The sequence below is a fragment of the Streptomyces sp. WMMB 714 genome (genome assembly GCF_900090125.1).
Lineage (GTDB): Bacteria > Actinomycetota > Actinomycetes > Streptomycetales > Streptomycetaceae > Streptomyces > Streptomyces daqingensis.
The window spans coordinates 286,300-400,376 of record NZ_FMHJ01000003.1; the positions used below are offsets into that span (position 1 = coordinate 286,300).

At 71.7% G+C, this 114,077-nt stretch carries 100 protein-coding genes and 2 tRNA genes (1 of these 102 running past the window's edge); 42 read left to right on the top strand and 60 right to left on the bottom strand.

The features are described 5' to 3' along the window. Window positions 1-312: 312 nt before the first annotated feature. The 6 genes from ppdK to H181DRAFT_RS06650 form a co-directional block, all read right to left on the bottom strand. Window positions 313-3,018 (bottom strand): pyruvate, phosphate dikinase, encoded by a 2,706-nt coding sequence (ppdK, locus tag H181DRAFT_RS06625; RefSeq protein WP_045863282.1) that lies wholly within the window; start codon window positions 3,016-3,018, stop codon window positions 313-315. A gap of 549 nt (window positions 3,019-3,567) precedes the next feature. After that, window positions 3,568-4,467: a Gfo/Idh/MocA family protein gene (locus tag H181DRAFT_RS06630; RefSeq protein ID WP_045863283.1), complete on the bottom strand. Its 900-nt coding sequence runs from the start codon at window positions 4,465-4,467 to the stop codon at window positions 3,568-3,570. Window positions 4,468-4,540: 73 nt separating this feature from the next. Further along, entirely contained in the window at window positions 4,541-5,746 is a 1,206-nt protein-coding gene (locus H181DRAFT_RS06635; RefSeq protein ID WP_045863284.1) for an ROK family transcriptional regulator, read from the bottom strand. A gap of 7 nt (window positions 5,747-5,753) precedes the next feature. Then, the gene (locus H181DRAFT_RS06640) at window positions 5,754-6,647 is read right to left on the bottom strand and encodes a carbohydrate ABC transporter permease (RefSeq protein ID WP_045863285.1); all 894 of its coding nucleotides are present in this window, start codon (window positions 6,645-6,647) and stop codon (window positions 5,754-5,756) included. Beyond that, complete coding sequence (locus H181DRAFT_RS06645) at window positions 6,644-7,708, bottom strand: carbohydrate ABC transporter permease (protein ID WP_078895541.1); 1,065 nt, start codon at window positions 7,706-7,708, stop codon at window positions 6,644-6,646. The genes H181DRAFT_RS06640 and H181DRAFT_RS06645 overlap by 4 nt, the downstream gene beginning before the upstream one ends. A gap of 76 nt (window positions 7,709-7,784) precedes the next feature. Further along, window positions 7,785-9,206 (bottom strand): ABC transporter substrate-binding protein, encoded by a 1,422-nt coding sequence (locus H181DRAFT_RS06650; RefSeq protein WP_045863286.1) that lies wholly within the window; start codon window positions 9,204-9,206, stop codon window positions 7,785-7,787. Between the two features lie 147 nt (window positions 9,207-9,353). Between H181DRAFT_RS06650 and H181DRAFT_RS06655 the strand changes: the two genes are divergently transcribed. The 6 genes from H181DRAFT_RS06655 to H181DRAFT_RS06680 all read left to right on the top strand — a co-directional run bounded on the left by H181DRAFT_RS06655 (window position 9,354) and on the right by H181DRAFT_RS06680 (window position 16,156). After that, window positions 9,354-10,400, top strand: coding sequence for a zinc-dependent alcohol dehydrogenase (locus H181DRAFT_RS06655; protein ID WP_045863287.1), 1,047 nt, complete (start codon window positions 9,354-9,356; stop codon window positions 10,398-10,400). A gap of 185 nt (window positions 10,401-10,585) precedes the next feature. Further along, on the top strand, window positions 10,586-11,389 hold the full coding sequence (locus H181DRAFT_RS06660) for a sugar phosphate isomerase/epimerase family protein (RefSeq protein WP_045863288.1): 804 nt from the start codon (window positions 10,586-10,588) through the stop codon (window positions 11,387-11,389). Next, window positions 11,386-12,882 (top strand): amylo-alpha-1,6-glucosidase, encoded by a 1,497-nt coding sequence (locus H181DRAFT_RS06665; RefSeq protein ID WP_254666732.1) that lies wholly within the window; start codon window positions 11,386-11,388, stop codon window positions 12,880-12,882. The genes H181DRAFT_RS06660 and H181DRAFT_RS06665 overlap by 4 nt, the downstream gene beginning before the upstream one ends. A 50-nt stretch (window positions 12,883-12,932) precedes the next feature. After that, entirely contained in the window at window positions 12,933-15,026 is a 2,094-nt protein-coding gene (locus H181DRAFT_RS06670; protein WP_045863289.1) for an amylo-alpha-1,6-glucosidase, read from the top strand. A 238-nt stretch (window positions 15,027-15,264) separates the two neighbouring features. Next, on the top strand, window positions 15,265-15,492 hold the full coding sequence (locus H181DRAFT_RS06675) for a dodecin (RefSeq protein ID WP_045863290.1): 228 nt from the start codon (window positions 15,265-15,267) through the stop codon (window positions 15,490-15,492). Window positions 15,493-15,700: 208 nt separating this feature from the next. After that, window positions 15,701-16,156, top strand: a complete 456-nt coding sequence (locus H181DRAFT_RS06680; protein ID WP_045863520.1) for a MarR family winged helix-turn-helix transcriptional regulator — start codon at window positions 15,701-15,703, stop codon at window positions 16,154-16,156. A 61-nt stretch (window positions 16,157-16,217) separates the two neighbouring features. Here H181DRAFT_RS06680 and dusB read toward each other — a convergent pair whose 3' ends face one another. Further along, window positions 16,218-17,357 carry a tRNA dihydrouridine synthase DusB gene (gene dusB / locus H181DRAFT_RS06685; protein WP_045863521.1) on the bottom strand — a complete coding sequence of 380 codons (1,140 nt, stop codon included), beginning with the start codon at window positions 17,355-17,357 and terminating at the stop codon, window positions 16,218-16,220. Between the two features lie 306 nt (window positions 17,358-17,663). On the opposite strand from dusB, the gene H181DRAFT_RS06690 reads away from it, so the two are divergent. The 4 genes from H181DRAFT_RS06690 to H181DRAFT_RS06705 all read left to right on the top strand — a co-directional run bounded on the left by H181DRAFT_RS06690 (window position 17,664) and on the right by H181DRAFT_RS06705 (window position 20,885). Then, a complete protein-coding gene (locus H181DRAFT_RS06690) occupies window positions 17,664-18,686 on the top strand; it encodes an aldo/keto reductase (protein WP_045863291.1) in 1,023 nt (340 codons plus the stop codon). A 29-nt stretch (window positions 18,687-18,715) separates the two neighbouring features. Further along, a complete protein-coding gene (locus H181DRAFT_RS06695; RefSeq protein WP_045863292.1) occupies window positions 18,716-19,303 on the top strand; it encodes a TetR/AcrR family transcriptional regulator in 588 nt (195 codons plus the stop codon). 21 nt (window positions 19,304-19,324) lie between these two features. Further along, window positions 19,325-20,140: a phosphotransferase family protein gene (locus tag H181DRAFT_RS29330; RefSeq protein ID WP_175439718.1), complete on the top strand. Its 816-nt coding sequence runs from the start codon at window positions 19,325-19,327 to the stop codon at window positions 20,138-20,140. Between the two features lie 97 nt (window positions 20,141-20,237). Further along, window positions 20,238-20,885 carry a Uma2 family endonuclease gene (locus H181DRAFT_RS06705; protein WP_045863293.1) on the top strand — a complete coding sequence of 216 codons (648 nt, stop codon included), beginning with the start codon at window positions 20,238-20,240 and terminating at the stop codon, window positions 20,883-20,885. A 100-nt stretch (window positions 20,886-20,985) separates the two neighbouring features. Here the strand turns inward: H181DRAFT_RS06705 and H181DRAFT_RS06710 are convergent, their stop codons facing one another. Further along, window positions 20,986-22,368, bottom strand: coding sequence for a glycine--tRNA ligase (locus tag H181DRAFT_RS06710; RefSeq protein ID WP_045863294.1), 1,383 nt, complete (start codon window positions 22,366-22,368; stop codon window positions 20,986-20,988). Between the two features lie 215 nt (window positions 22,369-22,583). On the opposite strand from H181DRAFT_RS06710, the gene H181DRAFT_RS06715 reads away from it, so the two are divergent. The 6 genes from H181DRAFT_RS06715 to H181DRAFT_RS06740 all read left to right on the top strand — a co-directional run bounded on the left by H181DRAFT_RS06715 (window position 22,584) and on the right by H181DRAFT_RS06740 (window position 27,365). Next, a complete protein-coding gene (locus H181DRAFT_RS06715; RefSeq protein ID WP_175439719.1) occupies window positions 22,584-23,546 on the top strand; it encodes a metal ABC transporter solute-binding protein, Zn/Mn family in 963 nt (320 codons plus the stop codon). A 134-nt stretch (window positions 23,547-23,680) separates the two neighbouring features. Beyond that, window positions 23,681-24,478: a metal ABC transporter ATP-binding protein gene (locus H181DRAFT_RS06720; RefSeq protein ID WP_045863295.1), complete on the top strand. Its 798-nt coding sequence runs from the start codon at window positions 23,681-23,683 to the stop codon at window positions 24,476-24,478. Beyond that, window positions 24,475-25,533, top strand: coding sequence for a metal ABC transporter permease (locus H181DRAFT_RS06725; protein WP_175439720.1), 1,059 nt, complete (start codon window positions 24,475-24,477; stop codon window positions 25,531-25,533). Before H181DRAFT_RS06720 ends, H181DRAFT_RS06725 begins: the two co-directional genes overlap by 4 nt. A 72-nt stretch (window positions 25,534-25,605) precedes the next feature. Continuing rightward, window positions 25,606-26,019 (top strand): Fur family transcriptional regulator, encoded by a 414-nt coding sequence (locus H181DRAFT_RS06730; RefSeq protein ID WP_045863296.1) that lies wholly within the window; start codon window positions 25,606-25,608, stop codon window positions 26,017-26,019. A 120-nt stretch (window positions 26,020-26,139) separates the two neighbouring features. Beyond that, on the top strand, window positions 26,140-26,481 hold the full coding sequence (locus H181DRAFT_RS06735) for a YciI family protein (RefSeq protein ID WP_045863297.1): 342 nt from the start codon (window positions 26,140-26,142) through the stop codon (window positions 26,479-26,481). 152 nt (window positions 26,482-26,633) lie between these two features. Continuing rightward, on the top strand, window positions 26,634-27,365 hold the full coding sequence (locus tag H181DRAFT_RS06740) for an SDR family oxidoreductase (RefSeq protein ID WP_045863298.1): 732 nt from the start codon (window positions 26,634-26,636) through the stop codon (window positions 27,363-27,365). A 49-nt stretch (window positions 27,366-27,414) separates the two neighbouring features. Here H181DRAFT_RS06740 and H181DRAFT_RS06745 read toward each other — a convergent pair whose 3' ends face one another. From H181DRAFT_RS06745 to H181DRAFT_RS06760, 4 genes are all read right to left on the bottom strand, one after another. Beyond that, the gene (locus tag H181DRAFT_RS06745; protein WP_045863299.1) at window positions 27,415-28,233 is read right to left on the bottom strand and encodes an isoprenyl transferase; all 819 of its coding nucleotides are present in this window, start codon (window positions 28,231-28,233) and stop codon (window positions 27,415-27,417) included. Window positions 28,234-28,346: 113 nt separating this feature from the next. Next, window positions 28,347-29,153 carry a DNA repair protein RecO gene (gene recO, locus H181DRAFT_RS06750; RefSeq protein WP_045863300.1) on the bottom strand — a complete coding sequence of 269 codons (807 nt, stop codon included), beginning with the start codon at window positions 29,151-29,153 and terminating at the stop codon, window positions 28,347-28,349. 14 nt (window positions 29,154-29,167) lie between these two features. After that, a complete protein-coding gene (locus H181DRAFT_RS06755; RefSeq protein WP_052708479.1) occupies window positions 29,168-29,371 on the bottom strand; it encodes a hypothetical protein in 204 nt (67 codons plus the stop codon). Beyond that, the gene (locus tag H181DRAFT_RS06760) at window positions 29,368-29,619 is read right to left on the bottom strand and encodes a hypothetical protein (protein ID WP_045863302.1); all 252 of its coding nucleotides are present in this window, start codon (window positions 29,617-29,619) and stop codon (window positions 29,368-29,370) included. The genes H181DRAFT_RS06755 and H181DRAFT_RS06760 overlap by 4 nt, the downstream gene beginning before the upstream one ends. Window positions 29,620-29,805: 186 nt before the next feature. On the opposite strand from H181DRAFT_RS06760, the gene H181DRAFT_RS06765 reads away from it, so the two are divergent. The 5 genes from H181DRAFT_RS06765 to H181DRAFT_RS06785 all read left to right on the top strand — a co-directional run bounded on the left by H181DRAFT_RS06765 (window position 29,806) and on the right by H181DRAFT_RS06785 (window position 36,563). Next, entirely contained in the window at window positions 29,806-30,657 is an 852-nt protein-coding gene (locus tag H181DRAFT_RS06765; RefSeq protein WP_045863303.1) for a helix-turn-helix domain-containing protein, read from the top strand. 1 nt (window position 30,658) lies between these two features. Beyond that, entirely contained in the window at window positions 30,659-30,922 is a 264-nt protein-coding gene (locus H181DRAFT_RS06770; RefSeq protein ID WP_078895543.1) for a DUF397 domain-containing protein, read from the top strand. A gap of 68 nt (window positions 30,923-30,990) precedes the next feature. Then, entirely contained in the window at window positions 30,991-32,127 is a 1,137-nt protein-coding gene (locus H181DRAFT_RS06775) for a serine/threonine-protein kinase (RefSeq protein WP_074467741.1), read from the top strand. Window positions 32,128-32,134: 7 nt separating this feature from the next. Then, complete coding sequence (locus H181DRAFT_RS06780; protein WP_074467742.1) at window positions 32,135-34,351, top strand: protein kinase domain-containing protein; 2,217 nt, start codon at window positions 32,135-32,137, stop codon at window positions 34,349-34,351. Between the two features lie 121 nt (window positions 34,352-34,472). Beyond that, window positions 34,473-36,563 (top strand): protein kinase domain-containing protein, encoded by a 2,091-nt coding sequence (locus H181DRAFT_RS06785; RefSeq protein WP_045863305.1) that lies wholly within the window; start codon window positions 34,473-34,475, stop codon window positions 36,561-36,563. 70 nt (window positions 36,564-36,633) lie between these two features. On the opposite strand, the gene H181DRAFT_RS06790 is transcribed toward H181DRAFT_RS06785, so the two are convergent. Then, window positions 36,634-37,278 (bottom strand): TerB family tellurite resistance protein, encoded by a 645-nt coding sequence (locus H181DRAFT_RS06790; RefSeq protein WP_045863306.1) that lies wholly within the window; start codon window positions 37,276-37,278, stop codon window positions 36,634-36,636. A gap of 224 nt (window positions 37,279-37,502) precedes the next feature. Next, window positions 37,503-39,293 (bottom strand): 2-isopropylmalate synthase, encoded by a 1,791-nt coding sequence (leuA, locus tag H181DRAFT_RS06795; protein WP_045863307.1) that lies wholly within the window; start codon window positions 39,291-39,293, stop codon window positions 37,503-37,505. Window positions 39,294-39,675: 382 nt separating this feature from the next. Here leuA and H181DRAFT_RS06800 point away from each other — a divergent pair, with 382 nt between their 5' ends. Together H181DRAFT_RS06800 and H181DRAFT_RS06805 are read left to right on the top strand one after the other, a co-directional pair. After that, window positions 39,676-40,791 (top strand): M4 family metallopeptidase, encoded by a 1,116-nt coding sequence (locus H181DRAFT_RS06800; protein WP_045863308.1) that lies wholly within the window; start codon window positions 39,676-39,678, stop codon window positions 40,789-40,791. A gap of 143 nt (window positions 40,792-40,934) precedes the next feature. After that, window positions 40,935-41,201, top strand: a complete 267-nt coding sequence (locus tag H181DRAFT_RS06805; protein WP_045863527.1) for a protealysin inhibitor emfourin — start codon at window positions 40,935-40,937, stop codon at window positions 41,199-41,201. Window positions 41,202-41,410: 209 nt separating this feature from the next. On the opposite strand, the gene era is transcribed toward H181DRAFT_RS06805, so the two are convergent. The 10 genes from era to H181DRAFT_RS06855 all read right to left on the bottom strand — a co-directional run bounded on the left by era (window position 41,411) and on the right by H181DRAFT_RS06855 (window position 52,554). Then, the gene (era, locus tag H181DRAFT_RS06810; RefSeq protein ID WP_074467744.1) at window positions 41,411-42,379 is read right to left on the bottom strand and encodes a GTPase Era; all 969 of its coding nucleotides are present in this window, start codon (window positions 42,377-42,379) and stop codon (window positions 41,411-41,413) included. A gap of 40 nt (window positions 42,380-42,419) precedes the next feature. Next, window positions 42,420-42,779, bottom strand: a complete 360-nt coding sequence (locus tag H181DRAFT_RS06815; protein ID WP_045863528.1) for a cytidine deaminase — start codon at window positions 42,777-42,779, stop codon at window positions 42,420-42,422. 79 nt (window positions 42,780-42,858) lie between these two features. Further along, on the bottom strand, window positions 42,859-44,196 hold the full coding sequence (locus tag H181DRAFT_RS06820) for a hemolysin family protein (RefSeq protein WP_045863310.1): 1,338 nt from the start codon (window positions 44,194-44,196) through the stop codon (window positions 42,859-42,861). Next, window positions 44,193-44,693, bottom strand: a complete 501-nt coding sequence (gene ybeY, locus H181DRAFT_RS06825) for an rRNA maturation RNase YbeY (RefSeq protein ID WP_045863311.1) — start codon at window positions 44,691-44,693, stop codon at window positions 44,193-44,195. Before ybeY ends, H181DRAFT_RS06820 begins: the two co-directional genes overlap by 4 nt. A 12-nt stretch (window positions 44,694-44,705) precedes the next feature. Then, window positions 44,706-45,791: a PhoH family protein gene (locus tag H181DRAFT_RS06830; RefSeq protein ID WP_045863312.1), complete on the bottom strand. Its 1,086-nt coding sequence runs from the start codon at window positions 45,789-45,791 to the stop codon at window positions 44,706-44,708. 147 nt (window positions 45,792-45,938) lie between these two features. Then, on the bottom strand, window positions 45,939-47,069 hold the full coding sequence (locus H181DRAFT_RS06835; RefSeq protein ID WP_045863313.1) for a carbohydrate kinase family protein: 1,131 nt from the start codon (window positions 47,067-47,069) through the stop codon (window positions 45,939-45,941). A gap of 251 nt (window positions 47,070-47,320) precedes the next feature. After that, window positions 47,321-48,691: a cation:proton antiporter gene (locus H181DRAFT_RS06840; RefSeq protein ID WP_078895544.1), complete on the bottom strand. Its 1,371-nt coding sequence runs from the start codon at window positions 48,689-48,691 to the stop codon at window positions 47,321-47,323. 465 nt (window positions 48,692-49,156) lie between these two features. After that, window positions 49,157-50,686: a potassium/proton antiporter gene (locus tag H181DRAFT_RS06845; protein WP_045863314.1), complete on the bottom strand. Its 1,530-nt coding sequence runs from the start codon at window positions 50,684-50,686 to the stop codon at window positions 49,157-49,159. 43 nt (window positions 50,687-50,729) lie between these two features. Continuing rightward, window positions 50,730-51,098 carry a hypothetical protein gene (locus H181DRAFT_RS06850; RefSeq protein WP_045863315.1) on the bottom strand — a complete coding sequence of 123 codons (369 nt, stop codon included), beginning with the start codon at window positions 51,096-51,098 and terminating at the stop codon, window positions 50,730-50,732. A 157-nt stretch (window positions 51,099-51,255) separates the two neighbouring features. Continuing rightward, window positions 51,256-52,554 (bottom strand): ArsB/NhaD family transporter, encoded by a 1,299-nt coding sequence (locus H181DRAFT_RS06855; protein ID WP_045863316.1) that lies wholly within the window; start codon window positions 52,552-52,554, stop codon window positions 51,256-51,258. Between the two features lie 381 nt (window positions 52,555-52,935). Between H181DRAFT_RS06855 and H181DRAFT_RS06860 the strand changes: the two genes are divergently transcribed. Both H181DRAFT_RS06860 and H181DRAFT_RS06865 read left to right on the top strand, forming a co-directional pair. After that, window positions 52,936-53,889, top strand: coding sequence for a HAMP domain-containing sensor histidine kinase (locus tag H181DRAFT_RS06860; protein ID WP_045863317.1), 954 nt, complete (start codon window positions 52,936-52,938; stop codon window positions 53,887-53,889). After that, the gene (locus H181DRAFT_RS06865) at window positions 53,886-54,554 is read left to right on the top strand and encodes a response regulator (protein ID WP_045863318.1); all 669 of its coding nucleotides are present in this window, start codon (window positions 53,886-53,888) and stop codon (window positions 54,552-54,554) included. Before H181DRAFT_RS06860 ends, H181DRAFT_RS06865 begins: the two co-directional genes overlap by 4 nt. 99 nt (window positions 54,555-54,653) lie before the next feature. Here H181DRAFT_RS06865 and H181DRAFT_RS06870 read toward each other — a convergent pair whose 3' ends face one another. Beyond that, window positions 54,654-55,742 (bottom strand): S-(hydroxymethyl)mycothiol dehydrogenase, encoded by a 1,089-nt coding sequence (locus H181DRAFT_RS06870; RefSeq protein WP_045863319.1) that lies wholly within the window; start codon window positions 55,740-55,742, stop codon window positions 54,654-54,656. 250 nt (window positions 55,743-55,992) lie between these two features. Between H181DRAFT_RS06870 and H181DRAFT_RS06875 the strand changes: the two genes are divergently transcribed. Both H181DRAFT_RS06875 and H181DRAFT_RS06880 read left to right on the top strand, forming a co-directional pair. Then, entirely contained in the window at window positions 55,993-56,880 is an 888-nt protein-coding gene (locus H181DRAFT_RS06875; protein WP_078895545.1) for an HAD family acid phosphatase, read from the top strand. Between the two features lie 132 nt (window positions 56,881-57,012). Further along, on the top strand, window positions 57,013-58,005 hold the full coding sequence (locus H181DRAFT_RS06880; RefSeq protein ID WP_045863320.1) for a pyridoxal-phosphate dependent enzyme: 993 nt from the start codon (window positions 57,013-57,015) through the stop codon (window positions 58,003-58,005). A 252-nt stretch (window positions 58,006-58,257) separates the two neighbouring features. Here the strand turns inward: H181DRAFT_RS06880 and H181DRAFT_RS06885 are convergent, their stop codons facing one another. The 8 genes from H181DRAFT_RS06885 to hrcA all read right to left on the bottom strand — a co-directional run bounded on the left by H181DRAFT_RS06885 (window position 58,258) and on the right by hrcA (window position 65,232). Next, window positions 58,258-58,527, bottom strand: coding sequence for a hypothetical protein (locus tag H181DRAFT_RS06885; RefSeq protein ID WP_199810807.1), 270 nt, complete (start codon window positions 58,525-58,527; stop codon window positions 58,258-58,260). Window positions 58,528-58,711: 184 nt separating this feature from the next. After that, complete coding sequence (locus tag H181DRAFT_RS06890; protein ID WP_254666733.1) at window positions 58,712-59,572, bottom strand: alpha/beta fold hydrolase; 861 nt, start codon at window positions 59,570-59,572, stop codon at window positions 58,712-58,714. 31 nt (window positions 59,573-59,603) lie between these two features. Further along, entirely contained in the window at window positions 59,604-60,560 is a 957-nt protein-coding gene (locus H181DRAFT_RS06895) for a ribonuclease Z (RefSeq protein ID WP_045863321.1), read from the bottom strand. Window positions 60,561-60,573: 13 nt separating this feature from the next. Continuing rightward, on the bottom strand, window positions 60,574-60,951 hold the full coding sequence (locus tag H181DRAFT_RS06900) for a histidine triad nucleotide-binding protein (protein ID WP_045863322.1): 378 nt from the start codon (window positions 60,949-60,951) through the stop codon (window positions 60,574-60,576). 121 nt (window positions 60,952-61,072) lie between these two features. Then, window positions 61,073-61,828: a 16S rRNA (uracil(1498)-N(3))-methyltransferase gene (locus H181DRAFT_RS06905; RefSeq protein ID WP_045863323.1), complete on the bottom strand. Its 756-nt coding sequence runs from the start codon at window positions 61,826-61,828 to the stop codon at window positions 61,073-61,075. Continuing rightward, a complete protein-coding gene (locus H181DRAFT_RS06910) occupies window positions 61,825-62,925 on the bottom strand; it encodes a nitronate monooxygenase (protein ID WP_045863324.1) in 1,101 nt (366 codons plus the stop codon). The genes H181DRAFT_RS06905 and H181DRAFT_RS06910 overlap by 4 nt, the downstream gene beginning before the upstream one ends. A gap of 156 nt (window positions 62,926-63,081) precedes the next feature. Next, window positions 63,082-64,215: a molecular chaperone DnaJ gene (dnaJ, locus tag H181DRAFT_RS06915; protein WP_045863325.1), complete on the bottom strand. Its 1,134-nt coding sequence runs from the start codon at window positions 64,213-64,215 to the stop codon at window positions 63,082-63,084. After that, window positions 64,216-65,232 carry a heat-inducible transcriptional repressor HrcA gene (hrcA, locus tag H181DRAFT_RS06920; RefSeq protein WP_045863326.1) on the bottom strand — a complete coding sequence of 339 codons (1,017 nt, stop codon included), beginning with the start codon at window positions 65,230-65,232 and terminating at the stop codon, window positions 64,216-64,218. A 210-nt stretch (window positions 65,233-65,442) separates the two neighbouring features. Between hrcA and H181DRAFT_RS06925 the strand changes: the two genes are divergently transcribed. The 3 genes from H181DRAFT_RS06925 (at window position 65,443) to hemW (ending at window position 68,454) form a co-directional block, all read left to right on the top strand. Next, the gene (locus H181DRAFT_RS06925) at window positions 65,443-66,216 is read left to right on the top strand and encodes an MBL fold metallo-hydrolase (protein WP_254666734.1); all 774 of its coding nucleotides are present in this window, start codon (window positions 65,443-65,445) and stop codon (window positions 66,214-66,216) included. Window positions 66,217-66,227: 11 nt separating this feature from the next. Beyond that, window positions 66,228-67,082, top strand: coding sequence for a DUF3097 domain-containing protein (locus tag H181DRAFT_RS06930; protein ID WP_045863327.1), 855 nt, complete (start codon window positions 66,228-66,230; stop codon window positions 67,080-67,082). A gap of 133 nt (window positions 67,083-67,215) precedes the next feature. Beyond that, window positions 67,216-68,454, top strand: coding sequence for a radical SAM family heme chaperone HemW (gene hemW / locus H181DRAFT_RS06935; RefSeq protein WP_045863328.1), 1,239 nt, complete (start codon window positions 67,216-67,218; stop codon window positions 68,452-68,454). A 59-nt stretch (window positions 68,455-68,513) separates the two neighbouring features. Here the strand turns inward: hemW and H181DRAFT_RS06940 are convergent, their stop codons facing one another. Beyond that, complete coding sequence (locus tag H181DRAFT_RS06940) at window positions 68,514-70,526, bottom strand: SpoIIE family protein phosphatase (protein WP_254666735.1); 2,013 nt, start codon at window positions 70,524-70,526, stop codon at window positions 68,514-68,516. A gap of 115 nt (window positions 70,527-70,641) precedes the next feature. Between H181DRAFT_RS06940 and H181DRAFT_RS06945 the strand changes: the two genes are divergently transcribed. Together H181DRAFT_RS06945 and H181DRAFT_RS06950 are read left to right on the top strand one after the other, a co-directional pair. Beyond that, on the top strand, window positions 70,642-73,296 hold the full coding sequence (locus H181DRAFT_RS06945; protein WP_254666736.1) for a hybrid sensor histidine kinase/response regulator: 2,655 nt from the start codon (window positions 70,642-70,644) through the stop codon (window positions 73,294-73,296). Further along, window positions 73,293-74,036 carry a response regulator gene (locus tag H181DRAFT_RS06950; protein WP_078895546.1) on the top strand — a complete coding sequence of 248 codons (744 nt, stop codon included), beginning with the start codon at window positions 73,293-73,295 and terminating at the stop codon, window positions 74,034-74,036. The genes H181DRAFT_RS06945 and H181DRAFT_RS06950 overlap by 4 nt, the downstream gene beginning before the upstream one ends. A gap of 88 nt (window positions 74,037-74,124) precedes the next feature. Here H181DRAFT_RS06950 and H181DRAFT_RS06955 read toward each other — a convergent pair whose 3' ends face one another. Together H181DRAFT_RS06955 and lepA are read right to left on the bottom strand one after the other, a co-directional pair. Further along, window positions 74,125-76,044 (bottom strand): AMP-dependent synthetase/ligase, encoded by a 1,920-nt coding sequence (locus H181DRAFT_RS06955; RefSeq protein WP_045863329.1) that lies wholly within the window; start codon window positions 76,042-76,044, stop codon window positions 74,125-74,127. 247 nt (window positions 76,045-76,291) lie between these two features. Continuing rightward, complete coding sequence (lepA, locus tag H181DRAFT_RS06960; protein ID WP_045863330.1) at window positions 76,292-78,163, bottom strand: translation elongation factor 4; 1,872 nt, start codon at window positions 78,161-78,163, stop codon at window positions 76,292-76,294. Window positions 78,164-78,381: 218 nt separating this feature from the next. Here lepA and rpsT point away from each other — a divergent pair, with 218 nt between their 5' ends. Further along, on the top strand, window positions 78,382-78,648 hold the full coding sequence (gene rpsT / locus H181DRAFT_RS06965; RefSeq protein WP_045863331.1) for a 30S ribosomal protein S20: 267 nt from the start codon (window positions 78,382-78,384) through the stop codon (window positions 78,646-78,648). Window positions 78,649-79,122: 474 nt separating this feature from the next. Here the strand turns inward: rpsT and holA are convergent, their stop codons facing one another. Then, window positions 79,123-80,112: a DNA polymerase III subunit delta gene (gene holA / locus H181DRAFT_RS06970; RefSeq protein WP_045863332.1), complete on the bottom strand. Its 990-nt coding sequence runs from the start codon at window positions 80,110-80,112 to the stop codon at window positions 79,123-79,125. Between the two features lie 55 nt (window positions 80,113-80,167). Between holA and H181DRAFT_RS06975 the strand changes: the two genes are divergently transcribed. Both H181DRAFT_RS06975 and H181DRAFT_RS06980 read left to right on the top strand, forming a co-directional pair. Continuing rightward, window positions 80,168-80,416 (top strand): hypothetical protein, encoded by a 249-nt coding sequence (locus H181DRAFT_RS06975; RefSeq protein ID WP_045863536.1) that lies wholly within the window; start codon window positions 80,168-80,170, stop codon window positions 80,414-80,416. 382 nt (window positions 80,417-80,798) lie between these two features. Continuing rightward, entirely contained in the window at window positions 80,799-81,485 is a 687-nt protein-coding gene (locus H181DRAFT_RS06980; protein ID WP_045863333.1) for a TetR/AcrR family transcriptional regulator, read from the top strand. 55 nt (window positions 81,486-81,540) lie between these two features. Here the strand turns inward: H181DRAFT_RS06980 and H181DRAFT_RS06985 are convergent, their stop codons facing one another. From H181DRAFT_RS06985 to H181DRAFT_RS07010, 6 genes are all read right to left on the bottom strand, one after another. After that, window positions 81,541-84,153 (bottom strand): ComEC/Rec2 family competence protein, encoded by a 2,613-nt coding sequence (locus tag H181DRAFT_RS06985; protein WP_254666737.1) that lies wholly within the window; start codon window positions 84,151-84,153, stop codon window positions 81,541-81,543. Continuing rightward, window positions 84,150-84,962 (bottom strand): ComEA family DNA-binding protein, encoded by an 813-nt coding sequence (locus H181DRAFT_RS06990; protein WP_074467745.1) that lies wholly within the window; start codon window positions 84,960-84,962, stop codon window positions 84,150-84,152. The genes H181DRAFT_RS06985 and H181DRAFT_RS06990 overlap by 4 nt, the downstream gene beginning before the upstream one ends. Before the next feature lie 976 nt (window positions 84,963-85,938). Further along, window positions 85,939-86,808 (bottom strand): DegV family protein, encoded by an 870-nt coding sequence (locus H181DRAFT_RS06995; protein WP_045863334.1) that lies wholly within the window; start codon window positions 86,806-86,808, stop codon window positions 85,939-85,941. A gap of 20 nt (window positions 86,809-86,828) precedes the next feature. Then, window positions 86,829-87,464, bottom strand: a complete 636-nt coding sequence (locus H181DRAFT_RS07000; RefSeq protein ID WP_175439721.1) for a hypothetical protein — start codon at window positions 87,462-87,464, stop codon at window positions 86,829-86,831. Between the two features lie 138 nt (window positions 87,465-87,602). Then, window positions 87,603-90,503, bottom strand: a complete 2,901-nt coding sequence (gene leuS / locus H181DRAFT_RS07005; RefSeq protein ID WP_045863335.1) for a leucine--tRNA ligase — start codon at window positions 90,501-90,503, stop codon at window positions 87,603-87,605. A 499-nt stretch (window positions 90,504-91,002) separates the two neighbouring features. Continuing rightward, window positions 91,003-91,075 (bottom strand) — tRNA-Ala (locus H181DRAFT_RS07010). A 168-nt stretch (window positions 91,076-91,243) separates the two neighbouring features. On the opposite strand from H181DRAFT_RS07010, the gene H181DRAFT_RS07015 reads away from it, so the two are divergent. Continuing rightward, on the top strand, window positions 91,244-92,575 hold the full coding sequence (locus tag H181DRAFT_RS07015; RefSeq protein WP_045863336.1) for a glycosyltransferase 87 family protein: 1,332 nt from the start codon (window positions 91,244-91,246) through the stop codon (window positions 92,573-92,575). Between the two features lie 54 nt (window positions 92,576-92,629). On the opposite strand, the gene H181DRAFT_RS07020 is transcribed toward H181DRAFT_RS07015, so the two are convergent. The 8 genes from H181DRAFT_RS07020 to H181DRAFT_RS29335 form a co-directional block, all read right to left on the bottom strand. Further along, entirely contained in the window at window positions 92,630-92,863 is a 234-nt protein-coding gene (locus tag H181DRAFT_RS07020; RefSeq protein WP_045863337.1) for a hypothetical protein, read from the bottom strand. A gap of 6 nt (window positions 92,864-92,869) precedes the next feature. Continuing rightward, a complete protein-coding gene (locus H181DRAFT_RS29805; protein WP_074467747.1) occupies window positions 92,870-93,064 on the bottom strand; it encodes a hypothetical protein in 195 nt (64 codons plus the stop codon). 511 nt (window positions 93,065-93,575) lie between these two features. Then, window positions 93,576-93,648: transfer RNA gene (locus tag H181DRAFT_RS07030), tRNA-Ala, on the bottom strand. Between the two features lie 184 nt (window positions 93,649-93,832). After that, window positions 93,833-94,504 carry a histidine phosphatase family protein gene (locus H181DRAFT_RS07035; RefSeq protein WP_045863338.1) on the bottom strand — a complete coding sequence of 224 codons (672 nt, stop codon included), beginning with the start codon at window positions 94,502-94,504 and terminating at the stop codon, window positions 93,833-93,835. Beyond that, entirely contained in the window at window positions 94,501-94,959 is a 459-nt protein-coding gene (gene rsfS, locus H181DRAFT_RS07040; protein ID WP_045863339.1) for a ribosome silencing factor, read from the bottom strand. The genes H181DRAFT_RS07035 and rsfS overlap by 4 nt, the downstream gene beginning before the upstream one ends. Window positions 94,960-95,083: 124 nt before the next feature. Next, a complete protein-coding gene (locus H181DRAFT_RS07045) occupies window positions 95,084-96,811 on the bottom strand; it encodes an LCP family protein (protein WP_045863340.1) in 1,728 nt (575 codons plus the stop codon). After that, complete coding sequence (gene nadD, locus H181DRAFT_RS07050; protein WP_045863341.1) at window positions 96,808-97,434, bottom strand: nicotinate-nucleotide adenylyltransferase; 627 nt, start codon at window positions 97,432-97,434, stop codon at window positions 96,808-96,810. The genes H181DRAFT_RS07045 and nadD overlap by 4 nt, the downstream gene beginning before the upstream one ends. Before the next feature lie 158 nt (window positions 97,435-97,592). After that, window positions 97,593-97,760: a hypothetical protein gene (locus H181DRAFT_RS29335; RefSeq protein WP_045863342.1), complete on the bottom strand. Its 168-nt coding sequence runs from the start codon at window positions 97,758-97,760 to the stop codon at window positions 97,593-97,595. A gap of 243 nt (window positions 97,761-98,003) precedes the next feature. Here H181DRAFT_RS29335 and H181DRAFT_RS07055 point away from each other — a divergent pair, with 243 nt between their 5' ends. Further along, window positions 98,004-99,107, top strand: coding sequence for a M48 family metallopeptidase (locus H181DRAFT_RS07055; RefSeq protein ID WP_045863343.1), 1,104 nt, complete (start codon window positions 98,004-98,006; stop codon window positions 99,105-99,107). Window positions 99,108-99,272: 165 nt separating this feature from the next. Here the strand turns inward: H181DRAFT_RS07055 and H181DRAFT_RS07060 are convergent, their stop codons facing one another. The 4 genes from H181DRAFT_RS07060 to H181DRAFT_RS07075 all read right to left on the bottom strand — a co-directional run bounded on the left by H181DRAFT_RS07060 (window position 99,273) and on the right by H181DRAFT_RS07075 (window position 103,490). Continuing rightward, window positions 99,273-100,439 carry an SCO2583 family membrane protein gene (locus H181DRAFT_RS07060; RefSeq protein ID WP_045863344.1) on the bottom strand — a complete coding sequence of 389 codons (1,167 nt, stop codon included), beginning with the start codon at window positions 100,437-100,439 and terminating at the stop codon, window positions 99,273-99,275. A 149-nt stretch (window positions 100,440-100,588) separates the two neighbouring features. Continuing rightward, the gene (locus tag H181DRAFT_RS29810; protein ID WP_045863345.1) at window positions 100,589-101,419 is read right to left on the bottom strand and encodes an SCO2584 family spore wall biosynthesis protein; all 831 of its coding nucleotides are present in this window, start codon (window positions 101,417-101,419) and stop codon (window positions 100,589-100,591) included. A gap of 114 nt (window positions 101,420-101,533) precedes the next feature. Next, window positions 101,534-102,796, bottom strand: coding sequence for a glutamate-5-semialdehyde dehydrogenase (locus H181DRAFT_RS07070; RefSeq protein ID WP_045863346.1), 1,263 nt, complete (start codon window positions 102,794-102,796; stop codon window positions 101,534-101,536). A gap of 202 nt (window positions 102,797-102,998) precedes the next feature. Next, complete coding sequence (locus tag H181DRAFT_RS07075; protein ID WP_045863347.1) at window positions 102,999-103,490, bottom strand: YceI family protein; 492 nt, start codon at window positions 103,488-103,490, stop codon at window positions 102,999-103,001. 275 nt (window positions 103,491-103,765) lie between these two features. On the opposite strand from H181DRAFT_RS07075, the gene H181DRAFT_RS07080 reads away from it, so the two are divergent. Together H181DRAFT_RS07080 and H181DRAFT_RS07085 are read left to right on the top strand one after the other, a co-directional pair. After that, window positions 103,766-105,001, top strand: a complete 1,236-nt coding sequence (locus H181DRAFT_RS07080; RefSeq protein ID WP_045863348.1) for a sensor histidine kinase — start codon at window positions 103,766-103,768, stop codon at window positions 104,999-105,001. 1 nt (window position 105,002) lies between these two features. Continuing rightward, window positions 105,003-105,662 carry a response regulator gene (locus H181DRAFT_RS07085; protein ID WP_074467748.1) on the top strand — a complete coding sequence of 220 codons (660 nt, stop codon included), beginning with the start codon at window positions 105,003-105,005 and terminating at the stop codon, window positions 105,660-105,662. A gap of 45 nt (window positions 105,663-105,707) precedes the next feature. Here the strand turns inward: H181DRAFT_RS07085 and H181DRAFT_RS07090 are convergent, their stop codons facing one another. Both H181DRAFT_RS07090 and proB read right to left on the bottom strand, forming a co-directional pair. After that, window positions 105,708-106,124, bottom strand: a complete 417-nt coding sequence (locus H181DRAFT_RS07090) for a hypothetical protein (RefSeq protein ID WP_045863349.1) — start codon at window positions 106,122-106,124, stop codon at window positions 105,708-105,710. A 309-nt stretch (window positions 106,125-106,433) separates the two neighbouring features. Beyond that, entirely contained in the window at window positions 106,434-107,573 is a 1,140-nt protein-coding gene (gene proB, locus H181DRAFT_RS07095; protein WP_045863350.1) for a glutamate 5-kinase, read from the bottom strand. Between the two features lie 483 nt (window positions 107,574-108,056). Here proB and H181DRAFT_RS07100 point away from each other — a divergent pair, with 483 nt between their 5' ends. Then, on the top strand, window positions 108,057-110,165 hold the full coding sequence (locus H181DRAFT_RS07100; protein WP_045863351.1) for a hypothetical protein: 2,109 nt from the start codon (window positions 108,057-108,059) through the stop codon (window positions 110,163-110,165). Between the two features lie 155 nt (window positions 110,166-110,320). Here the strand turns inward: H181DRAFT_RS07100 and H181DRAFT_RS07105 are convergent, their stop codons facing one another. Further along, window positions 110,321-111,340 (bottom strand): ABC transporter substrate-binding protein, encoded by a 1,020-nt coding sequence (locus H181DRAFT_RS07105; RefSeq protein WP_199810808.1) that lies wholly within the window; start codon window positions 111,338-111,340, stop codon window positions 110,321-110,323. Window positions 111,341-111,610: 270 nt separating this feature from the next. Here H181DRAFT_RS07105 and H181DRAFT_RS07110 point away from each other — a divergent pair, with 270 nt between their 5' ends. After that, on the top strand, window positions 111,611-111,913 hold the full coding sequence (locus H181DRAFT_RS07110) for an SCO0607 family lipoprotein (protein ID WP_045863352.1): 303 nt from the start codon (window positions 111,611-111,613) through the stop codon (window positions 111,911-111,913). Window positions 111,914-111,960: 47 nt separating this feature from the next. On the opposite strand, the gene H181DRAFT_RS07115 is transcribed toward H181DRAFT_RS07110, so the two are convergent. Together H181DRAFT_RS07115 and H181DRAFT_RS07120 are read right to left on the bottom strand one after the other, a co-directional pair. Then, entirely contained in the window at window positions 111,961-112,731 is a 771-nt protein-coding gene (locus H181DRAFT_RS07115) for a response regulator (protein WP_254666738.1), read from the bottom strand. Next, window positions 112,731-113,744: a HAMP domain-containing sensor histidine kinase gene (locus tag H181DRAFT_RS07120; RefSeq protein WP_074467749.1), complete on the bottom strand. Its 1,014-nt coding sequence runs from the start codon at window positions 113,742-113,744 to the stop codon at window positions 112,731-112,733. The genes H181DRAFT_RS07115 and H181DRAFT_RS07120 overlap by 1 nt, the downstream gene beginning before the upstream one ends. A gap of 292 nt (window positions 113,745-114,036) precedes the next feature. Between H181DRAFT_RS07120 and H181DRAFT_RS07125 the strand changes: the two genes are divergently transcribed. Next, window positions 114,037-114,077: the 5' end (the start) of a TraR/DksA C4-type zinc finger protein gene (locus tag H181DRAFT_RS07125; protein ID WP_045863353.1), read on the top strand. It continues 286 nt past the right edge of the window; the window shows 41 of its 327 coding nt (coding positions 1-41); its start codon is at window positions 114,037-114,039; its stop codon lies beyond the right edge, outside the window.

The window sequence follows — 114,077 nt, forward strand, 5'->3', positions numbered from 1 at the left end:
TCCGGGCGCGGGCACGGCGCTCACTGCTGATCCGACGTGTCGGGTATTGGCCGTGCCCTGAGGGCACATGGGGCTGGGCAACGGCCTAAATCGATGACAGCCAATGAGAGTAGTTCTCGTAACTCACTCGCTGTGTCTCCGTTTCGGCACAGGTCAGAATGAAGGGGCGGCACCTCCGCACAGGTGCCGCCCCTTTCGCGTCCCCTGCCGTGCGCCGCCGGTGAGGGTGGGCGGGCGGTGGCCGGCTGGGGGGATCAGGCCCGCGAACGGCCTGGCCGGGGGCTTCCGGGCCCGGGCCCGGAAGCCGCGGTGTCAGGAGTCCGCCGCGGCGCGTCCCGCCTCCAGCCGGGCGACCGGGATGCGGAACGGCGAGCAGGACACGTAGTCGAGGCCCACCTCGTGGAAGAAGTGCACCGACTCGGGGTCGCCGCCGTGTTCGCCGCAGACGCCGAGCTTGAGGTCGGGCCGCGTGGCGCGGCCGTCCTCGACGGCCCGCCGTACGAGTTCGCCCACGCCGTCCTTGTCGATCGTCTCGAACGGCGACACCCCGAAGATGCCCTTCTCCAGGTACGCCGTGAAGAAACTGGCCTCGACGTCGTCCCGGCTGAAGGCCCACACGGTCTGCGTGAGGTCGTTGGTGCCGAAGGAGAAGAAGTCCGCCGACTCCGCGATCTGCCCGGCCGTCAGTGCCGCGCGGGGCAGTTCGATCATCGTGCCGAGCGTGAGGTTGAGCTCCACCTCGTGCCGCTCCTCGACCTCCGCGATGACGGCTTCCGCCTCCTCGCGGACGATCTCCAGCTCCTGCACCGTGCCGACGAGCGGGATCATGATCTCCGCGCGGGGGTCGCCGCCGCCCGCCTTGCGTTCGGCGGCGGCCTCCGCGATGGCGCGCACCTGCATGGTGAACAGCCCCGGCACCACGAGTCCCAGCCGCACGCCACGCAGCCCCAGCATCGGGTTCTGTTCGTGCAGCCGGTGCACGGCCTGGAGGAGGCGCAGGTCGTTCTCGTTCGCGTCCTTGCGGGACTCGGCGAGCGCCACCCGCACGGAGAGCTCGGTGATGTCCGGCAGGAACTCGTGCAGCGGCGGGTCCAGCAGGCGGACCGTCACCGGCAGCCCGTCCATCGACTCCAGCAGCTCGACGAAGTCGCCCTTCTGCAGCGGCAGCAGCGCTTCCAGCGCCTCGTCCCGCTCCTCCTCCGTGTCGGCGAGGATGAGCCTCTCGACGAGGCTGCGCCGCTCGCCGAGGAACATGTGCTCGGTGCGGCACAGGCCGATGCCCTGGGCCCCGAACCGCCGTGCGCGTGCGGCGTCTTCGGCGTTGTCGGCGTTGGCGCGGACACGCAGCCGGCGGACGCGGTCCGCGTACGCCATGATCCTGTGCACCGCCTTGACGAGCTCGTCGGCGTCGTCCGCGCCGGCGTGCATGCGGCCCTCGAAGTACTCGACGACGGGCGAGGGCACTACGGGCACCTCACCGGCGTACACGGTGCCGGTCGAGCCGTCGATCGAGACGACGTCGCCCTCCTCGACGACCCGCCCGTCGGGCGTCTTCAGGCAGCGCCGCTTCGTGTCGACCTCCAGCTCCTCGGCGCCGCACACGCAGGTCTTGCCCATGCCGCGGGCGACGACGGCGGCGTGCGAGGTCTTGCCGCCGCGCGAGGTGAGGATGCCCTCGGCGGCGAGCATCCCGTCCAGGTCGTCGGGGTTGGTCTCCCGCCGGATGAGGATGACCTTCTCACCGCTGCGGGACCACTTGATCGCGGTGTAGGAGTCGAAGACCGCCTTGCCGACGGCGGCACCCGGCGAGGCGGCGATGCCCCAGCCGATCCGGTCGGCGTCGCGCAAGCCGCCGTTGCTGTCGAAGCGGGGGAACATCAGCTGGGCGAGCTGGTTGCCGTTGACGCGCTGCAGCGCCTCGGCCTCGTCGATGAGCCCCTGGTCGACCAGCTGCGTGGCGATCCGGAACGCGGCGGCGGCCGTGCGCTTGCCGACCCTCGTCTGCAGCATCCACAGCTTGCCGCGCTCGATGGTGAACTCGATGTCGCACAGGTCCCTGTAGTGCGTCTCCAGGGTCTCCATGATCTGCATGAGCTGGTCGTAGGACGCTTTGTCCAGCTGCTCCAGCTCGGCGAGCTGCACCGTGTTGCGGATGCCCGCGACGACGTCCTCGCCCTGGGCGTTCTGCAGGTAGTCGCCGTAGACGCCCTGCTGCCCCGTCGCGGGGTCGCGGGTGAAGGCGACGCCTGTGCCCGAGTCGGGGCCGAGGTTGCCGAAGACCATGGAGCAGACGTTCACGGCGGTGCCCAGGTCGTGGGGGATGCGCTCCTGACGGCGGTAGAGCTTGGCGCGCTGGCCGTTCCACGAGTCGAAGACCGCCTTGACGGCGAGGTCCATCTGCTCGCGGGGGTCCTGCGGGAAGTCCCGGCCGGTCTCCTGGAGCACCAGCTTCTTGAACTTCTCCGCGAGCGCCTGCATGTCCTCGGCGTCCAGTTCGACGTCGGTGACGGCCCCCTTGGCCTCCTTCGTCTGTTCGAGGACCTCGGAGAAGACCTCGCCGTCCATGCCGAGGACGGTGTCGCCGAACATCTGGATCAGCCGGCGGTAGGAGTCCCAGGCGAAGCGTTCGTCGCCGGACTGCGCGGCGAGCCCGTGCACCGATTCGTCGGAGAGCCCGATGTTGAGGACGGTGTCCATCATCCCGGGCATCGAGAACTTCGCGCCGGAGCGTACGGAGACCAGCAGCGGGTCGTCGGCCTGGCCGAGCCTCTTGCCCATCTTCCGCTCCAGCGCCTCGAGATGGGCGCTCACCTCCTGGCGGAGCTCGGCGGGTTCCGAACCGCTCGCGAGGTAGACCTTGCACGCCTCGGTGGTGATGGTGAACCCCGGTGGCACCGGGAGACCGAGGTTGGTCATCTCGGCGAGGTTGGCCCCCTTCCCGCCGAGGAGGTCCTTGAGGTCCTTGTTGCCCTCTGTGAAGTCGTAGACGAACTTCTGCGCTGCATCCTGATCCGGCACCGGACTCGACCCCTCGTGGACGGTTGCCCTGACGGCGGGGAGCGTACCCAGATCCAAGGCGCAGAGGTACGTCCGGCAATGCGCCAAAGGGCGGTAACCACCCGTCCGCCCGGGGATCGAAGGCGGCGGCTGTCCCGTCTGGCCTCAGAGGCCGGCTCCACAAGTCGAAGTGACCGATGCGCAGCGGAAGCAGCGAAACGGAATCCACCACTCTCGGTGAGACCGGGCTTCGGGAGGTGAATCTAGGCCGGGTAAAGTACGGGGTCGCTCCTTGGAGACATGGACCGCACAAGTGAGCGCTCATATGAGCGTGACCCTTATCAAGGTGGCGAGAATCACGCCTACGAGGGACCGGTAAATCTCACGATGCGGACGCTTCCCGCTACGGCGAGGCACCCCGTGCCACGCCCCCTCGCGGCCTTCGGTGAAGCCGGCGGAGCAGACCCGGCCGCCGGAGCCCGCCGCACGACCGGACCGGCGGGCCCATCAGGACGCGGCGGTCAGCCGACCACCGCCCGCGCGGACCGGGGCCCGCGGCCGGCGGGACGCTCAGGAGCCCGGCGAGGAGCTGCCCGCGGCCTGCGCCAGCAGCTCCTGGAGCCGCAGGCCGCGGCGTACGTCGATGTCAGAGGAGCGGTTCGATCGCACGGCTGCCGCGAACTCGCCACGGAGTACGGGCCAGGCTTCCTCGTGGTCGAAGTCCGCGGTGTCGTAGACGAGTTCCTCGTGCTGCCCGTAGAGCTCGACGCGCGTGAGGGCCCGCGGCAGCCGCACCGCGCCGGAGAGCGACGCCTGGCTGACGGCGCCGTTCTCGTGCTCGCACGACAGCTCCATCCAGCGGCGCGCGTCGCCCGTCGCCCGGACCGAGGCGATGGGCGAGACCGCCATGTCGAGCAGGTCCAGCAGATGCGGACCGAGGTCGAGCAGAGCACCGTGCTCCAGGCGCCAGCCGGTTGCCATCTCGCCCCCCAGGAAAGCGCCGTGCAGGAAGCAGGAGCGGGCCCCGTGGACCTTCAACTGCCCGGCGCGGGCGAGGAATTCACGGGTTCGGGGGTGGTAGCGCTTGCTGAGGACCAGCTGCGAGACCACGCCGCTCTCCTCCACCGCGTCGGCGAGCGTGCGGGCGGAGGCCAGGTCGAGTCCGAGGGGCTTCTCCAGCAGCAGCGCGCGGCCCGCCCGCGCCGCCCGTACGGCCAGCTCCGCCTGCACGGAAGGCGGTACCGCGAAGGCCACCGCCTCGCAGGAGCCGAGGAGTTCGTCGAAGGAGGCCGCGGGGGCCGCCCCGTGCTCCGCGGCGATCTGCTGTGCCGCTTCGGGCCGCCGCGCCCACACCGAGACGAGGGCGGTCTCCGGACCCGCTGCCAGCATGCGGGCGTGCATGGCCCGCGCCCACGGGCCGGCCCCGACGAGGCCGACGCGTATCGGATCGTCCGTCCAGGGAGCGGTCATTGGGGTGTCCTTCCGTCGGGCCTCCCCCGGCGGGGAGTCGGGGGGTTCGGGCAGTTCGGAGGCCGGGTGGGCTTCACGCTTCGAGCGCGGCCAGGCGGGCGTCGGCGCGGTCCGGGGAGTAGAGGTCCTCGACGACCACGGCGGCGGCTCCCGTCAGCCCCGCGCGCTCCCCGAGCCGGGAGGTGACCACGTTCAGGTGGGAGGTGCTGCGGGGCAGCGCCCGCTGGTACAGCAACTCCCGAACGCCCGTGAGGAACGGGGTGCCCGCGAGGTCGCCCGCGATCATCAGCACTCCCGGGTTGAGCAGGGTGACGACCGTGACCAGCACCGCCCCGACCCGCCTGCCCGCCTCCCGCGCGAGGCGCACCGCGTCCGGCTGGCCCGCGGCCAGGTGCTCGCGTACGCCTGCCACCGACGACGTCTCGATGCCCGCCTCCGCCAGCTGCTCCGCCAGGGCGCGTCCGCTGGCGACGGCGGCGAGGCAGCCGTAGGAGCCGCACATGCACAGCGCGTCCGGGCAGTCGTGGAGCCGGATGTGCCCGATGTCGCCCGCGCCGCCGTCGATGCCGCGGTAGAGGCGGCCGTCGGCGACGACGCCCGCGCCGATCCCCGTGGAGACCTTCACGAGCACGAACGCGGCGCAGTCGCGGTGGCCTGCCCGGTGCTCGGCGTAGGCCATCAGGTTGGCGTCGTTGTCGACGAGCACGGGCACCGGTTCGGGGACGCCCGGGATGTGGCGGGAGCAGGCCTCCTGGAGCCGTTCGCGTATCGGGTACGCGTCCCAGCCCGGCATGATGGGCGGCTGCACGACCAGGCCGGACGCCCAGTCCACGGGCCCTGGCACGGACAGGCCCACGCCGCACACCCGGTGGCGCGGGGTGCCGCTGCGCTCCAGCAGCTCCGCGAACCACCGCGCCAGCCGGTCCAGTACGCGCTCGGGGCCGTCCGCGAGCAGCATCGGCCCGGCGTGTTCCGCGAGGACGTTTCCGGCGAGGTCGGTCACGGCCGCGTTGGCGTCGCGCGTACCGAGGTCGGCCGCGAGGACGACGGCGTGGTCCGTGTCGAACTCCAGCCGTGTGGAGGGCCGTCCGCCCGTCGGCGCCTCGACCGGCGTTGTGTCGCCCTCCCGCAGCCAGCCGGCCGCGAAGAGCTGGTCGAGGCGGTGCCCGACGGTCGACCGGGAGAGCCCGGTGGCTCTCAGGAGGGCGCCGCGTGTGGTGGCCTTGCCCTCCCGGATGAGGCGCAGCAGATGCCCCGCGCTGGCCTGGTTCCCGGTCATCTGCTCCTCAGCTCTTGTCCGCGCCGCTGGTCAGGCCCTCCGTCAGCAGCCGCTCCGCGGCGAGGAAGAGGACGACCACGGGGATGGTCAGTACGACCGATCCTGCCATCAGCACGGTCTTGGACACCTCGACGCCGTTGGCGAGCTGCTGGAGGCCGAGGGAGACCGTCCAGCTCTCCGGGGTCGCGGCGAGGAAGAGCAGCGCGAAGAGGAACTCGTTCCAGGCGATCATGAAGATGTACAGGCCGGTCGCCATCAACGACGGTGCGGCGAGCGGCAGTACGACCTTGCGGATGATCTGGAGCCGCGAGCAGCCGTCGAGCGCCGCCGCCTCCTCGATGCTGAACGGGATGGTGGCGAAGTAGTTCTTCATCATGTAGATCGACACGGGCACGGTCTGCGCGATGTAGACGATCGCGAGGCCCACGAGGCTCCCTTGGAGCCCCATCCGCGCGAACATCACGAACAGCGGCACGGCCAGCAGCGTCGCGGGAAAGAGGTAGACCGCGAGGAAGAGCGCGCTGACGTGCCGTCCGCCGAAGAAGCGCAGCCGGCTCACGGCGTAGCTGCCGGGGATCGCGGCGAGCATCGTGAGGACGACGGCTCCGATGGACGCGAGCGCCGAGTTGGAGAGCATGTCGAGGAAGCCCTGGCCGCCCTCCGACGTCGGCTTGAGCACCTCTTCGTACGTGCTGAGCGTGAACTCCTTCGCGCTGACCCAGAGCCGGCCGGGGTCGAGGAGCAGTGCGTCGATGGGTTTCACCGACAGCAGCACCATGTAGTAGAAGGGCGCCAGCGTGATCACGGCCAGGAAGGCGATCACGACCCAGCGCACCACCCCGAACAGGCGCTCTTCGAACTGCGCCCGGCTGAAGGGGACTTGGCTGCGTGCCTCGCTCATGATTCCTCCTGGACCTTCCTGCCGAAGAACGCGAAGTACAGGCCGAGCAGCACCATGAGGACCACTGCCAGCACGAGGGCCTGGGCCGCCGCGGCTCCCACGTCGAAGCGTGCGGTGAGGAAGTCGTAGACGCGGACCGCCACGACGTCGGTGCCGGAACCGCCGCCGGTCAGCAGGTAGATGTCGTCGAACTTGTTGAACGTCATGATGAAGCGCAGCACGCACAGCAGCGCGATGACGGGCATCAGCTGCGGCAGCAGCACGTGGCGGAAGCGCTGGGTGGGAGCGGCGCCGTCGACCTTCGCCGCCTCCTCGAGTCCGTCCGGTACGGCCTGGAGCCGGGCCAGCAGGAAGAGGAAGGCGAAGGGGAAGTAGCGCCAGGTCTCGAAGGCGACGACGGTCAGCAGCGCCAGCGGTATCTCGAAGTGCAGCCCGAACAGGGCGACTTCGTAGGAGCGGGTGGAGAGGAAGGCCACCGGGTCGTCCCAGCCGAGGAGTTCGGCGCCCCACTCGTTGATGACGCCGAACTGCGGGCTGAGCGCGATCTCCCAGACGAAGGCCACGGCGACGACGGGCGCCACGTAGGGCAGCAGCATCGAGCCGCGCAGCAGTCCGCGTCCGCGGAAGGGCTCGCGCAGGGCGAGGGCGGCGATCAGGCCGAGGAGGATGGAGCCGGCCGTCGCGCCGACCGTGTAGAGGAGCGTCGTCCACAGGCTCGCCCAGAAGCCGGGAGAGCCGAAGACGGCGCCGAAGTTGTCCAGCGTCCAGCTGCCCAGCAGGCCCATGTCCTGGATGTCGACGAGTCTCGCGTCCTGGAAGGCCAGGAGGACCGTCCACAGGATGGGCAGGACGACCACGACCCCGACCACCACGAGGGTGGGGGTGACGAAGGCCAGGCCCGCGCGGTTCTCCCGGCGCGCCGCCGTGAGCGGGCCGCGCCGCCCGCGCGGTGCCGTGCCGCCGGGGCGTCCTCCGTCCCGCCCGTCCCCGGCGCCGTCCCCCTCGGGACGGCCGGCGGGCTGCGGGGCGCCGTCCGTTTCTCTCGTCGTGGAGTGCGTCATGGTGTGCGTACCTCGGGTGTGTGCGGACCTCGTCGGCCGTACGTAAGGGGGACCGGATGGCGGCTCGGGCGCCGGTTCACTCCAGGGACCGGCGCAGGGCGTCGACCTCGTCCTGTGCCTCCCGGGCGGCCTCGCCCGGCGAGGTCTGGCCGCTGGTCATCGCCGACACGGCCTTGGGGACGGGCAGTTCGCCGTTGGTGGCTCCGACGAGGGCGCCCTCCCCCTGCTGGAAGCCCCACCTGCGCATGGCGCTGACGCCGTCCGTCAGCTGGTCCAGCAGCGCGTCGGAGTAGATGGAGTTCAGGGGTTTGCGGTTGGTGGCCTCGACGCCCAGCCGGCTGGAACGCCACGCCTCCCGGTACTTGTCCGGGTCTTCGGGGGTGCCCTCGCGGACCGGGATCTTGCCTTCGGGCGCCATCCCGAACCAGTCCTCGTAGCCGCTGCTGAGCATGTACGTGATGAAGGTCTTGGACGCCTCGGTCTCGGCGCTCTTCGTCATCGCCCACGAGGTGATCTCGCCGAACTGGACGGGCTTCTCGCCGTCGGGGCCCTTGAGGGCCGTGGTGATGCCGCTGTTCTCCGCGAGGAAGGCGCGGTCCTTCTTGCACTCGGGGCAGCTGGGCACGACGTCCGCGCGCTCGCCGGAGAGTTCGTCGAGCAGGAAGGAGGACCACACCATCATGGGTGACCTGCCCGCGAAGTACGTGGCCCGCGTGGTGTCGACGGTCTGCGTGCCGCGTCCGCCGTGCTCGCGGGCGAGGGTGTCGTAGGTCTCGAACGTGCGCTTGCAGGCGGGCGAGTCCAGCGCCACCTCGTCCTTCTCGACGAGCTGGCAGTCGTTGGCGAGCGCGAGGTCCTCGAAGCTCTGCTGGGTGAAGGCGTCAGCCGGGTCGGTGGCGAGCGATATGCCGTCCATCCGGCCGCGGTCGAGACGTTCGGCGGCTTCGAGGATCTTCCCGTAGCTGTCGGGGGCGGGCAGTCCCGCCTTCTTGAACAGGTCCTTGCGGTAGACGAGCAGCTGGAGCCAGGCGTCGGACGGCACGGAGAGACGGGTGCCGCCGTCCGAAGTGAGCTTCAGGGCAGTGGGGTTGAAGGTTCCGGGGTCCAGGTCCTCGACGACCTCGGCGGGCCCCTCGGTGTCGAGCAGCCCGTTGCCGTGCATCTGCCAGGCCTGGCCGAGGGGGAGCGAGCCGATGACGTCCGGGAGGTTGCCCGCCGCGGCCGCCGACATGATCAGCTGCGGCAGCTGCCCCTCGTCGACCCCGACGAGATCCACCTCCACGCCGCTCTTCTTCTCGAAGCGGCTGATCATCTTCTTCTCGGCCGCCATCCGCGCCGGCAGGTTCTCCAGCGTCCAGACCGTGATCTTCCCGTCCGGTTTCCCCGGCCCCGCCTGGGCGTTCGCCGAGCAGCCCGCCAGCAGCGCGGCGCACAGCGCCCCGGCCACGGCGGCCGCCGCCGACCGCCTCGTCCTCGAACGCCGCGTCCACATCCGCATGCCTCGCCCCTCACCTGCTTCCGCTCATCAGGCATGCATCTCAACACCACTTTTGTCTTTTCACAAGACGTAACTCTCATGTACTTTCGACGAAACCCGAGAGGCCCGGCCCCGAGCCGGGCCCTGCCAAGTTCTTCGGAGTGCGTTGTGGAGCGAGTCGCCCAGTTCACCGGCCCACGGAAGGTCGAGGTGGCCGAGCACGAGAGCGAGCCGCTTCCCCCCGGCCACCTGCGGGTGCGTACGCGCTACTCGGGCATATCGGCGGGTACGGAGCTGACCGCCTACCGCGGCACCAACCCCTACCTGACCCGCACTTGGGACCCCGAGGCACGGCTCTTCCGCGAGGGGGCGGCCGGCATCGCCTACCCCGTCACCGGCTGGGGCTACTCGGAGGTCGGCGAAGTCACCGAGGTCTCCCCCGAGTCGGCGGACCTGCCCGGGACACCCGCCGTCGGAGATCTCGTCTGGGGCATCTGGGGGCACCGCAGCGAAGGCGTCGTCCCCGTCGAGCGCATGGCCGGGCACACCCTGCCGGGCGGACTGAAGCCGCTGGCCGGGGCGTTCGCCCGCGTCGGAGCGATCGCCTACAACGCGGTGCTCGGTGCGGAGATCCATCTCGGCGAGGACGTCGCCGTGTTCGGGCAGGGCGTGATCGGTCTGCTGACCACGCGTCTCGCACAGCTCAGCGGAGCACGCGTGACGGCCGTCGACGCCCTCGACGTACGGCTCGCCCACGCACGGGAGCACGGCGCGGAGATCACTCTCAACGCACGCGAGGACGAGGTCGCCGAGCGGGTGCACGAGGCGACAGGCGGACGCGGCGCGGACTCCGCGATCGAGATCAGCGGCGCCTATCCGGCACTGCACGAGGCGCTGCGCTCCGTCGCCGTCGGCGGCCGGGTCGTGGCCTCCGGCTTCTACCAGGGGGAGGCGGCCGGCCTGCGTCTCGGCGACGAATTCCACCACAACCGGGCCCAGTTGATCTGCTCGCAGATCGGCGGCGTACCGCAGCAGCTGGCGGGCCGGTGGAGCGTGGAGCGGCTGCAGCAGACCTTCCTGCGCCTCGTCGCCGAAGGGAAGGTCGAAGTGGAGCCGCTGGTCAGCCACGTCGTCCCCGCCGCTGACGCGGCCGAGGCCTACACACTGCTGGACGAACGCCCCGCGGAGGCCCTGCAGATCGTCCTGGAGTTCTGAACGGCCGCGCGGACGCGGGCAGTCGGCCGGGCCCCCGGCCGTCCACGCCCCCGCGCCCCGTGACGGGAAGGCCGTCAGGACGTGACCGCGCCGCTCCGGACGCCCGCACCGTCGACGAGGCGAGAGCCTCCCGCGCCACCGCAACACCGCACCGCCGCACCGCCGCACACCGTGAAAGGCCCCACATGTTCCGTACCGCCTGCCAGGAACAGCTCCTCCCAGGGGAGACCCTCCAGCAGAAATGGGAGTTCGCGCAGTCCGCGGGCTACGACGCGATCGAACTCCGCGGAAAGGGCGGCTTCCACCTCCGCGACCGGCTGCCCGAGCTGCGCGAAGCCCTCGCCGACGGGGTCGTGATGCCGACGGTGTGCGTGGACATGCTGCACTTCATCGGCGCCTTCGACGAGGACCTGCGCCGCGACGCCGTCGAGCAGATGAAGTCCCAGCTCTCGGTCATCGGCGAGCTGGGAGGCGTCGGCGCCCAGACCCCCGCCTCGTACGGGATGTTCTCCCGCCGCCTGCCGCCCTTCCAGCCTCCCCGCAGCGCGGAGGAGGACCGCGACGTGCTGCTCGCGGGCCTCACCGAACTCGGCGAGCACGCCCGGCGGGAGGGCGTGGCGCTCTTCCTGGAACCCCTGAACCGCTACGAGGACCACATGGTCAACAGGCTGGACCAGGCAGCGGAGTTGATCCGCGCGGTGGGCCTGGACTCGGTCAGGATCGGCATCGACAGCTACCACATGAACATCGAGGAAGCCGACCCGCCCGCGGCGATACTGGCGGCGGCCCCGTACATCGGCCACGCCCAGGTCAGCGACTCCAACCGCTTCCAGCCCGGAGCCGGGCACCTGGACTGGCCCGCGTGGCTGGGAGCGTTGGAAGGAGCCGGCTACACCGGCCACCTCGCCCTCGAGTGCCGGCTGACCGGGGACGACGCCGCGGAGGCCGTCGCGGCCGTACCGGCCTTCCTCGCCAGGGCTGCCGCATGAGCCCGTCGTCCGCCGCCGCACGGGCGGCCGTACGCACCGGGGCTCGCTCCCCCGAGAGCCGGGCGAGCGCCCCCGCCGGCCGGACGCTCGGCACGGCCGGGCGCGCCAGGCTGCGCCGCGAAGCGCGGCGCGTGCTCTTCGGCAACTGGACGGGCAACTCGACGGTCCCCTCCCTCGGCCTCTACCCCCACCAGTGGAGCTGGGATTCGGCGTTCATCGCCATCGGGCTGCGCCACCTCTCCCCGGCTCGGGCACAGCGCGAGCTGGAGACGCTGCTGAGCGCCCAGTGGGACGACGGACGTGTGCCGCACATCGTCTTCAACCCGCGTGTGCCGCTCGACGCGTACTTCCCCGGCCCCGACTTCTGGCGCACCTCCACGGCGGGCGCCGGCGCGGGGGCGCCGCGCGCCACGGAGACCTCGGGCATCGTCCAGCCGCCTGTGCACGCACTCGCCGCCTGGCTCGTGCACGAGTCCGACCCCGGGGCGTCCCGCCGGCGCGGCTTCCTGGCCAGGGTGGCCCCGCGCCTCGCCGCGTGGCACCGCTACCTCGCGGACCACCGCGACCTGGACGGCGGCGGTCTCGCCGCGATCGTCCACCCGTGGGAGGCCGGCATGGACAACAGCCCTTGCTGGGACGGCCCCCTGGAACGCGTCACACCAGCTCCGCCGGACTCGTTCCGGCGCGCCGACCTGACCCACGGAGCCGCCGCCGACCGTCCCACCGACCTGGACTACGGCCGGTACGTGCGCCTCTCGGCCGACTACCGCGACCACGGCTACCGGGACGCGAAGGCGCCGCACAGCTTCGCGGTCGAAGACCCCTCCTTCAACGCCCTGTTCGTCGCCTCGGGGTACGCCCTCGCCGCCATCTGCCGCGAACTCGGCGACGAAGCCGGAGCCCGGGCGCACCGCGACCACGCCGAGGCCCTCACGGAAGCGCTCGTCCGGCGCCTGTGGTCCGCCGAGGCGGGCCAGTTCCTCTGCCGGGACCTGCGCGCGGCCCCCGCCGAAGGAGCCGCTGGATCCGGCCGGACGGGCGGGCAGTTGATGGACGTGCGCAGCGTCGCCGGGCTGCTCCCGCTGATCGCGCCCGGCCTGCCCGGGGAGATCACCGGCGCCCTGCTGCGCACCGTCACGGGTGAGCACTTCGGCCTGGGCACGAGGGTGCGGCTGGTGCCGAGCTACGACCTGGACGGACCGGCCTTCGACCCGTACCGCTACTGGCGGGGCCCGGCCTGGTTCAACGTCAACTGGCTTCTGGAGCGCGGGCTCCGGAGCGTCGGCGAGACGGAGCGGGCGGACGGGCTGCGCGCCGACGTGCTCGACGCGGCCGTCACGTCCAACTTCGCCGAATACCTCGACCCGTACAGCGGGGCGGGGCGCGGCACGCGCGACTTCAGCTGGACCGCGGCCCTCGCACTGGACCTTCTCGGGCGGCCGGATTCCGGCGCCGCCGGCGAAGCAGAGGTTCACCGGAGCGAGTTCACGTGAATGACACGACCAGAGTCCGTGCCGAACGAGTCCGAAAGGACCATGAACCTGTGAATGCGACCGAGCACCGTCTGCTCGTCCACGAAGGCACCTTCGCGGTGCTGGGCCCCTCCGGTGACGTCAACGGTTCCCACGGGGCGCTGCCCAGCGCGCAGTCCGAAGGCACCGTCCCCGAGGGCCTGTTCGAACGGGACGCCCGGCATCTCAGCCGCTGGCAGCTGACCGTCGACGGCGCCGCCCCCGCCGTCCTGGTGCCCGCGACGGACCACGGCAGCGGCGGCGCCGTTCTCACCCCGCACGGGACCCGTGAGGAACCGCCCGCCTACACCGTCTTCCGCGAACAGGCAGTCGTAAACGGCGTGTTGACCGAACGCCTCCGGCTCACCAGCAACCTCGGCGAAACCGTCGCGACCCGGCTCGCCCTCACCGTCGACGCGGACTTCGCGGACCAGTTCGAACTCCGCTCCGACCACCGCTTCTACGACAAGCCGCACACCACCCGCACACGCGAAGCCCGCCCGGACGGAGTCGAGTTCGGCTACCGGCGGGGCGAGTGGCACTCCCGTACGACGGTCGTCGCGGAACCGGCGCCCGACGCGGTGGAGGAGACCGGCGGGCCCGCACGGCAGTTGAGCTGGTCGCTGGAGCTTCCGCCGCACGGCACGGCCGAGTTGAGGCTGTGCGTCACGGCCCATCCGCACGGGGCCGCGGAGCGTGCGCCCGCTCGCCCCGCTCCGGCCGCCCCCGCGCAGGAAGGAGTGCAGGGTTCGCGGAGCGAGCGGGAGACGGGCTCGCGCGGCACCCCGGACACGTTCGACCCGGCATCCGTCGTCTCGATGCTCCGGACCCGTACCGCCGAGTTCACTTCGGCCGATCCCGTTCCGTCCCGGGGCACCGGCTGGCCGGAGCTGTCCCAGGCGTGCGAGCAGGGGCTGGTGGATCTGGCCGGACTGCGTGTCGCCGCGCCCGACCCGGACGGGGGGACGGTCCTCGTCCCCGGCGCCGGCGTCCCCTGGTTCCTGACCCTCTTCGGCCGCGACTCCCTCCTCACCTCCCTCTTCGCCCTCCCCTACCGCCCGGAGCTGGCCGAGGCGACACTGCTGGCGCTCGCGGCGACGCAGGCTGAGCGGGACGAGCCCGAACGCCTCGCACAGCCCGGCAAGATCGTCCACGAGGTCCGGCACGGCGAACTCGCCTACTTCGGCCAGGTTCCGTACGGGCGCTACTACGGCACCGTCGACTCCACGCCCCTCTTCCTGGTCCTGCTGAGCGCTCACCACGAGCGGACGCAGAGCGGGGGCGCGGCGGATTCCGCGGCCGACCGGCCGCTGGCCCTCAGGCTGGAGCGGCAGGCACGCGCAGCCGTCGAGTGGATGTTCGAACACGGGGGTCTGGAGCGCCACGGCTACCTCGCCTACCACGCCCACGAGGGCGGCCTCGCCAACCAGAACTGGAAGGACTCGCCCGGCGCGGTGTGCACCACGGACGGCACCCGCCCCACCGGCGCGGTCATGGTCGCCGAGGTGCAGGGCTACGCCTACGACGCTTTGGTGCGCACGGCCGAACTGGCCCGCACGGTCTGGCACGACGCCTCGTACGCGGAACGTCTGGCGAAGGCGGCGGCCGCTCTCCGCGAGCGCTTCGAGGCCGACTTCTGGATGCCGGACCACGACTTCCCGCTGCTCGCCCGCGACGACTCGGGGCTCCGCGCGGACGTACTGGCGTCCAACGCCGGCCATCTGCTGTGGTCGGGCATCCTCGGCCAGGACAGGGCCGAAGCGGTGGGCCGGCGGCTGCTCGAACCGGACTTCTTCTCCGGCTGGGGGGTGCGCACGGTGGCGTCCGGACAGGCCCCGTACCACCCGCTCTCCTACCATCGGGGCAGCATCTGGCCGCACGACAACGCCCTCATCGCGCTGGGACTGGCCCGCTACGGCATGCGCGAGCAGGCCCTGGAGCTGGCGCGGGGCATGGTCGCGGCAGCGGCCACGCAGGACTACCGGCTTCCCGAGGTGCTCGCCGGCTACTCCCGCACCGATCACTCCGATCCCGTGCCGTATCCGCATGCCTGTTCCCCGCAGGCGTGGGCGGCGGCAACTCCGCTCGCGCTGCTCACCGCGGTGGAGGGCCTGCCGAGCACCTGACACCTCGGCGCCCTCTTCCGTGACCGCCCCCGGCCGGCTCCCCCTCCGGCCGGGGGCGCACGTCTGCGCGTCCGCCCCGCGGCTCCGGGCGGACGCGTCCGCGAGGGGGCCGGGCGGTGCCGGGAGTCGGCGCTCCCTGCCGGCGTCCGGGCCGCAAAGGACCTCCGGCTGCCCTAAGAGAGCGGTATCGGGGCACAGGAGTAGGACGGAGTTTCGGCCCACGTCAGCGGAGACCAGCATGAGCAATCACACCTACCGGGTGACCGAGATCGTCGGCACGTCGCACGACGGCGTCGACGCAGCCATCCGCAACGCCGTCAGCCGCGCCTCGGAGACCCTGCGCCACCTGGACTGGTTCGAGGTGACCGAGGTGCGCGGGCACATCGAGGACGGGCAGATCGAGCACTACCAGGTCGGCCTGAAAGTCGGATTCCGGCTGGAGCCGGGCGAGTCGGCGGGTGGCTGACGCCATTCGCCGGCCGGCGCAGACCACGGCAGCCGGTGGTCCGCGGCGCCGGAGAGCGCACGCGGGAGGGCACACGCCCGGCCCCCGGCACATCGTCTTGACCTCAACCTGAGTTCAACTTCTAGGTTCGTCCCCGTCGAGCGGTGCACGGCGCCGCGCAGCGCAACGCGGAAGGCGGGGACGGACCATGAAGTCGTCCGACACGGACATCCGGTACTCACACCCGGACGGCGAGCTGGCCGGGCAGCCGATCGGCTACTGGAGCTGGGCGGCGCACAAGGCCGTCGTCGGGCACATCCGCGAGGCACTCGGACGGCACGGCGTCACGCAGCCGCAGTGGTGGGTCCTCGCGCAGCTCGCGGACGCCGGGGACGGGCGCACACGCGAGGAGCTGACGGCCGTCCTCGGCGGCTACCTGGACGTGGGCGGGCTCCTGGATTCGGAGATGGACTCCGTCGTGGCCCGGGGATGGGCCGAGCAGGACCGCGCCGAACGGCTGCGCATCACCGCGGAGGGCGCCCAACTCCACGGCGAACTGGCCCGGCTGCAGCGGTCGTTGCGCGCGCGGATCCACGACGGGATCGCCGATGAGGAGTACGTCCAGACCCTCAAGGTCCTCCAGCGCATGATCCGCAACGTCGGCGGCCACGCCTGGCACCACTGACCGTTCGCCGCTCCGTCTGCCCGAAACGACGCAACGGTACGGGCGGGGGCGGGGGCGGGGTTCAGCCGCCCGAGGTGTCCAACTCCGCGTCGGCGCCGACTCCTCGACCGCACTCGTACGGGTCGTCCAGCCAGCCGTCGGGGAGCACCACCCGGTTGCGGCTGTGCGTACGGCCGCGGGGGCCGTCGGCGCCCTGCGGCCACGGCTGGTCCAGATCGAGACCGTCCAGCAGTCCGGCCAGCTCCTCCAGCGAGGAGGTGACGGCGAGACGCTGCCGCGCCTGCGAACCGATGGAGAAACCCTTGGTGTACCAGGCGACGTGCTTGCGGAAGTCGATGACGCCGCGGGCCTCGTCGCCGAGCCACTCCCCGAGCAGCGTGGCGTGCCGCAGCATCGTCCGGGCGACCTCGCCGAAGGCGGGACGCGCGTACGCCTCCTCCCCCGCACCCTCGAACGCCGCGACGAGGTCGGCGAAGAGCCACGGCCGCCCCAGACAGCCGCGGCCGACGACGACTCCGTCACATCCCGTCTCGCGGACCATCCGCAGCGCGTCCTCGGCACACCAGATGTCGCCGTTGCCCAGCACCGGGATCTCGGGCACGGCCTCCTTGAGACGGGCGATGGCGTCCCAGTCGGCCGTCCCGCCGTAGTGCTGTGCCGCGGTACGCCCGTGCAGTGCGATCGCGGTGACGCCTTCGTCGACGGCGATGCGGCCGGCGTCCAGATAGGTCAGGTGGCCGTCGTCGATGCCCTTGCGCATCTTCATCGTCACCGGCAGCCCGCCCGCGTTGCCCACGGCCTCGTGCAGGATGGCGCGCAGCAGCGGCCGCTTGTACGGGAGGGCCGAACCGCCGCCCTTCCGCGTGACCTTGGGGACCGGGCAGCCGAAGTTGAGGTCGATGTGGTCGGCGAGGTCCTCGTCGGCGATCATGCGCGCCGCCTTGCCGACGGTCACCGGGTCGACGCCGTACAGCTGGATCGACCGCGGACGCTCGCTGCCGTCGAAACGCACGAGCTGCATCGTCTTCTCGTTCCGCTCGACGAGTGCGCGCGTCGTGATCATCTCGCTGACGAAGAGCCCCTTGCCGCCGCTGAACTCCCGGCACAGGGTCCGGAACGGGGCGTTCGTGATCCCGGCCATGGGCGCCAGCACCACGGGGGGCTGGACGGTGTGCGGGCCGATACGGAGCGGCGTCGTCATGACGTCGGCGTCCTCCAAGACGTGCTTCGGGTGGTCGGAGCGCGGGGCGGCCATGGCTGGCTCGCGCTCGGGGCCCATTCTCCCGCATCGGCACGAGAGCCGGGAGCACGGTACGGACGGAGCCGAGGGCACACGGCGCAGCGAGGCCGGCCGGCAGACCGGCAGACCGGCAGACCGGCAGACCGGGCCACATGACAGTTCGACGGGACGGGTGACCACTAGCAAAGGGCAGAGTTGTAATGACAGATATTGAAATCTGTCATCGGTCATGCCAAGCTTGTCACCATCACACGAAGGGAACCCGTCATGCAGACACGCGCTCTCGGCACTCACGGCCCCCGTACCTCCGCCCTCGGACTCGGCTGCATGGGCATGTCGGCGCTCTACGGCCCCGCGGACCGCGCCGAGTCCGTCGCCACCGTCCACGCAGCCCTCGACGCCGGCGTGACCCTCCTCGACACCGGCGACTTCTACGGCATGGGCCACAACGAACTCCTGATCGGCGAGGCCCTCCGCACAGCTCCCGCCGCCGCCCGTGAACAGGCCCTGCTCAGCGTCAAGTTCGGCGCTCTCCGGACGATCGAGGGCGGTTTCCTCGGGGTCGACGGCCGCCCGGCGGCCGTGCAGAACTTCGCTGCCTACTCGCTTCAGCGCCTCGGCACGGACCACATCGACATCTACCGGATGGCCCGCCTCGACCCCGACGTCCCGGTCGAGGAGACCGTCGGCGCTGTGGCCGAGCTGGTACAGGCGGGCCACGTGCGGCACATCGGCCTCTCCGAGGTGGGCGCTGACACCATCCGCAGGGCCGCCGCCACGGCTCCCATCAGCGACCTCCAGATCGAGTACTCGCTGATCTCCCGGGAGATCGAGGCGGAGATCCTGCCTGTCTGCCGCGAACTGGGCATCGGCGTCACGGCGTACGGCGTCCTCTCGCGCGGCCTGATCAGCGGAAACTGGTCAGCCGGACGCAGCCTGCCCGAGGGGGACTTCCGCAGTCGCAGCCCCCGCTTCTCGGGCGACAACCTCGAGCACAACCTCGGACTCGTCGAGACGCTGCGCGAGATCGCGAAGGGCAAGGGCGTCACCGTCGCGCAGCTCGCGATCGCCTGGGTGCTCGCCCAGGGTCCGCAGATCGTCCCGCTGTTGGGGGCCCGGACGCGGCAGCGGCTGGCTGAGTCTCTGTCGGCGGCGGCGGTTACTCTCGACGACGACGATCTCCGCGCCATCGAACGTGCCGTGCCCGCGGGCTCCGCAGCCGGGGAGCGCTATCCGGCCGAGCAGATGGCGCTTCTGGACAGCGAGAAGCGGTCGCACAGCGGCACGTAGCCACAACAGCGAGAGCAGGGGGCCGGACAGTGGCTGAAGCGTTGACACCGGAGCGCATCCTGGAGGCCACCGAGGACGTGCTGCGCCGTTACGGGCCGGGGAAGGCCACTGTGGTGGACGTGGCCCGCGCTCTCGGCGTCAGCCATGGCAGCGTGTACCGCCACTTCCGCACCAAGGCCGCTCTGCGGGCGGCCGTGACACAGCGCTGGCTGGACCGTACGGGCGAGCAGCTGAAGTCCGTCGTGTCCGGGGCGGGCCCGGCCGGGCAGCAGCTCGACCGGTGGCTGACGACACTCTTCGAGGCCAAGCGCCACAAGGCCGGCGACGACCCGGAACTGTTCGCGACGTACACCGTGCTGGCGTCGGAGGCGAGCGACGTCGTCGAGCGGCACATCGAGGATGCCGTCGGCCAGCTGGCGCAGATCATCGAGGCGGGCCGCGACGAGGGCGTGTTCGCCGCCGACGCGATCGGCTCCGCCTCCGAGGCGGCCAGGGCCGTCTTCCACGCCACGGCCCGGTTCCACGATCCGGTGTACGCCGCGGAGTGGTCGCGCCCCGGCATCGAGGACGACTTCCTCACGGTGCGGGCCCTCGTCCTCCGCGGCCTGTGCCGCTGAGCCGGCGCGGTCCGGCTGCACATGGGCAGGCACACGATCCACCTGGAACCGCACCGCGTCACCAAGCGGTTCCGCGGTCCGGACGGCCCGGCGGCGGCCCGGCGGGAGTGGCGGGCGCTGGAGCTGCTGGCCGAGCACGCGCCAGGGCTCGCCCCCGCTCCCCTGCAAGCCCGTCTCGTCCCGTCCGCGCCGGTCGTCGTGATGTCGCGCCTGCCGGGAGAGCCCCTGCGCGGGAAGCCCCTGGACGAGCGCCGCCTGACGGCTCTGGCCGACGCCGTACGCGCGCTCCACTCGGCGGTGCCTCCCGAGGCCCTGTCGCGCGTGCCCGTCAGGCCGGGCCGGCCCGTTGAGCTGACCGCGACGGTCCGCTCGTGGGCCTCGCAGCGGCGCACGCACGCGAGCGCCGAGGTGACCTCAGCCGTGGACAGGGGCCTGCGGTGGCTGGACGGCTCGGTCTTCGCGGACGGGGCGGCGCGGGCCGAGGAGCACTCCCCGGAGGTGTTCGGAGCCGGCGACGGCAACCTCGCCAACTACCTCTGGGACGGCGCCCGCGTGCGGATCGTCGACTTCGAGGAGTCCGGGCGCAGCGACCGCCTCTTCGAACTGGCGGAGATCACCGAGCATGTGGGCTCGTGGGTGGAGCGGCCCCTGGACGCCGGCTCGTTCCTGCGCCGTTCCGCCCTGACCGGCGCCGAGCACGCCCGACTCCGCGAATACCGAAGGCTGCTGGCTCTCGTCTGGCTCTTCCTGCTCTCGTCCGACGAACAGGGCGAGGCTCGGAACCCTCCTGGAACCGTCGAGCGGCAGGCAGCGCGTCTGGTCGCTCTCCTCGTGTGAAGGCAGCCCGACGGCCGCCCCAGCCGCTCCCCCTCGGCTGTCACACCCGGCGACTACGGTGGGTGACGACTGGATCACCGGTGAGGAAAGGCGCATCATGACTGTGATGCTCGAACGACCGACGCCCATAGAGACCCCCGACGGCCCGCCCGAGTTCGAGGCGCTGTGCCGGACGCTGCTGAGCATGGATGTGCCCGACGGCTACCGGGCGGAGATCATCAGGGGGAGCATCGTCGTGTCGCCGTGGTCGAAGGCTTACTACTTCCAGGTGATGGAGTCCGTACGGGAGCAGGTGCGGGACTGCGTTCCCGAAGGGGATACCTGCGGCGACGCCCCCTTCCTCTTCGCCTTCCCCGGTCAGCAGCGCGCGTACGGACCGGACGTCTACGTCGCCGCGCGGAAGGCGTTCAGCACCGCGAAGCGATACGTCGACGGTGAAGCACTCACGATGGCCGTGGAACTCACCAGCGACTCGACGTACGGCACCGACTGGGGAGACAAGGCGACCGTCTACGGCGCTTCCGGCGTCCCCGTCTACCTCCTCCTGGACATGCGGGAGGAGTCCGCCACCGTGTTCTGGGCGCCGTCCGAGAAGGGCTACAGCTCCCGTACCACCGTGCCGTTCGGAAAGACGCTGCGCCTCCCGGCGCCGTTCGACGTCGAGCTGGACACCAGCGGTTTCGGCGCGCCCGTCGGGGAGACGCGGGAGCCGCAGGAGGCGGGTCAGGGGCAGGCCGAGGCCTGACGGCGGGACCGACGGGCACGGCGGGACCGACGGGAAGCGGAAGGAAACGGAGCGGGCCGGCTCCGTCCTGCGACGGAGCCGGCCCCTCAGGTCGCGTGGCTCAGCAGCCCAGCAGGCGCCCGGCGAGGTAGCCCTCGATCTGGTCCAGCGAGATGCGGTCCTGCTTCATGGTGTCCCGCTCGCGCACCGTGACGGCGTTGTCGTCGAGGGTGTCGAAGTCGACGGTGACGCAGAAGGGGGTGCCGATCTCGTCCTGGCGGCGGTAGCGGCGGCCGATCGCGCCCGCGTCGTCGAAGTCGATGTTCCAGTTCTTGCGGAGCGCCTCGGCGAGGCCGCGCGCCTTCGGCGAAAGCTTCTCGTTGCGGGAGAGCGGCAGCACGGCGACCTTGACGGGCGCGAGCCGCGGGTCGAGCCGCATGACGGTGCGCTTCTCCAGCTTGCCCTTGGCGTTGGGCGCCTCGTCCTCGACGTAGGCGTCGAGCATGAAGGCGAGCATCGCCCGGTTCACGCCGGCCGCCGGCTCGATGACGTACGGCACCCAGCGCTCGCCCGCTTCCTGGTCGAAGTAGGAGAGGTCCTGGCCGGAGGCCTTGGAGTGCGCGGTGAGGTCGAAGTCGGTGCGGTTGGCGACGCCTTCGAGCTCGGAGAACTCACTGCCGCCGAAGTTGAAGCGGTACTCGATGTCGGCGGTGCGCTTCGAGTAGTGGGAGAGCTTCTCCTGCGGGTGCTCGTACCAGCGGATGTTCTCCTCGCTGATGCCGAGGTCGACGTACCAGTTCCAGCGCTGCTGCATCCAGTACTCGTGCCACTTCTCGTCCTCGCCCGGCTTGACGAAGAATTCCATCTCCATCTGCTCGAACTCGCGGGTGCGGAAGATGAAGTTGCCGGGCGTGATCTCGTTCCGGAACGACTTGCCCGTCTGGGCGATGCCGAACGGCGGCTTCTTGCGCGAAGTCTGCTGCACGGCCGCGAAGTTGGTGAAGATGCCCTGCGCGGTCTCGGGCCGCAGGTAGGCGACCGAACCCGCGTCCTGGGTGGGGCCGAGGTGCGTGGAGAGCAGGCCGGAGAACTGCTTGGGCTCGGTGAAGGCGCCCTTGTTCCCGCAGTGCGGGCAGTTGACGTCGGCGAGGCCCTGGGCCGGAAGCCGCCCGTGCTTGGCCTCGTACGCCTCCTCCAGGTGGTCGGCACGGAACCGCTTGTGGCACGAGGTGCACTCGGTCAGCGGGTCGGTGAAGGTGGCGACGTGACCTGATGCCTCCCACACCTGGGGGGCCAGGATGACGGACGAGTCGAGGCCGACCACGTCGTCGCGCGAGGTGACCATGGCGCGCCACCACTGGCGCTTGATGTTCTCCTTGAGCTCGACGCCGAGGGGCCCGTAGTCCCAGGCGGCACGCGAGCCTCCGTAGATCTCACTGCACGGGTACACGAAGCCACGGCGCTTGCTCAGGCTGACGATTGTGTCGATCTTGTCGGCGGCCACAGTGCTCTCTTCATCAACGGCGGACGGAATACTTCAGGTTACCGATCCATGAGGGGGCCGGATCAAATCGGTACCGCGATCGGTGCGGTATCCGTGCGGGATTCCTGCAACGGCTCCCCGGCGGCCGCACGCGGACGGCGAAAACCCCCGTAGTGAGCGGGAGCACGTCGCACATCATTTGACAATCGTTTCCAACTAGCTTGAAAATGAGTGTCATGAACGCTTCCCGCCCTCTCATACGCACCGCCTCGGCGGTCACCGCGCTCGGCCTCTGCGGGCTCACGCTCGCCGGGTGCGGCCTCAGCGGCGGTGGGAAGGAGGAGAACGGGAAGCTCAACGTCGTCGCCTCCTTCTACCCCATGCAGTTCCTCGCCCAGCAGATCGGCGGGGAGCACGTGGAGGTCGAGTCGCTGACCAAGCCGGGCACCGAGCCGCACGACCTGGAACTCAGTCCCCGGCAGACGGCACGTCTCAGCGAGGCCGGCCTGGTCGTCTACCTCAAGGGCCTGCAGCCCGCCGTGGACGAGGGCGTGCAGCAGGCCGAGCCGGAGCACGTCGCCGAGGCGACCTCGTTCACCGAACTGGAGAAGCACGGCGGAGAGGTGCACGGCGAGGACGGGCACGGGGAGGACCACGGACACGACCACTCCGCCGGCGGCGGGCAGGGCGGCGACCCGCACGTGTGGCTCGACCCCGTCCGCTACGCCGAGATCGCCCGAGGGGTGGGCGACAAGCTCGCGAAGGCCGACCCGGCCCACAGGTCCGCGTACCGGAAGAACGCCTCCGACCTGCGCAAACGGCTCCTCGCACTGGACGAGGAGTACCGGAGCGGGCTGAAGACGAAGAAGACGGACACCTTCATCACCACGCACGCCGCCTTCGGCTACCTCGCCGAGCGCTACCGGCTGCACGAGGCCGCCGTCACCGGTGTGGATCCCGACGCCGAGCCCAGTGGGGCGCGCATGAAGGAGCTGCACAAGATCGCGAAGGCCGACGACGTCGACACCGTCTTCTTCGAGTCGAGCGCCAGCGACAGGACGGCGAAGACCCTCGCGGGCGATCTCAACCTCAAGACCGGGGTACTCAGCCCCGTGGAGACCGTCGAGAAGGGCCAGGACTACTTCTCGGTGATGCGCCGGAACCTGATCTCGCTGCGCACCGCCCTCGGAGCCGGCTGAGACACCGCCGGGCGGCACCGCCGGACAGCCCGCCGCCCCCGAACGCCCGAATCCCCGACCGCCCGAATCCCCGACCGCCGAATCATCCGAACCCGGACCGTCCGCAAGCACCCTCGTCGAGGAAGGCCCGTCACATGGCCGCACCGGCCGCACCGCAGACCGTGATGTCGTTGCGCGACGCCGCAGCCACGCTGGGGGGCCGCACCGTACTGCGCGGGATCGACCTGACCATGGACAGCGGCGAGGTCGTCGCCCTGCTCGGCGCCAACGGCTCGGGCAAGTCCACGGCGATCCGCACCGTCATCGGGCAGGTGCCGCTCACAGACGGCGAACTCGAACTGTTCGGCACCCCCTTCGCCCGCTTCCGCGACTGGCGCCGCGTGGGCTACGTGCCGCAGCGCTCCACGGCGGCGGCGGGCGTCCCCGCGACCGTGCGGGAGGTGGTCTCCTCGGGCCGCCTCGCGCACGCCCGGCTGCGTCCGCTCGGCCGTGCCGACAAGGCCGCCGTGAGCCGCGCCCTGGAACTGGTCGGCATGGCGGACCGGGCCCGGGACTCCGTCAACGCGCTCTCCGGCGGCCAGCACCAGAGGGTGCTGATCGCACGGGCGCTGGCCGGCGCCCCCGACTTGCTGATCATGGACGAGCCGCTGGCGGGGATGGACCTGGCCAGCCAGGACGTACTCGCCGAGGCGCTGCGCGAACAGGTCGCCCGCGGCACCTCCGTCCTGCTCGTCCTGCACGAGCTGGGACCGTTCGCGCCGCTGATCGACCGCGCGGTCCTCCTGCGCGAAGGGCTGGTCGAGCGGGTCGGGAACCCCGAGGCCCTGCACGACATCGCCTGCCACCCCCACGACACCCACGACACGGAAGGTCCGGCCGGGATCGGGACCGGCCTGTCCATGAGCGAACTGAACCCCGGGACGCACCGATGATCGAGCTGCTCGACTACCCCTTCATGCAGCGGGCCCTGCTCGCCGCGCTGCTGGTGGGCGTCGCGGCGCCGGCCGTCGGCATCTACCTCGTCCAGCGGCGCCAGGCGATCATGGGCGACGGCATCGGGCACGTCGCACTGACGGGCGTGGCTCTCGGCTTCCTGCTCAACACCAGCCCGGTGTGGACGGCGGTGCTCGTCGCCTCGCTCGGCGCGGTCGCGATGGAGCTGATCCGCTGGTACGGGAAGGCGCGCGGCGACCTCGCCCTCGCGATGCTCTTCTACGGAGGCATGGCCGGCGGCGTCCTGATCATCAACCTGTCGCCCAACGGCTCCAACGCGAGCCTCACGACGTACCTGTTCGGGTCCGTCACGACCGTCTCGGGCTCCGACGTCGTCGCCATCGTCTGCCTTTCGGGCTTCGTGCTCGCCGCGTCACTGGGTCTGCGGCGCCAGCTGTTCGCCGTCTGCCAGGACGAGGAGTTCGCGCGTGTCACCGGGCTGCCCGTACGGCTGCTGAACCTGCTGCTCGCGCTGACCGCGGCCGTCACCGTGACGGTGGCGATGCGCGTGGTGGGGCTGCTGCTGGTGAGCGCGCTGATGGTGATCCCCGTCGCCGCGGCGCAGCAGGCCACCCGCGGCTTCGCCGGGACACTGGGGCTGTCAGTGCTCTTCGGGGTCGCCGTGACGCTCTCCGGGACCGCGGCCTCGTTCTACGCCGACGTACCGCCCGGCGCGAGCATCGTCGTGCTGGCCATCGCGCTCTTCGGCCTGGTGACGGCCCTCGCCGCCCCGCTCGCCCGGCGCCGGGCCCGGCGGGACCGGGACGCCCGGGCCGGGGAGGTCCTCCCGGACGGTGAAGCGGCTCCCGGCACGCAGCCGGACGCCTCGCGCGGCGGGGCGGTCCGCGAAGCCGGCGCGGGTCCGGCGCCCGAGGCGGCAGCGGACGCGGCACCCGCCGGGGACGCGCGGAGCGGGACGGCCCGGGGCAGGGCGTCCGTCGCCGGGCGTGACAAGGGCGGTGACGCCGACGGGGGCCGCGGATTCCGGGCATGAGGTCTGCCCGCCGAATCCTCCTGGCACAATGACGGCACACCACTGAGCGACCTGACGAACGAAGGAGACAGTGTGACCACGGCAGGTCCCCCTGTCCGCGGCCGGTCGACCCGGCAGCGCGCCGCCGTCTCGGCTGCCCTCGCGGAGGTCGAGGAGTTCCGGAGCGCGCAAGAGCTGCACGACATGCTCAAGCACCGCGGGGACTCGGTCGGCCTGACCACGGTCTACCGCACGTTGCAGTCCCTCGCCGACGCCGGCGAGGTCGACGTCCTGCGCACCGACGAGGGCGAGTCGGTCTACCGCCGCTGCCACAGCGACGACCACCACCATCACCTGGTGTGCCGGCACTGCGGCAAGGCCGTCGAGGTCGAGGGCCCCGCGGTGGAGAAGTGGGCCGACGCGATCGCCGAGGAGCACGGTTTCGTGGACGTCGGCCACACCGTCGAGATCTTCGGTACGTGCGGGGAGTGCGCCGCCGCGAAGTGACGGTGCCGAGCCGTGACGGTGCCGCGGGATGACGCCGGGCAAGGCGAGCGTGTGCTGTGCGCGGCGCGTCCGTTCGCGAGATGATCCGATTCCCTGAAGCGGGAAGAAGGAGCCCACGCGATGGCGAAGTACCTCATCTCGTTCCCCAGTGACGCCATGGCCGTTCCCGAGGAGGGCCTCCAGGCGGTCTCGGACGCATCGCACGCGGTGGTCCAGGAAGCGAAGGACGCGGGTGTCTGGGTGTTCGGCGGCGGAATCGACGACAGCGTTCCGCCGGTCCTGGTCGGCGGGGACGGCACGGTGACACAGGGCACGTACCCGCAGACGCAGCAGCTCGACGGCGGCTTCGCCGTGCTGGAGGTGCCCTCCCGGGAGGCGGCGCTGGAATGGGCCGCGAAGTTCGCGACGGCCTGCCGGTGCGCGCAGGAGGTACGCGCGTTCGCGTACGACCCCGCCAGCTGACGGGCCCCGCCTCCCGCGGAATCCTCCGGCCGCCGGGCGCGACAGCGCGCGATGCCCTTCGACGCCCTCGTCGCCCTGAGAATGCGGGATCGCCTCACGTCCGGCTGAATGGAGTCGACGGGCGATGGGCGGCCCGAGGAGAGGGGCACGGCATGAGAGTCGCAGTGATCGGCGGAACGGGACTGATCGGCTCCCGTGTGGTGGAGGACCTGAAGGCGGCGGGACACGACGCCGTACCCCACTCCCTGTCCACGGGCGTGGACGTCGTCTCGGGACGGGGGCTGCCGGAGGCCGTCGCGGGCGCGGACACCGTGGTGAACCTGACGAACTCACCGACCTTCGACGAGTCCTCGGCCGCCTTCTTCCAGACCTCCATGGACAACGCCCTGGCCGCGAGCGGGAAGGCCGGGGTGCGGCACTTCGTCATCCTCTCGATCGTCGGCGCGGAGAAGGTCCCGGACCTCGCGTACTACCGGGCGAAGGTGCTCCAGGAGCGCGTTCTCGAGGCAGGACCCGTCCCGTACTCCATCGTCCGCGCCACGCAGTTCATGGAGTTCATCGACGCCGTGCTCTCCTGGACCACCGACGGCGACACCGTCCGGCTGCCGCGGACGCCGCTCCAGCCGATCGCCGCCGCGGACGTCGCCCGCTTCGTCGCCGAAGTCGCCGCGGGAGAACCGCTGAACGGCATCGTCAACGTCGCGGGGCCCGGGGTGCATCCGCTCGACGAGCTCGGGCGGATCACCCTGGACTCGGCGGACGACGGACGGTCCGTCGTCACCGACGACCGCGCCGGGCTCTTCTCGGCCGTACCGGGCGACGTCCTCACCGCTCCCGGCGACGCCCGCATCGCCCCCACCGCGTACGCCGACTGGCTCTCCTGAGCCGGGCGCCCTGGTGACGGTGCCCGGCGCCGCCGCTTCCGCCCGCGCGCTACCGGGTCTCGGTGCCGGCGTCCTCGCGGGCTCCGCCGAAGCGCCGGTCGCGCTTGGCGTACTCCAGGCAGGCACGCCACAGGTCGCGGCGGTCGAAGTCCGGCCAGAGGACGTCCTGGTAGACCATCTCGGCGTAAGCGCTCTGCCAGATCAGGTAGTTGGACGTGCGCTGCTCGCCGGACGGCCGCAGGAACAGGTCCACGTCCGGCATGTCGGGGTAGTAGAGGTACTTCGCGAGGGTCTTCTCGTCGACCTTCGAAGCGTCGAGCCTGCCTGCCTGCACATCCCGGGCGAGCGCCTGGGCCGCGTCCGCGATCTCGGCGCGGCCGCCGTAGTTGACGCAGAAGTAGAGCGTCATCGCGTCGTTGGCGACGGTCTGCTCCTGGGCGACCTGAAGCTCGCGCACCACCGACTTCCACAGCTTCGGCATCCGCCCGACCCAGCGGATGCGGATGCCCAGCTCGTCCATCTCGTCGCGGCGGCGGCGGATGACATCGCGGTTGAAGTTCATGAGGAAGCGCACCTCCTCGGGGGAGCGCTTCCAGTTCTCCGTCGAGAAGGCGTACAGGGAGAGGTTCTTCACGCCCATCTCCAGACAGCCCTTGAGCACGTCGAGGACGACACCCTCGCCGACCTTGTGCCCCTCGGTGCGCGGCAGTCCGCGCTGCTTGGCCCAGCGGCCGTTGCCGTCCATGACGCAGGCCACATGGTTCGGCACCAGCTCCGAGGGGATCTTCGGCGGGCGTTCACCGGAGGGGTGCGGCTCGGGGGTGACGTACTCGCGACGCTGCCTTTGCAGCATTCCGCGGCGTGCCATGGGCGTTCAGCTCCAGGGGTTCATGCGGGGACGGTGCGGGCGCTGTGGTTGCGCGACTGCGGGCATTGCCCGGGACACGGCGAGCGTAGCCGACCTGCGGGCGCAGCCGCTGGTCAGGACCTTTCCGCCCGCTCCGCTCCCGGGCTGCTCCGGGAGCCGGGCGGCCCGCCCGGGGAGCGCTCCACGTACCGCAGCGAGCGCAGCCCCCGCTCCATGTGCCAGTGCAGGTACGCCGAGACCAGGCCGGTGCCCTCCCTGGCGTGACGGGCCTCCACGGCGTCGGCCGTCTCCCAGTCGCCGGTGAGCAGCGCCCCCAGCAGCCGCAGCGCCTCCGGCGACGGGACGACGCTGCCCGGCACCCGGCAGTCGCCGCACACCACGCCGCCCGAGGCCACGGAGAAGAAGCGGTTGGGGCCGGGCAGGCCGCACTTGGCGCAGTCCTCGAAGCTGGGCGCGTAGCCGCCCATGGCCAGCGACCGCAGCAGGAAGGCGTCCAGGACCAGGCCGGGCGTATGCTCCCCGGCGGCCAGCGTGCGCAACCCGCCCACCAGCAGCAGGTACTGCTGGACGTTGGGTTCGCCTTCGTGGTCGGTGAAGCGCTCGGCCGTCTCCAGCATCGCCGTGCCCGCGGTGTAGCGCGCGTAGTCACCGACGATTCCCTGCCCGTACGCGGCGACGGTCTCGGTCTGCGTGCACAGCGGCAGCCCCCGGCCGACCAGTTCACCGCCGCGGGCGAAGAACTGCACGTCGACGTGGCTGAACGGCTCCAGCCGCGCACCGAACTTCGACTTCGTGCGCCGCACTCCGCGGGCGACCGCCCGCACCCGTCCGTGCACGCGCGTGAGCAAGGTGATGATCCGGTCCGCCTCGCCCAGCTTCTGCGTGCGCAGCACGATGCCGTCGTCGCGGAACAGGGTCATGCGGACATTGTCGCCTACGCGCGGACGGGCCCGCCGTCCAGTACGTACGACAACTGCGCGTGCAGCACCTCGGCCTCCGAGGGCGAGAGGCTCAGGTCGAGGTCGGAGTGGTACTCGCCGTCGCGCAGCAGCCACAGCGGAACGGTGATCCGGCCGTCCTCGCCGCGCCGTACCGGCTTCGCGGGGACGCGGTCGATGCACCATCCACGAGTCGTCACCGCTGCCCCTCCTCGTGCCATGCCGTGCGGAGCACGGCGGCGAGCTTGCGCGCGGTGTCGACGTTGCAGTTGCCCAGCGCCACGAGAGGCTGGGGCGGGCTGGCCGCGAAGGCGGGCGGCTCCACGCCGATCGAGGGCAGCGTGATGCCGTGGGCCGCCAGCAGGTTGCGCAGATCACCGACGACGGTGTGGACGTCGTCCGTCGCGGGTTGGTGGCCGGGTTCCCAGCCGAGGTCGTGGCCGTACATGAGCCGCACCTTCCTGTGCGTTGTGTGACGAACTCCTCACACTCTGCTGCCGCTTCGGCTAGCGTGCCAAGTAGTACGGGCTCCCGGCCGTGACGTGCGGAAGCGGTCCGCGGGGCCGTGGAAGCGGGGGAAAGCAGCCGGGCCCGGCGGGAACGACCGAGACCTGCGCACCAACGGCGGTGAACCATGCCCGGCCCCAAGGACATCGACGGCTCCGCGAGCCTTCCGACCTTCTACGGCAAGGAGTTGCGGTGGAAGCGGGAGCAGGCCGGGCTCACCCAGCAGAAGCTGGTCGACGGCAGCTTCTACGGCTCCAGCCACCTCAGCGAGATCGAGCGCGGCGAGCGGCGCATGCCGCTTGACCTGGCGCAGCACGTGGACCAAGTCCTGGGCACGGACGGCTTCTTCGCGCGGCGCTGCGAAGACGTGAGGAAGGCGAAACGGAGCGGGCACGCCAGCTATTTCGAGACCGTACTCGAAGCGGAGAAGCGCGCGGAAACCATTGAGGAGTGGAGCCCCACGCTGATTCCGGGGCTCTTGCAGACAGAACCGTATGCGCGGACGGTTCTGGAAAGTACACAGGTGCTGGGGTTCTCCGAAGAGGTCGACCTCAAGGTCAACGCCCGGCTGGCGAGGGCCAGTCTTTTCGATGAGGACGAGTCCCCGGTGTACTGGGTGGTCCTCCACGAGTCGTTGCTACGGCACCCCATTCTCCCTCCGCAGGAGATGGCCCACCAACTCGACCACATCGCGGAGTTGGGGAAGCGTCGCCGGATCATTCCGCAAATTCTTCCGTGGAATGCGGGGGTGCACCCGCTGATGCTCGGCTGCGTCACGATCACGACCTTTGCCGACGCCCCACCCATGGTCTACACGGAGGCTACATACAGCGGAGACACCGTCGATGATCCGAGCCTCGTACGGAAGTACCGGAGGTCGTACGATCTGCTCAGGGCCGTCGCACTGCCACCGAAGGCGTCCCTCGCCATGATCGAGGCAGCAGCAGAGGACTTTCGAAGTGACAAGCAACCAGGTTGACTTGAGTACCGCCCACTGGCGCAAGAGCACCTACAGCAACCCCGACGGCGGGAACTGCGTCGAGGTCGCCGAGCACTTCCCCGGCGCCGCACGCTGGCGCAAGTCCACCTACAGCAACCCCGACGGCGGCGACTGCGTCGAGGTCGCTGACGGTCTCACCGGCGTCGTTCCCGTACGGGATAGCAAGGTCCCCGACGGCCCCGCCGTGGTCTTCGGTGCGCGTGCCTGGTCGTCGTTCATCGGGCGGGTGAAGACCGGGCGCTGAAAATCCCGGAAGCCCTCCGCGGGCCGAGCTTGTAGGGTCTCGGTGTTTCGCATTCCACGGGGGGATCGATGAGTACCGGCACCGCGTACCGGAGCGCACCGTCAACTGTCGGGCCGTACACGGTCCTTACGCGCTTCGACGCCGACGTACCCGGTATTCCGCTGCCCGAGGAGCGGTTCGTCGCCCGCAGTCCGGACGGCGCGCACACCGTCCTGGTGAGCGTTCCGCTTCCGGGCGCGGACCCGGAGCGGTTCCGCGTCGAGGCCGAGGCGTCGCGCTATCTGCTCGGCCAGTGGGTGTCCCCGGCCACCCATGTGTCGGGCCCCGGCGAACTCCCGTGGCACGCCCGCCCGTATCTGCCCGCGCTGCCGCTCCCCACCGCGCTGGCCCTTCACGGAGGGCCCCTCCCGGAGCACACCGTACGGGCCCTCGGGGCGTGTCTCGCGGAGACCGTCGCCATCGCGCACGGGCAGGGCCTGTCCCATGCGGGCATCTCCCCCGGCGCCGTGCTGCTCGCGCACGACGGGCCGCGGCTCGCCTGCTTCGGGGCCGTACGGGCGGCGGCGCCGGACGGCGAGTCCCGTTCGGGGCTGCCGGGGCTGGAGTCCGGCAGCCTCCCGCCCGAGCAGGCCGCGGGGGGCCGCCCCCGGCCGCAGGGCGACATCTATGCCCTCGGCGCGACCATGGCCTACGCCGCCACCGGACACACCGTGCCCGAGCGGGAGGAACTCCCGGAGTCACTGCGCGGAATCGTCACTGCCTGCCTGGCACGCGATCCGGCCACCCGCCCGCATGCGGCCGATCTGATACGGGAGTTCACCGAACCCGTCGGGCCGCCCGGCGCCGCCCTCGCGGCGCCCGTCGCCGAAGTGGACTCGACGCCCGGGAACAGCGCGGGAGTCACACCGGCGCCCGGCTGGCTTCCGGGGCGGCTGACGGCGGCCGTCGCCCGTCAGTCGGCCGACGTGCTGGCCGCGGAGATCGACGCGACAGAGACCGCCCCACCGGTGCCGACCACCGAGCCGCCCCGGACCCCGGCCCCGGCCGCGTATCCCGGGCACCCGCCCGCCCCGCCCACTCCCGCGGACGGCGGGGGCCAACTCCCGGGCGCGTCCGGCGCGTTCGAGTCGGCGCCGCCGATGCCGTCCACGCCGCCGCCCACTCCCCCGTCCGCGCCTCCCGCGGCCCCGCACCTCCCGAAGTGACGACCTGATGCTCTCTCCCCTCACCCACGACGACCCGCCCGGCTTCGGCCCGTACCAGCTCCTCGCCCGGCTCGGCAGCGGTGGCATGGGCACCGTCTATCTGGCCCGCTCGCCGGGCGGGCGCACCGTCGCGCTGAAGACGATGCACCGGCGCATCGCCGCCGACGCCGACTTCCGCACCCGGTTCCGGCTGGAGACGGACGCGGCCCGGGTCATCGGCGGGCAGCACGGCGCCGAGGTCGTCGACGCCGACCCCGGCGCGGAAACCCCCTGGCTGGCCACGGAGTACGTGCTCGGCCCGCCGCTCGACGACGCCGTGGAAGGCTCGGGCCCGCTGCCCGAACCCACCGTCCGGGCCGTGGGAGCCGCGCTCTGCGCCGCACTCGGACAGCTGCACCGCTCGGACGTGGTGCACCGCGACCTCAAGCCGTCCAACATCATGCTCACGGCGTACGGTCCGAAGCTCATCGACTTCGGCATCGCACGCGCCATCGGCGACGCGCGCCTCACCCGGACCGGCAACACGGCCGGCACGCCCGCCTTCATGTCGCCCGAGCAGGCTTCGGGCCAGGAACACACCCCGGCGGGCGACGTGTTCGCGCTCGCGGGCGTGCTCGTCTTCGCGGCGACGGGGCAGGCGGCCTTCGGCTGGGGTCAGGCCGCCGACCTGCTCTACCGGGTCCAGTACACCGAGCCGGATCTGTCGGCCGTACCGGCCGGGCTCGCACCGGTCCTGGCGCAGGCACTCGACAAGGATCCGGCCCGGCGGCCCACCACCGGCGAACTGGCCGCCCGGCTCCACGACGGCGGCGGGGAGTTCGCCGACCATCTGACGGTGCCGCTGCTCACCGAGATCGGACGGCGCGCGGCGGAGGTCTGGCAGTTCACCCCCGCACGCCTCCCGGCGCCCGCCGGCGCGCCCCCGGAGCCCGTGGCGGAACCGCCGGCGGCCGGGCCGTCACGGCGCAAGATGCTGCTGATGGGCGGCGGTTCGGCACTGGCGGCCGCGGCCGGTGCGGGCGCGTGGGTGTGGTGGGGGACGGACGGCACGCCCTACCAGAAGCCCGGCGCGGGGCCCGAGGTCAGCGCACCTCCGAAGAAGAAGGAGAACTCGGAGTGGCAGTGGCAGGTGGCGCACGAAGACTCCGAGGACACGGCCCCGGGTGCCCCGTTCGTCGTCGGTGACATGGTCGCCTTCGTGGCCGGGCAGGGCCTCAACGCCGCCGACGCCGCGAGCGGGACGATCAAGTGGCAGTCCGACGCGCTGGAGAGCACGTACCGGACCGCCACGGACGGCAAGCGCATCTACCGCATCTGCGAACCCGAGGAGGCCGAGGGGAACAAGGGCAAGCCCGGCGGCTTCCCGCTCCTCGTCGCCACCGTCGGACTCGACGACGGAAAGACCGGCAAGGCGTTCGCGGAGATCACGGACGTCAACGGGGTCATCCACATGAACCAGCTGCTGTGCGCGGCCGACGGCGTCCTCTACCTGGCCGCGGGAGCGGGAGAGTACGGGGTCGGGTACAAGTTCGAGGACGGCCAGTCCTGGAAGCTGATCGCCGTCGACGCCGGGAGCGGGAGGAGGCGCTGGTCCCAGCCGGTCAAGGGCCGCGCCCAGGGAAGGGAACGGCTGCTGTTCCTCTCCGCCGCGGTCGCCGGCGGCCGCCTCGTACTGCTGCGGGAGCAGGACGACGGCACGGTGCGCGTCACCGTCCACGACGCCGGCTCCGGAGAGGCCGTCTGGGAGAAGCCCCTCGACGTCCCGAGGAAGGAACTGGACCGGGACCCGCTGACCACGGACGGCGACCACCTCTATGTGGGCGGCGGCAGCCTGCGCGCACTGAGGCTGAGCAGCGGGCGCGAGACGTGGTCCACGCGGGCGCGCGGCTCCGGGAGCCGTTTCGGTCTGCCGTCGGTGAAGGACGGTGTGGTGTACGCGGTGGAGAAGGGCCGCGGAGTGGTGGCCCTCGACGCCCGCACCGGGAAGCGTGCGTGGACGGAGCAGGGGGGCGACGGCGCGCGGGCCGGCACCGGCGACAGGCCCGTCATCGGCTCCGCCCATGTGTACAGCGCGAGCCCGGCCGGGCTGCGGGCGATCGACATCTCGTCGCACAACACGGCCGCGACGTACAAGACGCGGGGCGACCGCTTCGTCGCCCACGAACGCGCCGAGATGATCATCGCCTTCGGCGGCCGGTTCATCGCGGGCTACCCCCTCAAGTGACCGCCATGACCGCCGAGTTCACAGCCGCCCGAGCAGTCCCGCGCCGCGAAGCCGCGCGCCGCCGCCCTGGTGCCGCGTACCGGGCGCCCGTCCACGTCCCCGAGCAGACAGCAAGGCGATCATGAAACCCCTCAGCACCGGCGACCCCCTCCGCCTCGGCCCGTACCGCCTGCTCGGCGTCCTCGGGGAAGGCGGCATGGGCAAGGTCTATGTCGGACAGGACGCCGCCGGAACCGTCTCCGCCGTGAAGGTCCTGCACCCCGAACTCGCCCACGAGCAGAACCTCGCCCAGCGCTTCGTCCGCGAGGCGCAGGCGGCGCAGGCCGTGACGAGCCGCGGCGTCGCGCGGGTGCTGGGGGCGCAGACGGAGGGCGGGCGGCCGTGGATCGCCACCGAGTTCCTGGCGGGGCCGACGCTCGACCAGGCGGTCAAGGCGCACGGACCGTTCGGGGACGCGGCCCTGCGCTCCCTGTCGGCGTCGCTGGCGTCCACGCTGGCCGACATCCACGCCACGGGCCTCATCCACCGCGACCTCAAGCCGCAGAACATCGTCCTCACCTCCGGCGGGCCGCGCATCATCGACTTCGGCATCGCCCGTCCCGAGCACGGCCTCACCCTCACCACCACCGGCCAGGTCCCGGTCACACCCGGGTACGGCGCTCCCGAGCAGGTGCTGGGCAAGCGGGTGGCGGCACCGGCCGACGTGTTCTCGCTCGGGGCCGTCCTCGTGTACGCGGCGAGCGGCGAGCGGGCGTTCGACGGCGGGCATGTGGCGGCGCTGCAGTACGAGGTCGTGCACGGCGAACCCCGGCTGGACGGCATACCCGAGGCGCTGCGGGCGCTCATCGCCCCCTGCCTCGCCAAGGACCCCGCGGCCCGGCCGACCCCCGCGCAGATCGTGACCGGCTTCGCTCCGCCGCGCGGCGCCGACCGCGTGTGGAAGCGCGGCGCGCTCGCCTCCGACATCAAGGAACGCGAGCGCTCGGTCAAGGAGCTGACCACGGTCACGTCGGGCGCGGGGCCGGGGCGTCCGCTGGCGCGGCGGCGGCTGCTGATCGGGCTGACGGCGGGCGGCGTGGCCGTCGCCGGGAGCGGCGGCGCCGGGGCGTGGTGGCTGAGCTCCAAGAGGTCGCAGGAGAGCCGCTTCGCCTTCCCGCGCGCCGTCGCCACCCCGAAGGCCAACGTGCTGTCCGCCGACAACGGCGACTACATCGCGGGCGAGCCGCCCAAGGCCCTCTGGAAGCACGAGCGGGTGCTGGACCTGGAGAGCCCGGCGGTCCTGCCCGTACGGGACGTCGTGGTCTTCGGCGGCGTGGACGGCGGTCTCGTGGCCCACAACGTCGTCGACGGCAAGCGGCGCTGGACGGCGCCGGAAGTGGAGTGCAAGGCCCGCTTCCTGTCGCTCTCCGACCGGCTGGTCGCCGCCGTCGACGAGGAGGGCACCCTGCGCACCTACGTCCCCTCCACCGGCGAGCCGAAGTGGACGGCCCGCGTCAAGGCGGAGTCGCTGCTGGCGGCGGACGGCGAGGCGGTGTATCTGGCCACGGAGGACGGCGAGTTGCGCAGCGTGCGCCGCTCCGACGCGAGGGTCCGGTGGACGAGGCGCGTTCCGCGGGGCTTCGGCAAGGTGCTGCCGCCGGGCATCGCGGGCGGCGGGCGCCTCGTGGTGTCCACCGAGGACGGCCACGTACTGGCGCTCGACACGAGCGACGGCAGCAAGGCGTGGGAGGTGCGCGAGCAGTCGGACGGGCTGATCCGTCCGGCCCGCTACCGCAACACCGTCTACCTGGGCGGCGTCTGCCTCACCGCACGTGCCATCACGGACGGGGCGGAGCTGTGGTCGAAGACGTCGCGGGACGCCTACGGGGAGCAGGAGACGTGGGGCCCGCCGATCGCCTCCGCGAACGCCGTGTACGCGGCGCACGGCGCGTGGCCGAGCTGCAGGAGAGCGAACGACGGCGCCAAGGTCCTGGACGGGCGGTCGTCGTGCATGGTCGGCAGTCCGCTGACCGTGCAGGCCAACTCCCTGTGGTCGGTCGGCGAAGAGGAGGCGGATCAAGTGAACGCCGTCTACGCGGAGGACGGCCGCGTGCTCTGGGACTACCCGGTGCCCGGGGACCCGGGCGAGAAGGTGGGCCGCTGGCTCGTGGGCGGCGGGAACCGTGTGTTCGTGATGAACGACACCGCCCTGTTCGTGCTGCCGGTCGCCTGAGACTGCCGGTCGCCTGAGACCGCCTTGCCCTCCTGGGACCCTCCTGGGTTGCGAGGGCCGGGGCGCGCGGTCAGGAGGGCGTGCGGGCGGCCTGGGTGAGGAGCCGGTCCACCTCGTCCTCGTCGATCCGCAGCGACCTGCCCACCGCCTCCAGCGCCGCCCGCTCGGCGGCCTGGTACTGGCCGTCGGCCAGCGCGATCCGCGCACCGTGCAGCAGCAGGCTCTCGCGGCCCGCCGCGGCGAGATGGGGTGCGAGCGGCGCCAGCGCTTCGTGCAGTTCGATCTCGGCCGTGACACTGCCGGCGAGGGCGCGCTCGGCCCTCAACGCGGCGAGCAGGGTCATCAGCCGGTCCTCGGTGCACTCGGTGAAGCCCGCATCCCGCACGGTGGCCACGGCGGTCTCGCGGGCCGTACGGCTCTCGCAGCCGCCGGCGGTCAGCACGGTGAGCGCGATGGTGTGCACGGCCTCGCGCAGCAGGGCGGCGAGGCGGTACGAGGTGGGGTGGTCGAGGCTCTCCGTGCCGAAGTGGCCGCGGCAGGCGGCGCATTCGAGGACGGGCGGGACCGTGCCGCGGGTCAGGAGCGGGACGCCGAGGAGGACGAAGCGGCGCCGGCCGTTGCGGCGGCGGTAGCTGCGGTCGCCTCCGCAGGCGGGGCAGAAGAAGTCTCCGTCGCCCACTGTGCGCCAGCTGGTCCGTACGCCTGCGAGGCGCATCCCACGACCACCCTGCGACCCGTGTTCCCGCTGGTCACGAGAGTGCCTCACGCCGCTCACGCCGTACCTCCGTCACGAATTCGGCCACTCTGCCGGTGAACGTGATGTTAACCACAGGTCAGTTGCGGCGTCAGCCCCTCACCGGAGCGGATTCCCCGGCGGGCCGTGAGCGGGCGGTGACGGAAGCGGGCCCCACCCCGGGGGGGGGGGCCCGCCGGCGGGGCTCAGCGCGTGGCGCGGTTGACCGCCGAGACGACGGCCTTGATCGAGGCGCGGACGATGTTGGCGTCGATGCCCACGCCCCACAGCACCTTGTCGCCGACAGCGCACTCGATGTACGCGGCGGCCTCGGCACCCGCGCCCTCGCTCATCGTGTGCTCGACGTAGTCCAGCAGCCGCACGTCCACGTCCACGGCCTGCAGCGCGTCGAAGAACGCGGCCAGCGGGCCGTTGCCGGTGCCCTCCAGCACGACGTCCTCGCCGTCGACCGTCGCCTCCACGGTGACGGCGTCCTGCCCGTCGACGGTCGTCGAGGTCTGCCCCGCACGCAGGGCGACACGGCCCCAGGGGTTGTCGGGGGTGGGCAGGTACTCGTGCTGGAAGATCTGCCAGATGTCGGCGGGGGTGACCTCGCCGCCCTCGCTGTCCGTCCGCTCCTGGATGATCTTGGAGAACTCGACCTGCATCCTGCGCGGCAGGTCCAGGCTGTGCTCGCCCTTCAGCACGTACGCGATGCCGCCCTTGCCGGACTGGGAGTTGACGCGGATGACCGCCTCGTAGGAGCGGCCCACGTCCTTGGGGTCGATGGGCAGGTACGGGACCGCCCACTCCAGCTCGTCGACGGTCTTGCCCTCCCGTTCGGCGCGTACCTCCATCGCCTCGAAGCCCTTCTTGATGGCGTCCTGGTGGGAGCCGGAGAAGGAGGTGTAGACGAGGTCGCCGACGTAGGGGTGCCGGGAGTGGACCTCCATCTGGTTGCAGTACTCGGCGGTGCGCTTGACCTCGTCGATCTTCGAGAAGTCGATCTGCGGGTCGACGCCCTGGCTGAAGAGGTTCATGCCCAGCGTGACGAGGTCGACGTTGCCGGTGCGCTCGCCCTGGCCGAACAGGCAGCCCTCGATGCGGTCCGCACCCGCCATGATCGCCAGTTCGGCGGCGGCGACGGCGGTCCCGCGGTCGTTGTGCGGGTGCACGGACAGGCACACGTGCTCGCGGCGCGTCAGGTTCCGCGACATCCACTCGAAGCGGTCGGCGTGCGTCGAGGGTGTCGAACGCTCCACCGTCGCGGGCAGGTTGAGGATGATCTCTCGGCCGTCCTCCGGCTGCCAGACGTCCATGACGCTCTCGCAGACCTCCAGCGCGAAGTCCAGCTCCGTGTCGGTGAAGATCTCCGGGCTGTACTGGTAGCCGAAGCAGGTGCGGTCGTCCAGCAGCTTCTCCGCGTACTCCACCACCAGGCGCGTACCGTCCACGGCGATCTGCCGGACCTGCTCCCGGGTGCCGCGGAAGACGACCTCGCGGAAGACCGGCGCCGTCGCATTGTAGAGGTGGACGGTGGCGTTGCGGGCGCCCTTCAGGGACTCCACCGTGCGCTCGATCAGCTCCTCACGGGCCTGTGTGAGGACGGAGATCGTCACGTCGTCGGGGATCGCCCCCTCCTCGATGATGGAGCGCACGAAGTCGAAGTCCGTCTGCCCGGAGGCGGGGAACCCGACCTCGATCTCCTTGTAGCCCATCGACACCAGCAGGTCGAACATCGCGCGCTTGCGGGCGGGCGACATGGGGTCGATCAGGGCCTGGTTGCCGTCCCGCAGGTCCGTGGAGAGCCAGCGGGGCGCCTGGGTGATGCGCTTGTCGGGCCAGGTGCGGTCCGGGATGGCGACGGCCTCGTACGGTCCGTACTTGTGCACGGGCATGCCGGAGGGCTTCTGCTGCACGGTCGCCGCGGTGACGGGGGTGGGGCGTCCGACGGAATCGGAGGACGCAGAGGATGCGGAGGCTGCGGAGGAATTCATGTGCGTGGGCTCCAGAGCGCGGAGGATGCTCCGCGGGGTTGGCTTCGAGGGCCGACGGTGGCAGCACCGGTCTCCGCGGGGAGGGGGTCGGCCGTACGACTACAGACCCTCGCCGCGGCAGCTAAGAAGCAGCAGCCCGAAACGCATGATGCGGCGAGTCTAACGGAGAGCACCGGAAGCGCGGACTCCGTATCACCATGCGGGACGGTGCATGACCTCACCCTGATCCGCCCGCAGCCGCCGGATCCGGGACGTCTTGCGGAAATCCGCACGGAAGAGCAGAGGCCGCTCCGCGCAAGGGAGTTGACCACATCTGCACCCCTTCGTACCAATCACCACCGCAGGGAGTGACAGAACGATGACCCTGTGCCACTTTGCAGGGATGGACGCACACTCGAAGCGCACCGGGCACACACACCGCGTACACGCCGTCTTCTGCCCCATCGTCCCGCCGCACGTCCTGGACCACCTCTCCCGCTCCGGCGACCCGGTGCTCTACGAGCCCGCTCGCCGCACCCTCGAACAGGACGCGCTGCAGCGCACCCGCCGCCGGATCACCACCGTCCGCATGACGGCGGACCCTGCCGCGCCGGGAGAGACCCCTGACGCGGAGAAGAAGCCGCGACGCACGATCAGCGACGCCGAACACCGGGAGCAGCTGCCGGGGACGAAGGTGCGCTCCGAGGGCGAGGACCCCACGGACGACGCCAGCGTCAACCGTGCGTACGCGGGACTCGGCGCCACCTTCGACCTGTTCCTCAAGGCGTTCTCGCGCTTCTCGATCGACGGTGCCGGCATGCCGCTCGACGCGACCGTGCACTACGGAGAGAAGTACGGCAACGCGTTCTGGGACGGCGAGCGCATGGTCTTCGGGGACGGCGACGGTGAGGTCTTCCGCGACTTCACACTGCCCGTCGACGTCATCGGCCACGAGCTGACGCACGGCGTGACGCAGCACACGGCGAACCTCGCCTACTTCGGGCAGTCCGGCGCGCTCAACGAGTCGGTCTCCGACGTGTTCGGCTCCCTCATCAAGCAGTACGGACTGGGCCACAGCGCCGACCAGGCCGACTGGCTCATCGGCGACGGCCTGTTCACCGACCGCGTCGAAGGCGTCGCGCTGCGCTCGATGAAGGCGCCCGGCACCGCGTACGACGACGACGTGCTCGGAAAGGACCCGCAGCCGGCGACGATGGAGGACTACGTGCACACCGGCTCCGACAACGGCGGCGTGCACATCAACTCGGGCATCCCCAACCACGCGTTCTACCGGCTGGCCACAGAACTCGGCGGCAACGCGTGGGAGCGCGCGGGCCAGATCTGGTACGACGCCCTCACCTCCGGCGACCTCACACCCGACGCCGACTTCGCCGCGTTCGCGGGCGTCACCGTCTCCGCCGCCGGCTCCCGCTTCGGGGAAGGCGGCCCCGAGCGGGAAGCGGTGGTCAAGTCGTGGTCGGCGGTAGGGGTTTCACCGGCCGAGCAGGCTCCGGCGTAGGCCGGGCCGGCAACGCCGGGAGGCCGCCGACCGCGACGCGGAGGTGCGCTGAACCGGGCCGGGCCGTACCGAGGGCACCGGCACCGGCCCGGTTCAGCGCGACGGGGAGGCAAACCGGCGGCGACGGCGGCAGGATGGAGTCCATGCGTATCACCGTCACCCGCAGCGGCGGCTTCGCGGGCATCGTCCGCAGCGCCACGCTGGACACCCGACAGCAGCCTGACGCGGCCGAGTTGGCCGAACTGGCCCGCACCGCTCTCGACGAGGGCCGGGGTGCGCCCGGCCCCGTCGTCCCCGACGGCTTCTTCTACGAGGTCGAGATCGACGGTGAGATGCTCCAGTGGGCGGACCCGCGGCTCACCGAGGCCCAGTCCGCGCTGGTGAAGAAGGTGCTGAGCGAAGGCTCCTAGGGTCTCTCGTTCGGATCTTCGCGGATCGGGCCGCAGCGTCGGATGCGGTACGTCGCGAGGCGGAGGACCGTCCTCGTACTGGGGTCCCCCATGCCGCAGGCCAGGGGCGTACTCGGACGACTCCGGCAACGCTGGGGGCACCACCCGCGAAGCGGGGGCGGATGTGCGTGCCCGTCGCCGCGAGCAAGGCGAGATGTGTCGGACAGGCCCTAGAAGCCCAGCCGCCGCAGCGCCTTGGGGTCGCGCTGCCAGTCCTTCGCGACCTTCACATGCAGGTCCAGGTAGACGGGCGTGCCCAGGAGCGCCTCGATGTGGACGCGTGAGGCCGTGCCGACCTCCTTGAGGCGCTTGCCCTTCGGGCCGATGACGATGCCCTTCTGGCTGGGCCGCTCCAGGAAGATGTTCGCGTGGATGTCCAGCAGGGGCCGGTCGGCCGGGCGGTCCTCCCTGGGCAGCATCTCCTCGACGACGACGGCGATGGAGTGCGGCAGTTCGTCGCGCACGCCCTCGAGCGCCGCCTCGCGGATGAGCTCGGCGACCATGACCTGCTCCGGCTCGTCCGTCAGGTCGCCGTCCGGGTAGAGCGGCGGGCCTTCGGGCAGCAGCGGCACGAGCAGGTCGGCCAGGAGCGGCACCTGCCGGTCCTCCACCGCGGAGACCGGGACGATCTCCGCCCACTCGAAGCCGGCCTCCTTGCCCAGGCGGTCCACGGCGATCAGCTGCTCGGCGAGCGCCTTGGAGCCGACGAGGTCGGACTTGGTGACGACGGCGACCTTCGGCGTCCGCTTGAGGCCGGCCAGTTCACCCGCGATGAAGCGGTCCCCCGGGCCGATCTTCTGGTCGGCGGGCAGGCAGAACCCGATGACGTCGACCTCGGCCCACGTCGTGCGGACGACGTCGTTGAGCCGCTCCCCCAGCAGCGTGCGCGGCTTGTGCAGTCCGGGGGTGTCGACGAGGACGAGCTGCGCCTCGGGCCTGTGCACGATGCCGCGCACCGTGTGCCTCGTCGTCTGCGGCCGGTTGGAGGTGATCGCGACCTTCGTCCCCACCAGCGCGTTCGTGAGCGTCGACTTGCCGGCGTTGGGGCGCCCTACGAAGCAGGCGAAGCCGGAGCGGTGCGGCGCCGTAGCGGTCTCGTCCGCGGGCGAATCGGGGGAGGGTGCATCCATGGCGCCCATTGTCCCCGATCGGGTGAGTGCCCCCGACCGGCCGGTGCGCTCAGCCCGCGGTGACCGTCGCCCGCAGCTTCCCGTCAGGGCCCGCCAGCAGCACAGTCGTGGCTTCGCCCGACAGGTCGTGCACTGCGGAGAGGTCCGCCGCGGGGATCAGCTCGGCCTCCGTCACCACGGCCGCCGCCTCCAGTGACGCCGCGCCCGAGGCGACCGCCATGGCGACCGCCGTCTGCAGGGCGCTCAGTTTCAGCGAGGCCAGGGCGACCGTGCCCGCCACATACGTGCGGCCCGTCTCGTCGCGCACCGCCGCCCCCTCCGGAACGCCGTTGCGGGCGCGGGCGCTGCGCGCCAGCGTGAGGAGCTTGCGGTCCTCCGGGTCCAGCGCCTGGTCACTCTGGTCACTCATGCGTCCGAGCATATGACGCGGCTCTGACCGGCTCCGGCGGGGGCCCGGCGGACCGGAACCCCCACCGCCCCGACGCTGCTCAGGCGTTGGCGGCCTCGTCCGCGGAGCGGCCGTCCGCGCCCTCCTCGGAGCGCACCGGCTCCACGAGCACCGTGACGATCCGGTTCCGGCGCCCGGCCGGAGCCTCCGCGGTCAGCCGCAGCGCCGTGAGCGTCGGGTCGGAGCGGTCCTCCGTGACGTCGACCGTCGCCTTCGCCCCGGCGATGGGCACCCGCCCAAGCGACTTCGCGAGCAGGCCCCCGACCGTCTCCACGTCCTCGTCGTCCAGGCCGACCAGGTCGTACAGCTCGCCCAGGTCACCGATGTCGAGCCGGGCCGTGACGCGGTACCGGCCCTCCCCCAGCTCCTCCACGGGCGGCAGCTCGCGGTCGTACTCGTCGGTGATCTCTCCGACGATCTCCTCCAGGATGTCCTCGATGGTCACGATGCCCGCCGTGCCGCCGTACTCGTCGATGACGACCGCGACGTGGATGCGGTCCTGCTGCATCTCGCGGAGCAGATCGCCCGCGTTCTTCGTGTCCGGGACGAACGTGGCGGGACGCATCGCCGTGGAGACGAGCTCGGTCTCCGCCTCACGGCTGATGTGCACCCTGCGGGCCAGGTCCTTGAGATAGACGATGCCGACGATGTCGTCCTCGCTCTCCCCCACCACGGGGATGCGGGAGAAGCCCGACCGCAGCGCCAGCGTGAGCGCCTGCCTTATCGTCTTGAACCGCTCGATCGTGATCAGGTCCGTACGCGGAACCATCACCTCGCGCACGATCGTGTCGCCGAGCTGGAAGACGGAGTGCACCATCTTCCGCTCCTCGGCCTCGATCAGCGACTCCTGCTCGGCGAGGTCCACCAGCGCCCGCAGCTCCGCCTCGCTCGCGAACGGGCCCTTTCGGAAGCCCTTTCCGGGCGTCAGCGCGTTGCCCAGCAGGATCAGCAGCTGCGGCACCGGGCCCAGGATGCGTACGAGCGGCACCAGGACGTACGACGCGGCCGTGGCCGTGTTCAGCGGATGCTGGCGGCCGATGGTGCGCGGTGAGACGCCGATCGCGACGTAGCTGACCAGCACCATCACGCCCATCGCGACCACGAGTGCCTGCCACGTCTCATCAAGGACACGCAGGCACGTGTAGGTCACGAGGACGCCCGAGGCGACCTCGCAGGCGACGCGGACCAGCAGCGCAAGATTCAGATAGCGCGTCGGGTCCGCCGCGACCACGGCCAGCCGCTCCGCACCGCGCCGCCCCTGCCGTACCGCTTCCTCCGCGCGGAAGCTGGTCGTCCGCGCCAGGCCGGCCTCCGCGCAGGCGGCAAGCCAGGCCAGGACGACCAGCAGCGCCGCCGCGGCGACGAACTGCGCGGTCACGACGTCGTGGTGGGGGCCGGGGAGGGGCCGGTGAGGCCCTGCTCCGCACGCCAGCCGTCCAGGATCGCGGACTGCAGGCTGAACATCTCCGCCCTCTCCGACGGCTCCTCGTGGTCGTACCCCAGCAGGTGCAGCACGCCGTGGACGGTGAGCAGCTGGAGCTCCTCGTCCATGGAGTGCTGCGTGGGGGCGTCGGCTCCCTGCCGTTCGGCGACCTCGGGGCACAGGACGATGTCACCGAGCAGGCCCTGCGGCGGATCCTCCTCGTCCCGGACCGGCGGACGCAGTTCGTCCATCGGGAAGGACATCACGTCCGTCGGGCCGGGCAGGTCCATCCACTGCAGGTGGAGCTGCTCCATGGCGTCGGAGTCGACGACGATGACGGAGAGCTCCGAGAGCGGGTGGATGCGCATCCGGCCCAGGGCATAGCGGGCGATGTCGAGCAGCGCCGCCTCGTCGACCTTGCGGCCGGATTCGTTGTTGACGTCGATCGTCATGACGCGTCGGTCTCAGCGCTTTCCGTTGGGGCTGCGGTCGCCGGCTCGGGCCGGGCCGTCGTGACCGTGCCCTCTGCCGGACTCGGCCTCGTTGCGGTCGTCGTAGCGGGCGTAGGCGTCGACGATGCGCCCGACGAGCTTGTGGCGCACCACGTCCGAGCTGTCGAGTTCGGCGAAGTGCACGTCCGGGACGCCGCCGAGGATCTCGCGGACCTGCCGCAGACCGCTCTTCGTACCGCCCGGGAGGTCGACCTGCGTGACGTCTCCGGTGATGACGATCTGCGAGTCGAAGCCGAGCCGGGTGAGGAACATCTTCATCTGCTCGGGGTTCGTGTTCTGCGCCTCGTCGAGGATGATGAAGGCGTCGTTCAGGGTCCGGCCCCTCATGTAGGCCAGAGGTGCGACCTCGATCGTCCCGGCGGCCATCAGGCGCGGGATGGAGTCCGGGTCGAGCATGTCGTGCAGGGCGTCGTAGAGCGGACGCAGATACGGGTCGATCTTCTCGTAGAGCGTGCCCGGCAGGAATCCCAGGCGCTCCCCCGCCTCGACCGCCGGCCGCGTGAGGATGATGCGGTTGACCTGCTTGGACTGCAGTGCCTGCACGGCCTTGGCCATCGCGAGGTAGGTCTTGCCCGTGCCCGCCGGGCCGATGCCGAAGACGACCGTGTGCTTGTCGATCGCGTCGACGTAGCGCTTCTGGTTGAGCGTCTTGGGGCGGATCGTGCGGCCGCGGTTGGAGAGGATGTTCTGCGTGAGCACCTCGGCGGGCGTCTCGGTGGCGGACCCCCTGCCGTCCCGCTGGTCCCGGAGCATCGCGATGGTGCGCTCCACCGCGTCCTCCGTCATGGGCTGGCCGGTGCGCAGGACGAGCATCATCTCGTCGAAGAGGCGCTGGATGAGGGCGACCTCCGCGGGTTCTCCCGTGGCGCTGATCTCGTTGCCACGCACGTGGATGTCCGCGGCGGGGAAGGCCTGCTCGATCACGCGGAGCAGGGAGTCGCCGGAGCCCAGCACCGTCACCATGGGGTGCTTGGCCGGAACGGTGAAGCGGGCCGTCTCCTGCGGGGAGCCCGCCTGATTCGTCGTTGTCTGCGTCATGGGTGACCCGTTCGGGCCTTCCTCATCCCTCTCTGCATCAGCCGGCACTTGGCTTCCAACAATACGACGGGCGACTGACAAGCCAGAACGGTTTACCCGCTCCCGCGGGCGCCCGGGGAGGCCGGGCCGCGAGGGCGCCCCGTGCCGCTACGCCGTCGGCCTCCCGCGGCCGAAGCCGATGGTCGGGACGGCCCGGCGCAGCGCCGTCGGCCTGCCGCACCCCGTGAGCAGCGGGTCGAGGAAGGCGTAGGTGCCGGCGGCGTCGTACGGGCGGACCCGGCGCCACCAGGCGGCGATCTCGGCCCAGCCCGGCGCCGACAGCGAACCCCCGAACTCCTGGACGGAGAGCGCGGCCGTCAGCCCCGCGAAGGCCAGCCGGTCCGGTAGCGGCCAGCCCGCGAGGGAGCCCGTCACGAAGCCGGCGGCGAAGACGTCGCCGGCGCCCGTGGTGTCCAGGGCGTCGACGGGGACGGCCGGCAGCTCCGCGGTCTCGCCGGACGACGAGTCCACGGCGTAGGCGCCCTGGGCTCCGAGGGTGACGACGGCCAGCGGCACCCGCTCGGCCAGCGCCCGGGCGGCGGAGCGCGGGCAGTCGCGTCCCGTGTAGCGCATCGCCTCCTCGGCGTTGGGCAGGAAGGCCTCGCAGTGCGTCAGGTCCGGCAGGGAGCCGAGGTCCCAGCGGCCGGTGTCGTCCCAGCCGGTGTCGGCGAAGACGCGGCTGCCGTGGCGGGCGGCGGTGGCGATCCAGTCCTGGCCGACGCCGGGGGCGAGGGACGTCACGCACGCCCGGGACGGAGGCGGGCAGTCCGGGGCCTCCGGGTCGTTGGGGGCGCCGCCCAGGCCGGGGCTGGGGGAGGCCGCCGCCCGCTCCGGCCGGGGCGGGGCCTCGTGGCCGTGCGAGATCATCGTCCGTTCGCCCTCGTAGGCCATGGAGACCGTCACCGGCGAGTGCCAGCCCGGGACGGTGTGGGAGAAGGCGAGGTCGATGCCCTCGCCCCTCTCCAGCGACTCCCGGCAGTAGTCGCCGTACACGTCGTCGCCGAAGGCGGCGGCCAGGGAGGTGCGCAGCCCGAGGCGGGCCAGCGCCGTCGCCATGTTCGCGACGCCGCCGGGGCTGGAGCCCATGCCGCGGGCCCAGGACTCGGTGCCGCGCACGGGGGCGGAGTCGAGGCCGGTGAAGACGATGTCCAGGAAGACCGTGCCCGTCAGGTAGACGTCGCAGGCCGGATCCGCGGGGGTGCGGAGCGGGGCGAGCGGGTCGAAGTGGTGGCCGTGCACCGTCGTCGCGCCCGGCGCGTGTGCCGCTCCGGGCAAGCGGTCCGGACGGCCTCCGTCACGGGCGCCGTCTGTCTCCTTCCCAGCAGCCGAACTCACCTGGCTCCTCCGCTCCGTACCGTCCCCGCATCGAGTGGTGTCTCCGGTGTACCGCGCGACCGCGGCATCGGGCCAACTCGGCGCACGGAGCGCGCCGCGCTCCGCCGGACGGTGGTGCGCCGGGGCCCCGGCGCACCGCCGCCGCGGCGGGCGGGTCACCGGTAGGTGCTGGCGGCTCCGTCGGCCGAGTCGGCCAGGTCGTCCTCGGTGGCGGCATCCTCGTCGTCGTCCGCCGTGCCCGAGCGGCCCGCTTCGCCGCAGACGCAGCCGGTTCCCGAGTCGCCTCCGGCGTCCTCCGCTTCCGCCGCGTTCTCTCCGGCCGCCGCGGTCTCCCCGCCCGGCGCCTCGTCGCGGGTCGTCTTCGCGGGACGTGCGGGCGAGAGCCCCACGCGCCGCGCGAGGGGCTCCGCCCAGCGCGCGGTGAGCGGGCCGAGCACGACGAGGATCAGCACGTAGGCCGTCGCGAGGGGGCCGACCTGCGGTTCGGCGGCCGTCGCCAGGCCCGCGATGACGATGGAGAACTCGCCCCGTGCGACGAGCGTCCCGCCGGCACGCCAGCGCCCGGGGGACCTGATCCCGGCGCGGCGCGCGGCGTACCAGCCCGTTGCGATCTTCGTCAGTGCCGTGACGACGGCGAGGATCAGCGCGGGCAGCAGGACCGGCGGGATCTCCGAGGGTTCCGTGGAGAGCCCGAAGAAGACGAAGAAGACGGCGGCGAACAGGTCGCGAAGCGGCGTCAGCAGGTTGTACGCGCCCTCGGCGACCTCGTCGGACAGGGCGATGCCCACGAGGAACGCGCCGACGGCGGCCGACACCTGGAGTTCCTGCGCGATGCCGGCGACCAGCAGCGTCAGGCCGAGCACGACGAGGAGCAGCATCTCGGCGTTGTCGGAGGAGACCACGCGGCTGATCAGCCGGCCGTGCCGCAGCGCGACGTAGAGCACGGCTCCGACGGTGCCCAGCGAGATCAGCAGCGTGAGCGAGCCGCCGGCGAAGCCGACGCCTGCCAGGAGCGCGGTGAGGATCGGCAGGTAGACGGCCATGGCGAGGTCTTCGAGGACGAGCACGCCGAGGACGACCGGCGTCTCCCGGTTGCCGAGCCGTCCCAGGTCGCCGAGGACCTTCGCGATGACCCCGGAGGACGAGATCCACGTGACGCCGGCGAGGACGACGGCCGCCACCGGCCCCCAGCCGAGGATGAGGGCCGCCGCGGCGCCCGGCAGCGCGTTGAGCAGGAAGTCCACGGCGCCGGACGGGTATTGGGTCTTCAGCGTCGTGACGAGTTCCGACGCGCTGTATTCCAGGCCGAGCAGGAGCAGCAGCAGGATGACGCCGATCTCGGCGCCGGTCGCGACGAATTCCTCACTGGCCTGCAGCGGGAGGATGCCGCCGTGGCCGAAGGCGAGCCCGGCGAGCAGGTAGAGCGGGATGGGCGAGAAGCCCACGCGTCCTGCGAAGCGTCCGAGGAGGCCGAGGGCGAGGATGATCGCCCCGAGTTCGATGAGCATGGCTGTGGTGTTGTGCACGGGCGTCTGCCCTCCGGTGGTCGTCGGCGGCGGCGTACGTGCCTTCCCGTTGTTCCGACGGCGACGAGGCGGCGTCGAGACGGAAGCCGGGTACGGCGTGGTCGAGCGACCGGTGCTGGGGGCTGAGCCCGTAAGGCACCGGCCGCCCGGCTCGCCGGTGCCGTTTGTGGCGCCCGCGCGAGCGCGGTCGTGAGCGTCCGCGCATGCGGCCGCGGGGGTGCGCGATGCCGGAGAGGCGAGGTGGAACCGACGAGGAGTCAGCCGTGGATCGGCTGCGTCGATACATGGCTGGCCCCCCTCGCGGTGAGATCAGGACCGGCGTACGTGCCGGTCCGTGCATCTGGCAATCACCACACCAGGGTAATCGGTCGGTAAAGGGGGGTTCCTTCCAGGGCAAAACAAACCGGGTTCATCGCTGTGCGGCGGGCCTGGAGCGCGGGTTCAGCACGGGTCCGGCGCACGGGTTCAGCGCGGCTTCCCCACGGCCTCGGCCGCCGGCTCCGGATCGCCCTGCTCGCCGAACCAGCGGGCGAGCCTCCCGCGCCGGCCGACCGCGCGCAGCCGCCGTTCCGCGGCGTCGCGGGCGGCGGGCGTGGTGACGAGGAGGAGTTCGTCACCCACGCACAGCACGGTGTCCTGCCGGGGCACGATCACGGCGCCGTCCCGCACGGCGAGGGTGACGACCGTGGGCGGCGGCAGGCGGAGCTCGGCCACGGAGACCCCGTGCAGCCTCGATCCCGGAGGCACGGACACCGTGAGCAGGTCGGCGTCGAGTACGTCGAGCGGTGCCGTCTCCACCTGCACGTCCCGCAGCGCCCCGGCCTGGATCAGCCCGAGACGGCGTGCGATGACCGGCAGGAGCGGGCCCTGCACCAGCGTGAAGATGACGACGAGCACGAAGACGATGTTCAGCAGTTCCCGGGCGCCTTCCACTCCCCCGACGATCGGGAACGTGGCGAGGACGATCGGTACGGCGCCGCGCAGTCCCGCCCAGGAGACGAACGCCTGCTCCTTCAGCGGCACGCGGAACGGCAGCAGGCACAGCAGCACGGACACGGGCCGGGCGACCAGCAGCAGCACCAGCCCGACGCCGACGGCGGTGAGAGCCGCCGCCGGGAGTTCGCTCGGCGTGACCAGCAGGCCCAGCATGACGAACAGCCCGATCTGGGCGAGCCAGCCGGCGCCCTCGGCGAAGGAGCGCGTGGCGGCCCGGTGGGGGAGCTTGGAGTTGCCGAGGACGAGCCCCGAGAGGTAGGCGGCGATGATGCCGCTGGCGTTGACGGCTCCTCCCGCGGCGAAGGCGATGATGCCGAACCCCACGGTGGCCAGCGGGTACAGGCCGGTCGCGGGGAGCGCGATGTGCCGCAGGGCCGCGGCGCCCAGCCGCCCGACGATCAGGCCGACCGCGGCGCCGGCCGACAGCTGGAAGAGGACGCTGCCGGCGACGGAGCCGGCGCCGGGCAGCCCGTCGGCCGCGGTGCTGAAGACCAGTACGAGGATGATCGTCGGGGCGTCGTTGAATCCGGACTCGGCCTCCAGGAGCCCTTTGATCCGCTGCGGCAGCGGCAGCGTCCGCAGCACGGCGAACGTGGCCGCGGCGTCGGTGGAGGAGATGATCGCGCCGAGGAGCAGCGCCAGTTGCCAGTCCAGTCCCAGCAGCAGGTGTGCTCCGGTCGCGGTGACGGCCACCGACAGCGCCACACCGAAGAGCGCGAGCACCCCCGCGGGGGCGAGGAGCTTCTTGACGTCCTCCCAGGCCGTGGTCAGTCCGCCCTCGACGAGGATGACGGCCAGCGCTGCCGTGCCCAGCGCCTGGGCGAGCTGCGCGTCGTCGAAGTCCAGGCCGAGTCCGTCCTCGCCGACGACGACGCCGACGGCCAGGAAGAGCAGCAGGCTCGGCAGGCCGAGCCTGCCGGCGGCTCGCGCGCAGGCGATGCTGGCCAGCAGGACGCCACCGCCGACGAGAAGCGTCAGATACAGCTGCTGCAGGGTCACGGGGGACGTCTCCTGACTGGTCGCGGCGGAACGGCGTGCGGCGTCACGGCACAGGGGGCCGAGGGCGCCGGGGTCCGCCGGGTTCCTCGGCCCGCTCGGGCCGCCCGGGACGCTCGGGCGGCTGGGGCGGCCGGGGCCGCTGGGAGGGCTGGGACCGCGCGGGTCGCTGCCGCGTGTACTCGGGTGTGGCGAGGTGGCCGGCGACTCCCCCGAGGATCAGGCCCGTCGCGAGGAGGAGCCCGTCCCCGACGACGACGCCCGCGAAGAGCGCCGCTGCCCCCGCGACCGCGCACACCCAGGCCGCCGTGCGCCAGGCCCGGCGGGACGCTCCGGTGGGCGCCGGGCTCGCGGGCGGCCCGCTGTACGCGGGGCCGTCGTGACCGGCGGGTCGTCCGTCTTCGAAGTCAGCCATCGTCCTGCCTCCTGCCGGCGTCTGTGCGGGTCTGCCGTGACCTCCGCGGGGAGGTCCGGGCGGTGGACGTCAGAGGCGCCTCCTCGTGGTCGGCGTCGGATCGGGGGTCGGATCGGGGGAGGGTGGACGTCGGATCGGGGACAGGGCGGTTTCGGGGTCAGGCGAAGGCGAAGTAGCGCAGCCAGAGGTAGACGGCCGCGACGCAGACGGTCATGGCGGTGACGATCAGGCCGTACCGGGAGAACTTCCAGAAGGAGATGTGGTGGCCGCTGCGGTCGGCGATGCCGACGACGACCACGTTGGCCGAGGACGCGATGATCGTCGCGTTGCCGGCGAGGTCCGCGCCGAGGGCGAACGCCCACCACAGCACCCCCGCCTCGGCGGTGCCGCCGGAGGCGCCCACGATCTCGGAGACGATCGGGCTGACCGAGGCGACGAACGGGATGTTGTCGATGACCGCCGAGGGGACCACGGAGCCGAAGACGAGCGTCATCGCCGTACCGAACAGCTGGCCCTCGGTGGCTTCCGCCGCCATCTTGCCCAGGTCGCCGATGATGCCCGTCTGCACCATCGCGCCGACCATGACGAACAGGCCGGCGAAGAACGCCAGCGTCTCCCACTCCACGTCGCGCGCCACTTCACCGGCGTCGAGCCTGGAGACCGCCAGCAGCACCAGTCCGCCGGCGATGGCGACCACCGCGGGCTCGATGTGCAGGGCGGTGTGCAGCACGAAGCAGACCATCACCGCGGTGACCACCACTCCGCTGACGATGAGCAGCCTGGGGTTGGTGATGGCTTCCCGCTCGTCCATCTCCATGACCGTCTTGGCGCGTTCGGCGTCGTAGTGGAACGCGGAGCGGAACATCCACCGGCTCAGCACGGCGAAGAGCAGGACGAGCAGCACGGCGATGGGCGCCATGTGCACCAGGAAGTCGTTGAAGGACAGTCCGGCGCGCGAGCCGATGATGATGTTGGGGGGATCCCCGATCAGCGTGGCGGCGCCGCCGATGTTGCAGGCCATGACCTCGGCGATCAGGTACGGCACCACGGGGAGTCCGAGGCGCCGGCAGACCACGATCGTCACGGGTGCGATCAGCAGGACCGTGGTGACGTTGTCGAGCCAGGCGGAGAGGAACGCGGTCGCCAGGATCAGCAGCACCATCAGCCGGTACGGCCTGCCCTTGGCCTTCTTGGCGGCCCAGATGGCGACGTACTCGAAGATGCCCGTCCTCTTCAGCACCGCGACGATCAGCATCATCCCGAGCAGCAGGAAGATGACGTTCCAGTCGATGCCCGCGTGCGCGGAGAAGAAGGCATGCTCGGAGTCGGTGGCGCCGATGGCCAGCATCACCACCGCTCCCCCGAGCGCGGCTGCGACGCGGTGCACCCGTTCCGTGGCGATCAGGACGTAGGTGGCTATGAAGACCCCTACGGCGAGCCAGGCGGTGACGGACATCGACGTTCCCCTCTTGACGTGGACGTGGCGGCCCCACCGGCCGGCTGCGCCCACCGCGATCCCGCCTGCCCCGGAGCGTCCGCCGCCGCAGGGCGCTCGAGCGCCGGGCGTACGGGACGGGGGCTGGACTGGTGTCCATGATCTTTCGGGGCCCCCTCGCGGGACCATCCGTCGCGCCACCCATTTCCGGAGGTGGCGGACGTGTAAGGAGCTACGGGTCCACCGGGAGAAAATGGGTGCCGGCCCCGATGGACGGAACACGGGCGGAACCCGCAAGGTGGCAGTACGGCCAGCGGAACCCTCCGTCACGCGAGCCGCCCCGGCCGGGGCCCAGGGCCGGGCCGGAGGGCGCCGGTGCGGATGTGAGGAGGCCGTTGAGCTGTGTCCCTTTTCTGGCGGATCTTTTCGCTCAACGCCGCGGTGCTCACCGTGGCCACCGCCATGCTGCTGCTCGGCCCCGTCACGGTCTCGACCCCGGTGCTGCTCACCGAGGCGCTGGTCCTCAGCGCCGGCCTCGGGTCGATGCTCGTCGCCAACGGGATCCTGCTCCGGCTCGGCCTCGCCCCGCTGCAGCGCCTCACCCGCGCCATGACCACGACCGACCTGCTCCGGCCCAGGCCGCGTCCGGCGGTCGCGGGGCAGGGCGAGATCCCCGACCTGATCAGGACGTTCAACACGATGCTCGACCGGCTGGAGGCCGAACGGGCGGCCAGCGCGGCCCGCGCCCTGTCCGCTCAGGAAGCCGAACGCCGCCGTATCGCACAGGAGTTGCACGACGAGATCGGGCAGACGCTCACGGCCGTCCTGCTCGAGATGAAGCGGGTGGCGGACCACGCTCCCCCACCGGTGCGGGCCGAGCTCCACAGCGTCCAGGAGAGCACCCGTGACAGCCTCGACGAGATCCGCCGCATCGCGCGCAGGCTCCGCCCCGGGGTGCTGGAGGAACTGGGGCTCGTCAGCGCCCTGAAGTCGCTGACCGCCGAGATCCCCGCGCACAGCAGGATCAGCGCCCGGAACCGCCTGGAGAAGGACCTGCCCGCCCTGGAGGAGGAGACGGAACTGGTTCTCTACCGAGTCGCGCAGGAGAGTCTCACCAACACCCTCCGCCACGCCGACGCCCGCAACGTGGAGCTGACCCTCTGCCGCACCCCCTCCGGCCTCCAGCTCCGCGTCCGCGACGACGGCCGGGGGCTGCGGGGAGCGGCCGAGGGCGCCGGCATCCGCGGCATGCGCGAGAGGGCGCTGCTCGTCGGCGCCGAACTCACGGTCGGCGGCGCCCCGGGCGGCGGCACCGAGGTGCGCCTCGACGTACCGCTGAGAGGCGAGGCCCGATGACCGCGGCCACGCCGGCGGCGAAGACCCGCATCCTGCTCGCCGACGACCACGCGCTCGTGCGGCGCGGCGTCAGGCTCATCCTCGACAGCGAACCGGACCTGACGGTGGTCGCCGAGGCCGGCGACGGAGCCGAAGCCATCGAGAAGGCCCGTGCCGAACGGCCCGACCTCGCCATCCTCGACATCGCCATGCCGCGCCTGACGGGGCTGCAGGCGGCTCGTGAACTCTCCCGGCACCTGCCGGACATGCGCATCCTCATCCTGACGATGTACGACAGCGAGCAGTACTTCTTCGAAGCCCTCAAGTCGGGCGCCGCCGGCTACGTGCTGAAGTCCGTCGCCGACCGGGACCTCGTCGAGGCGTGCCGCGCCGCGATGCGCGACGAGCCGTTCCTCTACCCCGGGGCGGTCACCGCCCTGATCCGCAACTACCTGGACCGGGCGCGGGACGGCGACAAGCTGCCCGCCCGTGCCATCACCGACCGCGAGGAAGAGATCCTCAAGCTCGTCGCCGAGGGGCACACCTCCAAGGAGATCGCGGACCTGCTCCTGATCAGCGCGAAGACCGTCGAGCGGCACCGGGCCAACCTGCTGCAGAAACTGGGCCTGCGGGACCGGCTGGAGCTGACCCGGTACGCGATCAGGGCCGGCCTCATCGAACCGTAGGGCCGGCGAGGGTCCCGGAGCGGTGCGACGGCCACCCCGGGCGCCCCTCACGTCCGCCGCCGACGGGCCGGGGGTCCGCCCCCGGCCCGTCGGCGCGTGTCAGAACACCACGACCGAGCGCAGCACGTCTCCCGCCTCCATACGTGAGAACGCCTCCTCCACGTCGTCCAGGGCGATGCGTTCGGTGACGAACTTGCCCAGGTCCAGACGGCCCTGCTGGTGGAGGTCGATCAGCATGGGGAAGTCGCGTGACGGCAGGCAGTCGCCGTACCAGGAGGACTTCAGCGAACCGCCGCGGCCGAAGACGTCCAGCAGCGGCAGCTCCAGGCGCATCTCCGGGGTGGGCACGCCTACGAGCACCACGGTCCCGGCCAGGTCGCGGGCGTAGAAGGCCTGTTCGTAGGTCTCGGGCCGGCCGACCGCCTCGATGACGACGTCCGCGCCGAAGCCGCCCGTCAGCTCCCTGACGGCCTCGACCGGGTCGCTCGTGCGGGAGTTCACGGTGTGCGTGGCCCCCATGGACTCGGCCAGGGCGAGCTTGCGGTCCTCGATGTCGACGGCGATGATGCGGGACGCCCCCGCCAGCCGGGCGCCCGCGATCGCCGCGTCACCCACTCCGCCGCAGCCGATGACGGCGACGGTGTCGCCCCGTCCCACCGCCCCCGTGTTGATCGCCGCGCCGATGCCGGCCATCACGCCGCAGCCCAGCAGCCCGGCCACAGCGGGCGACGCCTCCGGATCCACCTTGGTGCACTGCCCGGCGGCGACGAGCGTCTTCTCGGCGAACGCGCCGATGCCGAGGGCGGGCGAGAGCGGCGCCCCCGAGCCGGCGAGGGTCATCCGGCGGCTCGCGTTGTGCGTGTCGAAGCAGTACCAGGGCCGCCCGCGGCTGCAAGCGCGGCACTGCCCGCACACCGCGCGCCAGTTGAGGATCACGAAGTCGCCGGGCTCCACCTCGGTGACGCCCTCGCCCACGGATTCGACGACTCCGGCTGCCTCGTGCCCGAGCAGGAACGGGAAGTCGTCGTTGATTCCTCCCTGCTTGTAGTGCAGATCGGTGTGGCAGACACCGCATGCCTGCACCTGGACCACGGCGTCGCCGGGGCCGGGGTCCGGCACCGTCACGGTCTCCACACGCACGGGCTCGTTCTTGCCCGGCGCGACGACTCCACGCACCTGCTGTGCCATCAGGCCCTCCGCAATCCGTCCGCCGCCACGTCGTCGTGGCGCGGCTCCCGTCTGTCTTCGCCCGTCCGACCGGGTGTCACGGCCCAACTCTGCCGTCCTGGGGGCGGACCGTCGACCATGCGGCCGGGTGTCGCCGTTGGGCAAAGTTCTCCTCTCGTACGTGGAGGAGGGGTACGGGCGTCTGTTAGCTTCCCCTCGCCCGGCGCCGGAACCGGCGTCCGACCAGCCCGACGTACCTGGAGCCCCCCACATGTCCAGCAACGACGACCGTTCGAAGCGCGTCGAGAACCCCCGTCCCCTGCGTGCGCTGACGGCCACTCGCGGCGCGCGCGTCGCCGCCCTCACCGTCGCCGCCGCGCTGGCGGGGACCGCCCTGTTCGGAGCAGGCCAGGCGACGGCGGACAACTCCGGCCGAGCCGGGGCCGAGCCGCCGGTGACGGACCGCGACATCCCCAACATCGACAAGGTCAAGGAGCAGATCGCGGACTACTACGGGGACATCGAGACCCCGGACGGCGAGCACTACGCATCCCCCGGGAGCGACTACGCCAAGCAGGTGCGCGGCATAGCGGCAGGCGCCCAGCGCGACCTGAAGAAGGCCCTCGCCAAACAGAGCGAGGGAGAGGACGAGGACGGCGGCGAGCGGCACGGGAAGAAGCCGGCGGTGGTCTTCGACGTCGACGACACCACGCTCCTCACCTACAACTTCGAGCAGCAGATCGGCTACAACTTCGACGAGAAGGCCCAGGACGAGTACCTGCGCACCACCGACATGGACGCGGTGTTCGGGATGAAGAAGCTCGTCAACTGGGCTCATGAGAAGGGCATCACGGTCTTCTTCCTCACCGGGCGCGCCGAGCACCAGCGGGACTGGAGCGTGCGCAACCTGGAGAACGTGGGCTACAAGGCTCCCGTCGACCGCAAGCACTTCTTCCTGAAGAACAAGGAGAACCCGCCGCCGTACCTGGAGTGCGGTGCGGACTGCACGACCGTCGAGTACAAGTCGGGTACGCGCAAGCACATCGAGTCCGAGGGCTACCGGATCCTCGGCAACTTCGGCGACCAGTTCAGCGACCTCAAGGGCGGCCACGCGGAGCGGAAGTACAAGATGCCCAACCCCATGTACTTCCTGCCGTAGCGGGAGCGCAGCCGCGGGTTTGGGGGCGAAGGCGCAGCCCGCTGCCGCTTCTGCAACGGCCCGGGTGAGGATGGGGCTCTCCGGCCCGCGGCAGCCGGAGCGCCCCATCCGCATCCGGCAGAGGAGCACCGCATGAGCAGCAGTCCGCCCACCGGCCCCGTCACCCTGCAGGACGTCCGCGAGGCCGCCGCCCGGCTGGAGGGGGTGGCGCACCGTACGCCCGTGCTCCACTCCCGCACGCTGGACCGGCTCGTGGGCGCGGAGACCTACCTCAAGTGCGAGAACTTCCAGCGCATCGGGGCGTTCAAGTTCCGCGGCGCCTACAACGCGATCGTGCAGCTTCCGCCCGAGCAGCTGTCGCGCGGTGTGGCGGCCTACTCGTCCGGGAACCACGCGCAGGCCGTGGCGCTGGCGGCCCGGGAGCTGGGCAGCAAGGCGGTCATCGTCATGCCGGAGGACAGTCCGCAGTCCAAGCTGGACGCCACCGCCGCGTACGGCGCCGAGATCGTCACGTACGACCGCTACACGCAGGACCGCGTCGAGTTGGGCGAGCAGCTCGCCGAGGAGCGCGGACTGGCCCTCGTTCCTCCCTACGAGAGCCCCCACATCATGGCCGGGCAGGGCACTGCCGCCCTCGAACTCCTGGAGAAAACAGGGGAGTTGGACGCGATCCTGGTTCCGGTCGGGGGCGGCGGACTGGCCGCGGGCACCTCGGTGGCGGCGACCGCGCTGCATCCGCGGATACGCGTCATCGGAGTCGAGCCGGAGGCGGGGGACGACACGCGCCGCTCCCTCGCCGCCGGGCACCGGGTCCAGCTGGACGACGTTCCGCGCACCATCGCCGACGGGCAGGGCGCCGTCACACCCGGCGAGTTGACCTTCTCCGTCAACCGACGGCTGCTCGACAGCGTGGAGCTGGTGAGTGAGAAGGAGATCCTCGCGGCGATGCGGTTCGCCTTCGAGCGTCTGAAGATCGTCGTGGAGCCGAGCGGGGCGACGGGCCTGGCGGCGCTGCTCGCCGGGCGCGTCGACCCGCTTCCGTCGCGCGTCGGCGTCGTCATCTCCGGCGGCAACGTGGGCATGCACCGCTTCATGGAGCTCATGGAGGCCGGCGAGCCGGCCTGAAGGGAGGGCCGGCGAGCCGGCCTGAAAGGGGAAGCCGGCGAGCCGGCCTGAACGCCGTCCGTCGGCGCGTGCGTGTGGGCCGGCGGTTGCGGCGAAGGCAAGAGCCGCATGGGGCGGCGCTGCACAAGGAGAACGGCCGGTACCGGGGTGCGGTACCGGCCGTTCCGCTCGACGGGCATCCCCTGGCCCCCCGAGTTCACGGGTCACCCCCCGCGATTCACGAAGGCCGGCTCCTCGCCGTCCGCGCCGCGCTCACTGGCAGCCCGCGGCCTGCCTGCGCTGCTGGATGAGGTCGATGACGGCCTGCCGGTTGGCGATCCGGGCCTCCGACTGCGCGTCCGGGTTCGCCTTCTGGGCGGCGATGAAGTTCTGGTTGTTCTGCAGGGCCTGGTCGAGTCCGGCGCACGCCTCGGCCGCCTGGCTCGTGCTCACCGTCACGGCGGCGATCCCCGCCACCATGGCGACGGCGCTCACGCCCGCGACGACCTTGTGCTTCCTGCTCATCCTCCGCTTACGGGACATGACTGCTCCAGTTCTGAAGTCGAACGGATCCGGTGTGCCCCCACGGCCCTTCGAAAGTACGGATACCGCGCGGCGGGCGCGGAGTTGTTGTCAGAGCCCAGCAAGGAACTTGACGCGGCGCCCGTGTTGTACGTGGCACCCTCTTGCCCCCGGTACCGGGCCCATGCGGCGGGAGGGCCCCGGCTCATCGCGCGAGGAAGTCCGCGATGGCCTCCGCGACGCCTTCCGCGTCGTCGTCGTGGACCCAGTGGCCCGCGCCCGGGAACTCCACGAGGCGGGTGCGCCCTCTGCGCCGGCACATCTCCCGCGCCGCTGCCGCGCTCAGCATCGGGCTCTCGCCCCCGCGGAGCAGCAGTGCGGGGCAGCTGGAGCCGAGCCAGTCGGCCCACCAGTCGCCGATGCCGCTGTCCTGCACGGCCATCATGTCGTCCCAGTCGAACAGCAGCTCCCAGCACGTCCCTTCGGGCGTCCGCCGCCGCACGGCGCTCTGCAGGAAGTAGCCGCTGTCCGGCACTCCGGCCGCTTCGATCGCCGCGCCCAGCTCCTCGCGGGACGCGGCCGAGCGGGGCCACCCGCGCACGTCCAGTACGGGGTGGGCGACCTCCGGGCTGCGCAGGACCGCGCCGATGTCCTCGACGATCAGCGAGGAGACCGACTCGGCGTGCGCGGCAGCCAGTTGGAGGGCCACGACGCCGCCCCGGGAGTGGCCGAGCACCGGCAGCGGGCCGAGGCCCAGGTGTTCGACGAAGGCCGCCGCGTCGGCGACGAACGCCCGAGCGCCGTAGTCGTCCGCGCGGGCGCTGTGCCCATGCCCCCGCAGATCGGGCGCGATGACGCGGAATCGGCCCTCCGCACGCCGCGCGAGTGGCGCGAAGACCGAGCCCCGGCCGAAGGTGCCGTGCAGTGCGAGCAGCGGCGGACCGCACCCGCCGAAGTCCTCCCACGCCACGGTGCGGCCCGCGATGTCGCTCACGTGGTGCGCCGGGGAAGCGCCCCGTGGCAGCGTCCCGTTCTCCCCTCCGCGCGGGGAACCCTCCTCGTTCACGTCCGCGACCGTACCCGGCGGAGGGGCGCGGTCAGCTGCGCCTTTTCGGTACGGGCACCCGCATCAGGTCCTCCGCCACCGTCAACTCCCCTTCGAAACCAGCCTTCCTGGCCTGCTCGGCGAAGAGCGAGGGGTCGGTGTAGCGCTGCGAGAAGTGCGTGAGGACGAGGCTGCGCACGCCCGCCTCCGCGGCCGCCCGGCCGGCCTGCCCGGCCGTGAGGTGGCCGTGCTCCTCGGCCAGCGGCAGGTCGTCGTCGAGGAACGTGGACTCGATGACGAGCAGGTCGCAGTCCTGGGCGAGCGCGTGCACCCCGTCGCACATCCGGGTGTCCATGACGAAGGCGAAACGCTGGCCGCGCCGGGAGACGCTGACGTCCTCCAGCCGCACGCCCCTCAGTTCGCCCTCGCGCTGGAGCCTGCCGACGTCGGGGCCGCGGATGCCCTCCGCCGCGAGCCGTTCCGGCAGCATGCGGCGGCCGTCTGGCTCCACCAGCCGGTAGCCGTACGACTCGACGGGGTGGGACAGCCGGTGCGCGGTGAGGACGAAGGGCGGGTCCTCCCCCGCCGCCTCGGCCCGCTCCCCGGAGGAGTCCGGGGCCGGCGCCACCTCCACCGCGCCCGGCCCGCCGACGGGCCGCTCGTCCAGACGCACGGTCTCCCGGTACGCGGTCGCGTGGCGCAGCCTGTCGAAGAAGCGCTGCCCGCTCGCGGGGTAGTGCGCCGTGACGGTGTGCGGCACCCGGTCGAGGTTGATGCGCTGGATGACGCCGGCGAGACCGAGCGAGTGGTCGCCGTGGAAGTGCGTGACGCAGATGCGCGTCAGGTCGTGGGCGGCCACGCCGGCGCGGAGCATCTGCCGCTGGGTGCCCTCGCCGGGATCGAAGAGGATGCCGTGCCCGTCCCACAGCAGGACGTAGCCGTTGTGGTTGCGGTGCCGGGTGGGGACCTGGCTTGCCGTGCCCAGCACTACCAGTTCGCGCTGCGACATGGAGGTCCGGCCCCTAGCCGGGCGGCCAGTTCAGGCCGCGCCCGCCGAGTACGTGGGCGTGCGCGTGGAAGACCGTCTGGCCCGCGCCGGCACCCGTGTTGAACACGATGCGGTAGCCGGAGCCCGGGCCCGTCTCCGAGGGGACGATGTTCTCGTCCTCGGCCACCGCGCCCGCCTCGGCCAGCACCTCGGCGGCGAGCTGCGGCTCGGCCGCGGCGAGAGACGCAGCGTCCGCGTAGTGCGCCTTGGGGATCACGAGGACGTGGGTGGGCGCCTGGGGGTTGATGTCGCGGAACGCGATGATCCTCTGCGACTCGCGCACGACGGTCGCCGGGACGTCACCCGCCACGATCTTGCAGAACAGGCAGTCCGCCTGGGGTTCTCCAGCCATGCAGGGATGCTACCTGTGCGGCCCGGAAGGGCACCCGCGTGAACCCTCGGTCCGCGGCCGCCGCGGAGCCCGGCGCCGCCCCGGACGAGGAGCCCCGGACAGGCCGCACGGAGCAGGCGGGTCAGGACCAGCGCCCCGAACGTGCCATCAGCAGCGCCGTCGCCGCCGTCCCGGCGGTGGAGGTGCGCAGCACCGTCGGCCCCAGCCGGTAGGACAGCGCCCCGGCCTCCTCGAAGGACGCCAACTCCTCCGGGGCGACGCCCCCTTCGGGACCCACGACCAGCACGATCCCGCCGTCCGCGGGGAGTTCGGCCGCGGAGAGCACCTCGCCGCCCTCCTCGTGCAGCACGGCGCCCAGCTCCGCGTCGCGCAGCACCCGGGCGACCTGTGCCGTCGTGGCGAGGTCCGCGACCTCCGGGAACCTCAGCCTGCGTGCCTGCTTGCCCGCCTCCCGCGCCGCGGACCGCCACTTGCGGAGCGACTTCGCACCGCGTTCGCCACGCCACTGCGTCACGCAGCGCGAAGCGGCCCACGGCACGATCCGGTCCGCCCCCGTCTCGGTCAGCATCTCCACGGCCAGCTCGCCGCGGTCGCCCTTCGGCAGCGCCTGCACGACGGTGATCAGGGGCCTGGGCTCCGCCTCCGTGCGTACGGAGGTGACCGCCACCTCCAGGCGGTCCTTGCCCGAGACGTTCTCGACGGTGCCCGCGACGCCCGCCCCCGCGCCGTCCGTCAGTACGACCTCTTCGCCCGGCCGCAGCCGCTTCACGGACACCGCGTGCCGCCCCTCCGGGCCCTCCAGTACGACGGTGCCGCCGCCGGAGCGCAGGGCGTCCGCCAGTTCCCCGCCGTCCGCCAGGAAGACCGGGGCCGTCATGCCCCGCTCCCGGGGACGCCGCGCTTCAGCAGCGCCTCGCGGGCCACGGTCAGCTCCGTCACCAGGACGTCCATCAGCTGCGCCGCCGGGAGGTCCCGCGCGAGCCGGTGGCCCTGCCCCGCCCACAGCGCCATCCCCTGCGGGTCCTTCGCCTTGGCCGCCGCCTTCCGCACGCTCGCCGTCAGATGGTGCACGTGGGGGTAGGCGGCCGGGGCGTACCGGCCGTGCTCCCTCAGGAAGCGGTTGACCAGTGCGCGCGCGGGACGTCCCGTGAACGCGCGTGTCATCGCGGTGCGGTTGAAGAGCGGGTTCGTCATGGCCTCCTTGTGCACCGGGTCGGCACCCGACTCCGGGCACACCAGGAAGGCCGTGCCGAGCTGCGCCGCGACGGCCCCCGCCGCGAGCACGGCGGCGATCTGCCGGCCGCGCATGACACCGCCCGCCGCGATGACGGGCAGCCGCACCGCGTCCTTGACGTGCTCCACGAGCGAGAGCAGGCCGAGGGCGCTGCCGGTGCCGTCCTCCTGCGGGTCGTCGCGGTGGGTGGCCTGGTGGCCGCCCGCCTCGGTGCCCTGCACGCAGACGGCGTCGGCCCCCGACCACTCCGCGACCTGCGCCTCACCGACGGAGGTGACCGTCACCACCGTGTAGGTGCCGCGCTTGTGGAAGCGCTCCAGCACGCCCCGCGTGGGGCAGCCGAAGGTGAAGGAGACGACGGGGACGGGGTCGTCGAAGAGGATCGCGAGCTTCGCCTCGTAGGCGTCGTCGGTGGCGTGGTCCGTGTCGCCGAGCTCCGTCTCGTACCACATCGCCTCGCCGCCGAGCTGGGCGCGGTAGCGCTCCAGGGAGCCCGCGTCGGCGTGGTCGGGCTGCGGCATGAACAGGTTGACGCCGAACGGGCGTTGGGTGAGTCCGCGCAGCTGCTTGATGTCCTCGTACATGGCTTCCGGCGTCTTGTAGCCGGCGGCGAGGAAGCCCAGTCCGCCCGACTCGCTGACCTTGCCCGCCAGTTCCGGACAGGACACGCCGCCCGCCATGGGTGCCTGCACGATCGGATGCTCCGTGAAGTCGGAGAGCGCGCTCAGCGGGATGGACATGCGTTCATCCTGCCACGCGGCACATCCACGCCTCGCGGGTACCGCCCCGCCCCGGAGCCCGCCGCCCCGGGAGAGCCCGGCACCCGCCGCGCAGGCACCGGCCGGGTGGGCGCGGCGGGGCGGCCCGAATCCGCGTGGACGTCAACCCGCCGCCGCTCAGCGGCCGTTGAACGCGTCCTTGAGACGGGAGAAGAGCCCCTGCTGGCCGGGCTGGAACTGCCCGGTGGGCCGCTCCTCGCCGCGCAGCTTCGCCAGCCGACGCAGCAGCTCCTCCTGCTCCGGCTCCAGGTTGTTCGGCGTCGTCACCTCGACGTGGACGATCAGCTGGCCGCGCCCGCCGCCCCGCAGATGCGTGATGCCGCGCTCGTGCAGCGGGATCGACTGGCCGGACTGCGTACCCGGGCGGATGTCGACCTCCTCCACGCCGTCCAGCGTCTCCAGCGGCACCTTCGTGCCGAGCGCCGCCGCCGTCATGGGGATGGTCACCGTGCAGTGCAGGTCGTCGCCCCGCCGCTGGAACGTCGAGTGCGACTTCTCGTGGATCTCGACGTACAGGTCGCCCGCCGGGCCGCCGCCCGGGCCGACCTCGCCCTCGCCCGCGAGCTGGATGCGGGTGCCGTTGTCCACGCCCGCGGGGATCTTCACCGTCAGGCTGCGGCGCGAACGGATGCGGCCGTCGCCGGCGCACTCGGGGCAGGGCGTCGGCACGACCGTGCCGAACCCCTGGCACTGCGGGCACGGACGCGACGTCATGACCTGGCCCAGGAAGGAGCGCGTCACCTGGGAGACCTCGCCCCGCCCGCGGCACATGTCGCAGGTCTGCGCCGAGGTGCCGGGCGCCGCGCCCTCGCCGCTGCAGGTGTTGCAGACGACCGCCGTGTCGACCTGGATCTCCTTCGTGGTGCCGAAGGCCGACTCCTCCAGGTCGATGTCGAGCCGGATCATGGCGTCCTGGCCGCGCCGCGTACGGGACCTGGGGCCCCGCTGCGAGGCCGTCCCGAAGAAGGCGTCCATGATGTCGGAGAAGTTGCCGAAGCCCGCTCCGCCGAAGCCGCCGCCAGCGCCGCCGGCACCGCCCGTCGGGTCGCCGCCGAGGTCGTAGACCTGCTTCTTCTGCGGGTCCGAGAGGATCTCGTAAGCGGTGTTGATCTCCTTGAACCGCTCCTGCGTCTTCGGGTCCGGATTGACGTCCGGGTGCAGTTCGCGCGCCAGCCTGCGGAAGGCCTTCTTGATCTCGTCCTGCGAGGCGTCGCGCTGCACGCCGAGGACCGCGTAGTAGTCCGCCGCCACTTACGACTCCGCGAGGATCTGTCCGACGTACCGTGCCACTGCGCGTACAGCTCCCATCGTTCCGGGGTAGTCCATGCGGGTCGGTCCGACCACGCCGAGCTTGGCGACTGCTTCGTCGCCCGAACCGTAGCCGACCGAAACCACCGACGTGGAACTCAGCCCTTCGTGGGCATTCTCATGCCCGATTCTTACGGTCATTCCGGGGTCTTTCGCCTCTCCGAGCAGCTTCAGCAGCACGACCTGCTCCTCCAGCGCCTCCAGCACCGGCCGGATCGTCAGGGGGAAGTCGTGCCCGAAGCGGGTGAGGTTGGAGGTGCCGCCGATGATCAGCCGCTCCTCCGTCTCCTCGACCAGGGTCTCCAGCAGGGTCGCGAGCACGGTCGAGACCGTGCCCCGGTCGTCGCCGTCGAAAGCCTCCGGAAGGTCCTGCACCAGGGAGGGTACGTCCGTGAAGCGCTGACCCACGACCCGGCTGTTCAGCCGTGCGCGAAGATCGGCGAGGGAGTCCTCGCTCATCGGGGCCGGGGTGTCGACGAGGCGCTGCTCGACACGGCCGGTGTCGGTGATCAGCACCAGCATCAGCCGGGCCGGGGCGAGCGAGAGCAGCTCGACGTGCCGCACCGTGGAGCGGGTCAGCGACGGGTACTGCACGACGGCGACCTGCCTGGTCAGCTGCGCCAGCAGACGCACCGTGCGCCCCACCACGTCGTCGAGGTCGACGGCGCCCTCGAGGAAGTTCTGGATCGCCTTGCGCTCCGGGGAGGACAGCGGCTTCACGCCGGCCAGCTTGTCGACGAAGAGGCGGTAGCCCTTGTCCGTCGGGATACGGCCCGCGCTGGTGTGGGGCTGCGCGATGTACCCCTCGTCCTCCAGGACCGCCATGTCGTTGCGCACCGTCGCCGGCGAGACCTGGAGGTTGTGCCGCTCCGTCAGCGCCTTGGAACCCACGGGTTCCTCCGTGCCCACGTAGTCCTGGACGATCGCGCGCAGAACTTCGAGCCTGCGTTCACTGAGCAACGCGCACACCTCCCGTCCAGCCTTGCCGCGCTCGCACTGGGGGCGCAGTGCCTCCGGCCGCCGGCCGTCTCCTGCGTCCTTGGCACTCTCCCCGACGGAGTGCCAGATCCCCTGGGTCAGTGTACGGCCGGTAGCCGTGGCCGGGGCAAGAGCCGCCCGATTGAAGGTACCGCGCGCACGGATTCCGGGGACTCCCGTTAGCGTCACCGCATGGCCGCAGACATGGAAGACGCGGGAACGCCCGCGGCCGGTGTGCGCTCCGCGAGCGGCTGGGAGGAGCTGGCGCCGGGTGTGGTGCGGCGCCGGCTCCCCCGCTGGGACGCGACGGTGGGCGCGGTGCGCGGCACGTCGGGGCTGCTGCTGGTGGACGCGGGAGCGAGCGTCGAGGAGGGCGCGCGCGTCCGCGACGAGCTGCTCGGCATGTTCGGGCTGCCCGTGACCCGTGTGGTGCTCACGCATCCGCACTTCGACCACGTACTGGGGGCGGCGTCGTTCACCGCGGCGCGGATCTACGCGGCCGGCGGCATGGACGTCCATCTGGCCGGCGCCCGCGAGGAGTTGCGCCAGGACGCGGAGCACCACGGCATGCCGGGGGATGAGGCGGCGGCGTCGGCGGAGTCCCTGGTCGTGCCCGGGCACACGGTCGGCGGCGAGCTCACGCTGTCGCCGGGCGGGCGGGAGGTGGTGCTGGTGGACCTGGGCGCCGCGCACAGCCCGCACGATCTGGCGGTCGTGGTGCGCGGCACGGGCGAGGGCGGCGCGGACGGCAGGACGGTCGTCTTCTGCGGAGACCTCGTCGAGGAGTCCGGTGAGCCGCAGGCCGGCCCCGACGCCGCGCCCGCCCTGTGGCCTGCCACCCTGGACCGGCTGCTGTCGCTCGGCGGGCAGGACGCGCTGTACGTGCCGGGGCACGGCGCCGTCGTGGACGCGGCTTTCGTACGCGCGCAACGGGACGGTCTGGCGCGGCGCTTCGCTCGGTCGTGAAGAATGCCGTCATGCGCAGCCGTTCCTATGACTCCGACCTGACCCCGCCGTGGAAGAAGCGGCAGCCCGTGCCGGAGGTCCCGGCCGACCCGGGGCTGGTGGTGGAGGAGATCACCACGGGCTACTGCGGCGCGGTGATCCGCACGGAGAAGACGGCGGAGGGGCCGACCGTCACCCTCGAGGACCGGTTCGGCAAGCACCGCGTCTTCCCCATGGAACCGCGCGGCTTCCTGCTGGAGGGCAGGACGGTCACGCTCGTCGGGCCGCAGCGGCCTTCCGGCGGCGCCCGTGCCGGAAGCGGGGACGCGGCGGCGCCCCGGCGCACCGCGTCGGGATCGCTGGCGGTGCCGGGGGCCCGGGCCCGAGTGGCGCGTGCGGGCCGCATCTACGTCGAGGGGCGGCACGACGCGGAGCTTGTCGAGAAGGTCTGGGGCGACGATCTGCGCATCGAGGGCGTGGTGGTCGAGTACCTGGAGGGCGTCGACGATCTTCCCGCCGTCGTGCGGGAGTTCGACCCGGGCCCGGACGCGCGCCTCGGCGTGCTGGTCGACCACCTCGTGCCGGGGTCGAAGGAGTCCCGCATCGCGGCGGAGGTCACTGGCGACCACGTCCTGGTGGTCGGCCACCCCTACATCGACATCTGGGAGGCCGTGAAGCCGTCGTCCGTGGGGATCGACGCCTGGCCGCGGGTGCCGCACGGGCAGGACTGGAAGACCGGCGTGTGCAGGGCGCTGGGCTGGCCCGAGAACACGGGGGCGGCGTGGCAGCGCATCCTCGGCCGCGTGCGGACCTACCGCGATCTGGAGCCGGCGCTGCTCGGCAGGGTCGAGCAGCTCATCGACCACGTGACGGTCGGCTTCTCCTGAGCCGCGGGGCCCGGCCGCCAGGCCCTCGCGGCGCCCGCCGGGCCCGGCCCGTCCCCGCTTGCCGGACGGTCCGCCGCAGCGGAGCGCCCGCCCGTCGTCGTGGACCGTCCGCCCGTCACGGACAATGGGGCGCATGCCCTCCGCACTGCCCGACGGCGAGCCCGTGCCCGAGAGCGGCGCACTGCCGCCGGAAGCCCTGGCCGGCCGCGAAGACCGGCCCCTGGGCTTCTACCTGCACGTGCCGTACTGCGCCACACGCTGCGGCTACTGCGACTTCAACACCTACACCGCAGGCGAGCTGCGCGGTGCCGGGGGCGTCCTCGCCTCCCGCGAGAACTACGCCGCGACCCTGACCGACGAGATCCGCCTCGCCCGCAAGGTGCTCGGGGACGATCCGCGCCCCGTGGAGACGGTCTTCGTCGGCGGCGGCACACCGACCCTCCTCCCGGCCGGCGACCTCGCGCGGATGCTCTCCGCCGTGCGGGACGAGTTCGGGCTGGCGCCCGGCGCCGAGGTGACGACCGAGGCGAACCCCGAATCGGTGGACGCCCGCTACCTGGCGGAGCTGCGGGCCGCGGGCTTCAACCGGATCTCCTTCGGCATGCAGAGCGCACGCGCCCACGTCCTGGAGGTCCTGGACCGCACCCACACCCCCGGGCGCCCGCAGGCGTGCGTGAAGGAGGCACGAGCCGCCGGCTTCACCCACGTCAACCTCGACCTGATCTACGGAACGCCCGGCGAGACGGACGACGACTGGCGCGCCTCCCTCGACGCGGCTCTCGCCGCCTCGCCCGACCACGTCTCGGCCTACGCCCTGATCGTCGAGGAGGGCACGCAGCTCGCCCGCCGCATCCGCCGCGGCGAGGTCCCCATGACGGACGACGACGTGCACGCGGACCGCTACCTCATCGCGGACGAGACGCTCACCGCCGCGGGCCTGACCTGGTACGAGGTCTCCAACTGGGCTGCCGCGAACGACCCTTCCGCCCCCTGCCGGCACAACGAGCTGTACTGGACGGGCGCGGACTGGTGGGGCGGCGGACCGGGCGCCCACAGCCACGTGGGCGGGGTGCGCTGGTGGAACGTCAAGCACCCGGCGGCCTACGCGCAGGCCCTGGCGGGGGGCCGCTCCCCCGGCGCGGGCCGCGAGGTCCTCGGTCCGGAGGACCGGCGCGTGGAGCGGATCCTCCTGGAGCTGCGCCTCGAGGCCGGCTGCCCGCTGGACCTGCTCGCTCCGGACGGTGCGTCCGCCGCCCGGCGTGCGCTCGCCGACGGCCTGCTCGAAGCCGGGCCGTACGAGCGGGGGCGGGCGGTGCTGACGCTGCGGGGGCGGCTGCTGGCCGACGCCGTCGTGCGCGACCTGGTCGACTGACCCTCGCGCGGCCCGGCGGGACCGCGCGTGCGGCACGAGCCCAGGGCCGGCGGGCCGGATCAGCCCTCTTCGCGTGCCCGCGGTTCGCGTGCCCGCAGTACGAGCATCGCCAGGTCGTCCACGGGGGCTCCGTCCCCGAAGTCGTGGACCGCGCGGCGGACCCGCTCGGCCGTCGCCGCGGCGGACAGTCCCCCGCAACCGGCCAGCACCGCGGACAGGCCGTCGCCGTCGTCGAACTGCCGGGCGCCGGACCGCCGTTCCGTGACTCCGTCCGTCACGCACAGCAGCGTCTCGCCCGGCCGCAGGACCACGCTCTGACTCTCGTAGCCGACGTCCTCCACGACGCCGAGCAGCAGTTGCGGCTCCGCCGCCGCCCGCACCTCGCCCGAGAGCGTCCGCACCAGGGGGAGCGGATGGCCCGCGCACACCAGCGTGCACTCCACGCCGCCGTCCGGGAGGGGCGCCAGCTCCCCGTAGACGAGTGACAGGAACCGGGTCTGCTCGCCCACCTCCCGGTTGAGGCGGTCCATGACCTGCCGGACGTCGTACCCCTCGCGTGCCAGCAGCCGCAGCACCGGCCGGGCCAGACCGGTGACGACGGCGGCTTCGGGGCCGTTCCCGCACACGTCGCCGAGCGCGAACCGCCAGCGCCCGTCGCCCACTTCGAAGAAGTCGTAGAAGTCGCCCCCGGCCCACGAGCCCTCACCCGCGGGTTCGTAGACGACCGAGGTCGCCACGCCGGGGATGGCCACGTCACCGGTCGGCAGCAGACCACGCTGGAGCACCCGGCTGATGGTCGCCTGCCGGGTGTAGCGCCGTGCGGAGAGCACGGCGAGAGCGACACGGCGTGCGAAGTCCTCGACGATGCCGATCACTTCGTCGGGGAGGCGCACCAGGCCCGCACGCCCTATGACGAGGCTGCCGACCGTGCGTCCGCCCACGGCGAGACGGCAGCCCACAGCGGCGCCGCCCGGCCCGTACGCGGACGCCTGCCCGGGCCACGGCAGGGGGACGGCCTGCCCGGAGAGCGTCCGCTTCGACAGCGCGGGAGGCGACTTCTCGAGTTCCGCACGGAGTTCGTCCATGCGGTCCTCCTGGGAGTGCCACACGCGCGCCAGCCGGGGCGGGGCGGGCGTATCGGCGTCGGCGAGCCACACGGCGCACCAGTCGGCGAAGCGCGGCACCAGCAACTGCCCGGCCAGGGACGCCACTCGGTCCTCGTCCGTCTGCCCGGCGAGCAGGTCGGACGCCTCCGCCAGGAAGGAGAGGATGCCGTGGTTGACCCAGTCCGTACCCCACTGGGCGCCCTGCGCGGGGCGCAGCGAACTCGGTGCGAGCCTGCCCGTCAGGCTCAGCTCCTGGCCCGGCGGGACGGGCGCCGCGGCGTCGCTGTCCGTGCGGTCCGGTTCGCCGAGGGCGGGGCGCGCGGCGTCCGCGCGGTCACCGGTGCCGTCCGCCTGCCTGGGCAGCCGGACGGTGGCGGGAGCGCCGTCCGCACCGCCCCCCGGACGGTCAGCCGGCTGCTCCGCGGCGCGGCCCGCCGGCATGCCCTCCTCCGGAGCCTCCCCGGGCTGCCAGGGCAGCCGGAACCAGACCGTCTTGCCGCTCCTGCGGTAGCTGACGCCCCACTCCTCGGCGAGCGCGGCGACCAGGCGCAGCCCGTAGCCGGGGACGCTCCCGCCGCCCGCCTCCGGATCGGCGGGCGCACGGGTCTCCACCGCACGCGTGGGGTGCCTGTCCTCGACCTCGACGACCAGGGCCTCGCCCTCGTGGCGGCACTCCAGGCGCACTCCCGTACCGGCGTGCACCACCACGTTCGTCACCAACTCGCTTGCCAGCAGCACCGCGTCGGCGGAGGCGGCGTCCGGCATCCCCCACACGTGCAGGGCGCGGCCCACGAACGTACGGGCCGCCCAGGGCGACGTGGTCTCGCCCGGCAGCACGACCTCGGCCGTGAAGGAGTCCGGACCGGGCACGAGTTCTGACAATTCGGACATGAGGCCGGTCGCGGTGCCGGTTGGCGGCCCGTCGTCCGGTACCGCCCCTCCGGCTTCCCCCCACCACATCGCCATCGCCCCCACAGTGCCGCACCTCAACAGTTCTCCGATTAAAACCCGACGGATACCGCAAGGGTGACAGACTGACCTGATTCATATGCGTCGAGTGACGAAACTGATGGGCGCAAAGATGAGTGGCGATGTCCACGGGCCCTTGGACGGCCCCCCGGTCGCAGACGGCGGTCTGCGCCACGTCCTGCATGCTCTCCGGACCCTGCGCGACGGGGACTTCACCGCCCGCGTCCATGTGGACGGCGATGCCCCGCCGGGGCTGCACACGGAGATCGCGGAGACGGTGAACGAGCTCGCGGCGCGTACCGAGCACCTCTCCTCGGAGCTGGTCCGCCTACGCAACGACGTCGTCCGGCGTGGCCGGATGGACGAGCGGATGAGTGCGAGTCCCGGCCAGGGGGCGTGGACGGACACCGTACGCGCGGTCGACTCCCTTCTCGACACGGTGCTCGGCTCCCGTGCGGAGGCCACTCGCGTACTCGACGCCGTGGCCGACGGCGACCTCTCCCGGCGCGTCGATCTGCACGCGCGCGGAACGCCGCTGCGCGGTGAACTCCGCCGGCTCGGGCGCACGGTGAACCGCATGACCGACCAACTCGCCCTGTTCACCACCGAGGTGACCCGTGCGGCTCTCGACGAGGACGGGGAGGGCGGACGCGGCCAGGGCGGCAAGCACAACGGCCCGGTCACGCCGCACACCACCGTCCGCGGCCTGTCCGGCAGTTGGCGGGACGCCGCCGAAGCGGTCAACCGGATGGTCACGGACCTCCGGGAGACGACCCGCGCGAAGGAGTGGCTGGAATCCAACCTGACGCGGCTCGCCTCCCTGATGCAGGGCCGCCGCGACATACGCGAGATCGCCGAACCGATCATGCGCGAGCTTCCGCCGCTCGTCGGGGCCCAGTTCGGCGCGTTCTTCCTCGCCAGGCGCTCGGAGGCCGGCACCGCACCGGGCGCGGAGGACCTGCGCTACGTCGCCGGGTACGGCACGGCGGCGTACGAACCGGGCGCACGGCCCCGCGGCGGCGTCACCGGGCACAGCCTGGTCGCCCAGGTCGCGGCGGAGAAGCGCCGGCTGGTGCTGACGGACCTGCCCCCGGACTACCTGCCGATCGGCTCCGGGCTGGGAGAGGCCCGCCCCGCGTGCGTGGTGATCCTGCCCGTGCTGTACGAGGACCGGCTGCTGGGCGTGCTGGAACTCGCCTCGTTCCAGGCGTTCAGCGACATCCACCTGGCCTTCTTCGACCAGTTCGTCCACACGATGGGCGTGGCCCTCCAGACCATCAGGGCGAACACGGAGCTGTCGGAGAAGGCGGCTCTGCTGGCGGCGTCCTCGCAGTACAAGACGCAGTTCCTCGCGAACATGTCGCACGAGCTGCGCACACCGCTCAACTCCCTGCTCGTCCTGTCGCAGTTGCTCGCCGACAACGCTGGAGGACGCCTGTCGTCCGAGGAGGTGCGCTTCGCCCAGACGATCCACCGCTCCGGCACGGACCTTCTGCTGCTGATCAACGACGTGCTGGACCTGGCCAAGATCGAGGCGGGCCGCATGGAGGCGCGTCCCCGGCGCCTCACGCTGCGCAAGCTGCTCACCTACGTCGAGGACACCTTCAGGCCGCTCGCACTGGACCGGGGACTGGGCTTCTCGGTCACCGCCGCGGAGGACGCCCCCGAGGAACTGCACGCCGACGAGCGGCGGTTGCAGCAGATCCTGCGCAACCTGCTGTCCAACGCCCTGAAGTTCACCTCCGAGGGCCGTATCAGCCTGCACGCCGCACCCGCCGCGGAGCCGGGCGGCGACGGCGAACCGCTGATCACCTTCACCGTCGCCGACACCGGGATCGGCATAGCGGCCGAGCAACTGCCCCGCATCTTCGAGGCGTTCCAGCAGGGCGACGGATCCACGCACCGCACCTACGGCGGCACGGGCCTCGGGCTCGCCATCAGCCGGGAGCTGGCAGGGCTGCTGGGCGGCAGCATCACCGTGGAGAGCGCCCAGGGCAGCGGCAGCACGTTCACGCTGTGGGTGCCGGTGCACCGTCCGTCCGCCCCGCAGGCCGGGCAGGCGGCACCGGCCGCCCAGCAGGGGCAGAGGGGGGTGCAGGGGTGGCCCGCCGAGCTGCCCGCGCCCCGCGGCGACAACGGCCACGGCCCCCCGGACCCCGGGCATCCGGCGGCGGGGCCGGCCGCGGGCCTCGCAGCGGGGCCTGGGACGGGCGACGGCGCGGTACACGCGGGCACGGGCGACGGCGCGGCGGCCGGCGCACGCGGCACGCCCCTGCCGGCCGGGACCGGACTCCGCGCGGACCTGCGCGAGGAGGACGTCCTGGCCGCCTCCGCTCTCACCGAGTGGCAGAACGGCCGCGCGGCTGAGGTCCTCCGGGGGACGCGGGTACTGATCGCCGACGACGACATCCGCAACGTCTTCGCCCTGACGCACCTGCTCGGCCGGGTCGGCATGTCCGTGCGCTACGCGGAGAACGGCGTCGAGGCGCTGGACGCCCTGGCACGCGAACCCGCCCCCGACCTGGTCCTGATGGACATCATGATGCCGGAGATGGACGGCTACGAGGCCATCCGCAGGCTCCGCGCCGATCCCCGCACCGCACACCTGCCGGTGATCGCCCTCACCGCGCAGGCCATGCCCGGCGACAGCGAGCAGTCGATGGCCGCCGGAGCGTCCGCGTACGTGCCCAAGCCCGTCGTCATCGAACAGCTCCTGGGCACCGTGCTCTCCCTGCTGGACCCTCACCACCCCACGAGGCGGCGATGACCACCGACCACTCGGCTCACATACCGCACACCGCGTATCCCGGGCAGTCCGGCGAGGCCGGAGTGCTGCTGGTCGACGACAGGGAGGACAACCTCGTCGCTCTCGAAGCGGTGCTCGGCACGCTGGAGGTCCCCCTCGTCAGGGCCACTTCCGGTGAGGAGGCGATGAAGGCCCTGCTCCGCCAGGAGTTCGCGGTCGTCCTGCTCGACGTCCTGATGCCCGGCATGGACGGCTTCGAGACCGCCGCCCACATCAAGCGCCTGGACCAGACGCGGGACGTGCCGATCATCTTCCTCAGCGGCGCCGAGTCCGCCTCCGAGGCGGGGTACGCGTTCCGGGGCTACGCCACCGGCGCGGCGGACTACCTCACCAAGCCCTTCGACCCGTGGATGCTGCGCGCGAAGGTCTCCGTCTTCCTCGAACTCCACCGCAAGAACCAGCAGTTGCACAAGTTGCTGAGCTACCAGCGCGACAGGCTCGGCGAGTTCGCACAGCGTCTGGAGGCGGTCGAGCGGCATCTGAGCCCGGACGGCCCCGCCGCCCTGGACGCGGGGGACGCTGTCATTGGAGCGGTCACGGGAGGCGCTGTCACGGGAGACGCTGTCACGGACGACGCCGACGCCGGCGGCCCCTCCGCGGAGGAGAGGGCAGCGCACCGGGTCGCGGACCTGCACGGACTCGCCGCCCGCGTCGCGGAGTTGGCGAAGGCACTGGAGGAACTCCGGAACGACATGGGCTGATGATCCGAGTCGGAGAGCAGGGGGCAGCCCGCACACAGCGGTGCCGGGCAGTCGTCCGACCACCCGGCACCGCTGACGGTTCTGCCTTCTACGCTTCGCGCGTTCCGGCGTACATCTCCTCGATGAGGTGCCCGAACTCCCGCTCCACGACAGGGCGCTTGAGCTTGAGGCTGGGTGTCAGCTCACCGTGCTCGATGTCCAGGTCGCGCGGAAGGACCCGGAACTTCTTGATGGTCTGCCAGCGCTGGAGACCGCTGTTCAGCTCCTCGACGTAGCCGTCCACCATGGCCCGGACCTCGTCGCTGGTGACGACCTCCGAGTAGGGCTTGCCCTTGAGCGTCTCCTGCTCCTCCGCCCACGCCGTGAGGCTGACCTCGTCCAGGGCGATGAGGGCGGTGCAGAAGTTGCGGTCCGCTCCGTGCACCAGGATGTTCGAGACGTACGGGCAGAGGGCCTTGAACTGGCCCTCCACCTCGGCGGGGGCGATGTACTTGCCGCCCGACGTCTTGATCAGGTCCTTCTTCCGGTCGGTGATCCGCAGGTAGCCGTCCTCGGAGAGCTCGCCGATGTCGCCGGTGTGGAACCAGCCGTCGTCCTCGAGGACTTCGGCCGTCTTGTCGGGCAGCCCGTGGTAGCCCTGCATGATGCCCGGACCGCGCAGCAGGATCTCGCCGTCCTCCGCGATGCGCACCTCGGTGCCGGGCAGCGGCTTGCCGACGGTGCCCGTGCGGTAGGCCTCGCCCGGGTTGACGAAGCTCGCTGCGGACGACTCGGTGAGGCCGTAGCCCTCCAGGATGTGGATGCCGGCGCCGGCGAAGAAGAAGCCGATGTCCGGCGCGAGCGCGGCGGAGCCCGAGACGCAGGCCCGCAGCCGTCCGCCGAAGGCCTCGCGGAGCTTGGCGTAGACGAGCCGGTCGGCCACGGCGTGCTTGGCCTTGAGACCCGCCGGGGCGGTGGCGTTGCCGGTGCGCCGGAAGTTCTCCTGGGTGACCTTGGCGTATTCGCGGGCGACTCCGGCCGCCCACTGGAAGATCTTGTACTTGGCGGTGCCGCCGGCCTTCGCCTTGGCCGCCACACCGTTGTAGACCTTCTCGAATATCCGCGGCACCGCGGCCATGTACGTCGGCTGCACGACGGGGAGGTTCTCGATGATCTTGTCGATGCGCCCGTCGACGGCGGTCACGTGCCCGGCCTCGAGCTGGCCTGCGGTGAGCACCTTCCCGAACACGTGGGCCAGCGGCAGCCAGAGGTACTGCACGTCCTCGTCGGTCACCAGCCCGGACTGCGCGATGGCCTTGGCCATGTACGACCAGCAGTCGTGCGGCAGCCGTACGCCCTTGGGCTTGCCGGTGGTCCCGGAGGTGTAGATGAGCGTGGCCAGCTGGTCGGAGCGCAGCGCACCGATCGTGTCCTTGATGGCCTGCGGGTGCTTCTCCAGGTAGTCGCCGCCGCGGGAGATCAGCTCGTCGAGGGTGAGGACCCAGCCCTCCGGGTCACCGTGGTCCGGGCCCGCGGCGGCGGGAGCGCCCTCGGGGGTGGTGTCGCCCGGCTCGATGAGGACGACGTGCTTGAGGTTCGGCAGCTCTCCGCGGCGCTCGCGCACCTTCGCCAGCTGCTCGGCGTCCTCGGCGATCAGCACGCGGCTGTCGGAGTCCGCGAGGATGAACGCCGTCTCCTCGACGTTGGTGCTGGGGTAGATGGTCGTCGTCGCCGCACCCGCGCACAGGATGCCCAGGTCGGAGAGGATCCAGTCGACTCGCGTCGCGGAGGCGATGGCGACGCGCTCCTCGGGTGTGACGCCCAGCGACATCAGGCCCGCGGCGATGCCGAACACGCGCTTCGAGGCCCCTGCCCATGTGTAACTGCGCCACTCGTCGGGTCCCTCACCGGACGCCGACGGGACGGGATAGCGGTACGCCTCGGCGTCCGGGGCGGTCTCCACCCTTTCCAGGAAGAGCGTCGCCACGGAGGGCGGCCGGTTCTCGATCAGGGGTTGTGTGTCGCTCACGACATCCTCCGCTGGCCAGCGCTTCTGCTTGGTGACTTGCGCGATGAGCCCTTGTTGACTCACGAGTAACTATGGGGGCGGGGCCAGCCTAGAGGGCCGTGCCGCCTTACGTAAGGGGGTGCCGGTCCGCATTGACCTGATCGCCGCCCGATCGTCACAGGCCCCTCAGAATGCACGAGGGACGGACCGCGCCGGTCCGTCCCTCCATGATTCCGCGTCGCACCGCCGACCGGTGAGGCCCCGGCGGCTACTTTTTCGCCTTGCTCCCCTCGGCGGGGCCGCTGTCCGTGGAGAGCGCCGCGATGAAAGCCTCCTGCGGGACCTCGACCCGGCCGACTACCTTCATCCGCTTCTTGCCCTCCTTCTGCTTCTCCAGCAGCTTCCGCTTACGGGAGATGTCACCGCCGTAGCACTTCGCCAGGACGTCCTTGCGGATCGCCCGGACCGTCTCACGCGCGATGACCCGGGCGCCGATCGCCGCCTGGATGGGCACCTCGAACTGCTGGCGCGGGATGAGCTCGCGCAGCTTGTTGGCCATACGGGAGCCGTAGGAGTACGCCTTCTCCTTGTGGACGATCGCGGAGAAGGCGTCCACCTGGTCCCCCTGGAGCAGGATGTCGACCTTGACGAGGTCGGCGCTCTGCTCGCCCGTGGGCTCGTAGTCGAGCGACGCGTAGCCGCGGGTACGGGACTTCAGGGCGTCGAAGAAGTCGAAGACGATCTCGGCGAGCGGCAGCGTGTAGCGCAGCTCGACACGGTCCTCGGAGAGGTAGTCCATGCCCTGCAGTGCCCCGCGGCGCGACTGGCACAGCTCCATGATCGCCCCGACGAACTCGCTGGGAGCGATGAGCGTCGCCCGTACGACCGGCTCGTGCACCTTGTCGATCTTGCCGCTCGGGAACTCGCTCGGGTTGGTGACGATGTGCTCGGTGCCGTCCTCCATCTCCACGCGGTACACGACGTTGGGAGCCGTGGCGATCAGGTCCAGCCCGAACTCGCGCTCCAGCCGCGCCCTGATCACCTCCAGGTGCAGCAGGCCGAGGAAGCCGACCCGGAAACCGAAGCCGAGGGCCACGGAGTTCTCCGGCTCGTACGTCAGCGCCGCGTCGTTGAGCTGGAGCTTGTCCAGTGCGTCGCGCAGCTCCGGGTAGTCGGAGCCGTCCAGCGGATACAGGCCCGAGAAGACCATCGGCTTCGGGTCCTTGTATCCCGGGAGAGCCTGCTCGGCGCCCTTGGTCAGGTGGGTGACGGTGTCACCGACCTTGGACTGGCGGACGTCCTTCACACCCGTGATCAGATACCCGACCTCGCCCACGCCGAGGCCGTCGGCGACCGTCATCTCGGGCGAGTTCGTGCCGATCTCCAGCAGCTCGTGGGTGGCGCCCGTGGACATCATCCTGATGCGCTCGCGCTTGCCCAGCTGACCGTCGACGACCTTGATGTAGGTGACCACGCCCCGGTAGGCGTCGTAGACCGAGTCGAAGATCATCGCACGGGGAGGCGCGTCGGCGACGCCCACCGGCTGCGGGACCTGCTTGACGACCTCGTCCAGCAGCTCCTCGACGCCCTCGCCGGTCTTCGCGGAGACCTTCAGCACGTCCGCCACGTCGCAGCCGATGAGGTGGGCCAGCTCCGCCGCGAACTTCTCGGGCTGCGCCGCGGGCAGGTCGATCTTGTTGAGCACCGGGATGATCGTGAGGTCGTGCTCCATCGCCAGGTAGAGGTTGGCGAGGGTCTGCGCCTCGATGCCCTGCGCCGCGTCGACCAGCAGCAGGCACCCCTCGCAGGCGGCGAGGGAGCGGGAGACCTCGTAGGTGAAGTCCACGTGCCCGGGGGTGTCGATCATGTTCAGGATGTGCGGGGCGTCCTTGGCGCCGGTCGGCGCCCAGGGCATGCGCACGGCCTGGGACTTGATCGTGATGCCGCGCTCGCGCTCGATGTCCATCCGGTCGAGGTACTGGGCACGCATCTGCCGGTCCTCGACGATGCCGGTCAGCTGAAGCATCCGGTCGGCGAGCGTCGACTTGCCGTGGTCGATGTGCGCGATGATGCAGAAATTACGGATCAGCGCCGGGTCGGTGCGGCTCGGCTCCGGCACGTTCGATGGGGTGGCGGGCACGCAGTGTCCTGTCGGGTCTGTCGGTCTGGCGGAGGAAGCTCCCGGAGGAGGCGTTCTGGCGATTCGCAGCCTCCATCGTCCCATGAGCGAGGGGGCGGAACCGGATTGGGAGGCCACAGGGCCTGCTGGTAGCCTGGCCCACTGTGCCTCGTGCGCTCTGGCAGGAGTCCACGGTGGTATGGAACGCATCATCACCGAACCCGTAAAGGCATTTCTTCGTGGCGAACATCAAGTCCCAGATCAAGCGGATCAAGACCAACGAGAAGGCGCGTCAGCGCAACAAGGCGGTCAAGTCCGAGCTCAAGACGGCGATCCGCCGTACTCACGAGGCCGTTGCCGCCGGTGACGCGCAGAAGGCCGGCGAGGCCCAGCGCGTGGCGAGCCGCAAGCTCGACAAGGCCGTCAGCAAGGGCGTGCTGCACAAGAACAACGCGGCGAACAAGAAGTCCGCGCTCGCGCAGCGGGTCTCCTCCCTCAAGGGCTGAGACCGCTCCCTGCCGGTGCGATTCGACGGGCCCTCTCACTCCGTCCCGTACCGGCTGCCACACAGCGTGATGTCTCACACGTGAATTCGCGCCGCACGCGGCCTGCGTTCGCCACGCGGGTGCGGCGCCGGAGATCGCCAGTCGATCCCTGAACGAACCGACGAAGGTCCCGCAGCGCTTTCCCCGAGCACTGCGGGACCTTCGCGTGCGCGGGGCCGGGGGCAGGGCCGGAGTCGGGGCCGGGGGCAGGTGGCGCGCGAGGGCGTGCGGGAGCGAGGGGCGAGAAGCTGGGGCGCGAGCCGAGAGGGGCGCCGATCCGGGGGCGCCGGGGTCGGGGCTGGAGGAACGAACGCGTCCTCGGGCTGTGCGGGGGGGGCCGCCGGTCCCCGCCGGCGCGGCTGGAGGCAGAGCTGAGCCTGGAGCAGCCGACCGGCCGACTGACCGGCTGACCGACCGGCCGGTGATCTTTTGCGGTCAGCGGGGACGGGCGGACCTCGCCACTGTGATCACGGCCTGTTCGAGTGCGTACTCCGGGTTCTCCCCGCCGCCCTTGACGGCCTCGTCCGCCGCCGCGACCGCGCGGAGGGCGGTCGAGACGCCGTCCGCCGACCAGCCGCGCATCTGCTGCCGCACCCTGTCGATCTTCCACGGCGGCATGCCGAGTTCGCGGGCGAGATCACCGGGGCGCATGCCGCGCGGGGCCGACGCCAGCTTGCCGATGCTCCGCACGCCCTGGGCCAGAGCGCTCGTGATCAGTACGGGCGCGACCCCCGTATGGAGAGCCCAGCGCAGCGTCTCCAGCGCCTCCGCCGCCCTGCCCTCCACGGCGCGGTCCGCGACGGCGAAGCTCGATGCCTCGGCGCGGCCGGTGTAGTAACGCGCCACGACCGCGTCGTCGATGACGCCCTCCACGTCCGCCGTCAACTGGACGCAGGCGGAGGCCAGTTCACGCAGATCGCTGCCGACGGAGTCGATCAGTGCCTGTGCCGCCTCCGGCGTCGCGGAGCGGCCCAGCCGGCGGAACTCGCCCCGTACGAAAGCGAGCCGGTCGGCGGGCTTCGTCAGCTTCGCGCAGGCCACCTCACGCGCCCCCGCCTTGCGCGCCGCGTCCAGCAGCCCCTTGCCCTTGGGGCCTCCCGCATGGAGCAGCACGAGGGTGATCTCCTCGGCCGGTGCTCCTATGTATGCCTTCACGTCCTTGACGGTGTCCGCCGACAGATCGTGGGCGTTCCGCACGGCGACGACCTTGCGCTCGGCGAAGAGCGAGGGACTCGTCAGCTCGGCGAGGGTGCCCGGCTGGAGCTCCGCCGCGGCGAGCTCACGCACGTCGGTGTCGGCGTCGGCGGCCCGCGCGGCCGCCACCACCTCCCGCAGCGCACGGTCCAGCAGCAGTTCCTCCTGGCCCACCGCGAGCGTCACGGGGGCCAGCACGTCGTCAGTCGTCTTCTTGCGCGTACCAGCCATCGCCGAACAGCATCCCACGGCGCACCGACACCTCCGCCTGCCGCAGAATGCGGTGGTGACTGACGAACGACACATCCTGGTCCTGCCCGACCGGGACACGGCCGAGGAGGTCGCCGAAGAGGTGAAGCACCGCTTCGAGGGACCGCACGACGAACCGCAGCTGGTACGCGAAGAACTCGCCGGCGAGGACGACGCCGAGGACGCGCAGTGGCTCGTCGTCCTCGAGGCGCCCCGGGGACGGTACGACCCGGAAATGCTGGAGACGCTCGCGGACGAGTACGAGGGCTGGCTGGAGAAGGACTGACGGTGTCCCGGGGCCCCTTGGCGGTCCCGGAGGCCAAGGTGCCCAACTGCGGCTCCTGGCAGGCCGATGACGCCGCCGATGCCAGCCACGGAGGCGGCGTCGAGCCCCAGGACGTTGGCGAGGGGACCGACGGCACTTCCCGGAGGTCGGGCCCCGTTCCCGGAGGACGGCACATAACCGGAGGTCGGCACGCTCCCGGACGACGGCAGCTCGCGTTTTCGCGAGGCCGGTCACGGGCTCCGGCTCGCGTCGGCGGGCCAGCCGTATCGCGCCTTCCGGGCCAGGTCCGGTGTGCCGGATGCGGGTTCCGTTTCCCCCCGGGCACCGGCCTGGGCCGCCCCGTACGCGTTGACACCGGCGTCAACACGCATATGCTCCCCGCGTGGCACCACGACAACAGCAGCCCTGGGCGACCAGGACCAAGCACGACCGGCGGGACGCGTACACGCGCGCGGTTCTTCTCAAGGCCGCGGGCCACGTCTTCGCGCAGCGGGGTTACGGGCCGACGACCATAGCCGCGATCACCGCGGAGGCAGGGCTCTCAAGGGCGGCCTTCTACGTCTACTTCGCCTCCAAGGCCGAGGTCTTCCGCGTTCTCGCATGGCAAGTGCGCGACGCCTTCCTCACCGCGCAGGAGGTTCCGGGAACGGACCCGGACGACCCCTACGCGGTGGCGCGGGCCTCCGTCGGTGCCTTCATCGCCGCCTACGCCCGGCATCTGCCGCTGCTGGGCCTCTTCGAACAGCGAGCGCTCGCCGACGAGGAGGTCGCGGGGCTGTGGGCGGAGCTCCAGCGCCGCCCACTGCACCGTCACGCCCGCTACGTACGGAGGCTGGCGGAGGCCGGGCAGGCCGATCCCGTCGTCGATCCCCTCTCCCTGGCCCGGGCCGTCGGGTCGATGTCGGCGACCTGGGCCGCCCTGGTGGCCGCCGACCCGGACGCGTACGAGGACGCCGTACACGACGTCACCACCATGTACCTGCACCTGCTCCGCGTCAGCCCGGATACGGCGCACGTCTCGGGCGACGTCCGGCGGGGGTCAGCGGTCGGGGACGCCGCGAGCGGCTGAGACTCCGCCACCACGGCTCGAACTCCCCGTCGGGCACGCGCTCTTGGAGCAATCGTCAGTTGCCGTCCCCCTGCTCCCGTTGTCGTTCCTCACGCTGTACGACGACGGCCGGGGCTACGCCCCCGCCCCGGCTCTCGCGCCCCCGTATCCGCGAGACCGTGACGGCGAGGGCGCCGTTGCGGTCGGTGCGCCTCACGAGGGCACCGGCCGAGCGGAGCGCAGCGAGTGTCCGCGGCGCCGGATGCCCGTACGGGTTGTCCGCACCCGCGGAGATCAAGGCGATGCGCGGCCGGATCCGTGCGAGCAGAGGCGGGTACTGGTAGGCGGAGCCGTGGTGAGCGACCTTCAGGACGTCGACGGGCGGCAGCCGGGGGTAGGCCGTCAACAGCCGCCGCTGCGCGTCCGGTTCGAGGTCTCCGGGTAGCAGCAGCCGTATCCCGCGGGTGCGGAAGAGCAGGGTGATGCTTGCGTCGTTGGCACCGGCCGGCCGTACTCCATGGGCTGTTCGCGGCAGCGGCCACAGCGCCTGCCACGTCAGCTCTCCCGCACGTCGGCGTTCACCCGCTGTCGCACCGATGACGGGCACACCCCTCTGCCGGGCCGTGCGACGTACGAACTCGGCCTGGCCGGGCGGCTCTTCGTGCGAGGTCGTCTGGATGGCCCCCACTTCCCGCCCCTTCAACACGCCTGGCAGACCGGCGACGTGGTCAGCATGGAAGTGCGTGAGCACGAGCAGCGGAATGGCGGAAACATCCAGCGCACGCAGGCAGTTGTCGACTGCTCCCGGTTCCGGGCCCGCGTCGACGACTACGGCCGTACCCCTCTGCCCCGTGGCCAGAGCGAGCGCATCACCCTGCCCGACGTCGCACGCCACGACCCGCCAGCCGGGCGGCGGCCATCCCGTGAACGGCCGCACCAGAGGCACGGGCCGCGTCAGTGTGATCAGCAGAAGCAGGACGCAGAGCGCACACAGCCACGGCCGACGGGTCAGGTCGAAGCGTCTGACGAGAAGCGCCGCCGCCACCAGCAGGGCCGCGAGCATCAGGGCGCCACCCCAGTCGCCCGGCCAGCTGATCTCCGCCCCAGGCACGTCGGCACCTGTGCGGGCCAGGGCGGCGATGCCGTCCGTGGGCCAACTGGCCAGCCAAGCCGCCCCCTTGGCGAACGGCATGGCCAGCGGGGCCGAGGCGAGGGCTGCGAAGCCGAGCACCGTCGCGGGGGCGACGGCGAACTCGGCCAGCAGATTGCACGGCACGGCCACCAGGCTGACGTGCGCCGCGAGTACCGCCACCACCGGTGCGCAGACCGCCTGGGCCGCACCGGCCGCCGCGAGCGCTTCGGCGAGGCGCCGGTTGCAGCCTCTCCCCCGCAGCGCGGCACTCCAGCGAGGGGCGAGCGTGAGCAGCGCCCCGGTCGCGAGGACGGACAGCAGGAACCCGAAGTCGACGGCCAGCCAGGGGTCGATCAGCACGAGCAGCAGGACTGCGGCAGCGAGCGCGGGCAGCAGGGAACGCCGCCGCCCCGTGACCAGCGCGAGCAGGGTGATCAACCCGCAGGCGGCGGCCCGTATGACGCTCGGTTCAGGACGGCAGACCACCACGAAGCCCAGCGTGAGCAGCGCCCCGAGCACTGCCGTACCGCGCAGCGGGATGCCCAGCCGGGGGGCGATCCCGCGCCGTTCGGCGAGTTGGGCCGTGCCGGGCGGACCGACGAGGACGGCCAGCATGATCGTCAGGTTCGCTCCGCTGACCGCCAGCAGGTGCGTCATGTCGGTGGTGCGGAAGGCTGCCTGAAGATCGGGCGCCAGGCGTGAGGTGTCGCCGACGACCAGGCCCGGCAGCAGACCGCGGGCGTCCCCGTCGAGTTCCCCGGTTGCCTCCCGGAGCCCCGCGCGCAGGCCGCCGGCCGTGCGCTGTGCGGCGGAGGGCGCCCTGAACACCCGCGGAGGCCCGTCGGCATCGACTCGGAACACCGCCGCGATGTCCTGCCCCCGCCCGGTGCGAGCCGGCGCGAGGAGACGGCCGTCGAGACGCAGCCCCGTCGAGGGGAGCAGCCGCCGCCATTCCGCCGCGCCCGGGCCGTCCCGCTGCCTGACAACGACGAGCACCGGCGTCCGGACTGTGCGGGCGCGGGCCGCTTCCTTCCCCGTCTCCGCCGCCGGGCCGGTTCCGTCAGGCCGTGCCGTACGTGTCACCCGGCTCCGGGCAGTGACACGGGTGGCTTCGGCCTCGAACAGCAGGGCTGCCGGGGCCTGTTGGGCACCGTGCACGCGAGGGCGCATGGGGCGTGGATCGCCCTTGACGGTCAGGTCGAGCGTCACGCGGGCGTGCTCGTCGGCAAGGCGGGGCAGCGGACCGCGACGCAGATCCGCCGCGTGCAGGGCGGCGACAGCGCCACCGGCGGCGGCACACAGCAACGTCAGGGCTGCTGTGGCGGCCAGAACGGGTGCTCGCTCGGACCGTGCCGGACCTCTTGTGCGGTCTGCCTTCGCCAGGACGAACAGGAGCCCGGCCCCGGCCGCGCATGCGGCCGCCCCTGCCGCGGCCGCCGTCCCCGGAACCCCGAGAGCCAGCGCGGCCGCTGCCCACGCGGCCAGGGCGGGCGGCACCAGCCGCAGGTCCGCCGGCCCCTCCCGCGGACGGACCGGAGCCGCCCGCGTTCCGTTCACGGGCTGACCTTCGGTTCGATGTCGGCGAAGCGCCGTTCGCCGATCCCGTTGACGTCCTGAAGCTGGTCGATGGACGTGAAGCCGCCGTGTGCCTCCCTGTATTCGATGATGTGCTGCGCGAGAACGGGGCCCACTCCGGGCAGGGTCTCCAGTTGTTCCGCGGTGGCCGAATTGAGGCTCACCGGCTGCCCCTGCTCCCCACCGCTCCCGCCGCCGGCGGCGCCGCCCGGCGCGGCACCGGCCCCGGCCCCCTTGCCCGGTCCGCCCGCCGTCGGCGCACCACCCGCGACGATCTGCTCCCCGTCGACGAGGCGCCGGGCCCGGTTGAGGCCGCTGACATCCGTGCCGGGCTTCACTCCGCCCGCCGATTCGAGCGCGTCGGCCACCCGGGAACCGTCCGGCAACCGGTAGATGCCCGGCTTGCGGACCTTCCCGGCGACGTCCACCACGAGCCGCTTGCCCGGTGCACCCGTACCTCCGGCGCCCTTTCCCCGCGGGCCGCCCTCAGCCGCCGGCCCGGCCCCCGCGGCCGCCGGACCGCGGACACTCTCAGCCTCCGGGGCACGGACTTCGTCGGGACGCCCGGCGAGGAAGTGCCGTACACCGAACAGGACGGCCACGACCAGGACGACCCCCAGAACGATCAGCGTGCGCAACTCGATTCCGCACCGCAGCTGAACCCACAGCGGCAGACGCTCACGGACGGCGAGCAGGAACCCGCCACGGCGGGCGCCGGCAGCGCCTGCCCCGGAGTCCCGGCGCTCCCCCGCTCCGCTCCTCCCACCGGCGGATGTCTCCGTCCGGGCCATCTCCGCACCTCCCGCACCTCCCCCGCCCCGGTGGTGCCCACGAGACGGCACCACCGGTGTCCGAGCCATGGCCGTGAGGACGTCCGAGGCGCCCTCCGACGGCTTCCGTCCGTGCCCGGCGGCCGCTCGCCGCGCCCTCCCCCGTCGCACGGCAGCCCTCGCCGACGCCACGGCAGCAGACCGGGGCAGAACCCCTACGCCGCCCGCCCCGCCGGAGGGCTCTTCCGGCGGGGCACCCTCCGCCGGAGGGCCGAGCCCCGCGACCGATCGAGCCTCCGTGCCCAGCGCCACTGACGCAGCGCGGCTCGGGGCGAGTCCCCGGGACCTCGGTTGGGGCAATGCGGCTGCGCCTTCGGCGCCCCTGCCACCGTCAGGCCCTTGCTGGTCGGTCCCCTGATCCGCCCCGCTCCCACCGTCCGGCTGCCGCCGCCGTACGGGCAGAGGCGGGCGGCGAACCGCCTCCCCGGCGCTTGCGCCCCCTGACGCTCCGTCCACCGGAACCTCCCGGGCCGCCCTGCCCGTCGGTCTCGTCCCCGGAGAGGCCGAGGCAGCGGGAGGCGAGGCGCTACGAGCGGCTTCGTCCAGGAGCGCCGCAGCCCGCGTTCCCGGCCCGTCCGGCCGCGCCCCCTCCTCCGGGGCGGATGGCCCACGGGAACGGCAGGCCCTGGAGACGAACCGCCGCCGGACGGGCCGCGCGCGCCCCGGCGGCGCCGTGCCACCCCGTCGCCGCTCCAAGGCTCCAGCGGGGCGAGGGGACGGGGCCCCGCCCTCGGACGCAGGCGACGCGGGCCGCCCGTGGGACCGAGCCCGGGTACGCGAGCGCGCCGACGGTCCCCGAGGCGGATGCGTAGGGCGGGAGGAGCGAGAGGAACGAGATCGGATGCTCATGCCGACGGACAGTAGGCAATCGATCGCGAACTATGTGATCTTGGTCAATTCCTGTGGATAACCGACCAGTTGCGGAAAATCCCGCCACTCACCTGAGTGACACCACGGCCCCCAAGAGGCCGGGCCCGGTATGGGCTCCGATCACAGCGCCCACTTCGCTCACGTGCAGTTCGCCGAGCCCTGGCACGCGGCCGCGCAACCGCTCCGCGAGATCGTCCGCACGCTGCTGCGCAGCCAGGTGGTGCACGGCGATGTCGACATGCGAGTCGCCCGCCCGCTCCACCACGAGCTCCTCCAGCCGCCCGATGGCCTTGGACGCCGTACGCACCTTCTCCAGCATCGCGATGCGTCCGTCCACCAGCTCCAGCAGCGGTTTGACGGCCAGCGCGGAGCCGAGCAGCTTCGCCGCCGCGCCGATGCGTCCACCCCGCCGCAGATAGTCGAGAGTGTCGACATAGAAGTACGCGGACATTCCCTCTGCCCGCTTCTCCGCAGCCGCCACGGCCTCGTCCAACGAGCCGCCCCTCGCGGCCGTCTCGGCAGCCTCCAGCGCGCAGAACCCCAGCGCCATGGCGACCAGACCGCTGTCCACGACCCGCACGGGCACCGGTGCTTCCCGTGCGGCCACCACCGCCGCGTCGTAGGTTCCCGAGATCTCACCGGACAGATGCAGCGAGACGATTCCCTCCGCTCCGGCCTCGGCGGCGGCCCGGTAGGCCTCGGCGAAGACCGCGGGGCTCGGACGGGAGGTCGTCACCGCTCGCCGCTCACGCAGGGCCTCCTCCAGGGAGCGCGCCGAGATCTCGGTGCCCTCCTCCAGGGCCTGGCCACCGAGCACCACCGTCAGCGGCACGACGTCGATGTGGTGACGGACCAGCGCCGTCTGCGGCAGATAGGCCGTGGAGTCGGTGAGGACCGCCACCCGGCGGGACCCGTGACGAGACGTGGTGCGGGACATGAAGCGAGGCTACCGCCGTCTCACGAGGTGCTCTGCGGACGGCCCTTGTCGAGACGGGGACGCTCTGCACGCTGCTCATCGAGCTGCTCAGCTGCGTGGACCTGCTGTTCCACTCCCTGCCAATGACGGAGGGCGCCCGACTCGACCTCGATCTGCTGCCGCAGCGCGTCCAGCCCCTCCGCGTCGTACTGCCGCGCGCGGTCCTGCGCAGCGAAACGCAGCGAGTCGGCCGATTCCTTGATCCGGGAGACCCGTTCCCGGACGTCGGGCATCAGAGCCGCGGTCCGCTCCTTGTCGGGCTCCTTCTCCATCAGCAGACGCAGTTCGCCGTCCAGCTGCCTGGCGTGGTCGTGCAGCCTGTTCAGCAGTCCGAGGGCCTCCTGGAGTGACGGGTCCCTGCTGACGTCCGACTCCAGCGCACGCCGCGTGCTGTCGATGGACGCGCGCAGTTCGAGGCGCTTGCGGGCGATCTCCCCCACCGGACCGGGCTGCGCGCTCTTGGCGCGGAGCGTCGTCTCCTCGACGGTCCGGCGGACCTGCACGCCGGTGCGCTCGACACCACGCTGCACGGCTCGCGTGACGCGCACCGCCGCGATGACGCCGAATGTCACGAACAGCACGAACAGCAGCGCCAGCATGCCGATGACGAATTCCACGAGCGCTCCTTCGTCCGTCCGCAACAGGCCGTTCTCTCCCAAGCGTAAACGGGCGGGGCCGTCCCGGCGTTCCTCAGAACCCGGACCGGCCCCGCACCGAACCCGTAGGGGGCGCCCGCCGCCGACGGCCGCCGGGAGCTACGCGGGTACGACGTTCACCAGCTTCGGAGCCCGGACGATCACCCTCCGGATTCCGGCATCGCCCAGCGCCGCGACGATCGCCGGCTCGGCCAGCGCCTGCGCCTCCAGGTCCGCTTCCGAGATGGACGGCGAGACCTCCAGCCGCGCCTTGACCTTGCCCTTCACCTGCACGACGCATGTCACTGTCTCGTCGACGAGGTAGGCCGGGTCGGCCACCGGGAAGTCCTGGTAGACGACGGTCTCTTCGTGGCCCAGCTTCCGCCACAGTTCTTCGGCGATGTGCGGTGCCAGCGGGGCGATCAGCAGCAGCAGCCGCTCGGCGACTGTACGCGGCACCGCGGACAGCTTGGTGACGTGGTTGTTCAGCTCCGTGATCTTGGCGATGGCGGTGTTAAAGCGCAGCGCGGTCAGATCCTGGCGGACGCCGTCGATGGTCTTGTGCAGGGCACGCAGCGTGTCCTCGTCCGGCTCCGCGTCGACTACGCGCACCTCTCCGGTGGATTCGTCGACCACGTTCCGCCACAGTCGCTGCAGCAGCCTGTACTGACCGACGACCGCGCGGGTGTCCCACGGCCGGGAGACGTCCAGTGGACCCATCGCCATCTCGTACAGACGCAGCGTGTCCGCGCCGTACTCCGCGCAGATCTCGTCCGGAGTGACCGCGTTCTTCAGGGACTTGCCCATCTTTCCGAGCACCCTGCTGACGCGCTCGCCCTGGTAGAAGTACGCGCCGTCCCGCCCCTGGTCGTTCGACAGGGGGGACCCCTCCTCGACCTCGGCGGCCGGTACGGCGATCCCGCGGCTGTCCCTGTAGACGTACGCCTGGATCATGCCCTGGTTGTACAGCTTGTGGAACGGTTCGACGGACGAGACGTGGCCCAGGTCGTGCAGCACCATCGACCAGAACCGGGCGTACAGCAGGTGCAGGACCGCGTGCTCCGCACCGCCCACGTACAGGTCGACACCGCCGTACGGCATCCCCTCACGCGGCCCCATCCAGTAGCGCTCCACCTCCGGGTCCACCAGCCGCTCGCTGTTGTGCGGGTCCAGGTACCGCATCTCGTACCAGCACGAACCGGCCCAGTTGGGCATGGTGTTGGTCTCACGCCTGAACCGCCGCGGGCCCTTGCCGTCGCCCAGGTCCAGGGTGACGTTCACCCATTCCTCGTTCCGCGAGAGGGGCGTCTCGGGCACCGTGTCGGAGTCGTCCGGCTCGAACGTGCGCGGCGAGTAGTCGTCCACCTCCGGCAGTTGCAGCGGCAGCATCGACTCGGGCAGCGAGTGGGCGACACCTTCCTCGTCGTACACGATCGGGAACGGCTCACCCCAGTAGCGCTGCCTGCTGAACAGCCAGTCGCGCAGCCGGTAGTTGACCGTGCCGGAGCCGATGCCCCGCTCCTGCAGCCACTCGGTCATGCGGGCCTTGGCCTCGTCGACCCCCAGACCGTCCAGGGAGACGCCCTCCCCGGCGGAGTTGACGATCTTCGCGTCGTACGAGACGAACGCGTCGTCCCACTGGCCGGGGTCCGTGCCGCGGCCGTCCGAGGGCTCTACCACGCAGCGCATGGGGAGCTCGAAGGCGCGCGCGAAGGCGAAGTCGCGATGGTCGTGCGCGGGGACGGCCATGATGGCGCCGGTGCCGTACCCCATCAGCACGTAGTCCGCGATGAAGACGGGGACGCGCTCGCCGCTGACGGGGTTCGTGGCGTAGGCGCCCGTGAAGACCCCGGTCTTGTCCTTGGCTTCGGCCTGGCGCTCGACGTCCGACTTGGAGGCGGCCTGCGCACGGTACGCGGCCACCGCGGACGCGGGATCCGCGTGTCCGCCCGTCCACACGTCCCGCGTGCCCTCCGGCCACTGAACGGGCACGACGCTGTCGACCAGCGGGTGTTCGGGGGCGAGCACCATGTAGGTGGCGCCGAACAGGGTGTCCTGCCGGGTCGTGAAGACCTCGATCTTGCCGTCGCCCAGCGGGAAGTCGATACGGGCGCCCTCGCTCCGCCCGATCCAGTTGCGCTGCTGCAGCTTGATGGCCTCGGGCCAGTCCAGAGCGTCCAGACCGGACAGCAGACGGTCCGCGTACGCGGTGATCCGCATGTTCCACTGGCGCAGTTCGGCCTTGAACACGGGGTAGTTGCCCCGTTCCGAACGGCCCTCCGCGGTGACTTCCTCGTTCGCCAGGACGGTGCCCAGACCGGGACACCAGTTGACGGGCGCGTCCGAGGCGTACGCCAGGCGGTATTCGCCCAGCACCTCGGCGCGCTGCACGCTGTTCAGCTCGTCCCAGCGCCCGAAGCCCTCCGGTGTCTCACGTGCACCGGACTCGAACTGCTCGACGAGTTCCGCGATGGGGCGTGCCGTCTCAGCCTCGCCGTCGTACCAGGAGTTGAAGATCTGCAGGAAGATCCACTGGGTCCACTTGTAGTAGTCCGGGTCGATCGTCGAGACGGACCGGCGCTGGTCGTGGCCGAGGCCCAGGCGGCGCAGCTGCGCCTTCATCTGGACGATGTTCGCCTCGGTGGAGATGCGCGGGTGGGTGCCGGTCTGCACGGCGTACTGCTCCGCGGGCAGGCCGAACGCGTCGAAGCCGAGCGTGTGCAGGACGTTGTGGCCCGTCATCCGCTGGTAGCGGGCGTAGACATCCGTGGCGATGTATCCCAGCGGATGCCCCACGTGCAGGCCCGCGCCCGAGGGGTAGGGAAACATGTCCATGATGAACTTCTTGGGCCGGGCCGCCGTCTCGGGATCGCCGCCCAGATCCCCGTCACCGGGGTTGGGGGCCTCGTAGGTGCCCTGCTTCTCCCAGAAGTCCTGCCAGCGTGCCTCGATGTCGGCGGCCAGGGCCGCCGTGTAGCGATGGACGGCCGGGGTCTCAGCGGCTGTCGTCGTCTCGGTCATCGTCGTCAAAGCTCCATCGGTCGTCCCTGCCAGCACAAACGAAAAAACCCCTCGCACAGGAGGGGACGCCGCGCCGATTCCGGCTCTTCCGGCCGTTGGGGCCGGGACCGGGACTGATCAGCGCGGCCGGCTAAGCAGAAGGCGTACGGCACGCATGCGGTCAGGGTACCGCAAGCCGGAGAGGCCCCTCACCCCGGTTCCACCGGACCCCGGCCCTCCCCGAGGAGGAAGCCGCCCCGTGACGCCGCAGCAAAGCGCCGCACCGCACACCCCGGGGGCCGCAGGGGGCGAAGCCCCCGCCAAGGGGGGCACCGGAGAACGCACCGCACACCCGGGGGGCCGCAGGGGGCGAAGCCCCCGCCAAGGGGGGGTGCCGGGGGCGAAGCCCCCGCTGGGGGTGCGGGTGGCGAAGCCCCCGCCCCGCGAGGCGAAGCCGAGCACAAACGACGAGAGCGAAGCCGTCCGCGCCTTCCGCGGACACACTTCGCCCTCGCACTCGTGGAGCTAAGGAGAATCGAACTCCTGACCTCTTGCATGCCATGCAAGCGCTCTACCAACTGAGCTATAGCCCCGCAGACCAGTCCGCCGGGGGGCTTGCCCCGCAGCGGCGTCGCCAACCTTACACGGCCTCTGCCACGTTCCGCCAAATCCAATTCCGGCGCTCTGTGCGGGCCCGTCTGCCCACCGCACGGCAGGTAGTGTCGTCGGGCCCAGGGAGGACTACTCGGGAGCCGCACGCTGTGAGCACTTTGCAGCATTCCGCAGAGAGCCGGTCCCAGGGCTTCGTCAGGGCGTATCTGCTGCGACGTCCGGCCGTGCTCGCGTCGCTTCTCTGTCTGGGCTCTTTCGCCGCGTTCTGGACGGCACAGCGTGTGACCGGCGTCTCCATGATCGACCTCATGGTGTACCGCGCCGAGGGCTGGACGGTGCGCACCGGCGGTGATCTGTACGCGATGCGCGCCACTTACGCCCAGTTGCCGAACACCTACCCGCCTTTCGCGTCACTGCTGTTCATGCCGCTGACGCTCCTCGACGTCGCGCCGATGCGTACCGCGGCGACGGCCGCGAACCTCGCGCTGCTGGTGGCCACGGTCAACCTGTCCCTGAAGTCGGTCGGCCGTCCCGCACGTGCGGCGCGCCCTGCGGCCACGCTGCTGATCGCTTCGCTCGCCGTGTGGTGCGAACCGGTGTGGACGACGCTGCGCTACGGGCAGATCAATCTGCTGCTGGTGACGCTCGTCCTGTGGGACCTGTCCCGGCGCGGCGACCACCGTTGGGCGGGAGCCGGGATCGGCGTCGCCGCAGGCATCAAGCTCACTCCTGCACTGTTCGTGGTCTTTCTCGTGCTGTGCGGCATCGTCCACTGGCGGCGGCACCACACGGGCGGGAGCAACGGGGCGGCCTGGTGGAATCCGCCGATGCGGCGGGCGGCAGTCGCCACCGGGACGTTCCTCGCAACAGTGGGGCTCGGAGCGGTCGTTCTGCCCCACGACTCGCGCCGCTTCTGGTTCGGCGTTCTCTTTCAGTCGGACCGTGCGGGCCATACGGACATCACAGACAACCAGTCGCTGCGCGGCGTCGTCGCCCGGCTGTTGCACACACCCGACCCGGGCTGGCCGTGGGTGGCGGCGGTCTGCGTCGTGACGCTGGTCGGGCTGGGCGCGGCGGTGGCCGCCGCGTCGGCCGGTGAGCGCCGGCTGCCGTTCGCATCGGCGTGGGCCGCTGTGGCCTGTGCTTTCACGGCGCTGCTCGTGAGCCCCGTCTCCTGGTCGCATCACTGGGTGTGGTGCATCCCGCTGGCCGTCCTGCTGGGTGCCGAGACGCTGCGCCGCCGCGGAGCCCCTGCGTGGTGGACGCTGACGGGGGCGACGGTCCTCGTCTTCTGTTCGTACGCGCTCTGGCTGGTGCCGCACGGCGTCACCGGGCCCGATCGGCCCGAACTGGACCAGAACGCCGGGGAGATGGTGCTTTCGGCGGTGTATCCCGCCGCGGGGCTCGGCGTCATCGCTCTGACCGCCGTGCTCGCCGTACGCGGACTGCGCAAGCCCGCACCGTACGAACCCGCCCGCTGAGCCGAACGTCGCACGTCTGACGTGTGAGCGCGGGGAGCCGCGTTCCGGCGTGCGTCAGGCGGTGGCGAAGGAGTAGAAGCGTTTGAGCGTGCAGTGCTCGTCGAGCAGCCGGCCGTAGATCGGCTCGCCGTCCAGTTCGCGGTACGTCTCGATCGGGTCGCCCTTTATGATCAGCGCCCGCGCGCAGTCCTCACACCAGTACTGGAATTCGGGGTTGACCGGCTCCATGTCCCGCACGATGGGCGTTCCGCTGCCACACCAGTCGCACTTCCGGCTGTGCGCACCCATCAGGCATCAGCTCCAGCTGTGGCCGCAGGCGGTGCACACGTAGGACACTCCTCCATTGTCGCCGAGCATCTGGGCAACGTTCGATGAACCACAAGCCGGACACAGCAGGGTTCTTGAGGATCTTTCGGAGGCACTGCCGAGAGAACGGGTGTGCAGTCGAGTCGTCCGCCGACCGCCCTCTGCGAGGACTCCTGCAGACATCGCACACGTCCCTCCCCTCGGGCCTCCCCCCTTCCGGCCGTCACGATTCTGCCACGTTCTCCGAGGTGTCTGGAGTCCCACTCGATGATCCCGGCCGGGGAGCTGCGCGGAGGCAACTACTGGAGACCCGCGTTCACCAGGCACGGAGCTTGGAATCTGACAAAGGGCGACGGTGATTGTCAATTCCGTACAAGCAACGGCGCCGACCCGGGCGCCACTTGCCGAGGCGCGATAAGCGCAGCCCGCACCACACAGCAGCGGCACCGCACAACGCACCGCACACCCGGGAGCCGCAGACGGCGAAGTCCTGACAAGAGCGGCACCGCACAACGCACCGCACACCCCGGGGGGCCGCAGGGGGCGAAGCCCCCCGCCAAGGGGGCCGCAGGGGGCGAAGCCCCCGCTGGGGGTGCGGGTGGCGAAGCCCCCGCCCCGCGAGGCGAAGCCGAGCACAAACGACGAGAGCGAAGCCGTCCGCGCCTTCCGCGGACACACTTCGCCCTCGCACTCGTGGAGCTAAGGAGAATCGAACTCCTGACCTCTTGCATGCCATGCAAGCGCTCTACCAACTGAGCTATAGCCCCGAGTTGTTCGCGCCCCCGAGGGGTTGCCGTGAACGAGAGGAATCCTAACCACTGGCCAGCCCGGATGGGAAATCGAGGTGATCAGCGCAGGGTTCGCCGTGTGCCGGCAGCAGCGTCACGAGGCACTCGCGTCCGGCACCGCCCCGCCTGTGCCGACGTGGCGGCGGCGGGCTGCCCCGGTCGGTCAGTCGTCGTCGCCGAGCACGGGCTGGGGCAGCGTCCCTGCGTTGTGCTCCAGGAGACGCCAGCCGCGGAGGCCCTCCCCCAGCACCGACCAGCAGCAGTTGGAGAGGCCGCCCAGCGCCTCCCACGTACGGGGTTCGAGACCGAGCAGCCGGCCGATGGTGGTCCGGATGGTGCCACCGTGGCTGACCACCACGAGCGTGCCTCCGGGCGGCAGCTTCTCCAGGTTCCGCTCCACCACGGGCGCGGCCCGCTCCGCGACCTCCGTCTCGAGTTCGCCGCCTCCGCGGCGCACGGGCTCGCCGCGCTTCCAGGCGGCGTACTCGTCGCCGTACCGCTCGACGATCTCCTCGTGCGTGAGGCCCTGCCACTTCCCGGCGTACGTCTCGCGCAGCGCCTCGTCGTGCGTCACCTCCAGACCGGTCAGTACGGCGAGCTCCGCTGCCGTCTCGGCGGTCCGCTGCAGGTCGGAGGCGATGATGGCGTCGGGGCGCAGCGCGGCCAGCAGGCGGGCCGCGCGGCGGGCCTGGTCACGGCCGGCTTCGGTCAGTTCGATGTCGGTGGACCCCTGGAAGCGCCTCTCCAGGTTCCAGGCCGTCTGCCCGTGCCGCCAGAGGACGATCCTCCTGTCCCCGCGCACCGGGGCGGCCCCGCCCGGCTGCGCCTGCGTCACCGGGCGCCTTCGCTTCCGCCCCGTTCCGCCGCCTCGTAGGTCGCGTCCCCCTCACGCTCGGCGTGCTCGCGCGCCCGGCCGTGGGAGGCCTTCGCGTCGTCGGGGAGGTCGAGCTGCGGGCAGTCCTTCCAGAGCCGCTCGAGGCCGTAGAAGACGCGCTCCTCGCTGTGCTGCACGTGCACCACGATGTCGACGAAGTCCAGCAGCACCCACCGGCCGTCCCGCTCGCCCTCGCGGCGTACGGGCTTGGCGCCCAGTTCCTTGAGCAGGCGCTCCTCGACCTCGTCGACGATGGCCTTCACCTGCCGGTCGTTCGGGGCGGAGGCCAGCAGGAAGGCGTCGGTGATGGCGAGTACGTCGCTGACGTCGTAGGCGACGATGTCGTGCGCCAGCTTGTCGGCGGCTGCCTGGGCGGCGGCGTTGATCAGCTCGGTGGAACGGTCCGTAGCGGTCACAGGCGATGCTTTCGAATCGGTGAGGGCAGGAAACAGGAGGGTTCGCGGAGTCGGGGGACTGGTCAGGTACGCGGCAGCGGTGCGTGCGTACCGACCCCCAGGGTCTCACGGCGGGCGGAGGCTCTCACCCCTTGTAGTCCCGCCCCAGCACCACCGTCACATCGGCGTTCGCCGCCTTCTTGCCCTTGCCGACCGCGCTGCCCGGCAGCCCGAGGGTCTTCGCGACCTCCTCGGCCTTGTCCTTCTGGCCGGCCTCGGCGTAGGTCACGGTGGAGCGCTTCCGGGCGGCGTCTCCGGCACCGCCGTCGACGACTGTGAATCCGCCGTTGACGAGCGCCGCGGACGCCGCGTCGTCGCTGCCGCGGTCGCCGCTGGCGTTGACCACCTTGACCCTGGGAGTGGCGTCCGGGTCGGTGTTCTTGACCGTGCCGCCGAGCACCTGTTTCACCAGGCCGTCGCTCGTGCGCTCGCTGAGCGTGCCGTTGGCCTGCACGGGCAGCAGCTGCGTCTTGTACGCGCCGGCCTTGGCCTGCTTCGCCAGCTTCGCCAGTGACGCTCCCAGCTCGGGCTCCGGCAGGGAGGGGTCGGGGATCTGGCCGAGGGTCTCGACCGTCCTCGTCGCCGCCTCGGAGTCGCTGGAGAGCTTCCGCAGCGTCTGGTGCATGACCTCGCCGAAGCGCTGCAGCTGACGCGTCTGCTGCTCGCCCCTGCCGCGGTGGGTCGCGTAGGCGACCGCCGCCTGCCCGTCGAGCGTCCGGGCCTTGCCGCGCTCGACCAGCGGTTCGTCGCCCTTCTTCTCACCGGGGACGGTCGCGTTCGCGTCGAGTTTGATCCCGCCTACCAGTTCGACGAGGTTCTCCAGGTAGGGGGTGTCCAGCCGCCAGCTTCCCTTGATGTCGGCACCCAGCAGCGTGCCGAGGGACTCGCGCGTGGGTGCCGCGCCCTCGTCCTCCACCGACTTGCCCAGGGTGGTCGTGGTGCCGCTCTCTCCGGAGACGGCGAGGGTGTTCGGCAGCAGCACCGTGTTGCCGCGCCGGGCGTCGGCGTTGTCCACGAGGAGCGCCGTCGAACTGCCGCCGCCGTCGAGCGACCGGAGGTGCACCACGATGACGTCGCGCTGCTGCCCCGCCGCTGTGGCGGCGCCGCCGCTCTCACTGCCCAGCCCGGGCAGCTTCCCCGCGTACGCGAGGTATCCGACACCGCCCGCCGCCGCCACGACGAGCGTGACGACGAGGGCGACCACCCGGTTGCGGCCGCGGCGCTTCGCCTCTTCCCGCCGCTCGGTGCGGCTCTCGCTGAACTTCAGCCAGTCGATGACGTCCTCGGAGTCGTCCGTGTCCTCCTCGATGAACGAGAACTGCTCCGTGCGGTATCCGGGGTCCTGGGCGGGCGCCTTTCCGGCGCCGGCGGGGGCAGCGGACGGTCCGGGGGCGGCGGACCCGGTTGCGTCGTACTGTCCGGTTGCCTCGTACTGCGGGGCGGCGTACCCGCTGCCGCCGTCGTACTCCTGGGACGGGACCTGCTGTTCGTACGTCTGCTGTCCGTGCGTCTGCTGTTCGTGCGGCGCCCGCGACTGCTGCTGGGGGATCCACTCCTGCTGTGCCTGCTGCTGCGGATACTGCTGCGTCTGCGGCCCGGGCTGCTGTCCGTACGGGTCGTACTGGTACCCCTGCTGCTGAGCGGCCTGGGCAGAGTGCGCGTCATGGTGGCCGCCCTGGGCGTCCGTCTGCGTCCCGTACGGGTCCTGGTCCCCGTAGCCGTAGACGGGCTGGCCGTACTCGTCGTACCCGAGGAACCGGGGCTGCTGTTCGGGCTGCTGTCCGTAGGGGTCGTATCCGTAGCGCTCGCTCATGCCTGCGGCCCCTCCTCCCCGTACAGTCCCCGCTTGTTGATGTACCGCACGACGCCGTCCGGGACCAGATACCAGACCGGGTCTCCCCGGCGCACTCTGGCACGGCAGTCGGTCGAGGAGATGGCCAGCGCCGGGACCTCGACGAGGGAGACCCCGCCGTCCGGCAGTCCCGGGTCCGTGAGGGCGTGCCCGGGGCGGGTGACCCCGATGAAGTGGGCGAGCGAGAAGAGCTCGTCGGCGTCCCGCCAGCCGAGGATCTGGGCGAGGGCGTCGGCGCCGGTGATGAAGAACAGGTCGGTGTCCGGGTTGGCTTCCCGCAGGTCCCGCAGGGTGTCGATGGTGTACGTGCGGCCGCCCCGGTCGATGTCGGTGCGGCTGACCGAGAACTGCGGGTTGGAGGCGGTGGCGATGACCGTCATCAGATAGCGGTCCTCGGCGGGCGAGACCTTCTGGTGGCTCTTCTGCCACGGCTGCCCGGTCGGCACGAAGACGACCTCGTCGAGGTGGAACCTCGTCGCCACCTCGCTCGCGGCCACGAGGTGCCCGTGGTGGATAGGGTCGAACGTCCCGCCCATCACCCCGAGCCGCCGCTTGCCGGTCCCGGGCACTATGTGCTCTCCCATGCGAGCCGACCTTATCTGCTGACAGCGCGGTCCGCTGCTCCGCCCGCGCTATGCGGAACCGGCTGCGGAGAGGGCTCCGCGGGGGCGTTCCGGGGCCCCGCCTCCCACGTCGCCGCTCCGCCCAGTCGTACCTGGCGCGATGCCCCGCAGCGACCGGGTCAGCGGTCCCGGTTGAAGCGGGTGGTGATCCACAGCAGCAGGAGCAGGGCCAGGAGCGCGCCACCGCCGGTGAGGTAGGGAAGGACCGGGTCGTGCTCGCCGCCATGCCCACCACCCTCGGAGGCCAGGATGCTGAGGGCGTTGTGGGCGGTACTGGAAAGGGACATCGTCGGCAGGACCTATCCGCGTGTGGGCCGGGCAGTTCAACGTGTGCAGCCACATCGTAAGCAAGGCCTCTCGAGCGTCTTACGCCGACTCGTCCTTCACGCAACCCTCGAAGGGTTCCGGAACGTCTCCCTCCCGTCCGGGCTTTGTGCCGGACGCGTTCGGCCGGGGCTTTCCGGAACCGGGCGCCCTAGGCTGACAACCAACCGCCGCCGACGGCGAACAGCGACAGGGGGAAGTACGCGATGAGCGACAACACAGGTGGCACCGAGCGGCTGCCCGGCCGTGACCGGCGCCGCTTCCCGGGAATCTCCTCCCGGGCCTACGAGCATCCCTCGGACCGCTCGGCGCTCGTCGCCCTGCGCAAGCTGAGCGGATTCGACACGGTCTTCAAGGCGCTGAGCGGCCTGCTGACGGAGCGCAGTCTGCGACTGCTCTACCTGGCCAACTCGGTGCGTGTGAGCGACGAGCAGTTCGCACATCTCAACGCGATGCTGCGCGACGCCTGTTACATACTGGACCTGGAGCAGGTCCCTCCGATGTACGTCAGTCAGGACCCGAACCCGAACGCGATGTGCATCGGCCTCGACAAGCCGATCATCGTAGTGACCACGGGTCTCGTCGAGTTGCTGGACGAGGAGGAGATGCGGGCGGTCGTCGGCCACGAGGTGGGTCACGCACTGTCCGGCCACTCCGTCTACCGCACGATCCTGCTCTTCCTCACCAACCTCGCCCTCAAGGTCGCGTGGATCCCGCTGGGCAACGTCGCGATCATGGCCGTGGTGACGGCACTGCGCGAGTGGTTCCGCAAGTCCGAGCTCTCGGCCGACCGGGCCGGGCTGCTCGTAGGACAGGACCTCCAGGCGTCCATGCGCGGCCTGATGAAGCTGGCCGGCGGCAACCACCTGCACCAGATGAACGTCGACGCGTTCCTCGCGCAGGCCGAGGAGTACGAGTCCGGGGGCGACCTGCGCGACTCCGTCCTGAAGATCATGAACGTGCTGCCGCGCAGCCACCCCTTCACCACCGTGCGTGCGGCGGAGCTGAAGAAGTGGGCCGAGAGCCGCGACTACCAGCGCATCATGGACGGCCACTACCCGCGCCGCGAGGACGACAGGGACACCTCGGTCAGCGAGTCGATCCGCGACTCCGCGAACCACTACACGGAGTCGGTCAAGAACAGCAAGGACCCGCTCATGGGCCTCGTGCGTGACATCGCCGGAGGCGCGGGCGACCTGGGCGGCCGGCTCCGTGACACGTTCACCGGCAGGGGCGGGTCGGGCGGTTCCGGCAGTTCCGGCAGTTCCGGCGGCTCGAACGGCGCCAACGGGAGCGACAGCTCCAGCTGAGGCGGACTCGGACCGGTACGCAGACGGTACGTACGCAGTCGGAGGCGGGGTCCGGACCGGACTGCCCGGCCGGGGATCACCCCCGGGCCGGGCACTGTCCGGTCCGGGCCCCGTTCTCCTGCCGGACGCCGGACGGGCACTCGTGCCGCGGCCGGGTCCGGCGGCTCAATCAGCGGGCTTCTCGGGGCTCGGCTGCGCGCTGGTCGCCAGGACCCCGCACATCGAAGCGGCCTCACGACCCCGCGCGTACGGATCGGTGCCGGCGCCCCCGTCGTCCTTGGCCTTCTCCCCCACGAGAAGCGGCCTCAGCGTGGCCGACATGTCGGCAGAGCACGGCAGGGGCCCCGCCCGCATCGCGACCTGCCGTACGGCCAGCTGCTGGCGGCGCAGATCCTCGCGGTCGATCTGGAAGCGCACCTCGCGGCGGACCGTGAAGAGGGACGAACGCTCGTCGGCGTCCTCGCCCTCACCGACGTCGGGTGCCCGTACCGCGTAGACGAAGACGTGGTCCGCCACGACCTCCAGGGCGTCCGGGCCGGACTCCTGCACGGCCAGCGTGCCCTGGACCCGGACCCGGGGATCGGCCAGGACCGTCTTCGACGGGTCGAAGCGGATCATCCAGCCTGTCGCCGAGTGCCGCCCGTCGTTCCGCGGGTTGTCCATGCTCTGGTCGAACTGCGCCTGCTGCGCCGGGTCGAGCAGGATCCGCACCGTCCGGTCCGAGTTCCCGGTGAGCACCGCCGGGTTGAGCGAACTCTCGACCACGTACTCCTTGGCCGCCGCGAGCGCCGACAGCACCTGGCTCTCCGAGAAGTGCGCCGTGCGGCGTGCCGGAGGGAGGTTGACCCCGTCGGCACCCGTGCGGAACCGGGCGGCGGGGCTGTGCTCGTACAGGTCCGAGGGCGTGGCGCCGGGGACCTCGTCGCGTGGGGCGAGTGGCAGCAGGGAGGCACGCATCGGTTCGACGGCCGGCTCCGCGGGAGCCTGGTACGGGTTGCGGATACCCATGTAGATCGCGGTGCCGAAGGCCAGGACGATCAGCAGGACGAGGACGATGCCCTGCCGGGAGGCGGTGATGGTGCTCCGCTCGTCACCCGTGTCCGTGCCGTCCTCTGCCCCGTCGTCGTCCCCGGTCGCGGAGGACGTGGAGGCGCGCTGACGGACGGCTGCGTGCTCCTCGTCCTCCATGCGCTCGCGCGCGGAGAACTCCTGCAGCTGCGCAGCCTTGACGAAGGACTCGTCGAAGACGACTGAGCGGTACTCGTCGCGGTACTCGTCGTCGCCCCCGGAGGCGTCGTCGGGTCCCTCTGGGGGGTTGCCTCGCCCGGCCATAGGAACAGAGTAGGTCCGCCCGGGCCGTGGTAAACGCTTCCGTGCGCCGACAACTCGGCAGATTCGTCAGGTGGGTAGGGACCGCTGCCGACTCGTGACAGCTCTGTGACCGACGCGCGCCGCATCGGCGTTCGGCCCGCGTTCCCCTGTCATCCGCCGCGCGGCCGTGCGGAGACGTTCGGGGCTCCCTGCGGGGAGTGTGACCCGCCGTGTTCGCTCATGTACGAGTCGACGCCGCTCGTCGCGGGAGGCGGAGCAGGGTCGTGCCGCTGGTGCGAAGTTCCGCGGTAGATCGCGCTGAGCGCGAGGGCGACCATGCCGATCCCCATGACGACGGCGAGCACCCACGCGACGGGCCGCTGCCACCGCACGTGCCCGCGGTACGTGCGGGCGGACGCGCTGTGCTTCCCGGATCTGCCGTGCGGACGGCGGTAGTCGGAACCGTGCTCGTCACCGAGTTCGAGCCGCGGGTCGTAGCGGCGGTACATGCCGAACTGGCTGTACTGCTCGAACTGGTTGTACTGCCTGAACTGCTGGTCGAACTGTGCGGTGTCCCCGAAAGTGCTGTACGGGCCGTACGAGGTGTAGGAGTCGTACTGGCCGTACGGCGGGTACGGCCCGTGGTCCTCGCCGTCGGCGAGGTCCACGTACTCCGAGTAGTCGGAACTGTCGAACCGGCCCTCGTCGTCGGGATCTTCGTCGGCGTCCTCGTCGAGGTCGTCCGGATCGAGGTCGAACTCGCTCTCGGCGCCCGGCGCGTACCCGTAGCCGTCCTCGAAGCCGCGTGCAGTCTCACTCTCCGCGTGGGACTGCGCGGCGGCCAATATGCGTTCGGCCGCGGTGGGCTCATGGACCACGGCTGACCGCACGAAGTCCTCGTCGAACACCACGGAGGCGAACTCATCGTCCGCGGCCCCGTGGTGGCGGTACTCGGGCTCCTCGCCGTTCGGGAACGGCTGGCCCCCCACGTCGTCCGGCACGCTGTTCAGCGTAGACCTATGCGGTCAATATGGGCAGGGAGTAGCCGGATTCCATCAAAACGGTGGACCGGCACCTCCTTGTCGTGCGCCGAGTCGCGGGCCGGCGTGCCGCGTTCAGCTGCGGATGTGCCCGTCCCCGGTGACGACGTACTTCGTGGAGGTGAGTTCCGGCAGTCCCATCGGGCCGCGCGCGTGCAGCTTCTGGGTGGAGATGCCGATCTCGGCGCCGAAGCCGAACTGGCCGCCGTCGGTGAAACGCGTGGAGGCGTTGACCATCACAGCCGTCGAGTCGACGAGTGCGGTGAAACGGCGGGCGGCCGCGGTGTCGCGGGTGACGATCGCCTCCGTGTGGCCCGACGTCCACTGCCGGATGTGCTGCACGGCCGCTTCCAGGGACGGTACGACCGCGGCGGCGATGTCGTACGAGAGGTACTCGGTGCCCCAGTCCTCCTCAGAGGCCGGTACGACATCCGCACCGGCCTTCTGCCACGCCTCGTCGCCGTGCACGGTGACGCCCGCATCACCGAGTGCCCGGAGGGCCCGCGGGAGGAAGTCGTCGGCGATCCCGGCGTGCACGAGCACCGTCTCCGCCGCGTTGCAGACGCTGGGGCGCTGCGCCTTGGAGTTGACGAGGATCTCGACGGCGGTGTCCAGGTCGGCCGCTTCGTCGACGTAGACGTGGCAGTTGCCGACGCCCGTCTCGATGACGGGAACGGTCGACTCCTCGACCACGGAGCGGATGAGGGAGGCGCCGCCGCGCGGGATGAGGACGTCCACGAGGCCGCGGGCGCGCATCAGTTCCCTGACGCTCTCCCGGCTCTCACCGGGCACCAGCTGCACGGCGTCGGCGGGGAGCCCGGCGCCGGCCACGGCGTCGCGCAGCACGCCGACAAGGGCGGTGTTGGAGGCGTAAGCGGACGAGGAGCCCCTGAGCAGCACGGCGTTGCCGGACTTCAGGCACAGCGCGGCGGCGTCGACGGTCACGTTGGGCCGCGCCTCGTACACGATGCCGACGACGCCGAGGGGGACGCGGACCTGCCGCAGCTCCAGCCCGTTGGGCAGCGTCGAGCCCCGCACGACCTCTCCGACGGGGTCGGGCAGGGCGACCACTTCGCGTACGTCGGCGGCGATGGCTTCGACGCGCTGCGGGGTGAGCGTCAGCCTGTCCACGATCGACTCGGGGCTGCCGGCCGACCGGGCCCTGTCGACGTCGGCCGCGTTGGCGGCGACGATCTCCCCGGTACGGGCGACGAGCGCGTCCGCCACAGCCAGCAGCGCGGCGTCACGCACCGTGCGCGGCAGCGGGGCGAGCTCTGCGGCCGCCTCCTTCGCGCGGCGGGCGGTGCGGACGACTGGCGAATCCTGGGTTGCGCTCATGCTCCCGAGCTTAGCCAGGGGCGATGCGTGCTGCCGGGCCGTCCCGCCGTCCGAGACGCCGGGACGGCGGGACGGCGGGACGGGCACCGGCAGTGGGCGGACCGGCCCGTCGTGCTCCCCCGCGGCACGGCGGAACCGGTCCCCCTGGCGGTGAGCGCTCCCCCCTGGGCGCCCACCGCCGGTCATAGCGGTGCGGACGGTGTCACGCCCGTACGCACCTGACTTCCGCCGTCACGTCGAGGTAGCGGCCGGTCATGCCGCGTGAGCCGGTCACACCGAACGCCGTCCGGTCGATCCGCGTGGTGGCGCGGACAGTGAACTCCCGCCTCGACACGGCGATCAGCTCGACGGAGAGGTCGACCGGCCGGCTGATCTCGCGAGCGGTGAGGGTGCCGGCGACTGCCGCGTCGTGCACACGTTCAGCCTGGAAGGTCATCAGCGGGTACCTGCGAGCGTCGAGGAAGCGCCCGGACCGCACGGTCTCGTCACGCGTCCTGTTGCCCGTGTCGAAGCTCGCCGTCTCCACCTCTACGCGTACAGCGGACTCCGCGAGCGGCTCGGTGACGTCGACAGTGCCACGCTTGACCGCGAACGTGCCGTGTACGGGGGCCAGTCCGAAGAGGTGCCGGGTGGTGAACCTGACGACCGACCCCGCCGGGTCGATCGCATAGCGGCCCAGCGCGGGGGCCGTCATGGCCGCCGCTCCCCCGTCTCCGTTGTCTGCGTGACCTGCGTTGTCTGCGTGGCCTGTGCGCCCGGCCCGGCCGGCGTGGTCCCGTTGCGTTCTCATGCCGACCAGTTGACGCCACAGGGCACCGCCCCGGGCAGAGCCGGCAGTCGCGAACCGCAGCGACGAACGGCGGTCCGGACGGGCTCGGTGCGACTTTCGTAGGGTTACCGGCCCGACGTAAGTGTGCTTTCCCGTGCGCGCCGGCGGAGCAACGGCCCAGCTGGCATACCGTGTTGCGCATGACCGACAGACCGTGGCACCGGCGTCACAGAGTGGCTCTGGATGTGGCGATCGCCGTCGCCTTCACGCTCGCCGACACGGTGGCCACGGTGCTGGGCGCCACCTGGTGGCCCGAGCGGCCCGGCACGCTCGCCTGGGTCCTGCTCGGCCTGCAGGCCCTGGCCTGCCTCTCACTGGCGTTCCGCCGCCGCGCTCCCCTCACAGTGGTGGCGGTGCTGGGCACGTTCACGCTGGCGGTGTCGCTGCTTGCCTGGCCCGCGGGTGTCCTCGAGCCCGCCGACGACAGGCAGGTGTGGGCCCCCTTCTCGACGGTCCTGGCGGCCTACGGCCCGCTCTTCTACCAGGGCGGCTGCCGCAGCATCCAGCAGAACCGGCGCAAGGCCGTCATCGCTCTCGTGCTCTTCACCGTGGTCGTCGCCCGGCCGTGGCAGCCCTCGGTGGTGGTCATCAGCATCGGGCTGCTCCGTACCGCCGTCGGACCGCTGCTGGCGATGTACTTCGACGCCCGCAAACGGCTGGTCCAGGCGCTCACGGAACGCGCGGAACGCGCCGAGCGGGAGCGCCACCTGCTCGCCGAACGCGCGCGGGCCGAGGAGCGAACCCGTCTGGCGGGCGAGATGCACGACGTCGTGACCCACCGCGTGAGCCTCATGGCTCTGCAGGCGGGGGCGCTGCGGATGACGGCCAAGGACGAGGCGACCCGGCAGGCGGCGGAGGAGCTGCGCGCCGCCGGCTGCCAGGCGCTGGAGGAGCTTCGGGACCTGGTCGGCATCCTGCGGACGGAGCCGGAGGGGGGCGACGACCCCGCCTATCAGACACCGTCGGTGACAGGGCTGGCAGAACTCGTCGCCGAGTCCTCGTCGGTGGGCGTCCCGACGGAGCTGATCGAGGACGGCGACCCGGCCCTCGCCTCGCCGGTGGTGGGGCGTACCGCGTACCGGCTCGTCCGCGAGGCGCTGACGAACGTGCGGAAGCACGCGCCGGGAGCGCGCGTCGTCGTGCACGTCTCCTACGGCGAGGCCCAAGTGCACGTCGCTGTACGGAACACGGCGCCGGCAGCGGGAGAGACCGGCGGCCCGCTCGCCGCGACGGGCTCCGGCCTGGGCATCCCCAACCTGCTCCGGCGCATAGAGCTCGTACACGGCACCATGCGGGCAGGGCACGCGCCCGACGGCGGATTCAGCATCGAGGCGACACTGCCCTCGTACGTACCGACAGCGGAAACGGCGGTGTGACGTGAGCGACTCCGTACGGGTCGTGGTCGTCGACGACGAACCGATGGTGTGCCGCTTCCTGCGGACGATCCTCGGCTCGGCCGACGACATAGAAGTGGTCGGCGAGGCGCACGACGGGGCCGCGGGGGTCGAAGCCGTGCAGCGGCACAGGCCGGACGTCGTCCTCATGGACCTGCGGATGCCCGGAGTCGACGGGCTGACCGCGATCGAGCGCATCGGCGGGATCGCCGACCCGCCGGCCGTCGTGGTGCTCACGACGTTCGACGCCGACCAGTACGTGCTGCGGGCGCTGCGCGCGGGAGCGGTCGGCTTCCTGGTGAAGTCCACGCCGCCCGAGGACCTGATCGGTCTCGTACGGGTGGCGTCCGAGGGCCACACCGTCCTTTCGGCGGCGGCCGCCCGCCGGCTGGTCACCGCCTCCGTGGACAGCCACTCGGCACGCGACCGCGCGGCGGCACTCGTCGAGTCGCTCACCGAACGGGAGGCCGAGGTGCTCGCGTGCCTGGGAGAAGGGCTCTCCAACGCGCAGATCGCCGCGCGCCTCCACCTCTCCGAGGCCACTATCAAGGGCTACGTCTCCCGCATGCTCGACAAGCTGGGCTGCGCGAACCGCACCCAGGCCGGTCTGATCGCACACGACGCGGGCGTGGTGAACCCGTAGAACCGGATCCCGGGCGGGGGGTGCGGGCTCTTCGGGACGGCGACCTCAGAAGGGGTGCACGCCTATCGAGGTGGCGGAGGGCGGCCCGTAGCCCTCGGCCATGCGCTGCTGGTACGTCTCGCGTCCGACGACCTCCAGCCCGACGATCTCCCAGGGCGGCAGCTTGGCCGACGCCCGGTGCTCGCCCCACAGCCGCAGCGCCACGGCGGCGGCGTCGTGCAGGTCCCGTGCCTCTTCCCAGTAGCGGATCTCGGCGTGGTCGTTCGCGTACCGGCTGTTCAGGAGGAACGGGTGGTCGTACGCGAGCTGTTCGAGAGCCCGGCGTACTTCCTTGATCGGGGCCTCGGCACCCGCGACGCTCAGCGTGATGTGCCAGAGGCGGGACTGCTCGCGGCGCTCGGCGCCCGCGTCCGGACGCGGCTCGGCCCGCTGTTCGGTGTCGACGCTTGCAAGTCGTCTCACGGGCGGCCTCCTCGTCCGGTGGGGCGCTGCTGCTTCCGGCTGTTCCGGGCGTCGCTCCCCGCCGCACGACCCCCAGGACAAAGTTGACCAGTCCGAAGCCGGCCGCGGGGCCGTTTTCCGGAAGGTGTCCGTGGAAAGGCTGGTCTTTTGCTCAAGGCGGTGACCTTTTCGGCACCGGCCCCCCGCCGTCTGCACAATCCGTTCACGTGGCGCCGAACGCACGGACGGGCCCGCGCACTCCCGCGCACCGCTCCTGGAGCACGCACCGCTCCTGAAGCCCGCACCGCTCCTGGAGCACGCGGCCTGCCCTCAGTTGTCGAGCAGCACGAGATCGTCCCGGTGCACGATCTCCCGCTCGTACGCGGGGCCCAGCTCCCGCGCCAGCTCCGGCGTCGACCGCCCCAGGAGCTGCGGGATCTCCTTCGCGTCGAAGTTGACGAGACCGCGCGCGACCGCGACCCCCTGCTCGTCCCGCAGCTCGACCGGGTCCCCGGCCGAGAAGTCGCCCTCGACGCGGGCGACGCCCGCCGCCAGCAGCGAGGTGCGCCGCTGGACCACGGCCCGTACGGCGCCAGCGTCGAGCGTGAGCGCCCCCCGCGGGGTCGACGCGTGTGCCAGCCACAGCAGCCGGCCTGCGGCGCGGCGGCCCGTCCTGTGGAAGTACGTGCCGGTGGCGGCGCCCGCGAGCGCGTCGGCCGCGTACGTCGCGGAGGTCAGCACCACGGGCACACCGGCCGCGGCGGCGATACGGGCGGCCTCGACCTTCGTCACCATGCCGCCCGTTCCGACGCCGGCCTTCCCGGCGCTGCCGATGTCGACGCCGTCGAGGTCCCGGGGGCCGGTGACCTCGCTGATGCGCGAGGTGCCCGGGCTGGCGGGATTGCCGTCGTACAGCCCGTCCACGTCGGAGAGTAGGACGAGCAGGTCCGCCCGTACGAGGTGGGCGACGAGCGCAGCGAGCCGGTCGTTGTCGCCGAAGCGGATCTCCTCGGTGGCCACGGTGTCGTTCTCGTTGACGACGGGGACGGCGCCCATGGCCAGGAGCTGCTCCAGCGTGCGGTAGGCGTTGCGGTAGTGGGCGCGGCGGCTGGTGTCGTCGGACGTCAGCAGGACCTGGCCCACCCTGCGGCCGTAGCGCGCGAAGGACGCGGTGTAGCGGGCGACGAGCAGGCCCTGTCCGACGCTGGCCGCGGCCTGCTGGCGTGCCAGGTCGCGGGGCCGCCTGGGCAGGCCGAGCGGTGCCAGCCCGGCCGCGATCGCTCCCGAGGAGACCAGGACGATCTCCTTCTGCAGCGCTTCGCCCTGCTCCGCGTCCGGCCGGCCGCCCGGGCCGGTGTACTTGGCCAGTACGTCCACGAGGGCGTCGACCCGGTCGGCGTCGAGTCCGCCCGCCGCCGTGGTGAGCGAGGACGAGCCGACCTTCACGACGATGCGCCTGGCGTCCGCCACCTCGTCCCGCGCTCCGCCTGCCGCGCTCGCACCGTCTGCTGTCGCCCTGCTCACGTTCCGCTGCCCGCCTGTTCCCTGTGCTGTGCTGTGCTGTGCTGTGCCGTGCCGTGCCGTGCCGTGCCGTGCCGTGCATGGTGCCCGGCTCTCCGTACCCGGCGCCCGTTCCCGGTCCCCGGCGCCCGGCTCGCCATGCCGTTGCGCCTGTGCGTGTGCCGCCCGGCGGCCGCTCCCGCGCGGACGGTTCCGGGGCCGTCGGCAATCTACGGCAGCCCTGATCGGCGACGCGCGTGCGTTCCGGCCAGTGGACGGATGGGGATAATGACCTTTGTCATTGCAATGTCCCGGTATCGCCGCGGAACGCCCTGCCGCAGATTGTCACCGGCCCGGTGCCCGGCATACGGTCAGTGGTCACCCACGGCCGCCACCTTCCCCACCGGCCGGTTTCCATCGCCGACCCACGACCTCCTGCCAGGAGCCCAGCCCGTGCCCTCTGCCGGTCTCTCTTCCCGTCGCGCCGTCCAGCTGACGGCGCTGCTCGCGTTGACGGTCTTCTACGCCGCCCAGCTCGCGGGCGCGCTGCTGCCCAACGTGCCCGTCTTCGTCGTCGCGTCTGTGGCGGGTCTCACGCTCGACCTGTACCTCACCCATCAGCAGCCCGGCCTGCTCGCCCTGCTCGGCAAGGTCCGCTTCGACGTCACGACGCGGCAGCTGCTCCGCGACATGCTCATCGTCATCGGGCTGGTGCGCATCCCCGACGTGCCGCCGGACATCGAGCGCCCCCTCACGCTCCTGCTGCTCGCCGCGTACGCCGCGCACTTCCTGTGCCAGGCCGTCGCCCAGCTGGTACGCCGCAGCCGTACGCTGCCGATCCTCACCCGCAACATCGACGCCTCCGCCCTGCGGCTGACGATCGCCCCGCCGCGGCTGCTGGCCCGCCAGCCCAGCCGCCGCCTGCTCCGCTTCTCCATCCCCGGGACGGCGGGGCTGATGCTGAGCGCCGGACTGGCGTCCGAGGTCTGGGGCATCCTCGGCGTCGGCCTGAGCATCGCGCTCTCCCTCGGCGGTGCCGTCTACCTCGGCACGTGGATGCTGCCGAAGAAGCGGCACGCCAACGAGCAGCGGACCCTGGAGTGGCTGGACAAGTGGCTGGCGAAGTACAAGCCGACCGTCGGCATGTACTTCTCCGGGGGCACCACCTCCGCGTACCAGGCGAACATGTGGCTCTCCACGCTCGCCGAGCTCGACGGCAACCCGATCATCGTGCTCCGTGAGCGCTTCATGGTGCAGAAGATCGAGGCGACGGACGTGCCGATCATCTGCATCCCGAAGGTCGCGCACCTGATGCACCTGGAGCACTCCACGCTCAAGGTGATGCTGCACCCGGCGAACTCCGGCAAGACCTCGCAGGTGCTGCGCATCCCCACGATCAAGCACGCCTTCATCAACCACGGCGAGAGCGACAAGCTCTCCTCCTGCAACCCCTACGCCAAGGCCTACGACGAGGTGTGGGTCGCCGGTCCCGCCGCCCGCGAGCGCTACCAGCTCGCCGACATCGGCGTGGACGACCGCGACGTCGTCGAGGTCGGACGTCCGCAGCTCTCCCCCATCGAGCCGTCCAAGGGCGCACCGCAGGGCGCGTACACGACCGTGCTGTACGCCCCCACGTGGGAGGGCTGGACCAACGACCCGGGCAACACCTCGGTCATCCTCGCCGGTGAGAACATCGTGCGCGCGCTGCTCGCGGATCCGGGCGTGCGGCTGCTGTACAAGCCGCACCCCATGACGGGTTCCGTCGACCCCCGTGCAGGCGCCGCCAACGCCCGTATCCAGGCGATGATCGTCGAGGCCAACGCCAAGCGCTCCGGCGCCCGCCCCGGCCCCGAGGCCGCGGCCGAGCTGGAGCGGCGTACGCGGGAGCTGGACGAGCTGACCACCACGGCGTTCCGGAGCGGAGCGGACGAGGTGGAGAAGATGATGCTGCAGTCCACTCCGGAGAAGGGCCGCGCCGAGCGCGTGGCCGCGGCGACGGCCGCGTGGGAGGCCGCCTTCTGGGCCTCGTTCCCCGAATGGGAGCACCAGATCGTCACCGGGCCGCGCCCCGCGATCTACTCCTGCTTCAACCAGGCCGACCTGCTCATCTCGGACGTCTCCTCGGTCGTCTCGGACTACCTGACGAGCGAGAAGCCCTACGCGGTGGCCAACACCAGCGGGCTGAGCGAGGACGACTTCAGGGCGGGCTTCCCGACCGTGCGGGCGGCGTCCATCCTCTCCCCCGACGCGGCGGAGATCCCCGCCCTGCTGGAGTCGGTGCGCGACCCTGCGAAGGACACCCTCGCAGCCGCCCGCGGCGAGCTGAAGGTGCATCTGCTCGGCCCGGCCGACCCGCCGTCCATGGCGCGCTTCAACCAGGCCGCGATCGACCTGTGCGAGTCGACGGACGCCCGCAACGAGCGGGTCGCCCGCCGTACGAACGAGATCCCGGGCCAGCGCGAGACGGAGGCCCAGGAGGCGGCCGAGGAGGCCGAGTTGGAGGCCCCGCCGAACGGCGGCCCGCTCTCCGACGCGGAGGAGGCCGACCAGGTCACGGCCTGACGTGCAGCCCCGCGGCCGGTGCACGCGGGGCGGCTCCGCTGCCCGTCGCACCGGCTGAAGCGCAGCGAACGGCCCGGAAGGCACCACGCCTTCCGGGCCGTTCGCTTTCCCACCGGGCTCCGGCGCCGCTGAGCGGGGCGCGCGGCCGGGCGCGGTCACTGCACCATGTCGTCGATCGGGACGGGGTCGCCGTCCAGCAGGCCCGCATCGCGGTACGCGTCCTGCTGCTTCGACAACTGCTCCTTGTCGACAGTGAGTTGCTCGTCCCACCGGTAGGCCGGTGTCTTGCGGAGCACCTCCGGCGGCCGGCCGGTCGCCTTCGCCAGGACCTCGACCCGCTCGCGCGAGGAGGCTCCCTTGTCCCGGAGGTCGGACGCGCCCTTCCGCAGCGCCGTGAGGAACTTCTCCGCAGTGACGCGACCGGCGAACTCGTAGCCGAACAGCAGGCCGGTGGCGACGGTCCCCTCCGGGGGTGCCGCCAACGGCTCGGCCACGCCCGCCTCCTCGACAGCCGTGGCGAACGGCGCGAGCGGCATCGCCGCTTCCACTCGGCCGTCGGCCAGAGCCGCGCGCATTCCGGTGGACGGGACGTCCACCACCTCGACGTCCCTGAGCGTCAGCCCGGACTTCCGCAGCACGGCGTCGAGCGGGTAGGCGGCCGCTCCTCCGCCACCGCCCGCCACAGCCACCTTGCGCCCGCGGAGGTCCTCGACGTCCGCCACCTTTTCGGCGTCCGGCAGGCGCTTCGAGACCTCCAGCACGGTGGGCGACGGATCCTTTCCGGTGGACTCCCCCATGGAGGCCGCGACCTTCACCTTCAGCCCGTCGGCGACCCCCTCGAACAACTCGGTGGAGAAGCCCGTCGCCACGGCCTCCACATAGCCGTAGGCGGCCAGTTGAGCGGCGTCCTGCCCGGCTTTCACCTTCCGCAGGCGGACGTCCAGGCCCGCTTCCTCGAAGTAGCCCTCGGCCTCGGCGACGTACAGCGGTGCGAACGCCGTCGACGGGACGTGTGCGACCCGCACCTTCTCCCCGGCTTCACCGGCCTCTCCGTCCGCTCCCCCTCCGGAAGCGAGCCCGGCACCGCTGTTCGCACAGCCGGCGCAGGCCAGCGCGACCGCCGACGCGAGGACGGGCAGCAGCGGGATTCGGCGGCATAAGAGACGGAAAATCAAAGCTGCATCCCTCCGAAAGAACGCGAGCCGTCCGAAGGGGGCGGGGAGCAGCAGCCGGTCGTGGCGGGGCGGTGCGTCCGACCTGCGCGGAAGCCTCAGAGGCGGGTAAAGCCGTACCCAGGCCCGGCCGCGACCCTCACCGCACCGCACCGCACCCGCGCGTTTCCCCCCGGCACCGCCCGCGTCCGCCTGCCGCCTGCCGCCCGAACTCTTGGACAGCGCTGACTTCTTGGACAGACTGACCGCCCCACAGGAGATTGGCCACACACGATGCAGAAGAAGAAGACGGCATTCCGGAACTTCCCGGGCGCTCTCGCGGCCGCCGGTGTCCTCGCGGCCTTCCTCGCCTCCGGCTGCACGTTGCAGGACCGCGTCTGCCGGTCCGAGGAGTACCCGGTCAAGGCCGTTGGCGGGACCACGGGTATGACCTGCGTACGTGACGGCGAGGAACCGCCCGAGGGCTACGTGCGCTACCCGAAGGGCAAGGTGCCGCAGTACGTCGACGACAAGTGGGACACGTACTGGAGCACCGTGGTAGTCGACGAGAACGGCGACGTCGTCGACAAGGAGTAGGCCCGCCGGACACGACGCGAGCGGCCCCGGGCTTGGACCACCACGGCTCAGGGCTCGATCAGGCCCGCCCTGATGGCATAGCGGGTGAGTTCGAGGCGGTCGCGGAGACCGAGCTTGTGCAGCAGGTTCGCTCTGTGCCGCTGGACGGTCTTGACGCTGATGACCAGCATCCCGGCGATCTCCTTGGAGGAGTGGCCTTCCGCGACGAGTTTGAGCACTTCCTCCTCGCGGTGGGTCAGGAGCCGGTCCGGGCCTTCATCGCCGTTGCGGGCGCGCTCCAGGAAGTTGCGGATGAGAGCCGTGACCGCGCCGGGGTACACGAACGGCTCGCCGCGCATGGCCGCCCGGCACGCGGCGACCAGGTCGCGGTCGGCGACGGACTTCAGGACGTAGCCGGACGCTCCGGCCTTCAGGGCCTGGAAGAAGTACTGCTCGTTGTCGTACATCGTGAGCATCAGAATGCGCAGTCCCGGTCTGAGCGAGGCCAGTTCACGGGCCGCCTGCAGTCCCGTCAGGCGGGGCATGGCGATGTCGAGGACGGCGAGGTCGATCTCCTGCGCGCGGGCCGCCGCGACCGCTTCCGCGCCGTCGCCCGCCTCGGCGACGACCTGCAGGTCCGGTTCGCCGTCGAGGATGAGCCGCACACCGCGCCGTACCAGTGCGTGGTCGTCGGCCAGCAGGATGCGGATCCTGGACTGGGACTGGGACTGGGACTGGGACTGCGGCTGCGACTGGGACTGGGGGGCCGAGGCCGGGCCGGAGGCGGGCCGGGGATCGGGGGGCGGCTGCGACCTGGGGGTCATGTCGTGCATCGTCATCATCGGTCCTTCTCGGTAGTGGGCACGGACAGCAGGACCCGGGTGCCGGGGTACGGAGCGGCTTCCGGGCACGTCCCAGATGCCGGGCCCGCCGCAGGGTCCGGTTCGGTACGGGGACCGGGCTCGACATCCAGCGTCCCGCCGACGAGCAGCGCACGTTCCCGCATCCCGCGGATACCGGCGCCCTCGTGGGAGAGCCCGACGCCCCGGCCGTCGTCGCTGACGCACAGCACCACGGCGTCCCCGTCCCGGCTCAGGCTCACCTGTACCCGGTCGGCTCCGGCATGGCGGGCGACGTTGGTCAGCCCCTCCTGGGCCACGCGGTAGAGCACCAGCTCCGCCTGCGGGCCCAGCGGCGGCAGCTCCGACTCGAAGCAGCGCTGCACCCGCAGACCGGTGTGAGTGGCGAAGTCCGTCGTCAGCGAGGTCAGTGCGCTGACCAGCCCCAGGTCCTCCAGCACGCCGGGCCGCAGCCTGCGGGCGAGCCGGCGGACCTCGTCGAGGCTCCCCCGGGTGATCTCCTGTGCCTGCCGCAGCTCGCCCCGCAGGGGTTCCGCGGCATGGTCGGCGGCGCGTTTCAGCTCCAGCAGGACGGCGGTCATGCTCTGCCCCACCTCGTCGTGGAGCTCCTGCGCGATGCGCTGCCGTTCCGCCTCCTGAGCGGACAGCGCGCGTGCGCCGGCGACGGCACGTTCGGCCTCCAGACGGTCGAGCATCGCGTTGAACGTCCGGATCAGCTCGGAGACCTCGCCGTGCCCTCCGACCGGCAGCCGCTGGCCGGGCCTCAGCAGGTCGACCTCGGTCATGAGCCGCGTGAGCCGGTCCAGCGGGGACAGCCCGACCCGCAGCAGCGCTGCGTTGGCGACGAGCATCACGGCGAGCCCCCCGACGAGGATGGCCGCCTCAGTGAGCAGGACGGGCACGGACACGGTCACCGGCGCCCACAGAAGCAGCGCCGTCGCCATGCCGAGCACGAGGGCGTTGAGAGCGAAGATCCGCCAGAACAGGGACACCGCGCGTGGAGCCTCCTCTACTCGTGCCGTCCGCTACCACTATGTGCCACTGCCGCCGCGGGGAGGCACCGGGGTTGCGAGGCGCCCGGGGTCCGTGCCCGGCAGGTGCGGCAGGACCTGCGGCACTCTCGGGCCCGTACATCCTCGGACCCCCCGGAAATGGGTACTGGGACCGATGGTGTGCACCGGGCAGACCGGCCAGTGTGGGAGATACCACGTCGCAATGGTGCGACGGGACAGGTCGGGCTGCCGTCCCTCGGGGCGGCCGCTTCCTGAAAGGAAATGGCATCAGATGTCGCTCGCCCTCTCACGCCCCGAGCCGCGCCCGGAACG

Coding starts and splice junctions, on each gene's coding strand:
- H181DRAFT_RS06630 (WP_045863283.1), bottom strand. CDS start 4,467: ATGACCGCTCCCTGGACGGACGATCCGATACGCGTCGGCCTCGTCGGG.
- H181DRAFT_RS06635 (WP_045863284.1), bottom strand. CDS start 5,746: ATGACCGGGAACCAGGCCAGCGCGGGGCATCTGCTGCGCCTCATCCGG.
- H181DRAFT_RS06640 (WP_045863285.1), bottom strand. CDS start 6,647: ATGAGCGAGGCACGCAGCCAAGTCCCCTTCAGCCGGGCGCAGTTCGAA.
- H181DRAFT_RS06645 (WP_078895541.1), bottom strand. CDS start 7,708: ATGACGCACTCCACGACGAGAGAAACGGACGGCGCCCCGCAGCCCGCC.
- H181DRAFT_RS06650 (WP_045863286.1), bottom strand. CDS start 9,206: ATGCGGATGTGGACGCGGCGTTCGAGGACGAGGCGGTCGGCGGCGGCC.
- H181DRAFT_RS06660 (WP_045863288.1), top strand. CDS start 10,586: ATGTTCCGTACCGCCTGCCAGGAACAGCTCCTCCCAGGGGAGACCCTC.
- H181DRAFT_RS06665 (WP_254666732.1), top strand. CDS start 11,386: ATGAGCCCGTCGTCCGCCGCCGCACGGGCGGCCGTACGCACCGGGGCT.
- H181DRAFT_RS06675 (WP_045863290.1), top strand. CDS start 15,265: ATGAGCAATCACACCTACCGGGTGACCGAGATCGTCGGCACGTCGCAC.
- dusB (WP_045863521.1), bottom strand. CDS start 17,357: ATGACGACGCCGCTCCGTATCGGCCCGCACACCGTCCAGCCCCCCGTG.
- H181DRAFT_RS06690 (WP_045863291.1), top strand. CDS start 17,664: ATGCAGACACGCGCTCTCGGCACTCACGGCCCCCGTACCTCCGCCCTC.
- H181DRAFT_RS29330 (WP_175439718.1), top strand. CDS start 19,325: ATGGGCAGGCACACGATCCACCTGGAACCGCACCGCGTCACCAAGCGG.
- H181DRAFT_RS06705 (WP_045863293.1), top strand. CDS start 20,238: ATGACTGTGATGCTCGAACGACCGACGCCCATAGAGACCCCCGACGGC.
- H181DRAFT_RS06715 (WP_175439719.1), top strand. CDS start 22,584: ATGAACGCTTCCCGCCCTCTCATACGCACCGCCTCGGCGGTCACCGCG.
- H181DRAFT_RS06720 (WP_045863295.1), top strand. CDS start 23,681: ATGGCCGCACCGGCCGCACCGCAGACCGTGATGTCGTTGCGCGACGCC.
- H181DRAFT_RS06725 (WP_175439720.1), top strand. CDS start 24,475: ATGATCGAGCTGCTCGACTACCCCTTCATGCAGCGGGCCCTGCTCGCC.
- H181DRAFT_RS06735 (WP_045863297.1), top strand. CDS start 26,140: ATGGCGAAGTACCTCATCTCGTTCCCCAGTGACGCCATGGCCGTTCCC.
- H181DRAFT_RS06740 (WP_045863298.1), top strand. CDS start 26,634: ATGAGAGTCGCAGTGATCGGCGGAACGGGACTGATCGGCTCCCGTGTG.
- H181DRAFT_RS06745 (WP_045863299.1), bottom strand. CDS start 28,233: ATGGCACGCCGCGGAATGCTGCAAAGGCAGCGTCGCGAGTACGTCACC.
- recO (WP_045863300.1), bottom strand. CDS start 29,153: ATGACCCTGTTCCGCGACGACGGCATCGTGCTGCGCACGCAGAAGCTG.
- H181DRAFT_RS06760 (WP_045863302.1), bottom strand. CDS start 29,619: ATGTACGGCCACGACCTCGGCTGGGAACCCGGCCACCAACCCGCGACG.
- H181DRAFT_RS06765 (WP_045863303.1), top strand. CDS start 29,806: ATGCCCGGCCCCAAGGACATCGACGGCTCCGCGAGCCTTCCGACCTTC.
- H181DRAFT_RS06775 (WP_074467741.1), top strand. CDS start 30,991: ATGAGTACCGGCACCGCGTACCGGAGCGCACCGTCAACTGTCGGGCCG.
- H181DRAFT_RS06780 (WP_074467742.1), top strand. CDS start 32,135: ATGCTCTCTCCCCTCACCCACGACGACCCGCCCGGCTTCGGCCCGTAC.
- H181DRAFT_RS06785 (WP_045863305.1), top strand. CDS start 34,473: ATGAAACCCCTCAGCACCGGCGACCCCCTCCGCCTCGGCCCGTACCGC.
- H181DRAFT_RS06790 (WP_045863306.1), bottom strand. CDS start 37,278: ATGCGCCTCGCAGGCGTACGGACCAGCTGGCGCACAGTGGGCGACGGA.
- leuA (WP_045863307.1), bottom strand. CDS start 39,293: ATGAATTCCTCCGCAGCCTCCGCATCCTCTGCGTCCTCCGATTCCGTC.
- H181DRAFT_RS06800 (WP_045863308.1), top strand. CDS start 39,676: ATGGACGCACACTCGAAGCGCACCGGGCACACACACCGCGTACACGCC.
- H181DRAFT_RS06805 (WP_045863527.1), top strand. CDS start 40,935: ATGCGTATCACCGTCACCCGCAGCGGCGGCTTCGCGGGCATCGTCCGC.
- era (WP_074467744.1), bottom strand. CDS start 42,379: ATGGGCGCCATGGATGCACCCTCCCCCGATTCGCCCGCGGACGAGACC.
- H181DRAFT_RS06815 (WP_045863528.1), bottom strand. CDS start 42,779: ATGAGTGACCAGAGTGACCAGGCGCTGGACCCGGAGGACCGCAAGCTC.
- ybeY (WP_045863311.1), bottom strand. CDS start 44,693: ATGACGATCGACGTCAACAACGAATCCGGCCGCAAGGTCGACGAGGCG.
- H181DRAFT_RS06830 (WP_045863312.1), bottom strand. CDS start 45,791: ATGACGCAGACAACGACGAATCAGGCGGGCTCCCCGCAGGAGACGGCC.
- H181DRAFT_RS06850 (WP_045863315.1), bottom strand. CDS start 51,098: ATGGCTGACTTCGAAGACGGACGACCCGCCGGTCACGACGGCCCCGCG.
- H181DRAFT_RS06855 (WP_045863316.1), bottom strand. CDS start 52,554: ATGTCCGTCACCGCCTGGCTCGCCGTAGGGGTCTTCATAGCCACCTAC.
- H181DRAFT_RS06865 (WP_045863318.1), top strand. CDS start 53,886: ATGACCGCGGCCACGCCGGCGGCGAAGACCCGCATCCTGCTCGCCGAC.
- H181DRAFT_RS06870 (WP_045863319.1), bottom strand. CDS start 55,742: ATGGCACAGCAGGTGCGTGGAGTCGTCGCGCCGGGCAAGAACGAGCCC.
- H181DRAFT_RS06875 (WP_078895545.1), top strand. CDS start 55,993: ATGTCCAGCAACGACGACCGTTCGAAGCGCGTCGAGAACCCCCGTCCC.
- H181DRAFT_RS06880 (WP_045863320.1), top strand. CDS start 57,013: ATGAGCAGCAGTCCGCCCACCGGCCCCGTCACCCTGCAGGACGTCCGC.
- H181DRAFT_RS06885 (WP_199810807.1), bottom strand. CDS start 58,527: ATGTCCCGTAAGCGGAGGATGAGCAGGAAGCACAAGGTCGTCGCGGGC.
- H181DRAFT_RS06895 (WP_045863321.1), bottom strand. CDS start 60,560: ATGTCGCAGCGCGAACTGGTAGTGCTGGGCACGGCAAGCCAGGTCCCC.
- H181DRAFT_RS06900 (WP_045863322.1), bottom strand. CDS start 60,951: ATGGCTGGAGAACCCCAGGCGGACTGCCTGTTCTGCAAGATCGTGGCG.
- H181DRAFT_RS06905 (WP_045863323.1), bottom strand. CDS start 61,828: ATGACGGCCCCGGTCTTCCTGGCGGACGGCGGGGAACTGGCGGACGCC.
- H181DRAFT_RS06910 (WP_045863324.1), bottom strand. CDS start 62,925: ATGTCCATCCCGCTGAGCGCGCTCTCCGACTTCACGGAGCATCCGATC.
- H181DRAFT_RS06925 (WP_254666734.1), top strand. CDS start 65,443: ATGGCCGCAGACATGGAAGACGCGGGAACGCCCGCGGCCGGTGTGCGC.
- H181DRAFT_RS06930 (WP_045863327.1), top strand. CDS start 66,228: ATGCGCAGCCGTTCCTATGACTCCGACCTGACCCCGCCGTGGAAGAAG.
- hemW (WP_045863328.1), top strand. CDS start 67,216: ATGCCCTCCGCACTGCCCGACGGCGAGCCCGTGCCCGAGAGCGGCGCA.
- H181DRAFT_RS06940 (WP_254666735.1), bottom strand. CDS start 70,526: ATGGCGATGTGGTGGGGGGAAGCCGGAGGGGCGGTACCGGACGACGGG.
- H181DRAFT_RS06945 (WP_254666736.1), top strand. CDS start 70,642: ATGAGTGGCGATGTCCACGGGCCCTTGGACGGCCCCCCGGTCGCAGAC.
- H181DRAFT_RS06950 (WP_078895546.1), top strand. CDS start 73,293: ATGACCACCGACCACTCGGCTCACATACCGCACACCGCGTATCCCGGG.
- holA (WP_045863332.1), bottom strand. CDS start 80,112: ATGGCTGGTACGCGCAAGAAGACGACTGACGACGTGCTGGCCCCCGTG.
- H181DRAFT_RS06990 (WP_074467745.1), bottom strand. CDS start 84,962: ATGGCCCGGACGGAGACATCCGCCGGTGGGAGGAGCGGAGCGGGGGAG.
- H181DRAFT_RS06995 (WP_045863334.1), bottom strand. CDS start 86,808: ATGTCCCGCACCACGTCTCGTCACGGGTCCCGCCGGGTGGCGGTCCTC.
- leuS (WP_045863335.1), bottom strand. CDS start 90,503: ATGACCGAGACGACGACAGCCGCTGAGACCCCGGCCGTCCATCGCTAC.
- H181DRAFT_RS07020 (WP_045863337.1), bottom strand. CDS start 92,863: ATGGGTGCGCACAGCCGGAAGTGCGACTGGTGTGGCAGCGGAACGCCC.
- H181DRAFT_RS29805 (WP_074467747.1), bottom strand. CDS start 93,064: ATGTCTGCAGGAGTCCTCGCAGAGGGCGGTCGGCGGACGACTCGACTG.
- H181DRAFT_RS07045 (WP_045863340.1), bottom strand. CDS start 96,811: ATGAGCGAGCGCTACGGATACGACCCCTACGGACAGCAGCCCGAACAG.
- nadD (WP_045863341.1), bottom strand. CDS start 97,434: ATGGGAGAGCACATAGTGCCCGGGACCGGCAAGCGGCGGCTCGGGGTG.
- H181DRAFT_RS29335 (WP_045863342.1), bottom strand. CDS start 97,760: ATGTCCCTTTCCAGTACCGCCCACAACGCCCTCAGCATCCTGGCCTCC.
- H181DRAFT_RS07055 (WP_045863343.1), top strand. CDS start 98,004: ATGAGCGACAACACAGGTGGCACCGAGCGGCTGCCCGGCCGTGACCGG.
- H181DRAFT_RS07060 (WP_045863344.1), bottom strand. CDS start 100,439: ATGGCCGGGCGAGGCAACCCCCCAGAGGGACCCGACGACGCCTCCGGG.
- H181DRAFT_RS07070 (WP_045863346.1), bottom strand. CDS start 102,796: ATGAGCGCAACCCAGGATTCGCCAGTCGTCCGCACCGCCCGCCGCGCG.
- H181DRAFT_RS07075 (WP_045863347.1), bottom strand. CDS start 103,490: ATGACGGCCCCCGCGCTGGGCCGCTATGCGATCGACCCGGCGGGGTCG.
- H181DRAFT_RS07080 (WP_045863348.1), top strand. CDS start 103,766: ATGACCGACAGACCGTGGCACCGGCGTCACAGAGTGGCTCTGGATGTG.
- H181DRAFT_RS07110 (WP_045863352.1), top strand. CDS start 111,611: ATGCAGAAGAAGAAGACGGCATTCCGGAACTTCCCGGGCGCTCTCGCG.
- H181DRAFT_RS07115 (WP_254666738.1), bottom strand. CDS start 112,731: ATGACGATGCACGACATGACCCCCAGGTCGCAGCCGCCCCCCGATCCC.